We start from the raw sequence: 112,903 nt of genomic DNA, 5'->3' as shown, positions 1-112,903 counted from the left end.
TCACCCTCACCCCCATCGCGCTGCGACGGGGGTGAGGGAACGCGGGAAGTGCGGTCATGTCCGCACGACGCGATGGACTCGATGCACTGCTTCGCGCACTGGACAGCGCGCGAGAACGGACGGGCGGTGGTCTGGCACCGCCGACGATCAACTCCCTCTCCCCTCATCGAGGGGAGAGGGTTGGGGTGAGGGGTCAACGGATCGAGCATCTCCCGGCACGAACGCCCCCTCACCCTGACCCTCTCCCCCTTCGCGTTGCGACGGGGGAGAGAGAACACGAGAAGCGCCCGGTCATACAGCGGCTTTCGCAGCGCGCTCCCCGTTCTGCGCGCGGCACAAAAAAGGCCCGCTCTCGCGGGCCCTTCTGCTACCACGAACATTCGGACGAAAACCCGCGCTCGCTTATTCCGCTTTCAGAGCTTGTGAAGAAATCGTAGCGAGCGAAGGCAGTTTGTGCGCCGCCGGAGCGCAGCAACCGCAGCGTACTCAAGTACGTGAGGATTGCGAGCACCGCCGACGTGCAAAATGTCGAGCGCAGTAGATTTATTCACAAGCTTTCAGACGATCTCGCCGATCACCGTGCCGACATCGAGCGTGTCGCCGGCGGGCAGCTTCTGCACCAGCTTGCCGGACGCGGGCGCGGCGATTTCCTGCACCGACTTGCCGGTTTCCAGCGAATAGATCGGATCGCCTTCCTTGACCTCGGCACCGTCGGCGACCAGCCATTCGGTCAGCGTGCCCTCGGTCATGGACATCTCGAGTTTGGGAATCGTCAGTGAAGTCGCCATTGCAGATCGCCTTGTTCAGCTCTTGAAGGAAAGGATTTCACGCACGCGCGCGACGATCGCCGGCGCGCTCGGAATCTGGCTCATTTCGATGTCGCGAGAGTAGCCGATCGGCGCGAACGCGGCGCCGAGACGGCCAACCGGTGCTTTCAGCGTCGAGAACTGCTCCTCGGCAATCGTGCTCGCAATCTCCGCGCCGAAACCGCCGAATTCGGTCGCCGCATGCACGACCAGCGCGCGACGCGTCTTCTTCACCGAGTCGAGCACGCGGGCGTAGTCGATCGGCAGCAGCGTGCGCAGGTCGATGACCTCGGCGCTGATGCCGTCCTTCTGCAGCTCGTCGGCAGCCTTGACGCACTCGTGCACTTCCCAGCCGTAAGAGACCAGCGTGATGTCGCTGCCCTCGCGGCGCACGGCGGCGACGCCGAGCGGGATGCGGTAGTCGGCGAGCGGCACTTCGCCCTTGATGCCGCGCAGCAGCTTGATCGATTCGAGATGGACGACCGGATCGTCGTCGAAGATCGAACTCAGCAGCAGGCCCTTGGCGTCGTACGGCGTGCTCGGCATGACGACCTTGAGGCCCGGCACGTGGGTGAACCAGGCTTCCAGCGACTGCGAGTGCTGCGCGCCGAAACCGCCGATGCCACCGCCGACCATCATGCGGATCACCATCGGCACATGCGTGGCATTGCCGGACATGAAGCGCTGCTTGGCGGCGTGGTTGAAGATCGGGTCCATGCACACGCCGGCGAAGTCATTGAACATGATCTCCGTGATCGGGCGCATGCCGACCAGCGCCGCGCCAACGCCGGCACCGATGATCGCCTGCTCGGCGATCGGCGTGTCGAGCACGCGCTGCGCGCCGAACTTTTCCTGCAGGCCCTTGGACGTGCCGAACACCCCGCCCGGCTTGCCGACGTCTTCGCCGAACGCGACGACGCCCTTGTCGAGCTCCATCGCGGTGGCCTGCGCACTGATGACCGCTTCGAGCATCAGCATGGTCTTGCGCTCGCCGGTCGGCTCGACCTCGGCCGCGCGGCGCGGATACTGCCCGCGCACCGGCACGTCGCTGACGTCGGCATAGACATCGACCAGTGTTTCCGACGCCGGCGTGTTCGGTGCGGCCAGCGCCTTTTCCATCGCCGATTCGACTTCGACGCGCGCCGCTTCCTCGATTTCGGCGAGCTGTGCTTCGCTGGCAATGCCGGACTCGATCAGCAGCGCGCGCGTGCGCGGCACCGGCCACGCGGCCTTGCCGGCCTGCAGCTCTTCCTTGGGGGCGTTGTGGTTGTCGCCGACGCCGGCGTGCGGACCGAGGCGATAGGTGGTCGCTTCGACGAAGATCGGACCGCGACCGGCGCGGATCTCGGCGATCACGTCCTTCATGCCGTTGTAGAAAGCGACCGGATCATTGCCGTCGAGCTTGACGCCCTTGAAGCCGTAACCGGCGGCGCGCGATGCGAAGTCCTGGCTGGCCGTGTAGTCCGCCAGCCTGGTGTACTCGCCGTACTGGTTGTTCTGGCACAGGAAGATCACCGGCAGCTTCCAGCTTCCGGCGAAGTTCATCGCCTCGTGCACGGCACCGATGCTGGTCGCGCCGTCACCGAAGTTGACGATGGTCACGCGGTCTTCGCCGCGCGATTTGGCGGCAAACGCCAGGCCGTTGGCGATCGGCGCGCCGGCGCCGACGATGGCCGTCGTCAGCATCGAACCCGACGCCGGGTCGGAGATGTGCGGCGCGCCGCCCTTGCCCTTGTTGATACCGGTCGCGCGGCCGAGTGCCTCCGCGAACAGACCTTCCAGCTCAAGACCCTTGGCGACCTGATCGTGAATACCGCGATAGGTGGTCACCATGTAATCGCGCGCGCTGATCAGCTGCGAGATCGCTGCCGGAATCACTTCCTGGCCGGTCGACGGCCAGTACGAGAACAGGAACTTGCCGGCCGACAGGCCGGCCTGGATGCCCTTGTCGACGGCGCGGATGCGCGCCATCTGGCGATAGATTTCGATCAGCGTCTTGGACTCGATGCCCAGGCTTTTTCCGGCTGTCACTTGCATGCTCCGATTCTGCTTCGTTCCGGGCGGCGCGCGGCGATATCGTCCGCGCCGGCACCGCCGATCATTTATCCAACAGTGTAGTTCAATTGAACTCGAAAGCGGCCAGCGCGTCGGCGAAGGCGCGCGTGAACCGTGCGGCGTCGGCGCCGTTGATCACGCGATGGTCGTAGCTCAGCGACAGCGGCAGGAAGGACCTCAGCAGCGGCTTGCCATCGGCATCCGGCACAAAGCGATCCTGCGTCCGCGTGATGCCGAGGATCGCCACTTCCGGCGCATTGATGATCGGCGAGAAGCTCGTCCCGCCGATGTGGCCCAGCGACGACAGCGAGAAGCAGCCGCCGGACATCTCGGCGACCGACAGGCCCTTGGTGCGCGCCTTCTCGGCGACACGCGCCACCTCGTCGGCGATCTCGCCGATGCTCTTCCGGTCGCAGTCGCGGATCACCGGCACCAGCAGGCCGGTCGGCACATCGACGGCGATACCGATGTGGTAATAACCCTTCTGGAACAGCGTCGCACCGTCGGCAGACAGCGAGACATTGAACTGCGGATATTTCTGCAGACAGGCGACCGCGACCTTGATCAAGGCCGGCAGCAGCGTGCGCCTGGCATCCGGATGTGCGGCGTTCCAGGCCTTGCGGCGCTGCTCGAAGGCCGTGATGTCGGCGTCGTCGTTGTGCGTGACGTGCGGAATCGTCGACCAGTTGCGCTGCATCACGCGGCCGACGTAGTGCTGGATCTTGCCGACCTTTCTGGCCTCGACCGGACCATGGACGGAGAAGTCTTCTTCCGGCCAGGGCATCGGCGGCAGGGCGGCGGGTTTGCTGTCAGTCATTCAATCTGCTCCCAGAGATAGGCCGACGCGTCCGCAGCGAGCGCCGGGCTCGTGGCGAGCAGCTCGGTGCCGGCACGGGCCCGCAGTTCACGTGCGAAGCCCTGCGGGTCGTCGGTTTCGATTTCATAAATGGCGAGATAGCGATGCGACGACGGCTGCTCGCGAACCTGCGTCTCCGCAATGCGGAAGCGGCGCGCCGAAACGACGCCGGGCAGCCGCCGCAGATCAACGAGATGCGGTCCGGAATACCAGTCGTTGAATTCGTCATCGCGCCCTTCCACGGCGTTGGTGTGCACGACGAAGACGTAGCGCGCCATGACGACTCCGGTAACCTGCCCATTCGCGGCCTAGTCGCCGGCGCGCGCCGCACTGGCCGGATCCATCTGCAGCACGTCCCAGAACACCGGAACGGCGTCGGCGACGGTCGCACTGCGTGCAATCCTCCCGGACATCACGCGGCCGTTCATTTCGTCGATGAACGCCTGCAGGTCATCCGTTTCCACCTCGAACACCGTGATGTACTTGTGCGTTTCCGGCGCCGGACGCGCCTGCGCCTGTGCAACGGCACCGCGTCGGCCCCAGATCACGCCGGGCAACGCCAGAATGTCATCGACGTGCCGGCTCATGTATTCGCCATATTCCCGCTCGCGGCCGTCGGCCGCGTTGCTGTGAACCACGAACAAATACCGGGACATCGCTGCATCCTCCGTCAGGCCAACGCCCGCGCTTGCCGCAACCGATCAGACGGCAGCCCTGGATTTCGCCATCCGCTCACGCGTCGCGTCGTCCAGCAGCGTAGCCGCGTCGCCCTCGGCGGGCGTTTCCAGGCTGTTGATCGCCAGTGCCAGCGCGTCGTAGCAACCCACCAGGAACAGCAGGTCGAGCATCTGCGACTGATCGTAGCGCTGCGCCAGCCGGGCCCAGGTTTCCCGCGTGATCCGCGACAGCGCGTGCAGCTCGTCCACGGCGCGAACCAGATCGGCATCTTCGGGCGACCAGCCGGCCGCATCCGGCCCCTGCTCCAGCCGCCGCAGCTCGTCATCGTCGAGCCCGGCCCGCCGACCGAGTATCAGATGCTGGCCGTATTCGTACTCCGAGCGCCGCAACCAGCTCAGCCGCAGGATCACGATCTCGCGATCGCGGACCGTGAGCGTACTCGCTCCGGCGACGTGCGCGTTGAACGTGCAGAAGGCTTTTGCCAATGCAGGATAGTGCGCCAGCGTTCCCAGTACATTGACGCCGCGAACCTCGCGATCGCCGGCATTCCAGCCGTTCATCACGAAGCTGTAGCTCTTCGGGAACGCCGCCAGCGCGTCGCGGGCCGCTTCGTTCCACTCATCGGGCTTCATCGGCACGACGCGCGGCACGGACTGAAGGTTCGAATCCATTTGCAAGCTCCTCTGCGTGTCACGATCGGCGGCATGCCGACCGACGTACTGTCCCGCCCCCGGGGGGCGCGATCCGCAGGCAAGCAGCGTGGCCCTCGTCAACGACATCGTTATCGACCGCGAATTTGACCGGCAGTTTAAGCGAGCGCGCTTTTCGGTCGCAACTATCCAACGCCGTTGTTGATTTATACAGGGAAAAGCGGACGGATCTGCCGTCCGGCCACCCGTGGCGAGACCGTGCGGGACGGCTTGGCGCAGACCCGGCCGCCCGTCGCGGGTCTCGCCGGGCTCATGCCTGCGCGCTCAGGTCGGTGACGATCTGCGGCAGCTCCACGGACGTGCGAATGCCGGGCGCCGCGGCACAGACGTAGCGCACCGCATTGATCGCGCGATGCGCGGTATAGCCGGGCGTGGTGGCCGCCTTGCGCGCCTCCGGTACGGTGAAATGCAGATGCATGTCGAGCGGGCAATCGCCCTCCACTTCCACCTGCCAGCCGTCGCCGCGCAGCTTCCAGTCGGCGTCGATGTCGTAACTCACGAACCAGTTGGCAGTAAAGCTCATCAGCGGCTTGCCGTTGCGCATCCCGGAAACCGTGGTCCGCATCGCGGCGACCGTGCCGGCCTCGACGACGCCGGCGGCGATCGTCGTGCGCTTGCGCGCCAGCGCGACCTGGCCACTGGACTCGACGCTGTCGAAAGACAGCCCCACCGCCTCGGCGATCACGCGCAGCGACGGCCCGAATTCCTCGCGCAGGTACCAGGCCCGGCCGGCCTCCGCCTGCGGATTCGGCGCCTGCCCGAAGCCCATGATGTTGAAGATCATTTCCGGGGAATCGCGCGAGCTGCAGTCGGCATATTCATGAATGCGCAGCACGTCGAGCCGGCGCTGCAGCGACAGCAGTACCAGCGGCATCGCCTCGGTGATGAAGCCCGGACTGCTGCCGGTGCTGTGCAGCGAGGTGCCGCCGCGCCGGCACGCCGCCTCGATGCGCTCGCGAACGGCGCGATCGAGGCGTGCGGGATGATGGAATTCGGTCCGCGTGGTGACGACGTTGCTGCCGGATTCCAGCAGACTGCAGAGATCGTCGACATCGATGGTTTGCGGCATGTACAGCACGCAGTCGGCCTTCAGCGCGAGAATGTCGTCGATGCTGCGTGTCGCCCTGACGCCGACCGGCGGCAGCCCGCAGAGCTCGCCGGCATCGCATCCGGCCTTGGCGTCGGAGTAGACGTACAGACCGGCCAGCGACAGCTTCGGATGTTCGATGATCGCGCGCAGCGACCGCAGGCCGATGTTGCCGGTGGCCCATTGCACGACGCGGCAATTCTTGTCCCCTGTCCGGGCTTGCGCTGCAGTCATCCGCCTCTCCTCCGAATTGCTATGATATTACTAAGCTACGTTATTGACAGCACTGCTGTACAGCGTTCGAGCTTATCAAGTCCGTGGCCGGGCCTGCGGATGCGCATGCCGGGCATTGCCGCGGCCAGGACATACAATTGCAACGAGGCTTCGCCGGGAGGACGGGATATGCGGTTGCCGACAGCGTGTGCCCTTGCATCATCGTCCGAAGCGGACAGTCCGGTCCGCGCATCATGAATGCCGGTGACGGCTGGAGCGCCTTCGCGCCGCTGCGCGAAAGGACCTTCCGCAACATCTGGACGGCAAGCCTGCTGTCGAATTTCGGGCAACTGATTCTCGGCGTCGGCGCGGCCTGGGAGATGACGCGGCTGACGCCCTCGGCGAGCATGGTCGCGCTCGTGCAGTCCGCCCTCATGCTGCCCCTGATGCTGGTCGCGGTTCCGGCCGGGGCGATCGCCGACATGTTCGATCGGCGCAAGGTCGCGATGCTTGGCCTCGGCTTTGCCAGCCTCGCCGGCATGGTGCTGACCGCGATTGCCGTGCTCGGCCTGACGACACCCTGGACGCTGCTGCTGTTCTGCAGCCTGATCGGCGCGGGCGTCGCGCTGTACTCGCCGGCCTGGCAGTCCTCGATCGTCGAGCAGGTCCACATCGACCATCTGCCGGCGGCGGTCGCGCTGGGCGCCGTCAGCTACAACATCGCGCGCAGCTTCGGCCCCGCGCTCGGCGGACTGGTGGTGGTGGCGATCGGCGCGCAAGGCGCGTTCGGCATCAATGCGGTGTTCTACCTGCCGCTGCTGCTGATGTTCTTCCTGTGGCAGCGCCAGCATGTCGCCAGCCGCCTGCCGCCGGAACGCCTGAATCGCGCGATCATTTCCGGCGCGCGCTACGCGCTGCATTCGCTGGCGATCCGCACGGTACTGATCCGCGCCGCACTGTTCGGTCTCTGCAGTGCCGCCACCGCCGCGCTGCCGGTGCTGATCGCCCGCGATCTGCTGCACGGCAACGCCAGCACCTTCGGCCTTCTGCTGGGCGCGACCGGCGTCGGCGCCGTGATCGGCGCGCTCGCGGTCAGCAAGGTGCGCGAGCGCTTCGGCGCCGAGCAGGCCGTGCGCCTGTGCATCTTCGTCAGCAGCCCGGCGGTCGTGCTGCTGGCGTTCAGCCATCAGCTGCTGCTGAGCTGCGCGCTGATGGTGGTGTCGGGCGCCGCCAACATGCTGCTGGTCTCGCTGTTCTCGGTCGCCGTGCAATTGTCGGCGCCGCGCTGGGTCGCCGGCCGCGCCATCGCGCTGCATTCGTCGGCGTTGACCGGCGGCATCGCCGTCGGCGCATTCGTGTGGGGCGAGGTCACGGCCGGCTGGGGCGTCGCCGCGGCACTCGCCGCGTCCGGCATTGCCTTGCTGGCCACCGCGCTGATCGGGCTGTTGCTGCCGATGCCCCGCGTGTCGTTCAGCGAACTGGAGCGCGTCGAGATCGGCCGTGAACCCGAGGTGGCGCTGCAGCTCACGGCACGCAGCGGACCGATCGTGATCGAACTCGACTACATCGTCGACACGGCGCAGGCCCGCCACTTCTACACCGCGATGCTGAAGCTGCAGCACGCGCGCAAGCGCAACGGCGCGTTCGAATGGTCCCTGTCGCGCGACATCGCCAATCCCGAGCTGTGGACCGAGCGCTACCACTGCCCGACCTGGGGCGACTACCTGCATCAGCGCGACCGCTTCACGCAGTCCGATCGCGAACTGCAGGTGCAGGCCAACGCCTACAACAAGGTGGCGGGCGGCGCCATCGTGCGGCGGCGCCTGGAACGTCCGTTCGGCTCGGTGCGCTGGCATGCGGATGTACCCGATCCGCAGCGCGATCCGATCAGCGTGTACACGCCATGACGAACCGGCGCGGCCGTGGCGCCGCGCGACCCGCATCAACGAACGAAAGAAACAGCACGAACCCGGAGATTGGCAGATGACAGACGCATACATCATTGACGCCGTGCGCACACCGCGCGGCATCGGCAAGGTCGGCAAGGGCGCGCTCGCGCAGATGCATCCGGAGCACCTGACCGCCACCGTGATGAAGGCGCTCAAGGAGCGCAACAACCTCGACACGGCCGAAGTCGACGACGTGATCTGGGGCGTCGGCGCGCCATTCGGCAAGCAGGGCTCGCTGGCGCGCATGGGCGCGCTCGACGCCGACTACGACGTGCGTGCGAGCGGCATCGGCGTCTCGCGCTTCTGCGGCAGCGGCCTGTCGGCCACCGCCTTTGGCGCCGCGCAGATCATGTCCGGCATGGAAGACCTGATCGTCGCGGGCGGCACCGAGATGCTGTCGTACGTGAACGACTATGGCGCCAAACTGCATGCGGCCGGCATGGGCAGCGGCGGACTCGGCGGCGGCAATCCGCGCCTGCAGGCCAAGCACCCGCAGTCGAACCAGGGCGTCGCTGCCGACGCGATCGCCGCGCTCGAAGGCATCGGCCGCGACGCGCTCGACGCCTTCTCGCTGGAAAGCCAGAAGCGCGCCGCGCGTGCCATCGCCGAAGGTCGTTTCGCACGCTCGACCGTATCGGTGAAGGACGACGACGGCAATGTCGTGCTCGACCACGAGGAATTCCCGCGCCCGGAGACCACGCTCGAAGGCCTGGCCGCGCTCAAGCCGAGCTTCGCCGCGATCGCCGACATGGCGGCCGACAAGGACGGCACCACGTTCCGCCAGCTGATCAACCGCCGCTATCCGGACGTGAAGATCGTGCCGGTTCACCACGCCGGCAGTTCGTCGGGTGTCGTCGACGGCTCGGCCGGCCTGCTGCTGGCGTCGCCCGGCTACGCGGCGAAGCACGGCATGAAGCCGCGCGCGCGCGTGATCGCCACCGCGAATGTCGGCGTCGATCCGACGCTGATGCTGACCGGCCCCGGCCCCGCCGCCGAGAAGGTGCTCGCCCGCGCCGGCCTCAAGAAGAGCGACATCGATCTCTGGGAGGTCAATGAAGCCTTCGCCGTGGTCGTCGAGAAGTTCATTCGCGACCTGAAAATCGATCGTGAGAAGATCAACGTCAACGGCGGCGCGATCGCGCTCGGCCACCCGATCGGCGCGACCGGCGCGATCCTGATCGGCACCGTGCTCGACGAGCTGGAACGGCGCGACCTCAAGCGCGGTCTGGTTACCATGTGCGCGGCGGGCGGCATGGCGCCGGCCATCATCATCGAACGCGTATAAGAAGCAGCACGCCCGCAGCGGCGGGTGAACGGGGAATCGAGTTTGAAGACCACGGCAGCACCGCCCAAGAGTCAGCCGGACGCGCGCAAGCGCGCGATCGGCCGCAAGCTGACCGTGATCTCGCGCCAGCTCTGGCAGCAGTTCGACCAGAACATGCAGAGCACCGGCGTATCGCGCGCCAAGTGGGGGCTGATCGCGGCGGTATCGCGCAGCCCCGGCGCCACCCAGCGCGCGATCGCCGCGATGCTGCAGGTTACCGAGGTCACGGCCGGCCGCATGGTCGATCGCCTGTGCGAGGACGGCCTGCTGGAGCGTCGCGAGAATCCGCAGGACCGACGCGGCTACTGCGTCTATCTGACGCCGGCCGCGCGCCCCCTGCTCGACCAGATCGGCCAGGCAGCGACAGTCTACGAAGCCGAGGCTTTCGCCGGTCTCAGTCAGGATGAACTCGCGCAACTGGAAGCACTGCTCGACCGGATCGCCCTCAACATCGCCGCGCCCTCACGCCCGGAGCCCCGCAAGACCAGCGACGAAGCTTGACATCTCCGACAGCAAATACTAACGTAGCTTAATATTTCGCTACTTAGTGAAATGCTGCCTCCCCCAAAATCCGGAGATTCAAAAGTGAAGAAGTCGTTGCTGGCGGTTGCGATGTTCGCGGTAATGAGCGTTTCGGTTGGCGTCCAGGCGCAGGAAACCCCGGCGCAGACGGTCGTCGCGACCAAGGGCAAGATGCTGTACGCCGCCAATGGCGGCCGCCTTGCTTCGGTCTACCGCGTCGAAGACGACGGCGTGCAGTTCATCCTCGACGGCAAGATGCGCTCGGTGCCGAGCAACACGCTGTCCATGGTCGACGGCAAGTTGACGACCAGCCTGTCGAAGACGGACATCATCGCGCGCTGAAATCCCGCGCCGGCCGCCCGCCACCGCGGCAGCCGCGAAGGGCCGGAACTCCAGAAGCCGGGGAGATCGGTGAGAACGCTCGAGCCTGGAATCATCAGTGCCAGCTCGGACGCCTTTGCGCACTTGCCGGGGTGGCGTGCGGCACCCGACGCCGGCTGCTCGGAATCTGCAGCCCGCACCGCGCAACGGCCGAGTTTGTGGCTGCCCGCTTCGGCATCGCCCGTTCCTGCCGCGACACCGAAACGACGACGGCGAACCCGTACATCGACCCGTCGATCGCGGCTCCCGACCGAACATCCGGCGCGCAATGGTGCCGGCAGCCCTGCACAATCCCGGCAGCCACTGGCTGCGCATGCAGCCGTCGATGTTCGCTGCGATCAACGAGCTGATCATGCCTGAGCGCCGCAGATCGATGAATGTCGGCTTGCCGATGGCTGCGCCATCAAGCCGCGGACCAAGGGCTTCGCCGATCTGCTGCTGCGTTTCTGCAGCGGCATGACGATGCAGTTGCAGATGTCACGCAGCGCCACGCCGACACCGGAGGCCTTCGGCGGCCAGGGCCGCCAGCTCGCCCGCGCGTCAGGCTTCACGACCAGCCGCGACAGGACACTGCACGCCGACACGCGCGACGGTGCAGCGAGTCCTGCATGGGCCGGCAACGGCGCGGCTCCGTATCGCGGCACACGCGCCAAACGCGATATGATCAAGAACAACAGCGGTGTTCAATAGTGCCGAACGATCAACGGATGGAGAGCGTATGACGCAGGTAATGAAAGGCGTGCGAATTCTGGAAGTCGCACAGTTCACGTTCGTGCCGGCCGCGGGCGCGATCCTCGCCGACTGGGGCGCCGACGTGATCAAGATCGAGCACCCGGTGCGCGGCGACACGCAGCGCGGCTTCATCAACATGGGCGGCATCCCCGTCGACCCGAATCGCAATCCACTGGTCGAGCATCCCAATCGCGGCAAGCGCAGCGTCGGCATCGATGTCTCGACGGCCGAAGGTCAGCAGGTGCTCTACGAACTCGCCAGGACGGCCGACGTATTCCTCACCAACTACCTGCCGTCCGTACGCCAGAAGAACAAGTTCGACGTCGAGCATATCCGCGCCGTCAACCCGAAGATCATCTATGCGCGTGGCAGCGCCTACGGCGACAAGGGCGACGAGCGCAATGTCGGCGGCTTCGACGGCACCGCGTTCTGGTCGCGCAGCGGCGTCGGCTATTCGATGTCGCCCGCCGAACTGGAAGGGCCACTTTCACAGGGCATCATGGCGTTCGGCGATTCGATCGGCGGCATGACCATTGCCGGCGGCATTTCCGGCGCGCTGTTCCATCGCGAACGCACCGGCGAAGGCGTCGAACTAGACGTTTCGCTGCTGAGCACGGCCTGGTGGGCATCGGGGGCCAACATCGCGCAGGTGCTCGAAACCGGCAAGACCACGCGCAATGCCATGCCGAGTTCGGGCGGCTCTGCCCGCAATCCGCTGATGGGCAACTTCCGCACCTCGGACGGCGGCACGATCAATCTGTGCATGGTCAGCCCGACCGGCCTGATCCGCGACGCCTTCGAGCACTTCGGCGTGCCCGAAGCTGCCGACGATCCGCGCTTCGCCGACGCCTACAAGCTGATCGAGAACGCCGGCGCCGCCAGCGACATCATCGTCAAGGCGATCGGCAGCAAGCCGTTTGCGTACTGGCGCCAGCACCTGAAGACGATGAAGGGTCAGTGGGCGCCGATCCAGAGCCTGCTCGACCTCACGACCGACGAACAGGCGCTGGCGAACGACATGCTGGTGGAACTGCAAGGCGATGACGGCAAGCCGTTCAAGGTCGTGCGCGGTCCGGTGCAGTTCAATCACGAACCACTGAAGACCACGCGCGCACCGCAGGCGTCCGAGCACACCGAACTGGTGCTGATGGAGCTGGGCATCGAATGGGATCGCATCGAGAGCCTGAAGGCCGCCGGCGCCATCGCCTGAGAGCACAGGCCGACGTTCCAGGCCGGAACGTCGGGCGGGACCTGGCGCCCGCCCGACATACACGTTCGCCGTGCGCCAGCGCAGCGCTGCGACCTCTCGATGATTGCAGCTTCCATCCATCCGGCGAGCCCCCCCCCGGCGCGAGCATCGTCCGCGCCCCGCGGACACGCCGCAGCTGCCGGCGCCGGTGCCAGCCGTCGCGAACCGGTTGACAGGAAATCATCAATCAACAACCATGTTGATTATTAGATAAGGCGTCCGGATCGCGCAGCGCCGCTGCCACGGGCCGGGACGACTGGAGGCGAACGACATGACAGCATCCCTGGCCGGGCGTGTGGCACTGGTCACCGGCGCATCTTCCGGTATCGGTGAGGCGACCGCGCTGGCACTCGGCGGTGCCGGCGCCAGCGTCGCGGTGTCGGCGCGCCGTGCCGATCGCCTCGACGATCTGGCCAGGCGCATCGAGGCCGCCGGCGGCAAGGCGCTGGCACTGCCGGGCGACGTCGTCGATGAAAGCTTCGCCGCGGCAACGATAGCGAAGACGATCGCGCATTTCGGCCAAATCGACATCCTCGTCAACTCGGCCGGCATGATCCAGGCGGGTGGCGTCGAGAACGTCGACACCGACGAATACCGCCGTGTCTTCGATCTCAACCTGCTGGCCACGCTGTACACCTGTCGCGCGGCGATCGCACCGATGAAGGCACAGGGCAGTGGCGACATCATCAACATCTCGTCGCTGGCCGCGACCAAATCGGGTCCGGCGTTCAGCGCGTACGCGGCGAGCAAGCACGCCCTCAATTCGATGAGTGATGGCCTCCGTCAGGAAGTCGGCGGCCACGGCATTCGCGTCAGCATCGTCATGCCCGGCGCCACCAGCACCGAAGTGTTCAACAACATCAGCAACGAGAAAGTGCGCGACACGATCAGGACGCATGTCAGCAAGGCGGGTGCGATGGACCCGCGCGACGTCGCCGACGCGATTCTGCTGATCGTCAACATGCCGCGACGCACCAACGTGTCGGTGATCGCGATCCGCCCGACGATCGACACCACGGCCTGAGGGCTGAACATGGGACGCCTGCAAGACAAGGTTGCGGTCATTACCGGCGCCGGTTCCGGCATGGGCAAGGAGATGGCGCTGCTGTTCGCCCGCGAAGGCGCGAAGGTGGTCTGCGCCGATCGCAGCGGCCAGCAGGATGCGGTCGCCGCCCAGATCGGCGACGCCGCCCTCGCCGTGCACGCCGACGTGGCGAACAGCGCCGATGTCCGGAACATGATCCGCAGCGCCGAACGGCATTTCGGCCGCCTCGACGTGCTGGTCAACAACGCCGGCTTCGGCGGCCGGATGATGCCGCTGCACGAGCAGAGCGAAGACGACTACGACGCCATTCAGGCGGTCAATCTCAAGGGCGTGTTTCTCGGCATGAAATACGGCATCGAAGCCATGCTGCACAGTGGCGGCGGCGCCATCGTCAACACCGCGTCGGCCGCCGGCCTCGACGGCATGCGCCATCACAGCGTCTACGGCGCCGCCAAGGCCGGCGTGATCCAGCTGACCAAGGCCGCGGCGCTCGACTACGCGCTGCAGAACATCCGCATCAACGCGATCTGCCCCGGCATGACCTGGACGGGCCTGGTCAAGGCGTCGGCGCAGCACGCGGTGCCGCCGCCGAACGCATGCCTGCCGTTCCCGGTGCCGATGAATCGCTGGGGCCTGGCCTCGGAGCTGGCGTTTGCGGCTCTGTTTCTCGCCAGCGACGAAGCGTCGTACATCACCGGCGTGGCGCTGCCGGTCGACGGCGGCTATGTCGCCGGACCGGTGCCCGCAGCCTGACCCAAGGGCCGCTCAGCGCCGCGGCTTGTCGGCGGCAACGCCGCGCAACACGAAGTCGTTGATCGCCGTCTCGATCGCCGCGTCGCTGGCCAGCCCCTCGGGAAAGATCCAGCCGCGAAAGATCACGGCGGCGAGCACGGTCGAGAACGCGAGGCGCACAAGCAGCTGCGGATCGGCGCTGCTGCCGCCACCGGTGCGCGCCGCCATCATCGCCGCGGCGCGATCGAAATAGGTTTTCAGACTGTTGATCGTCGCCACGCCGTGCGCGGTCCCGGCGTCGTAGGTCTGCGCGACGATCAACGACGTCAGCAGTTGCGCGTTGTCGTGAATGAAGCGCTGCAGCTCCGAGGTATACAGATGCGTCTGCTCGCGGTGCACCGCCGGGTTGTCGAACTCGGGCAGGTGCGTCTCGACGAAATGCAGCAAGTGCTGCTCGATCGGCTTGAACACCGTCTCGCGAAACAGGTTCGATTTCGATCCGAAATAGCGGAACAGCTGCGCCTCCGTCACCTCGGCACGCCGCGCCACCAGCGCCGTCGTGGTACCGGCGTAGCCGTTGCGCTTGAACTCCTCGGCGGCGGCCAGAACGATGCGGTCGAGCAGATCCTGCGCGCTGCGCCGCGTCCGCGCGGCCGGCGGCACGCGACGTTTGCCGCCGGTCGCGGCGGTGGTTTTCCTGGGTGTCTCTTGCCGCTTTCGGGGCATCCGGCTATCGCTCGTCGGCATCGGGGAGTTGCGGCGGATCATAACCGCCGGCGCGATATCGACGCGTCGCGCGAGGACGAAACGCCCGGCATCGGCACTTGATGATAGTGATCACTATCATTAAGATAGCATTCACTATCAATTCGGCGGAACGAGCACCGCCGATACCGGGCATCCGGAGGAGAACCGCAATGAGCCTCGCATTCGGCAAAGACCGCGCAAGCGAATCAGGCAACGACCGGGACTGGCCGCCGGGCTGGCGCACGATGCCGCATGGCATCAGCGTCGGCCGCTATACCGATCCCGATTTCGCCGCCCTCGAATACGAAAAGCTCTGGAGCCGCGTCTGGCAGGTCGCCGCGCGACTCGACGAGATTCCGCAGGCCGGCGACTACACGGTCTACACGATCGGCGACCAGTCGGTGCTGCTCGTGCGCGCCGACGATGCGACGGTCAAGGCCTATCACAACTTCTGCCCGCATCGCGGCACGACGCTCGCCGAGGGCTGCGGCCATTTCGATCGTGCTCGCATCGTCTGTCCGTTCCACGGCTGGCGCTGGGATCTGGCCGGCCGCAACCAGCTGGTGCTGGAACGCCAGGAATTCCGTGACGGCCAGCTTCAGGATGGCGACGTGGCGCTGCGCGAGGTCGCGGTCGCGGTCCATGCCGGACTCGTGTTCATCAATCTCGACCGCAATCCGCCGTCGTTCGACGATTACATCGCGCCGGCGCGGCCCTGGCTCGACGGCATGGCGATCGGCCAGATGCGTCACTACTGGTGGAAGGAACTGTCGATTCCGGCCAACTGGAAGAACGCGCAGGAAGCCTTCATGGAGGCCTACCACGTCTCGGCAACGCACCCGCAGCTCGACAAGCTCGGCCGTGAAATCGTCTACGGCGAAAGCATGGATCTCGACGGCGATCTCAACCACCGCATCGTCGACTACGACGCCATGGCCAACGGCCACGGGCGCTTCTACGCCGGCCAGTCGCCGGTGCGCGGACGTATCCAGAAGACCGGCGGCGCCGCGGTCGATCCGATCGACGCGATGACCGAGCGCCTGATGCTGATCGTCGACGGCATGGACGCGATGACGCTGAAGGAGGATGTCGAGGTCCTGCAGACCCTGCGCGGCAAGCCGATCCCCGACGGTTCCTCGCTGGGCGGCGAATTCGTGCGCGCCCTGTACGCACGCGCCGCCGAACAGCAACGGCCGATGCCGACGATGGCGCCCGAATTCCTGTCGATGTGGGGCGGCGAGATTTTCCTGTTCCCGAATTTCCTGATCCTGCCGCAAGCGGGCAACTGCGAGATGTACCGCTCGCGCCCCCACCCCACAGACCCCGATCGCTGCATCTTCGAGATCTGGTCGACGAAGACCTGTCCGGCCGGCGTGACGCCGCCACGCGCGACGGTCGAGCGTGTCACCGATCCGGCAGACCCGAAACAGTTGCTGCTGATTCCGCGCCAGGATCTGTCGAACCTTGCGCGCGTGCAGAAAGGCATGCACGCGCGTCGCATGCGCCAGACCTGGCTGTCGAACCGGCAGGAGACCCTGATTCTCAACATGCATCGCGAGCTCGACCGCTATCTGCAAACCTGACGGCCGCGCGTCGCTACAATGAACAGAACTGTTCACCAGTTCATGCGGAGGAGACCGGCATGACGCCTTTCGACGAGGTCCACGACTTCGTCGTCGTCGGTTGCGGCGGCGGCTCGATGTGCGCGGCGCTGGTCATGCACGAGGCCGGCAAGTCCGTGCTGATCCTCGAAAAGACCACGCTGGTCGGCGGCACGACCTCGCGCTCCGGCGGCGTGATGTGGGTGCCCAACAATCCGCTGATGAAGCGCGACGGGATCGCCGACAGCGACGAGCGGGCCGCGACCTATCTCGATCAGGTGATCGGCGATGCCCGCGACGCGCCGGGCGCCGCCCCGGCCCGCCGCCGCACCTATTTGCGCGAAGCGCCGCGCATGGTCGACTTCCTGATCCGCCAGGGCATCCGCCTGACGCGGGTGCGCGAGTGGCCGGACTACTACGACGAGTTGCCGGGCGGCTCGGTACCTGGGCGCACGGTCGTCGCCGAGCTGTTCAACGTCAATGAACTCGGCGACTGGCGCGATCGCCTGCGGCCGAGCTTCATCGTCGCACCGCTGCCGGCCACGCTCGAAGAAATGATGGAGCTGCCGGCCTACCGGCGCTCGTGGCGGGTCAAGGCGCTGATGCTGAGACTGATCCTGCGCATGCTGCTCGCCAGGCTCACCGGCAAGCGCTGGGTCGCCGGCGGCGCGGCGTTGCAGGGCCGCATGCTGCAGGCCGCCCTGCGCGCCGGCACTGCGATCCGCACGGAAGCACCGGTTTCGGAACTGATCGTCGAGAACGGCGCTGTCACCGGCGTGCTGACGGTCAGGGACGGCCAGCCCCGGCGCGTCGGCGCGCGCCTCGGCGTGCTCGTCAACGCCGGCGGCTTCGCGCACAGCCAGGCAATGCGTGATCGTTACGCACCGGGCACGTCGGTGCAGTGGACGATGGCCGCGCCGGGCGACACCGGCGAAATGATCGAGGAAATGATGCGGCATGGCGCTGCGATCGCGCAGATGGACGAACGCGTCGGCAATCAGCAGACCCATCCGCCGGGCACCGAGCACAGCGAAGCCAAACCGACCGCGCAGGCGACGACCGCCGCGCCGCATTGCATCCTCGTCGACCAGAGCGGTGTGCGCTATCAGAACGAGGGCGGCTCCTACATGGCCTATTGCCAGACCATGCTGGAACGCAACAAGACCGTGCCGGCCGTGCCGAGCTGGGCGGTGTTCGACAGCCAGCATCTGGCCAAGTACATGCTCGCCGGCACCATGCCGGGCAGCCGGAAGCCGCAGAGCTGGTACGACAGCGGTTACCTGAAGAAGGCCGACAGCCTCGAAGCGTTGGCCGGCCTGCTCGACATCGACGCGACGACGCTGCGGACAACTGTCGAACGCTTCAACGGCTTCGTCGATCAGAATCGCGACGACGACTTCCATCGCGGCGAGCGCGCCTACGACCGCTGGCTCGGTGACTGGCTGCACCGGCCGTCCGCAACCCTGGGCCGCATCGATCGTCCGCCGTACTACGCCGTGCCGGTCGTGCCCGGCGATGTCGGCACGTACGGCGGTGTCGTCACCGATGAGCACGCGCGTGTGCTGCGCGAAGACGGCTCGGTCATCGGCGGCCTGTACGCGACCGGCGTGTCGACGGCCTCGGTCATGGGCCGCGCCTATCCCGGCGCCGGCAGCAGCGTCGGCCCTTCCTTCACCTGGGGCTATGTCGCCGCGCGTCACGCGGCCGGCCTCGTCGACACACAAGGATCTCCCGCATGAGTGCCCGCATCCCCGCCCTGGTCGCCGGCACCGGCTTCGGCTGCCGCACGCATGTCCCGGCGCTGCGCGCCGCCGGCTTCGAGGTCGTCGGCCTGGTGGGCGCGGACGCCGAACGCACGGCACGGCGCGCCGCGAAGAGCGGAATCGCAGCGAGCTATACCGATCTCGACGACGCCATCACGAAGAGCGGCGCCCGCGTCGTGTCGATCGCCACACCGCCGCACACGCACGCCGCGCTGGCGATGACGGCGATCGCGCGTGGCTGCCACGTGACGTGCGAGAAACCGTTCACGCTCGACATCGCCGCGGCGAAAGCCGTGCTCGCGGCCGCCGAACGTGCCGGCATCGTCCATCTGCTCGGCCATGAATTCCGCTGGGGTCCCGACCGTGCGCTGGTTGCGCAGGCGATTCGCGAAGGCCGCATCGGCACGCCGCGCCTGATCGGCCTGCTGTCGTATCTGCCGCTGCTCGCCGATCCGGCGGCGCCGATGCCGGACTGGTGGTTCGATACCGCGAAAGGCGGCGGCTGGCTGGGCGCGCATGGCTCGCACCTCATCGATCAGGTGCGCGACTGGCTCGGCGAGTTCAAGACCCTCAGCGCCAGCCTGCCGACGGTATCGGCGCGCGATGGCGGCGCCGAGGATACGTACGTGTTGCGCTTCACGCTCGAGAACGGCGTCGAGGGCGTGCTGCAGCAGACCGCCGGAGCCTGGGGCAAGCCCGCCGCCTTCGCGCGCGTCGCCGGCACACAGGGCACGCTGTCGGTCAACGGTGACGTGGTGACGCTCGCCGACCGCGACGGCGAACGCACCCTCGATCTGCCGCCCGCCCTGCAGCTGCCCGTTGTCGACGGCGGCGCGGCGAACCCCGGTCTGGCCGCGTTCACACGCCTGTTCGAAACGATGCACGCGCGCATCGACGGCGGGCCCGATCCGGCGCCGGTCCGTGCGCCGACCTTTGCCGACGGACTGAAGGGCATGCAAGTCATGGCCGCGGTTCGTGCATCGGCCGCGCAGAACGGCGCGTGTGTCAGCGTCGACGTCTGAGCCATGCCGAAAATCACGCCACCGACACTGGCCGCACTGGCCACACTCGACATCGAGGTCGAAGTGCTGCGCGAGCTCGCCCATACGCCGCTCGGCGAGCGTGCCCTGTTCGGCGTCCGCGGCGGCCGCTTCGAGGGACCGCGCCTCCAGGGCAATGTGCTGAGCTGGGGCGGCGACAGCGTCATCCGTACCGGCGGCGGCTCCCGAATCAACGTACGTCTGTTGCTCGAAACCGACGACGGGGTGCCGTTGCAGCTGCAATACGAGGGCCGAGCGAGTCAGCGCGACGGCCAGCCGCACATCGAGATCAGCGGCAGCTTCGAAGCGCCGCGCGGCGCCTATGCCTGGCTCAACGACATCCTCGTGTTCGGCCTCGGCGCGCAGACCGCCGGCGGCGTGCGCTACGAACTCTTTCATTTTTCCCGGAATTGAACATGGACAAGCGACAAATCGGCCGCAGCGGCCTGCGCGTGACGACGGTCGGCCTGGGCTGCAACAACTTCGGCTGGACCATCGACCAGAACGCGTCGAACGCGGTCGTCGCCAAGGCACTTGATCTGGGCATCAATTTCTTCGACACCGCCGACCGCTACGGCACGCAAGGCGGCGACTCGGAAGTGGTGCTCGGCAAGGCGCTCGGCGCGCGGCGCAAGGACATCGTGCTGCTCAGCAAGTTCGGTGTCGATCTCGACAACGCGCGCATCCGCGACAGCTCGCGCGGCTACATCATGCGCGCGATCGACGGCAGCCTGCGGCGCCTCGGCACCGACTGGCTCGACGTCTACATGATCCACTGGCCGGACTACGGCACGCCCATCGAGGAAACCCTGCGCGCGCTCGACGATCTGGTGCGCGACGGCAAGGTGCGCTACATCGCCTGCTCGAATCTGGAAACCTGGCGCATCGTCGACGCACTGTGGACCTCGCGGCATCATGGCTACGCGTCCTTCATCGGCGCGCAGACCGAATACAGCCTGCTCAATCGCGGCGCCGAGAAAGACGTGATCCCGGCACTCGCGCATTACGGTCTCGGCTTCATCCCGTACTTTCCGCTCGCCAGCGGCCTGCTGACCGGCAAGTACTCGGCGCGCGACGGCGTCGACGCGCAGGGACGCCTCAAGGACAACTTCCTGAACCTCGGCAACAACTTCATGACCGAGCGCAATCTGCGCGTGGTCGGCGAACTCGACGCGTTCTGTCGCGCACACGGCCACACGCTGCTGGAACTGGCGATCAGCTGGCTCGCGCAGCAGCCGACCGTCGCCAGCGTGATCTGCGGCGCGACCAAACCCGCGCAGATCGAACAGAACGTCGCCGCGGCCGGCTGGGTGCTGAGCGCCGAGGAGCTCGCCGAAGTCGATCGGATCACGGGCAGCAACTGATCAACGACAAGGCTCATTAACCACAGATTTCACGGATTCACACAGATTTTTCACGCAGAAGCCGCAGGCCACGACGCGTCACGCAGATCGAACGCGACCAGCTTTGCTTCCAGATCTGCGTAATCTGTGAAATCTGCGGTTCCCGCTTTTCTTGAACCCACCGCAACTGGAAGTCGCCATGATCCGCGGCATGCACCATATCTCGCTGGCGACGTCCGACATGGACCGCTTCGTCGCGTTCTATCGCGACCTGCTCGGCCTGCAGCTCGACCGCGTCTCGCCGATTCCCGGCGGCTTCGAACCGTTCGAGAACATCGTCGGCCTGCGCGACACGCGCGGACAGGTCGCACAGTTCCAGCTCGGCAACATGCAGATGGAAGTGTTCTGCTATGCGCATCCGCGGCCCCGGCCCGGCGAACGCCGGCCGGCCTGCGATGTCGGCATCCGCCACATCGCCTTAGACGTGATCGACATCCACGCCGAGTACGCGCGCCTGCTCGCGGCGGGCGTCGACTTCATCTCGCCGCCGCAGCATCTCGCGCCCGGCGGCGTGACCTCCTGCTATTTCCACGATCCGGACGGCAACATCGTCGAGCTGCAGGAAATCCACGCCGGCAGCCCGGTGCGTCCGGCCTTCGGCATCACCTGATCGTGGCGGCATGACGCAAGCCTCCGGCTTCGGCGGCCTGCCGACTCCGCGTCGTTACGTCGCGATCGTCGCGGTCTCGCTCGGCACGGTGCTGACGATCGTCGACGGCGCGATCGTCAACGTCGCGCTGCCGACGCTGGCGCGCGATCTGCACGTCGAACCGGCATCGGCGGTGCTGGTCGTCACCGTCTACCAGTTCGTGCTGATGGCGGCGATGCTGCCGCTGTCGGCGCTCAGTCAACGCTTCGGCTACCGCCAGACCTACCAGTGCGGGCAGGCGCTGTTCGTCGTTGCCACGATCCTGTGTTTCTTCGCCCACAGCCTGCCGTTCCTGGTCGTCGTACGCGGTCTGCAGGCGCTCGGCGCGGCCGCCGCGATGAGCGTCAGCTCGGCGCTGATCCGTTCGATCTATCCGCTCTCGCATCTCGGTCGCGGTCTCAGCCTGAACACGGTGATCGCCGCCAGCGCCGCGGCGTTCGCGCCGACCGTCGGCGGCGCCATCCTCGCGATCGCCGCATGGCCGTGGCTGTTCGCCGCGATCGTGCCGTTCGGCATCCTGTCGATCGCGATCGGTCACAGAACCCTGCCGGACAGCATCCGCCAGCACGCGCCGTTCGACCTGCCGGGCGCCGCGCTGTGCGCCGGTACCCTGGGTCTGATCGTGATCGGCCTGGAGAGCGGCGTTCATGGCCGCTCGATGCTGCTGCCGGCGATCATCGTGCCGCTTGGCATCGCGGCAGGCGCTTACTTCGTGCGCCGCGAGCGGCGACAGGCGCACCCCATCCTGCCGATCGATCTGCTGCGACAGCGCGAGATCGCACTGCCTTGCCTCGGCTCGCTGAGTGCCTACATCGCGATGACCATCACCACCGTCATCATGCCGATTCGCCTGCAGCAGGAATTCGGCTTTTCGCCGGTCGCCGCCGGCGCCGTGCTGGCACCGATTCCGATCGTCAGCGTCGTCGTCGCACCCTTGTCCGGGCTGCTGTCCGATCGCTATCCGGCGGGCGCACTCGGCGCGATCGGCATGACGATCGGCTTCGCCGGTCTCGCCAGCCTCGCATTCCTGCCGGCGGCGCCGGTGGCCTTCGACATCGCCTGGCGCATCGCCGTCTGCGGCCTTGGCTTCGGCATGTTCTTCGCGCCGAACTCGCGTCAGGTGCTGAGCGCCGCGCCCGCCACCCGCGCCGCGGCCGCCGGCGCGATGTATTCGACGATCCGCGGCACCGGACAGACCCTCGGCGCGACTGCGGTCGCGGCGATGCTCGCGCAGCGTCTCGGCGCCGGTCCGGCACCGATGCTCGTGGCGTCGGTGCTGGCACTCGCGGCCGGCGCCTGCAGCGTGCAGGCCTTGCGCAAGCCGCAGGGCGCTGCGTGAACGAAGGGTCGTGCAGCGGTTGACAGTCGCCTTGCCGCGATCATAAGTTATCAGTTGATAACTTGACGGCGAAAAGCCGTGATCCGGGAGCGCGAGTAGTGAATGCGACGGGCAGCTGGAAAGTGACGATGTCGACGCCGGCCGGGCCGCAGGACATGCAGCTGCACATCGACGCCGGCGACGACAGGTTCAGCGGCCGCATCGAAAGCCCACTCGGCAATCACGAGATCGCCGGCACGATCCGCGACGGCGCCCTGCACTGGCAGATGAAAGCGAAGAAGCCGATTCCGATCACCGTCGATTTCACGGCGACGATCGACGGCGACACCCTGCGCGGCAAGGCCAGGCTCGGCATCTTCGGCAAGTCCATACTCGGCGGCGAACGCCTGCCGTCGGATACCGCGCCGCCGCAGGCCGTGGCCGCCGACGTCGACGCGGTCGGCGAGATCACCGGCGATTCGATCGATCCGCGCTATGCCGAGCCATACGTCGATATCAACGAGTTGCGCGCCGACCCGGTGCCGCACCGCTACGTGCACGGCGGCTTCCGCAACAGCGACGCGCGCTTCTCGTTCTATTTCCCGCCGGCCGAGCAGTATCAGGGCCGCTTCTTCCACAACACTTACCCGATGGCGCTCAGCGAGGACATCGGCCCGTTCCCGATCGAGTTCGAGGTGTCGACCGGCAACCTGCCGTTCACGCTGGACAGCGGCGCGTACTACGTGCAGACCAATCTCGGCGGCGCCGATCGCGCCGGCGGCATGGCCGATCCGGCGATCGCCGCATACCGCGTCAATGCCGCGGCCGCGAAATACTCGCGCGTGATCGCCGCCGAGCTGTACGGCCCGCATCGCCCTTACGGCTATCTGTTCGGTGGCAGCGGCGGTTCGTACCAGGTGATCGGCAGCGCCGAGAACACGCGCGACGTCTGGGACGGCTTTCTGCCGTTCGTGATGGCGACGCCGAACGCGATTCCGAGCATGTTCACGGTACGCATGCACGCGCTGCGCATCCTCAAGAAGCGCGATCGTTTCCCGGCGATCGTCGATGCGATCAGCCCCGGCGGCAGCGGCGATCCCTATGCGACGCTGAACGACGAAGAACGCGCGGCGCTGCGCGAAGTCACGCGCATGGGCTTTCCGCCGCGCGGCTGGTGGAACCACGCGCAGCTCGACAGCGGCTATTTCATGCAGGTCGCACCGATGGTGCCGATGCTCGACCCGGGCTATGTCGACGACTTCTGGAACAAGCCCGGCTACCTCGGCCACGATCCGGCGTCCGGACTTGCCGCGCTGCGCTTCACGTTCGACACCACGATCAGCGCCGTCACCCCGGGCTTTCCGCCGCAGTTCGAGCTGGCGGCGATGCCGGACGGAGATTGCCGCAACGCACACCTGATCGTCATCGACGGCGACGATGCCGGCCGCAGCGTGCCGATCGCGCGCGTCGACGGTCACCGGCTGAGCTTTGCGTACGCCGCCGACCAGTCGCTGCTCAACAGCCTGCGGTCCGGCGCGCGCGTACGCATCGACAACGCCTGGGCGCTGGCGGTCGAAACCTATCATCGCCATCAGCTGCCGACCCCCGACATGTGCGGCTGGGACCAGTTCCGCGATGGGCACGGCCGGCCGATCTATCCGCAGCGGGAAATGCTGATCGGCCCGTTCGGCGCCGCCAACACCGCCGGCACGGTCCCCGAGGGCCGCATCGACGGCAGGATGCTGGTGCTCGAAGCGGCGATGGATATCGACGCGCTGGCGTGGCAGGCCGACTGGTATCGCGGCAAGGTGCGCGCCGCGCTCGGCGATCGCGGCGACGAGCAGTTTGCGATCTGGTTCATCGATCACACGCATCACGACAATCCGCAGACACCGGCGGCGCGTGCGCACACTGTCAGCTACGAAGGCGCGCTGCAGCAGGGTCTGCGCGATCTCGCAAGCTGGGTGGAGAGCGGCCAGCGGCCGTCGAGCACGCGCTACCGCATCGTCGATGCGCAGCTCGAACTGCCGGACCGTGCAGCCGAGCGCGGCGGCATCCAACCGGTGATCGCACTGCAGGCCAACGGCGGTGTGCGTACCGACGTGGTGGTCGGCGAGCCGGTGCATTTCAGCGCGCAGATCGAAGTGCCGCCGGGCGCCGGCAGCGTCGTCGCGGCGCAATGGGATTTCGAGGGTATCGGCGACTATCCGCACGACGCGGCGCTCACGCCGCAAGCAATGCTGTCGTTGACCGCGACGCATGCCTACGACAAACCGGGCACCTATTTCGCTGTGCTGCGCGCGGTCTCGCAGCGGCAAGGCGATGTGGCGACGCCGTTCGGGCGCATCGAGAATCTGGCGCGGGTGCGGGTCGTGGTGCGGTAATCGGGGCGACTCGGAATTCGCAGAAGATCCGCGCCTGTTCTGCTTTGCTCGGCTCCTGATTGAACCTTTGGTTTCGCGCTGCGGCGCGACTCCCTTCTCTTTGCTTGTGCAAAGAGAAGGAAGCAAGAGAAAGCACACCCCTGGGAGGGCACCCGCTACGCGGGCAAGCCTGCGCTGCTCACGTGCTCGGGACCGTCGCCGACGCGGCATCCCTGCCGCGACGACGACTTGGCGCGCCGTCCTGGCGCGCCATTCCCTGCGCTCGCTGTGCTGCTCGGTGCACTCCAAGGGGACCCCGAAAGGCAAAAGCGAACGGCAACAGCGTGGCGTTGCGCGCCGCCCTCTCCCCAACCCTCTCCCGCAAGCGGGAGAGGGAGCGGTTGCTTTTGATGTTCGGGGTCCCCCTAGGAGGCGCCGGCTGTTCGGCCGCGCGCAGGGGTCGCCCGGCCAGGACGGCCGGGCGAGCGGCGTCGCGACAGGGATGTCGCGTCGCCGCGTGCCCCGAGCACGGTCGAATGGCCGGGAACCGGCGCAGCCGGCGCACGACTCGGGGGTGTCCTTTCTCTTGGTTTCTTCTCTTTGGACAAGCAAAGAGAAGAAACCCGCGCCGCAGCGCGGAACCAAAGGCCGGATCAGCAGCCGATCCAGGCAAATCGAGACGTCACTGCTGCAGGAGCGCCCCATGGGCGCGACCTTCTTTGCCGGATCGAAGGCCCGAGGTTCGCGGGCATGGCCCGCTCCTGCAGGATTTCTATGCGTACCGCGCGCGCAGCGCCTTCTTGTCCGGCTTGCCGACCGCCGTCTGCGGAATCGCAGCGATGAACTCGACGCGCTTCGGTGCCTGGAACGCACCCTTGCGCGCGGTGACCATGGCCGCCAGCTCGTCGGCGACGACCTGCTGTCCGCTGCGCAACACGACCAGTGCCGTCACCGCCTCACCCCACTTCTCGTGCGGCGTGCCGATCACGGCCACCTGCGCGACCGCCGGATGCTGACTGAGGATGTCCTCGATCTCGCGCGGATAGATGTTGAAGCCGCCGCTGACGATCATGTCCTTGGTGCGGTCGATGATGCGCAGGAAGCCGCCGGGATCGCGCACGGCGACATCGCCGCTGTGCAGCCAGCCGCCGGCGAAGACCTCGGCGGTCAGCTGCGGGTTGTCGCGATAGCCGTCCATGATCAGCGGCCCGCGCACGCAGATCTCGCCCGGCTCGCCGTCGGCGACCGGCCGGTTGTCGGCGTCGAGCAGCTCGACATGCACCCACGGCGTCGGCCGTCCGCAGCTGGCAAGGCGCTGCAGGTCGTCGACGTCGTGCTCGCGCTTGCGCAGCATCGTCACCGCCATCGGCGCCTCGGCCTGCCCGTAAAACTGCGAGAACACCGGGCCGATGCGTTCGATCGCTTCCTTCAGCCGCGCCGGCGCGATCGCCGAGGCGCCGTAGAAGATCGTCTCCAGACTCGACAGGTCGAAATCGCCGAAGCGCGGATGGTCGAGCAGGGCGTAGATCATCGTCGGCACCAGCATCATGCAGTTGATGCGGTAATCCTGGATCGCCTGCATGACCGCGGCCGGCTCGAAGGCCGGCAGCACGAGCATCGTGCCGCCCTTGAGCAGGGTCGGCAGGAACATTGCCGCACCGGCGTGCGACAGCGGCGTGCACGAGAGGAAGCGTGGCGGGCTCGGCCATTCCCACTCCGCCATCATGATCTGCACGGTCTGCAGACCGGTGCGATGCACGCTGGCGATCGCCTTCGGCTTGCCGGTGGTACCGCCGGAGTAGCCGAGGCGCTGTACATCATGCGGCCCGACTTTCGGCGGAACGAGCTTGCGCGGCGCGAAGGTTTCGGCGCGCACGCACAGATCGTCGGCGCCGTCCTGTGCGCCGAACGCGAGCAGGCGCAGCGACGGCACCTGTTTCGCCAGCTGCAGCGCGCGCTCGGCATAGCGCGCATCGAAGATCAGCCATTCGAGGGCGGCATCGTTGACGACATGCAGGTGATCGTCGAAGCCGCCGAGCGGATGCATCGGCGCCGAGATCACCGCCAGCAGCTGGAAGGCGTTGACCGTGTGCAGCACCTCCGGCCGGTTCGCCGACAGCATGCCGACGCGCGTGCCCTTGCCGATGCCGACGCTGGCCAGCGCCTGGACGAAGCGGCTGGCGGCATCGCGCACCTCGCCGACGCTCAGCATCGGCCCGCCGAGCAGCTGCAGCAGCGGACGCTGCGGATCCTGGCTCAGCGCGTTGGCGAGCAGGTCGGGAACGTACAGCGGGCGATGCAGATCGTCGTCCATGACCGTGGTCCGCTCAGTGCACCGTCCGCGTCGCGACCGTGACGCCGCCGAACATCGTGCGCATGGTCGCTTCGCTGGCAAGGAAGTCGTGCGGGAAACCGAGTTCGATACGACTGACCGCATCGAGTCGGGCGATCTGCGCATCACTGAACCGCACGGCCAGCGCACCGAGATTGTCCTGCAGCTGCGCCAGCGTGCGTACGCCGAGGATCGGCGAGGTCACGGCGGGATTGAGCAGCGTCCAGGCCAATGCCACCTGCGCCGTCGTGCAGCCGAGTTCGCCGGCCACTTCGGCCGCGACCGTCGCGATCGCCAGATTGCGTTCGCTGAGACGCCCGGTGGCCAGATTGATCTGCTGGCGCGAATCGAAGCGCGGCTGCGCCTCGCCCTTCGGCTGCGCCAGATCGCTCTGCTGGTACTTGCCGGACAGCACGCCGCCGGCGAGCGGCGACCACGGCAGCACGCCGAGACCCATCTCGCGCGCCATCGGCATCAGCTCGCGCTCGACGGTGCGCTCGGTGAGGTTGTACGGAATCTGCAGCGCGGCGAACGGCGTCCAGCCGCGCAGCTCGGCGATCGCCTGCATGCGCGAGGCCTGCCAGGCCGGCGTGTCGGACAGGCCGATGTAGGCGATCTTGCCGGCGCGCACGAGATCGTCGAACGCCCGCAGGATCTCGTCGACCGGCGTGCGGCTGTCCCAGACATGCAGATAGAGCAGATCGAGATGGTCGGTGCCGAGACGGCGCAGGCTGTCGTCGACCGACTGCAGCATGTTCTTGCGATGGTTGCCGCTGGCGTTCGGATCGCCGGGCCGCATCGTCAGACTGTACTTGCTGGCGATCACGAACTGCTGACGCCGGCCCGCGAGCAGCTTGCCGAGCACGCGCTCGGAGGCACCGTTCGCATAGAAGTTGGCGGTATCGATGGAATTGCCGCCGTGTTCGGCATAGAGATTCACCATGCGTTCGGCATCGGCTTCGCTGGTGCCCCAGCCCTGCTCGACGCCGAAGGTCATGGTGCCGAGCGCCAGCGGCGAGACCCGCAGCCCGGAGCGGCCCAGCAGGCGGTAGTGGTCGAGTTGCGCTGCCATGCTCGGTCCTCGGCAATTGCGGATGATCGTGACCGCTGCCGCGTCGGGCAGGCGTCCACCGTCGTTCACTATAAACGCGCCGACACCACCGTCAGCCGACGATGGCGCGCAGCGTCAAATGGCGCTGCGCCGGCGTGCTCCTGTATTTTGCGGCCATGAGCACCCGCACGACGCCGAAGCGCCGCAACGCCCCGCAGACCAAGGCGAAAATCCTCGCCGCCGCGCAGCAGGCGTTCGCCGAACACGGCTATTCGCAGTCCGGCATTCGCGACATTGCCGCGATTGCCGACGTCAGTTCGACGATGCTGCTGCGCTACTACGGCAGCAAGGCGGCGCTGTTCGAGGCGGCGCTGATCGCGGCGATGCCGCTGGACGCGCTGCTGGTCGACACGCCACGTGCACAGTTCGGCGCAAGCCTGGCGCGCCTGTTCCTGAACACCGCACTCGACATCCGCCCGCCATCGATCATCGCGCTGGCGCTTGGCGATCCCGAGGCGCGTGCGATCGCCACGCGCGTCACCGAATCGCACATCATCGCGCCGCTCGCCAGATGGCTGGGGCCGCCGGACGCCGAAGTGCGGGCGCTGGAAATCGTCATGCTGTCGATGAGCTTCGTGCAGTTCAGCCGGCAACTGCCGCTGGTGCCGAAACGCCGCGGCGCCGACCGCAAGCTCGCGGACTGGTTCGCCGACAGCGTGCAGGCGATCGTCGAGCCGCGCTGAGCCAGCCCGGGGGCCTTTGAGGCCAATGGGGTCGCGGTGGTGGTATCCGGCAAGCGGCCTCGGCGATGTGATTAGTGTTGACAGGCCCTAGCCCGCTTTCAGCGGCAGCAGCGGCCCTGCTCCTTCGTCGAGATGCAGTCGGTAGCCGCGTGTGACAAACCGCCATTGCCCTTGTTCGCGCCGCAATTCGTCGTCGTAGCGGCCCACCAGCCTGCGCAGGCCGCCCTGCTTCAGCAGCAGCGTCTCATGACAGTAACAACGGAGCACGGCGCGTTCACCGTCCACTTCCATCGCGCCGATCCGCGTCTGGAAACTCATGCGTTTCAGATCCTGCCAGCGGTTCTCCCACTCGGCGCGCAAGGCCGGTTTGCCGCGGATTTCGATGCCGGCGATGGTCCAGATGCCGTCTTCCGTCCAGTGTTCCAGCCAGGCGTCGACGTCACGACGGAATACCGTGTCGTCGTAGCTGTCCATCAGTTCACGGATCAGCCCGCGATCCTCGATCGGCCCTGAAAATGCCATGCGTCCTGCTCCCGTAACCGGATTCCGTTCAATCCCGCCATCGTCGAATCGCCGCTCGGCATTCGCGGCTGCGTCAATTCGAAAATCCGTCTCACGCGCGCCAGCCGCGCATGCGGTTGCCGGCGTCGCAGTTGACGATCTCGCTGGTGATGAAGCGCGCGTCGTCGGACGCGAGGAACAGGCCGAGCCTGGCGATGTCTTCGGCGACGCCGTGCAACTTGAGCATCTGCGAGCCCTGCACGCGCGCATAGGTTTCAGCGGGCAGGCTGTCCTTCGACGCCGGCGTTTCCATGATGCCGGGCGCGATGCCGTTGACGCGGATGCCGTCGGCCGAGAAGTGCGTGGCCATCGCGTAGGTCATCGACGCCAGCGTCGCCTTGGTGACGCCGTAGGCGGTCGCCGGCATGTAGCTGGCCATCGACGTGATGTTGATGACGTTGCCCTTGGCCGCGGCAAGCGCCGGACGCACGGCCTGCCCGAGCAGCACAGGCGCGACCGAGTTGATCGCGAAATAGCGCAGCCATTTCTCCTGGCTGAGATCGGTGAAGCCGGTGGCGATCTCGCCGTACGCAAGGCCGGCGTTGTTGACGAGCACGTCGAGGCGCGGGTGCTCGGCGATCAGCTGCGCCGCGAACGCCTGGATTTCGGCTTCGACGGCGAGATCGACGCGATAGGTCGCGCACATCGTGCCGCGTGCGCGCAGCAGCGCGGCGGTTTCGTCGAGGCCCTTCCGATCGATATCGAGCAGCAAGAGCTGCGCGCCTTCGGCGGCGAAGTGCTCGGCGAAGCTGCGGCCGAGTCCGGCAGCTCCGCCGGTGACGAGAACGGTACGGCCCTGGAAACGCTGCGACATGAAAAAGCTCCTCGGAGAATGGGGGTGATGATCAGGCGCGCGCGGCTTTCGCGGCGGCGATGGCGGGCATGACGTCATCGACGATGCGGCGCAGATACGGCCAGGCCAGCGCCGGCGGCAGGCCACCGCACAGCGGACTCAGCGGCAGGCGACCCCAGCGCAATGCGCTGGCCGCGGCGTCGCCGACATCGAGCACGCGATGCGCGCGGTTCTCGGCTCGCAGCGCGGCAACGCTTTGTCCCTGCGACAGGCTGGTCGTGCCGTGACGGGTCGCGGCGTTCCAGCGTGCGTAGACCGTCGCGTCGGCGAGCAGGTAGTCGCCGACCTCGCGCCAGCCCTGTTCGACGTCGGGATGCACGAAGACCATGCCGGGTACGTCGCCGTGCGGCAGCACGCAGCTGCCCGGCTCGAATCCGGCCGCGCGCGACGCCTCGATGTAGGTCTCGCGCAGGCCGGGTGCGTCGGCCTGCGCGAAGAAGCCGAGCCCGAAGCGCCCGGCGCGGCGCGCGGCAGCCGGCGTCGCCCCGCCCCAGGAAATGCGGGCGCGAAGGTCGGCGAACGGTGCCGGTGTGACGCGCGGCATCCGTGTGCACGCGCCTGCGTCGTCCAGCGCGCGCAGCAGGCGTTCGAGTTTCGCATCGGCCAGCGCGCCGCGTTGCGCGAAGTCGAGCCCGTAGAGTTGGTATTCGACCGGCCGGTAACCGATGCCGAAGATGTAGCGGACACGGCCGCCACTGAGGTGATCCAGCGTGATCATGTCCTCGGCCAGTCGCAGTGGATCGTAGAACGGCAGCAGCGCGGCACCGATCAGGATCGGCGTGTTGCGGGTCACCGCCGCCACCGCGGCGGCCAGCATCAGCGGAGACGGTGAATAGCCGTCTTCGGCAGCGTGGTGCTCGGACAGACCGATGATGGCGCAGCCCTTGTCGTCGGCCCACTGCGACATCTCGATCACCGCACGATGCTGATCGGCGATTTCCTGCGGCGTCTTGCCGGGCACGCGCAGATCGAAGCGCAGCGTGTACATCTGACGGGTTCTCCGAAGTCCGTTGCCGATGCTGCGGGACAGCGAACACGATGGGCAATCGAATTCGATGGCGATCGCGGGCCGCAATGTCGGCAGACAGCCTTGCCGTGGGCCGACGCGTACGCGCGGCACGGCGCAGCGCGACGGGCCGCCTAGTCCGCTGAACCGGATGAATGGCACCGAAGACCCCGTTCGCCCCGAGTGCCGCGCGCGGAGCGCGCGGTGTATCGAGGGGCTGGCGCACTGACGACGCGCAGCGGTCCCTCGATACGTTTCGGCTCACGCCGAAACACTCGGGACGAACGGAATCCGATCACGGTGCGAACCAAGTGGTTCGGACTAGGAGTCGAGTCGGATACCGCCGAGCGAACTGCCGCCCGCAAGCCCCTGCTGGGTCGGGATCCGCTGCCGGAATTCGCGCGGGGTCACGCCGGTCGCACGACGGAACGCGTAACAGAAGCTCGACGGCGAGGAGAAGCCGAGCGAGTACGACACCGCCTTGACGCTTTCGTCGCGCAGCAGCATGTGCTTGGCGTGATCGATCCGCGAGCTGGCGACATAGCTGCCGATCGAGCAGCCGCGACTGGCACGAAAGCCGCGCGTGAGCTGGCGCACGGACAGTTTGCACAGCTCCGCCAGCTCGGTCAGCGTCGGTGCGTCGCGAACTTCGCGCAGGCGCTCGTCGATCAGCCGCAGGCGCCAGGTCGACAGGCCGCCACTGTTGGGTGGTACATCGTTGATACGCTCGCAATAGCGCGCGAGTTCGATGCCCAGCTGTGCGACGAGGAGTTCGACCAGCACCTTGCTCGCGAAGCCCGGATGACGCGTCTCGTGCGCCAGCCGGAGCAACAGTGCGCGGACATTGCTGTCGCGCACGTCGAGGCTCGCTTCGAGCCGGCGATCGTTCCACAGCAGTTCTTCCGGCATCGCATCCGGCTTGACGTGACAGAGGATGGAAGTCTGCGACGACGCACCGTCACTGCGTGCCTGCATGGTTTCGTGCGGTGGCAGCACGTAGACCTTGCCGAGCCGCTCGAAACGATGCGGATTCCAGTGCGTGTGGTAGCAGCCGCGCGCATTGCTCGGCCGCGGCGTCAGCGACAGGTCGATGCGGTAGTCCTCGCCTTCCGGCAGAACGCCGGCGGCAGGCCCGAAGACATCGAAGCGGACGAGCTGCGCCGTCGCGAGCGGCACGCGAATCTCGGCGTCTATGCTCATTTCGGCAAACGCACGTCCCATCGCCATTTCTCCTCTGCAGCGCCGGTCTCGAGGCCGGCATTTCTCGATATTACCGCATGGGGCCGGTTCGGGAATGTCTTGTTTCCCGTTCTACGTCCACAATTCGACACTGTTGTGCATTGTGGCCGGCTTTTCCACTGTTGAAACTAGAGAAAACATGGCATTGGCTGCCACCGGCTCCGTGCCCGCAGGTCCGGTGGCGAGACGCCGCGCCGGCAGCCGGTCGTCGGCGCGAGCCGCCTTCACCCATCCGCAAGAGGATTACCGGCAATGACAGATCCATCCGCGACCGCCAGCACGCCGCCGGCCGGACCGACGCCGCTGCTCGCGCTGGGCATGACGGTCAGCGTCATTCCGCTGATCGGCGGCTACATCGCGCTGTGCGGCGTGCTCGGCAATCACGAGTTCTATACCGGCTTCCTGTTCCTGCTGTGCTGGACCGGCTTCGAGCAGGGCAAACTCGCGAAACTGCCGCACAGCGCGCTCGGCAGTGCCTTCGGGCTTGCACTCGGCCTGGCGCTGAAGTTGCTGGTCGGGGGTCCGCTCGGCACCGCCGGCGGCTACCTGTTCGGCCTGCTCGCGCTGTCGGTGGTCTATCTGCACATCCTCGGCCGCGGTTCGCTGCTGATCAATTTCAGCTGCATGACCTTCCTCGCGACGATCACGATTCCGCACGTCCAGATGCACGGCGATTTCGCCGGCATGACGATCGCGCTGCTGATCGGCATTGCCTACTTCGGCACCATTCTCGGCACCATCGAAAAGATCAGCGCACGACGCGTGGCAGCGGGCGCGTGATCGGCATGGCGCAGCGGACGGTCCACGGTCGCTCGCGGACCCAGGCTCGATCGCCGTCGCCAGCTCGCCGACGAGCCGGCCACCAGGCGCGGGCCGCAAAAGCGGCTCCCTGAACGCCCAGCCGGGGCACGACAAGGCCTTGCGCCATAATGTACACGCGTGTACATTAAAAGCTGCAGGGACGTTATCCCGCATAGACGCGACAGGGCGGGCAGCAGGCCCGGCTTGCCGGACGCCATAATTGGCGTCATGATTCTGACACTAAATTACAAGTGACGAGGAGATGGCGCGATGCTCAGAGGCAATATCGGCCCGCCGGTTTTCGCTCGCTGGTACCCGCGCTGCGCGCCTCAGGACGACGCAGGACTTCCTTCTTCTCACCACGTGAAGCGTCCATGAAAACCCCATCACGCCTCGACTTCGCCGGCATCGCCCGCCGCACCGCGCTGCTCTGTCTGACCCTGTTCGCGACGACCGCCGGCGCGGCGGCGGCGACCGGTGCGGCGGCACCTGCAGTCCAGCTCGACGAGCACCAGTCGGGTACCAAGTACTCGACGCTGGCGCAGATCAACACGGCCAACGTCGCCAACCTGGAAGTGGCCTGGCAGTACCACACCGGCGAGACGCCGCCCAAGGGCCTGAAGAATGCACTGGTGGCCTTCGAGGACCAGCCCAGCATGATCGACGGCAATCTCGTCGTCTGCACGGTGTCGCGGCGCCTGATCGCACTCGACCCGCAGACCGGCAAGGCACGCTGGACCTTCGACCCGAAATCGAACGTGGACCGCTACCAGAAGTGCCGCGGCATCTCGCACTGGGTCGACAGCGCGGCGGCCGATGGCGCGGTCTGCAAGTCGCGCATCTTCCTCGGCACGCTCGACTACCGGCTGCTTGCCGTCGACGCGAAGACCGGCAAGCTCTGCGACGGCTTCGGTGATCACGGCATCGTTGCGATGCCGCCAAGCGAGAAGCCGCTGTTCGCGGGTGAAGTCGTGGCGACCTCGAAGCCGGCGATCGTCGGCGATGTCGTCGTCGTCGGCTCGGCGATCGGCGACAACCAGCGCGTCGATGCCCCGAGCGGCCGCGTGCTGGCCTATGACGCGCGCAACGGCAAGGCGCTCTGGCAGTTCGATCCGGTGCCGCACGATCCGGCCGATCCGGCATCGAAGAGCTGGACCAAGGGCAGCGGCGACGGCTACGGCGGCGGCAATGTCTGGGCCAACATGTCGGTCGATCCGGCGCTGGACCTGGTCTACCTGCCGACGACCAGCCCGTCCAGCGATTTCTTCGGCGGCGGCCGCGGCGGCAACAACAACTACACCTCGTCGATCGTCGCGCTCAAGGGCAAGACGGGCGAAGTGGCCTGGCATTTCCAGTTCGTCCATCACAACGTGTTCGATTACGACACGCCGTCGGAGCCGCTGCTTGTCGACTACCCGCAGGCGGATGGCACGACGGTGCCGGCGCTGGTGCAGAACAACAAGACCGGCCTGATCTTCGTGCTCGATCGTGCGACCGGCAAGCCGCTGGTGCCGGTCGTCGAACGGGCGGTGCCGCAGACTGGCGCGGTGCCGGGCGAGAAGCTGTCGCCGACACAGCCGTTCCCGGTCGGCATGCCGACGCTGGCGCCGCAGCACTTCTCGCCGGACGACGCCTGGGGCTTCACGCCGATCGACCGCTGGCTGTGCAAGCGCAAGATCGAGCAGTACAACTACGGCACGATCTTCTCGCCGCCAAGCGAGAAAGGCACGATCTTCTCGCCGTCGGTCGGCGGCGGCCCGAACTGGGGCGGCGGCGCCTACGACCCGCAGAGCCACATCATGATCGTGCCGTCGAACCGCGTGCCGACGATCGTCACGCTGGTGCCACGCGACCAGGCCGATCTGGCGAAATCGCAGAAGGTCGAAATGGGCGGCGCGATGACCTTCGACGTGGCCGGCTCGCAGTGGATTCCGAAAATCCAGCCGCTGCTGTCGCCGCTCGGCTCGCCCTGCTCGGCGCCGCCGTGGGCGGCGCTGACCGCGGTCGACATCGTCAAGAAGAAGATCGTCTGGGAAGTGCCGCTCGGCAGCATCGACAAGCTCATGCCGTTCCAGCCGCCGGCCTGGGCGCACTTCGACACCAATCTCGGCACGCCGGGTGCCGGCGGCCCGCTGGTCACGGCCGGTGGCCTGGTGTTCATCGGCTACACCCTGGACGACAGCCTGCGCGCCTTCGATCTGAAGACCGGCAAGGTGTTGTGGAAATCCGATCTGCCGGCCGCCGGCATGGCGATTCCGGTCACATACGAGGTCGACGGCACGCAATACGTCGTCATCACCGCCGGCGGCCACAGCATGTACGGCTCGACGATGGGCGACTCGGTCGTCGCCTACCGCCTCAAGAAGTGAAGGGCCGGCTTGTACGCTAATTGACACGCGTGTACATTAACGTTTGACCCATTCTGCGGTGGCGTCGCGCGACGATCGCGACGCCACCCCCTTTCCGAAGCGCACTCACCAAACTCCCAAGAGGCCAGATCATGTCCAGCTCGACCGTCCAGTGGGATCCGTACAACGCCGACCTCGTCCCCAATCCGTATCCGACCTACAAGCGCCTGCGTGACGAAGCGCCGCTGTACTACAACGAGGAATACGACTTCTACGCGCTGACCCGCTATGCCGATGTCGAGCACGGTTTGCGCGACAAGGAGAACATGAGCTCGCATTACGGCGACATCCTTGAATTCATCAAGGCCAAGTCGCGGATGCCGGACGCGGTGTTCATCCATCAGGATCCGCCGATCCACTCGGCGTACCGCAGCCTGATGCAGCGCATCATCACGCCCAAGCGCATGCTCGGCATCGAGCAGGAGATCCGCAAGCTGTGCGCGCGCAGCCTCGATCCGCTGGTCGGCAAGGATTACTTCGACATGATCGGCAACCTCGGCGCGGAAGTGCCGATGCGTGCGATCAGCATGCTGCTCGGCATTCCCGAGGAAGATCAGACCGCGATTCGCGAATCGGTCGACGCGCGCATGCGCACGGAAGCCGGCAAGCCGATCGACTTCGCCAAGCAGCAGGATCTGCAGGCCGAAGCGCTCGGCAATTTCGAGGAATACATCAAGTGGCGCGAGAAGAATCCGTCGGACGACATGATGACGGAGCTGCTGACCGCGGATTTCAAGGACCCGTCGGGGACGACGCGCAAGCTGACGCGTGACGAGATCAGCGCGATCGTCAACGTCGTCGCCGGTGCCGGCAACGAGACGACCAACCGCCTGATCGGCTGGATGGGCAAGACGCTCGCCGAACATCCGGACCAGCGTCGCCAGATCGCGCAGAACCCGGGCCTGATTCCGCAGGCGATCGAAGAGCTGCTGCGCTTCGAACCGCCCGGTCCGTTCATGGCGCGGTATGTCACCAATGACATCGAGTACTACGGCAGGAAGATTCCGAAAGGCAGCGCCCTGATGCTGATGGTGTCGGCTGCCAATCGCGACGAGCGCCGCTTCGCCAACGGCGACAGCTTCGACATCAACCGCGAACAGCGTCCGCACATGACCTTCGGCAACGGCATTCACGTCTGCATCGGCGCGCCGCTGGCGCGTCTCGAAGGCCGCGTGGTGATGGAAGAACTGCTGAAGCGCTTCCCGGAATGGGAAGTCGATTACGAAAACGCGGTGCTGTCGTCGACCTCGACCGTGCGCGGCTGGGATTCGCTGCCGGTCTGGGTCGGCTCCAAGCCCAAGGGCGCCGTCGCACCGAAGCGTGCCGCCGCACCGGAGCCGGAAGTGGCTTCAGGCCCGGTGCCGCTGGAAGGCAAGTGGAACGTGGTGGTCAAGGGCCCGACCGGCCCGCAGCCGGCGGTACTGACGCTGGCCAGGAGCGGCGACAGCTTCACCGGCGAACAGACCGGCGACGGCTCGACCTCGCAGATCCAGGACTTCAGCTACGACGGCAAGCAGATCTACTGGGTCAACAGGATCACCAAGCCGATGAAGCTGAAGGTCGAGTTCAAGGGCGAGATCAACGGCAACGTCATCACCGGCAAGGCCAAGGCCGGCTTCATGGGCTCGTATCCGTTCACGGCGACCAAGGCGTAGTCAGGGCCTGACCATGCCGAAGATCGTCTTCATCGAGCACAACGGCAAGGAACACGTGGTCGACGCCACGGTCGGCAAGAGCATCATGCAGACCGCGCTCGACCACAGTGTTCCCGGCATTCTCGGCGACTGCGGCGGCGAATGCTCCTGTGGCACCTGCCACTGCTACGTCGCCGATCCGGCGTGGCAGCAAAGGCTGCCGCCGATCGCCGAGAACGAAGAGGTCATGCTCGAAGGCACGCTGCATACCGAGGCCAACAGCCGGCTTGGCTGCCAGCTCAAGGTCACGGAGGAATTCGACGGTCTGGTGCTGCGTCTGCCGCACAGCCAGGTGCTCTGAGAAACGGCCCGGACATTGCGACAATGTGCGGGGCAGTTCCGATAGACTGCCCCGCCCTTCGGCCGCCACGCCGGAGAAGCGTCACCGTCACAGCTGCAAGCCCATTCCCCATTTCATATCGCAACGGATTTCGAGTACCTGAAGATGCCGAAGATTCTTTTCATCGCCCATGACGGCAAGGAACATCTGGTCGACGGCGCGTCGGGCCAGAACCTCATGCAGATCGCGACCGACAACATGGTGCCGAGCATCCTCGGCGACTGCGGCGGCGTCTGTTCATGTGCGACCTGTCATGGTTATGTCGATCCGGCGTGGATCGACAAGCTCGGCCCGAAGTCCGAGGAAGAGGAAATGATGCTGGACGGCGCTCTGAATACCGAACCGACCAGCCGCCTGACCTGCCAGATCGTGATGAACGATGCGCTCGACGGCATCGTCGTGCGTCTGCCGGCCAGCCAGATCTGAGCGAACCATGCGCCGCCGCGCCCTGCTCCTGCTGCCGCTCGCCCTGTTGCTGGGCGGCCTGGCGCCGTCGGTGTTCGCCGACGATGGCTGGAAACTGGAAAAGGATGCCGACGGCATTCGCATCGAGTCGCGCGCAGTGCCGGGCTGGAAAATTCACGAGATGCGCGGCACGGTGCAAATCGATGCACCGCTGTCGGCCGTGGCGGCCGTGATCGACGACGCATCGGCGATCCCCAGGCTCAACGATGTCGTCGCGCACGCTGAAGTCGTGCAACGCACGAGTGCGACCCGTTACCGCATCTACGCGGCGATGAAGATGCCGTGGCCGGTCAGTGACCGCGACATCGTCAATCAGCGCGAGATCAAGCTGGACCCGGCCACTCACGGCGTCACCTTCGTCGACACCGCCGTGCCGGATGCCGAGACGCACAAGGACTACGTGCGCATCGTCAAATCGCGGCAGGAATGGCGACTGACGCCGACAGGCGACGGCCGGACCGACGTGCAGATCCAGCTGCTGTCGGACCCCGGCGGCATCCCGTCCACGCTGATCAACGCGATGTCGGTCAGCTCGCCGTTCAACACGCTCGGCAATCTCCGCAAGCTCGCCGCACAGGCACCGTACGCCGGCGCAAAACCGGCGTTTCTCGCGACGCCGCCGTCGTCCGCTTCCGCCGGCCGGTAGCGAGCGCCGTGACGACCGCATCGACCGCGGTCCAGCCCCGCTCCGCTTCGGGAACAAGCCGGCATGAGGATTGACCGAACACGACTGACGCGCGAGGGCCTCCCCTTCCGCTGCCAGATCGCAACCCGTTTTTCCGATCTGGACGTCATCGGCCACGTCAACAACGTGGCCGCCGCGGCGATCCTGCAGGAAGGCCGCAACCGCTTCATCCACCATTGCGAGTTGTTCAAGCTCGCGCACGCGCAGCTGGTGGTGGCCTCGACGCTGATCGAATATGCCGACGATCTGCTGCATCCGGCGCCTGTCGACGTCGGCGTCGGGGTACTGGAGATCGGCCGCAGCTCGCTGCGTCTCGGCCAACTGGCCTGGCAGGGCGAGCGGCTGGCTGTCTATGCGGAGATCGTGCAGGTCACGCGCGACGAACGCGGCGCAGTGCCACTGCCGGACAGCTGGCGCCAGCGCCTCGACGCGATGCGCATCAAGGCCGACTGAACGTATGCGAACCGCGGCTTCAACGGCCGCCCATCGCGGTCCAGACGGCGTCCGGAACCGACGTGAATTCCAGATAGTGGCCGAGCGTGTCGCGCGCGTCGGCGTAGATGAATTTCAGGCCGCTGGCCGTGCCGCCGCGGTAGACGACAGGCAGCCCTTGTCGCTCGACTTCGGCAAGCGTCGCATCCCAGTCGAAGCTGCGCATGCAGACGTGATGGAAGCGCAGCCCCCGCACCGGCAGCGCGTCGCGATACAGATCGACCGGGCCGGACACCGGCTCGATCAGTTCGTACTGCAGATCGCCGATCCAGATGAACGCGATCCGGTTCACGGCGATACCGCTGCCGTACGGTGTCCAGACTTCGGTTTCGGCCTGGAAGTATTTCGCGTCGGCAACGCCGTAGCGACGACGGAAGATCGTCAGCGCCTGCTCGATGTCGGGCGTGACGTAGGCATTCTGATAGTGGTTTTCGAGCAGCACACTGATACTCCCGGCAAAGCGCTGACAGGTATTCGATCTCTCGCCCCTCGGCGCCGTCGCGGCGCGACCCGGGCACGGGCACTCGTTGCGATCGTAGCCCTAGGCTTCCGCCTCGACGTCGTAGCGCGACGAATAGCGCTCGAACATGCCACGCACCTGATCGACCGTCAGGCCGTATTGCGCAAGCTTGTATTCGTGGCGACCGAACTTGTCCTGCGGATTGTCGGCGAGCCAGCTCGTCATGCTCGCCTCGGCTTCCGCGCTGTAGTCGTCGCCGAGCGACTGGTACAGCGCGCGCGTGGTCTCGATCGGATTGCGCATCAACTCGCCGTAATGCACGTCGATGACACGCTCCTCGCCGAACCTGTCGCGGAAATCCATGATCCGGTTGGCATGCTCGACGGCCTGCCACGCGCAGTTATCGCCCAGCCATTTCGCGTCGACACGTCCCATGAAGGCCTGATGCGACAGCGACAGCAGGCTGCAGAACGAGCCGGTCGCGGTCAGCGGATCGCGATGCGTCCACACCAGGCGCGCGTCCGGGTAGACCTTCAGCAGCGTCTCGATCCACAGCGCGTGCGACGGCTGCTTGAGGTTCCAGACGCCGGGTGCGTCGGCCTGCAGCAACTGCAGGAAGCGCCGGTGGTATTCGTAGGTGGAGCGCAGGTCGGCCTGCCCGAACAGCCAGTCGCGGTAGTTCGGCAGCACGCCGCGAGATTCCCACATCAAGGCCTTGAAATCGGCGTGGATGAAGAACATGCACTCGTTCGGATAGATCGCCGAATTGCGGTAGTACTTGCCCATCTCCGGACGCGCCGCCAGCATCGCCTTTTCCTGTTCAAGCCGTGCAAGGGCGCGCGGATCGCGATACAGCATCGCGCGGGTCGGCGGCGGCACCGGATCGTCGATCTCCCAGGTCAGCGGCGAGCGCCGATGCGGATCGGCGGCCAGCAGATTGCTCAGCAAGGTGGTGCCGGTGCGTGGCACCCCGAACACGAACACCGGCCGCTCGACCGGACGCTGCAGCAGTTCCGGACGCTGCTCCAGGTAGGCGTTGACCTTCAGGCGCGTCGACAAGGCCCCGACCACGCTGCCGATCAGCCGCTGCATGCCGGACTCGGTGTACTGACAGGCGTTGACGTCCCTGAGAAAGACGTCCAGCCCCTCGCGGAAGCTCTCGCTGTCGAAGCGCTCCAACCCCGTTGCCTTGCGGGCCTGCTCTATCAGTTGCTCGGCAAGCAGTGTCTGCGCCATGTCCGTTCCCTCTCGATGATCCGTTTCGGCCACCGGCGGCCATCCGGGCAAATGATCTTCGACCGCAGGCGAAAGGCATGCAACGTGATTCGCATGCGATCAGCGGACACAATGTCGCAGTCGGGCCGCCATGCCGCTCCGCATGGACGGATGACGGGCACTCGGCGATGCTCCGCACCACAAGCCATTCCGACTGTCGGCCGATGAACAAGAAAACGGACCAGAAAACGCGCATCCGCAACCCCACGCAGACCCGCGCCAGACTGCTGCAGGCGACGGTCGACCTGGTCGCCGAAAAAGGCGCGGACGCGCTGTCCCTGAAGGAAGCGGCACGCATCGCCAATGTCAGCCGCGGCGTCGCCTACCAGCATTTCGAGGATCGCGACCATCTGCTGCGCGAAGCCAGGGCCTGGCTGTCCGATCGCCTGATCGAGTCACTTGAAGGCGAGCGCGATCCGGACTCGACCGAAGATCGCGTCTATCGCTCGGCTCGGCTTGTCCTCAACAACCGCGAGGCCTCGCGGCTGATGCTGATCGACGCGATGGCCGGCAAGGAACTGACGCCGGATCAGCCGCTGTACAAGCTGCTGATAGCGTCGCTCGAGCAGTTCACGGCGAGCGGCAACGCACGTCCGGACATCGACCTCGAGATGCTGCCGTTCATCCTGCTCGGCTCGATCGCATCGCTGATCATGCTCAGCTATCAACACAACAGTGATGTCGACAGCCTCGCGCGTCGCTTCACGGACGAATACGCGCGCATCCTGCGCGAAGGCATCATCGCCCCCAGGGCGCGGGCACCGGCGCAGCCGAAGACACCGAAAAAGCGGGCCTGAAGGATTTGCCCGGCGAGCCACCGTATTGCCCGAACGCGCAATCAGTGGTGTTTGCATGCGCACTAATAGACAGATGTGTCCATTATAGTTAGCATAACGCACCTGATAACGGTTCGATAATCCGGCGGGGCACGAGCCACCGACGGCAGCAGAGGAGAGCAGCTTGCCAGTCCTGTCCAGGCGACCATCGCAATCGACGTCGACGGAGTCGCGTGCACGCGGCGCCAGCGCGGACACGACGGCCGGGCTTGTACACAGCACTGTTGATTCATACCTGCTCGCGGCCCGGATCGGCGTCTCCGGGCGCCGGATCTCGGGAGCAGGACACAACGCCGGCACCACGGCAGACACGAAGATGGAAACCAACCGGTACCCGGTCGTCGGGCAGCCTGCCGATGCGGGCGCGATCCGGTGATGAACAGCTGACTCGAGCGGTAGACAAGAAAGCCGGACACATGCACGGCGACGCAGCCGGGCAACCAGGAATTTCGGGAGAGAGGGAAAAACATGAAGAGAATCGTAATCGCCGCAACGATGACGGCTGCCGCCAACATCGCCTATACCGCCGGCGCTGTTGCGCAGGCGCCTGATACGGCGCAGACCAGCACCGCACCGGAGGCCACCGACATGACGGACATGTCGGACGCGTCGAGTTTCGCGCCGGCCGATGGCGGCACGACCGACACCGCCGCTGCCCCGGACGGCACGGCCGGTGGCGGTGCCGCCAGCACCGACGACGCAGCCACGGCCGGTACAACGACCGACGCCGCGGCGGACGCCGGTGCCGCGACGACCGATGCCACGACGGCAGCGCCGGCCGCGCCAGCCGCCGGCACCGCTGCACCGCTGGACGTGATCGCGCTGCCGCAAAGTGCGCCGGCACCGGTACCGAAGGCTGCGGAGGACAAGCAGCCGGGTATCGCCGAGGTCATCGTCACCGCGCAGCGACGCGAACAGAGCGCGCAGGACGTGCCGGTCTCGGTGACCGTGCTCGATCAGCAGCAGCTCGCCAATGCGAACATCACCAACTCTGCCGACCTGGCCACCTACACGCCGTCGCTGCAGACCAACCAGCGCTTCGGTCCGGACAGCGCGTCCTTCGCGATCCGCGGCTTCACGCAGGATCTGCGCACGACGGCTTCCGTCGGTGTCTACTTCGCCGACGTGGTCGCCCCGCGCGGTCAAAGCTCGCAGACCTCCGGCGACGGCGCCGGCCCCGGCGAGCTGTTCGATCTCGCGAACGTGCAGGTCCTCAAGGGTCCGCAGGGCACCCTGTTCGGTCGCAACACCACGGGTGGTGCGGTCCTGCTGGTGCCGAAGAAGCCGACCGATGTCTACGAGGGCTATCTCGAAGCCTCGGGCGGCGATTTCATGATGCGCCGCATCCAGGGCGTGCTGAACACGCCGCTGACCGACAACTTCAAGCTGCGCTTCGGTGTCGACTACAACAAGCGCGACGGCCATCTGAAGAATTTCACCGGCATCGGTGCCGACAAGTTCGGTGACGTCGACTATGTCTCCGGCCGCATCAGCGCGCTGTGGAACATCGCGGACAGTCTCGAGAACTACACGATCTTCACGTACGCGGACTCGAACACCAACGGCACGCCGTCGCAGCTGTATCAGTGCAATCCGAGCCCGGCCGGCAATCCGTTCTACGTGTTCTCGGCCGCCCCGTGCCGCCGCCAGCTCGCCGCACAGGCCGCCGCCGGCAAGGACGGCTTCTACGACCTCGCGAGCACGATCGCCACCCCGGAGAGCAATCTCAAGGAATGGCGCGCGATCAACACCACGACCTGGGACTTCTCGGACAACGCACACCTGAAGAACATCTTCTCGTATGCGCATCTGCGCACCGAGGCCGGCAACGACATCTTCGGCACCACGTTCAGCTACACGGTGGCCGGCATTCCGGTCGATCCGAATCCGGACCGCGAGTTCAAGATCGGCGTCTCGGCACCGGCGCCGGATGAGCCGGTCACCAGCCAGGAAACCTTCGTCGAGGAACTGCAGCTGCAGGGCACCTCGTTCAACGACGCCTTCGAATGGACCACCGGCGCCTACTTCGAGAAGAGCCTGCCGGACGGTTTCTCGGGCAACAACTCGATCGCCCTGATCTCCTGCAACCTGGCCAGCATCGAAGGCCCCCCGTCGGGTTACAACTGTTACGACCCGCTTGGCGGCGTGCTCGGCGGCGTGCTGACACAGCACTTCAAGACCACGTACCTGAACCGCGCCGTCTATGCACAGGGCACGTACAACTTCACCGACAAGTTCAGCACGACGATCGGCGCCCGCTACACCTGGGACAGCACCGAAGGCTACGGCATCAAGGATCGCTATACCTACCTGCTGAGCGTGCCGCTGGCGCCGAAGGAGCAGATCACGACGCCGAAGACCAGCAGCCAGGCACCGACCGGGCAGGTCGAGTTCTCGTACAAGCCGGTCAAGGACGTGATGGGCTATGCCAAGTACGTGCGCGGCTATCGCCAGGGCAACGTGATCCTGGCGGCCGACCCGGGCATCGATACCTTCGAGCCCGAGCACGTCAACAGCTACGAAATCGGCCTGAAGACGACCTACCGCGGTTTCATCCCGGGCCGCTTCAACGTCGCGGCGTTCTACAACGATCTGACGAACCAGCAGCTGCAGTTCGGCTACGTCTCGCCGACGGCGCAGACCACCACGACGATCGCCAACGCCGGCAAGTCGCGGATCGCCGGTGTCGAGGTGGAGTCGTTCATGCAGCTGGCGCGCGGCCTGACCTGGGCGGTCTCGTACTCGTACCTCAACACCAAGCTGATCAAGGCCGAGGATCGTACGGCGGAAGTCACCGCGGCCGGCGCGATCCCGGGCACGGCAACGCCGATCGCGGTGCAGGGCGACACGCTGCCGTTCGCGCCCGACCACACGGTGGTGACCTCGCTGACCTACACGCTGCCGCTGCCGCCGGAAATCGGTTCCATCGATCTCGGCGCCACCTACGTGTACACCGGCAAGCGTCGCTCGTCGGCGTCGGGCTCCAGCCCGGATGCGGTGCTCGATCCGTTCGACCTGCTGAACGTCAACGTCAACTGGTATTCGATGTTCAACAGCTCGTTCGATCTGTCGCTGTTCGGCACCAACGTGCTCGACGAGAAGTACATCACCTACGGTTCCGGCACGTACTACACGCTCGGCTTCGACTCGCGTCAGGTCGGCCTGCCGCGCATGTACGGCGCACGCCTGCGTTACAGCTTCGGCATCTGATAGCGCCTGCAACCTGACCAACCCGCTCCCCGCGTCATCGGGGAGCGGGTTTTTTTTGGCCTGCGGTGTCTGGCGCTCGTCATTGCGTCCGCTTGTCGATACTGCTGCGGCTTGAGGGCCATTGCCCGCTGATCGACACTAGTCCTCCAACCTGCAAGCCGGCCCACGCGCCCGGCACGATCCGGAGATATGCATGGCCAAGGGCCTGTTCGACCTCAGTGGCAAGGTGGCGGTGATCACCGGCGGCAACAGCGGTCTGGGACTCGGCTTCGCGCGCGGCATCGCCAGGCAGGGCGGCGATGTCGTGATCTGGGCACGCAATGCCGAAAGGAATGCCGCCGCCAGGCAGGAACTCGAAGCGCTTGGCGTGCGCGTTGCGACGCGGCAGGTCGACGTGTCCTCGGAACAGCAGATCGTCGATGCCTATGCCGAGGTCATCAAGACCTTCGGCCGCGTCGATACCGTGATCGCCAATGCCGGCCCGCCGCCGGCCTCGCAGTCGTCGCTCACCTTGTCGACCGACGACTATCACAAGTTCCTCGATGTCGCCCTGCACGGCGCGTTCTACACGCTGCGCGAAGGCGCGCGGGCGATGGTCAAGCGTGCCGAGGCCGGCGAGCCCGGCGGCTCGCTGATCGCCTGCGGCAGCCTGTCGATGTTCAAGGGCCTGGCCGGCAAACCGCACTACGCCGGCTCGAAGGCGGCGGTCGGCGCGATCATCCGCGGCATGGCGGCCGAGTTCGGCAAGCACGGCATTCGTGCCAATGTCGTCGCGCCCGGCTACATCAAGACCGGCATGACCGGAACTGCCGACGAGCTCAGTGCGCTGGACAAGTACATGCTGGTCAAGAACGCGATTCCGCGGCCTGGCTACATGTCCGATTTCGAAGGCATCGCGGCATTCCTTGCCAGCGATTCGTCGTCCTTCATCACCGGCGAGACCATCACGGTCGACGGCGGTGCCATGGTCATGATGTAAGCACCGGCCGCGCCGACACGGGAGCAGGACGCATGGGACACGTACTCAACATTCACGAGGTCAACGACTTCCGGCTCGACGCCTATCAGCGGCCCGAACCCGGCGCCGGTGACGTGGTCGTCAAGGTCAAGGCCTGCGGCGTCTGCGGCAGCGATCTGACCTACATCAAGCTCGGCGGCATTCATCGCAAGCCGGGCGGCGTCACTCCGCTCGGTCACGAAGCGGCCGGCGAGGTGATGTATGTCGGCAAGGACGTCGAGCATCTCGGCGTCGGCCAGCGCGTGATCATCAATCCGATGATGACGCCGAGCTACATCGGCAGCGGTGGCCCGGAAGGCGCGTTCACGGAGGAGCTGCTGGTGCGCGGCGGCAAGCTCGGCGAAAGCCTGCTGCCGATTCCCGACGGCCTGCCCTACGACATCGCGGCGATGACCGAGCCGCTCGCCGTTGCCCTGCACGGCGTCAACCGCATGCAGCTCAAGCCCGGCGACAAGGCCGTGGTGTTCGGCTGTGGCCCGATCGGACTGGGCATGGTGCTGTGGCTGGTCGATCGCGGCGTGACCGACGTGGTCGCGCTCGATCTTGCGCCGGAGCGGCTCGAACGTGCGCGCGCGCTGGGTGCCCGCGCGGCCTTCGATCCCACCAGGGAAGATCTTCGCGCGCGTCTGGTCGAACTGCATGGCACCGGCCGCGTGTTCAGCCGCGAAACCGTCGGCACCGATGCCTTCATCGATGCCGCCGGCGCACCGAACATCCTGTCCGACGTCGTGCGCATGGCCAAGTTCCAGTCGCGCATGGTGATCACCGCCGCGCACAGCAAGCCCGTGCCGCTCGATCTCGGCGCGATGCTGACCACCGAGATGACGATCACCACCGCGGTCGGCTATCCGACCGAGATGCCGGACGTGATCGCCGCGCTGCCGCGTCTGCGCGACAAGATCGGCAGCCTGATCAGCCACCGTTTCCCGTTCGCCAGGGTGATCGACGCGTTCGACGCGGCCGCGACGCCGCAGTCCGCCAAGGTCATGGTCGAGTTCGACGGCGCCGGCGCATGAGCGAGGTATCCGCGAGCGCTTCCGGCGACGCCGCGAAGGGCGACGGCAAGCCGCTGCTGGCCGGTCTGGTGATGGCCGGCAGCCAGCAGACCGAAGCCGAGGTCGTCACCGACTTCATCTTCATGGCCAGGGACATCTCCAACGCCTACCTGATCAATACGGCCGACGGCGACCTGATGGTCAATACCGGCTTCATGGACAACGCCGAACGCACGAAGGCACTGCTCGCGCCGCGCCGCAGCGGCCCGCTGCGCCGGATCATCCTGACGCAGGCGCATGCCGATCACTACGGCGGCGTGCCGGTGCTGCGCGAACCGGACACCGTGATCCTTGCCGAGAAGCGCTTCGTCGACAACTGGAACTACTTCGACCGGCTCGGACCGTACCTGAAGCGCCGATCGTCCAAGCTCTGGGCCAACACGCTGAAGCGCGGCAGCGCGCCGTCGGAGCCGCCGCGAATCGTCCCGGACCTCGTCATCGACCGACGCCATGCCTTCGAGCAGGGCGGCCGCCGCTTCGAGGTGATCTCGACGCCGGGCGGCGAAGCCCTGGAATCGCTGGTCGTCTGGATGCCGGATGAGCGCGTCGTCTTCACCGGCAATCTGTTCGGGCCGGTATTTCTGGCGATGCCCAATCTGGTGACCATGCGCGGCGACCGGCCGCGGCTCGCGCAACGCTACCTGCACTCGCTCGAACGGGTGCGCGATCTCGGCGCCGAGCTGCTGATCACCGGCCACGGCGAACCCGTGCGCGGCGCCGGCCACATCCGCGCGAGTCTCGACAAGATGCATGGCGCGGTCTCGTACATCCGGCAAGCCGTCATCGACGGCATGAACGCCGGCCAGACCGTGCACCAGCTGATGCGCGAAGTCCGTCTGCCGGACGCGCTGCAGATCGGCGAGTTCCACGGCAATGTGCGCTGGACCGTGCGCAGCATCTGGGAAGAGCTGTCCGGCTGGTTCCACTACGAGGATTCGACGACCGGCCTGTACGGCGTGCCGCGCGCCAGCGTCGACGCCGAACTCGCCGAACTCGCCGGCTGCGACCGACTTGCCGAGCGCGCACAACGGAAGCTCGCCGCCGGGGCACCGCTCGAAGCCCTGCATCTGCTCGACATCGCGCTGGCCGGCGATGCCCGGCACGCGGCCGCACTGGCCGCGAAGAAGGCAGCGCTGGAAATGCTGCTGCGCGACAGTGGTAGTCGCAATCTCAGCGAGACGATGTGGCTGAAGTCGGAGATCGCGGCGGTCGAGGCGGTGTTGGCGGGTTGAGGCGACGCCCATGCCAGGCCAGGACGAGCCTCGTGCGTGGAGACAAAGCGATGCCCCTGTCCTGCGTTGCACCCAATCAGGGGCACTCCGGGTCAGAGCTCGGACTCGCGCTCGGAAGGCATCTTCATCGCTGCCGTTCTGGACCGCACGCTGTTTTCCTGATCTGAGCTTTATTCCGCGCTGAGGCGCGGGTCTCTTCTCTTTTGCCTGTCCAAAGAGAAGGAAGTCGCGCCGCAGCGCAAAAGCAAAGGCTGGATGAAATCCTCCGCCGCCGAAGCTTTCGCGCCGGCCAGCAAAAAGGGCGCCTCGCGGCGCCCCTTTCGATGTCCCGTTTTCCGTTTGCAGCCGAACCGCGAGCGGAGGCTCAGCCGGCCGCCGCGACGGTCCGCGCTCAGAACGGCAGGTTGTACAACTCCACCGCATTGCGTTCGAGCACGCGCTTGCGCACGTGGTCGTCATAACCGCCGAGCGTGTCGACGATATGCTCCTGCACACCCGGATACAGCGAGGTCGGATGCGGGAAGTCGGTCTCGAACAGCACCTTGTTGACACCGATCGTTTCCAGCAGCAGCTTCGGCCCGATGCTCTCGAACCAGTAGGTGCACCAGAAGTGGTCGCGGAAGTATTCCTTCGGGCGGCGCTGCAGGATCTTCGACTTGACCGGCAGCATTTCGTTGAACTGATGCTCCAGCGCTTCGATCGCGAACGGCACCCAGCCCATGCCGCTTTCGATCAGGCCGATCTTGAGCCTGGGATGGCGGTCGAGACGACCGCTGACCATCCAGTTGCCGAGCGTCGCGGCATTGCAGATCGAGAACATCGTCGCGACCACCGACAGGGTCTGCTCGAACGCGAAGCCTTCCCAGGTCAGTGCGGTCGGATCGATCGCCGCATTGAGATGGAAGTTCAGCGACATGCCGGTGTCGTTGCACATCTCCAGGAATGGCGTCCAGTAGTCGTGCATGAACGACGGGATCTTCAGCCGCTCCGGCGTGTCCGGCAGCGTGAAGCCCTTGAGCCCGATGTCGACGCAGCGGCGCGCTTCGGCTTCCAGCGCCGCCTTGTCCCACAGCGGCAGGTGCGCGAGCGTGAACAGGCGGTCGCCCGATTCGCGCTGACGTTCGGCCGCGGCGTCGTTGAACATCCTGATGATGGCGAGCGCGAGTTCGGGATCGCCGAGCGCCATCAGCGAGCCGGCCTGCGTGACGCCGGAGTTGTGGAAGCAGATCTGCGCATGCACGCCCATCTCGTCCATCATCTTCAGACGCGGCTTGACCTCGTGGGCGCAGGCATGACCTTCCTCGATGGTCGGAAACGCCAGACGTCCGAGCAGCTTGTTCTGGTCGGCGCGAATGACATTGCCGCCGAGGGTACCGAAGTCGCGGTCGCCGACCATCCAGCGATCGACGCCGTTGACGCGGCGCACGACCGGCACCTTGTGCTTCATCGACGCCGGCGCGCGTGACGTGAACAGATCCGGCGGCTCGGTGAAATGCGTGTCGCAGTCGACGATCTTGATGCCCTTGAGCATCGGATGCAGGCCCTTGGACGCCGCGGCGTAGTCGACCTCGCGGATCACGCCACCGGGCGTATAGCCCTCGGCCGACCAGTACTTGCGTGCGGCGCCTGCCAGTTCGGCGGTTTCTTCGGCAACTTTTTCAGTCATGACATCACCTCTTAGTCGCGGCGGCCGACACAACGCTTGCAGCGCTGCACGGACGCCCGGTCCGGATTCATGCACGGCACCCGACACCGGATCGGAGCAGGCGCCGCGCGGCTCATTGCATCACGCGGCTTTCGCGTGATGCGAGAACATCTTCATCAGATCACCCGAGGTGATCACGCGCGGCGTCTCGCCTTCGGCGAGCGGCGCAGCCCCCCCCGAGGACTTCGGCGTGATATCGACGCCGTCAGCCCTGGCCTTGGCGCGCAGCGCACCGACCGTGAGTTCCTCGCGTTTGCAGTGCTGGAACGGATCGACCTTGAAGAAGTTGATCGCGTTGCGATGCGTGATCTTGTCGATCTGCGTCTGCGTGAGGTGCTTGACGGTATCCCAGAGCCGTTCCGGCACTTCCGGCCAGAGGCTGTCGGAGTGCGGATAGTCGCACTCGTAGGACACCAGGTCCTCGTTCAGCGCGTCGAGATTCTTGAGGCCGAAAGCGTCGTCGATGAAGCAGTTCAGGAAGTGGCGCTTGAACACGTCGCTCGGCTTCTCGTCCTTGAAGTTGAAACGCGAGTTGGTCCAGAACTGGTGCCGGCTGTGGCTGAAGTCGGCGCGTTCGAGAAAATAGGGAATCCAGCCGATGCCGCCTTCCGACAGCGCGATCTTCATCTTCGGATAGCGCTGCAGCGCCGACAGGTTCAACCAGTCGGCGGCGCCGGTGGCGATCGACATCGGCATGGTCGTGATCCAGGCCTCGATCGGCGTTTCCATCGACGCGTGCGGCGCCGGGTTGCCGGCACCGATATGCAGGCACAGCGCGATGTCGAGATCGGCAACCGTCTTCCAGAACGGCTCCCAGTATTCGTTGTGGATGCTCGGCAACCCCTGCACGGTCGGGTTCTCGTTGATCGAAACCGTCGTGCAGCCCTTTTTGACGATGCGCTGCAGTTCGGCAACGGTCGCCTTCATGTCCCAGGTCGGCAGGATCGCGCAGGGGATGAAACGGCCGGGATACGCGCCGCACCACTCGTCGATGTGCCAGTCGTTGTAGGCGCGCATGTGGATCAGCGCCCTGGCCTTGTCCGCCACCTTGTGGAAGCGGCCGCCATCGAAGCCCGGGAAGCTGCCGAAGTTCAGCGACGCCGCTATGCCGTTGACGTTCATGTCGTCGATGCGGCCGTGCACGTCGTAGACGCCCTTGCGCAGCTGTTCGAGCGACGTCGGCTCCATGCCGTACTCGTCGAGCGGACGGCCGACCACCGCGTTGAGGCCGACCGACGGCATGCGCATGCCCTGGTATTCCCAGTAGTTCGTGCCGCTGTCGGTGGTCAGGAACTTCGGCGCACTGGCGAGATCGTCGCCCGACAGGTGCTTGTCGAACATGGTCGGCGGTTCGCTGATGTGATCATCGACACTGATGATCACCATATCGTTCATATTCATGCTGTCCTCCTTTGCTGCTGATGCGGCGATCCTCGTGGGACGATCGCGTAGGTTTTCGGGGTGTGCTTCCGCTAGAGCGCAACGCTGTCGAGCGGCCGTATCGTGTTGCTGCTGAAATCGCGGATCGCGCCGACGCGCCGTGCAGACGTCTTGCGCTCCGGCTGGAAGGTGTAGCAGTTGGGCGGCATGCGCGTCGCATCCGACTGCTTTTCCAGCGGAATCTGTCGCCCGTTGGCGAGGATGTTGCCCCAGCGCAGCAGGCGTGCCGCCTCCTGCCGATCGGGCGCCAGCGAGTCGATCCAGTTGCGCAGCTGGTCCAGCCGCGTGCCGGCGATGCCGGCCGGCTCGACGATGCGGTAGTCGGACTCGGTCCAGGACAGCACCGGCTGCCCGTCGCGCCGGATCTCGGCGTGACGACGACCGTCGACCGGATCGGACACCAGAATGTCGTAGAACGGTGGCTGCGTGTCGAAGGCATGGGCCGCCGCCAGCAGCGCCAGATCGTGCAGATGCGTGCAATTGGCGGGCTTGTCGCCGCGCGCCGGAAAATCGCGCAACGCGACGCCCGTGAACGTCTGCCGCAGCTGTGCGGTCGCGCCCGGACAGGTGGTCCACGGCACACGCAGCATCTCGCCCTGCACGTCGGTCGCGCGCTCACCGTCGTGATGCACGGTCACGCGCATGCAGTGGTAGTCGTCCTCGACGGCACTGCGCACCCAGCCCGCGCCGGTCGCAACGCGAAAGCGTCGGCGAAAACCGGGCAACTGATCGAGTGGCAGCGGCGGCATCACGACGCGTCAGTCCCGCACCAGCAACAGCGCGGTCGCCAGCGGACCGCCGCCCGAGGCAGCGACCGCGACACGCGGGTCCTCGCCGATCTGACGCGCGCCGCCTTTGCCGCGCAACTGCACGACGGCCTCGTGCGCAAAACCGAACCCGTGCAGGCGGCCGGCGCCGATCTGGCCGCCGAAGGTGTTGAGCGGCAGCTCGCCGTTCAGTGCGATGCGCTGGCCACCTTCGATGAACCTGCCGCCCTCGCCCACTTCGCAGAAGCCCAGCGATTCCAGCCAGGCGAGGCATTGGAAGCTGAAACCGTCGTAAAGCTGTGCGGTATCGACATCGGCCGGCTTGTAGTCGGTGTGCTTCCACAGCTCGCGGCCGGTCGCGTAGCAGGCCATCCACTCGGCCTGATCCCAGCTCAGGCGCTCGACCGCGCCGGCCATCGCCGCGATGCGCACCGGCGTGCACTTCACCTCATCGAGCGCATCACCGGCCGAGACAATCAGCACGGTCGAGGCATCGGTGAAGCGGTCGCAGTCGAACAGGCACATCGGCGAACTGATCATGCGCGCCGACATGTACTCGTCCATCGTCAGCGGCTGCTGCACCAGCGCGCGCGGATTCAGCGCCGCATTGGCACGATCGGTCAGCGCGATCTGCGCCAGCTGCTCGCGCGTCAGACCGTATTTCCTGACGTGACGCATCGCGTACTGCGCGGTCCAGGTCACGGCCGACAGGGCGTTGAATGGCGAGAACCACTGCGAGTTGCCGTCGACCTTGTCGCGGCGCTGCATCGGATATTCGTCGGGGCGCGCCATCGCCGCCGCTTCGTAGACGGTTCGGAAGCAGATCACGTGCCGCGCCAGTCCGGCACGCACGGCAGTCGCCGCCGCAACCACGGCGCCGAGCTGCGAGGTGATCTCGCCGCCGCCGGCATACCAGCGCGCCCGAATGCCGAGCGCATCGACGAGTTCATCGGCGCCGACCGGCGAGAAGCCGGGCATCGCCGCGACGCGACCGGGATAGGTCGACACGCCGTCGATCTGGCCGATCGTCAGGCCGGCTTCGGCGAGCGCTTCCTTGACCGCATCGACGGTCAGCAGCAGCGGATGCCGGGTCAGCTTGACGCCGACTTCGGACTGGCCGACGCCGCTGATGTACGCCTCGATCGATTTCATGCGTCGACCTTTTCGAACAGCGGCAGCCAGACCTCGCCGTGCTGCTCGAACGTGACGCGAACCTTGTCGCCGATGTCCACCGCATCGACCGGGCAGCCGACGATGTTGGTGGTCAGGTAGACGCCGGGCGCGCCGTCGAGCGCGACGCGCGCAATCACGAACGGCACTTCCATCGCCGGAAACCACTTCTGGTGGTTGACGGTGAAAGTATCGACGACGCCGGTGCCCGGCACGGCGCTCGGCGCGACCTTGTCGGACAGACAGTGGCGGCAGACCGGACGCGGCGGATGCACGTAACCGCCGCAGTCGGCGCACCGGTGAATGAGCAGTTCACCGTTGGCGCCGCCGGTCCAGAACGCCCGGTTGTCGGCGTCCAGCCGCGGCTGCGGCCGCGTCGACGAAGTGTTGTAACCCGCCACGTCTCAGGTATCCCAGACCAGATGCAGCGAGCTGACGCCCACCACGTGGCCGCAATGGAAGGTCGGCGGATTGGCCGGATCGAGACGGAACCGTGGCAGGCGCGCCAGCATTTCCTCGTAGCAGACCTGCAGTTCGACGCGCGCCAGATGCGAGCCCAGGCAACGGTGCACACCGGCATTGAACGCGATGTGGGTCTTGTTCTCGCGATCGAGGTTGTAGGTGTCCGGGTTCGCGAACGCCTTGGCGTCGAGGTCGGCGGCCGGCAGGAACAGCATCGCGCGTTCGCCTTTCTTCATTTCCAGACCGTTGAACACCGCGTCCTTGCCGATGATGCGCGGCGGCACGGTGAACGTGAAACGACGCAGCATCTCTTCCGAGGCTTCACCGACCAGTTCCGGGTTCTGGCGCAGGCGATCCTGCAAGGGCAGATCGGTCGCCAGATAGCGCACGCCGTGGCCGATGCCGTTCATCACGGTATCGAGGCCGGCAATGAACAGCACGACCGAATAGTTCTCCATGTCGGCCATCGTCATCGGCTGGCCGTCGATCTCGGTCTTCCACAGCATCGAGATGATGTCGTCCTGCGGATTGACGCGGCGCTCTTCGAGGGTGTCCTTGATGCTGTCGACGATGCGCCACAGCTTCTTGATGCTGTCGATCGGATTCGGCGTCGGATCCGACAGATGCTGCGAGACGATCTCGCGATACTCCTCCATGCGCTCGAGCGGCAGGCCGAGCATCTTCAGGAACACCACGACCGGCAGCGGCTCGGCGACCGACGTCATGAAATCGCATTTGCCGTCGGCCTTGATCTTGTCGATCAGCTGCCCGGCCAGCTCGCGAATGCTGTCCTTGAGACCGTTGATGGTCTTCGGCGAGAACACCTTCTGCAGCGGCGCGCGGTACTTGGTGTGATCGGGCGGATCGACGTTGATCGGCAGCGGCATCGGCAGATGGCGCGGCATCTGCGCCTGCATCGCCGCAAGGCGCTCCTTGGGAATGAAGTTGCTGGAGAAGGTCTCGATGTCGCGCGCCGCGGCGAAGTTCGCCTCGTGGCTCATGATCATCCAGTGGCCGCCGTTGCGCGGCGTCCAGAATACCGGCGGCGCATTCTTCACGAGATCGAGAATCCGCTTGTGCGGGTCGGCCACGTAGGCCGGGTCGGCGAACATGTCGAAGTCGTAGACCGCCGCGTCGGCAACGTGATCGGGCTTCGGAACCGCTGGACTCATGGTGGCGCTCATCTGTGACTCTCCAACTGCATCGTCGGCGGTGCAATCCGCCATTCGAAAAATTGATTGCGGGAAGCGGGCGGTCGATCAGCCACCCATCAACGAGCGCATGTCGATCTGGCCGGTCGCCAGGCCGCCCATGAAGCCGCCGTCGACGTAGAAACAGACACCGTTGACGTAGCTGGCCGCGCTGCTGTTGAGGAACGCCAGCGGACCGGCCTGCTCGTCCGGCGTCGAGCGGCGGTTTATCGGCTGCGCGGCGGCTTCGAGCACCGACGCCTTGGTCGCCGATTCGAAGTGCGCCATCATCGGCGTCTGCGTCGGGCCCGGCAGCGTGCAATTGATGCGGATGCCCTTCTTGATCAGGCTCTGCGACAGCAGCATCGTCCAGACGATGATCAGCTCCTTGGACGTCGAGTAGCCTTCGCGCACGAATTCGGGGTTGCCTTCACAGTACGTCATGAACGCTTCGAAGCCCTGCTGGCCCAGCGCTTTCATGAGATCCGGCACGCGACGGCTCCAGCCGAGGCCGCCGTTCGACGAGATGCTGGCGATCGCGCTGCCTTCGCCCATCAGCGGCAGCATCTTTTCGGTCAGGTGGCGAGTGCCGGCAAAGTTGACCTTCATCACGTCGAGCGCCGGAAAGGTCTGCGGCAGGCCGGCGCAGTTGAACAGCGCATCGACCTTGCCACCGACTTTCTGCACGGCAGCGTCGATCGACGCCGGATCGCGCAGGTCGACGTTGGTGAACGATGCCAGCGGCAGCTTGCACTCCTTGTAATCGAGGCCGTGCACTTCGGCGCCCTGCGCGAGCAGCAGCTTCGCTGTCGCCTCGCCCATGCCGGAAAAGCAGCCGCTTACCACCACCCGCTTGTTCTTGTACCCGAGAAAGTCGGTCATCCCGCACTCCTGCCTTGATGTCTGATCGTCACGACCAGCGCTGCTGCGCGCCGGTCATCCCTTGCAATTCATTCTTCTTCGATGAAGATGATGCGTTCCGGGCAGGCCCGCGCGCCGCGTCTGGCGAGCTGTTCCTTGCCTTCCGGCACATCCACCTTGTCGACCGCGATGTAGCCGTCTTCGTTCAGCGGAAACAGCTCTTCCGAGACGGCCGCACAGCGTGCATTGCCGGCGCATGACGCCTTCTCGATGCGAATCTTCATGGTTTCCTCCTGACGTACATGGATGCACGAATCTGCGATCGTCCGCGAAGCCGTTCGACGAGGTTTCCGAGCGTCTTCGGCCGCCGCATTTTGAATTTGCTGAGCCTGCTAAGTAAATGTATCCTACAATCGCTTTTCCAACAACAGTGTCGACCAGCCACCGGCAGACGAATTGCACCTGAAGGCAAGCTGTTTTGCCTTGCGGAACGAGGTCGCTGGACTGTCATAATCGACTCTGTTGATTATGATCGCACCGGCAGCAGGTCGGCGCCTAATATAGCCCCGCGGATGACGGACAGGCACGTTCAGCCGCGAGCAGCACCGAGACCGTAGCATGAGCTTGCAGACCATCGTCCCGAGGCCCGCTGTCGGCAGCACGATCCGCCGGCCCCTCGAACGGCGCGGCGCCGCGATCTCCCGCAGGCGCGTGCTCGGCGTGCTCCAGGCTGTCATGCCTGCGTCACGCCGCGTGCGCCGCGTGCGCCGCGAAGCGGACGCATGATGCATCGCAGGTTCCTGATCGGCGGGGAAATCCTCGCCTGACGCAAACGCAGCAACGGCAGCAGGCGCCCCGCGGATTGCCAGAGCGGACACCGCTGCCGACCACGAGACGAGGAGAACATCAGGCATGAGCGGCGCATCGACCGGTTTCGATCTGCGGGGCAGGCTGGCGCTGGTGACCGGAGCCGGCAGCGGCATCGGCGCCGGCATCGCCGGCGTGCTCGCGGACGCCGGCGCGACCCTGCTGATCGCCGACCGCGATGCTGCGGCTGCCGACCGCACCGTCACTGCGCTCGTGCAGCGCGGCGGCAGCGCCCACGCCCTCGTCGTCGATCTCGCCGACGAAGCCTCGATCGTGCGGGCCTGCGCCGAAGCCATCGCCGGGCATGGCACACCATGGCTGCTGGTCAACAACGCCGGCCTTCAGGATCGCGAGCTGCTGCTTGAAACGACGAGCGCCGAATGGGACCGCATGATGGCGGTCAATGCGCGCGGGCCGCTGCTGATGATTCGCGAGATCGGTCGCGCGATGGTCGCCGCCGGCAACGGCGGCCGCATCGTCAACATTGCCTCGAACAGCGCGCGCACGGCGGCGGTCAACGGCCTGGCGTCGTACGCCTCGTCGAAGGGCGCGCTGCTGTCGCTGAGCCTGACCAGCGCATTCGAACTCGTCGAACACGGCATCACCGTCAACACCGTGCTGCCCGGCGGCGTGACGACGCCGGGCGCGATCGCCGCGCGCGGTCCGGCAACTGCGGGCCCGGCGCGCCGCAAGCCCCCGCTGGGCATGTGCGAGCCGCAGGACATCGGCGCCGCCGTGCTGTTCTTCGCGGCACCGGCGGCGCGCTATGTCACCAATCAGATGATCACCGTCGACGCCGGCGCGTCGCTGACCTGAATCCGGATCGCCCCATGACCGAAACCGACCGCATCGCCACGCAGCTCGCCATCATGCAGGTCAAGGCGCGCTACTGCCGCTTCCTCGACACCAAGAACTGGACCGAATACGCGGCGCTGTTCACCGACGACTTCGAACTCGACGTCAGCGAAGGCTCGTCGCTGCCGGTGATCCGCGGTCGCGACGCCGCGCTGACGCAGATCCGAGCTTCGATCGGCGACGCGCGCACCGCGCATCAGGTGCATACGCCGGAAATCGAATTCGTCGGCGACAACGAGGCGCGCGTGATCTGGGCGATGCAGGATCGCGTGCTGTTCGGCGCCGAACACGCCGCGCGCGTCGGCCTGGCCGGCTTGACCGGCTACGGCCACTATCACGAGCGCTATGTCCGGCAGAACGGCGTATGGAAACTGGCGGCGTCGCGCCTGACGCGCCTGCACCTCGACCTGCAGCCGGTCGCGGCAAAACCCTGATTCGAGAACGGGAAACGACATGTCTCACTACTGCACGATCCATCTGCACAACGTCCCGACCGGCCGCGAGGCCGAATATGCCGCGTGGTTCGACGGCCCGCACCGCAAGGCGCTGGCGGCCCTGCGCGGCTTCGGCGGCGCCGAGCGTTTCGAGGTGTCGCCGATTCAGATCATGGCGGACATTCCGCAGCCCTGGCGCTACGTGAGCCTCTACGATTTCGATCTGCCGAATCCGGCGATCGATCTGCCGGCGCTGGGGCCGCTGATTGCCGAAGCCCGCGACGCCGGCCTGATCGCGGACGAGGACGAAAGCGAGCGCCTGTACAGCTATCGCATGTATTCGGACTGGAAGATCAGCCCGAACTGGCAGCGCGACGAACCGCTGTCCGGCATCAGCATCATCCTCGCCAACTACACGATCGGCCGCTACGCCGAGTATCAGGACTGGTACGACAACGTGCACAGCGGCGAAGTCATCAATGTACCCGGCCATGTCGGCATGAAGCGCGGCCAGCTGTCCGAGCTGCAGATCGAGCCGCGCCGTTACTGTCCGGGCGACCAGCTGGTGCTGTGCGCCCAGCAGACCGACGACCTGCTGTTCACGATCCGCGATTTTTCGGCGCGCGCCGGCGGCCGCAGCCCGAGCGGCATCGCCATGCAGCCGCGCTCGTCGTCCGGCTCGACCGCGCGCACCGTGCACTATTTCAACAAGATCAGCGGCGATCGCTTCTGGAAGGGCGGCGTCGCCTACGCCGGCGATTTCGCACCGTACAAGGCGGCGCAGGCCGCCGCTGCGCAGAACAAGTAAGCCCACAACGAATCGAGGAGAACGCGGCATGTCGAGGGTCATCGTCATCACCGGTGCCGGCATCGGTCTGGGCCGCGCGCTCGCGCGTCGTTTCGCGAAGCAGGGCGAGACGCTGGTACTGCTCGGCCGCACACTGTCCAAGGTCAAGGCCGTCGCGGATGAACTCGGCGCGCCGGCGATGGCCGTCGAATGCGACGTCGCATCGCCGGCGTCGGTGAAGAAGGCCTTCGCCGAAATCGCCGCCGCGCATCCGAAGATCGACGTGCTGATCAACAACGCCGCGGTCTACGAGCCGTTCCTGATCGCCGAAGCCAGCGACGCGCAGATCATGAGCATCATCACGACCAACCTCGCCGGACCGATGCTGTGCGCGCGTTCGGCGATTCCGCTGATGTCGGCCGGCGGCCACATCATCAACGTCAGCTCCGAATCGGCCGGCATGCTGTTTCCGTATCTGGTCGCCTATCAGACCAGCAAGGCCGGACTCGACCGTTTCTCCGAAGGCCTGTACCACGAGCTCAAGCCGGCCGGCATCCGCGTCACCAACGTGCGCTGCGGCATGATGATCGACGAGCCGATACCACCGAACTGGGACCCGCAGGTGGCGATGCGCTTTGCGCAGGCCAACGCCGCGATCGGCCGCAATCTGCGCGAGCAGCCGCTGTCGCAGGTCAACTCGGTAACCGCGGCGTTCCACGCCATCCTCGACATGCCACCCGACCTGCACATGGCGAATGTCCATCTGCACGCGAGCAAGGCTGCATGAGACGGCCGTCGTCGATGAACTCCCGACGGCCCGTTCGCCCCGAGTGCCGCACGCATCGCGTGCGGTGTATCGAGGGGCCTGGCGCAAAGGTCCCTCGATACATTTCGGCTGGCGCCGAAACACTCGGGACGAACGGTCGTGATGCAGATCAAGGGAAACAGCAATGAGCGAGAACCACGACTTCATCATCGTCGGCAGCGGTGCCGGTTCGTTTTGCGCGGCGCTGGTGCTGCGCGCCGCCGGCAAGCGCGTGCTGATCGTCGAAAAGGCCGATCTGGTCGGCGGCACGACGGCGACCTCCGGCGGCGTGATGTGGATTCCGAACAACCGCTACATGAAGGAAGCGGGCGTACCGGACAGCCGCGAGCAGGCGATCGCGTATCTCGACGCAGCCGTCGGCGATCACGCCGCCATGCCGGGCGCGAGCCGCGAACGGCGCGCGGCCTTCGTCGACGCCGCGCCGCAGATGATCGACTTTCTCGTCGCGCAAGGCATCAAGCTGCGCCGAATACCGCATTACCCGGATCACTACAGCGTCGCCGGCGCGTCGGAGCCCGGCCGCACCGTGGTGTCCGAACTGTTCGACATCAAGCAGCTCGGCGAATGGAAGGCGCGACTGCGGCCCGGCTTCCTGCCGCTGCCGGCGAACCTCGACGAGGCCATGCAGCTGCCGCTGATGAAGCGCGACAAGGCCGCCAAGAAGGTGCTGCTGCGCATCCTCGGTCGCGCGCTCAAGGACAAGCTGACCGGCAAGCATCGCGCCACGGCCGGTCAAGCCCTGCAGGGGCAGATGCTGCACGCCGCGCTGAAGGCCGGCGTCGAGATTCGCCTGCAGTCGCCGGTCAGCGAGCTGATCGTCGAACACGATCGTGTCGTCGGCGTGATCGCCAACGGACAACGCGTCACGGCCACGCTCGGCGTGCTGCTCAACGCCGGCGGCTTCGCGCGCAACCAGCGCATGCTCGACCAGTACCAGCCCGGCGTGAAGTCGGAATGGACGAGCGTGATCGCCGAGGACAAGGGCGAGATGATCGAAGCCGGCCTGCGCATCGGCGCCGCCGTCGCACAGATGGACCAGCGCATCGGCATGCAGATCACGTTGCCGCCGGGCGACAAGACCGTGAAACCGAATCTCGACACATCGAAGCCGCATTGCATCGTCGTCGATGGCAGCGGCGTGCGCTACATGCGCGAGAGCGGCGCGCCGACCGACATCTGCCGCAAGATGCTCGATCGCCACAAGACCGCGCCGGCCGTGCCGAGCTTCATGATCGTCGACAGCCAGTACATCAACACCTACATGCTGGCCGGCTCGATGCCGGGACCGAAGAAGCCGCAGGCCTGGTTCGACAGCAAGATCCTGCACAAGGCCGAGACGATCGAGGCCCTCGCCACGGATTGCGGCCTGCCGGCCGACGCACTGCGCGCGACCGTCGAACGCTACAACGAGCAAGTCCGTCGCGGTACCGATGAAGATTTCCGGCGCGGCGCACACGCCTTCGACGAATGGTCGGGCGACCCGCTGAAAGCGGACACGCGCACGCTCGGCACCATCGAACAAGGCCCGTTCTACGCGATGCAGATGTATCCCGGCGACGTCAGCACCTTCGGCGGACTGGTCTGCGACGTCCACGCCCGGGTGCTGCGCGACGACGGCTCGGTGATCGAGGGCCTGTACGCGACCGGCACGTCGACCGCATCCGTGATGGGTCCGGTCGAAGGCGGACCGGGCGGCAGCATCGGCCCGACGATGACCTGGGCCTGGCTCGCGGCGCAGCACGCGCTGCAGGGCACGAACTGAACACGCAGCACCCGTAACGAACCCCTGAAGAATCGCAACATCCAAGAGGACTGAACATGGCACTCGACACCCTGCTCTTCATCGACGGCGAGCTGCGCCCGGCCAAGGGCGGCAAGACCTACGACAACATCGGTCCGTGGACCGGCGAGGTCATCGGCCAGGCCGCCGACGGCTCGGCCGAAGATGTCGACGCCGCCATTGCCGCGGCGCGCCGCGCGTTCGACACGACCGACTGGTCCACCGACCACGCCCGTCGCTACGCACTGATGAAGACCTTCCGCGACCTGCTCTACAAGAACCGCGATCGTCTCGTCGAGATTTCCAAGATCGAAGTCGGCGCCGCACCGGGTGCCGCCTACCGTGCGCAGATCGATGGCGCGCTGAGCGGCGCCGATGGCCTGATCTCCGAATTCCAGCGCATGAAGTGGGAGGAGGATCGCGGTGTCAAGAACGAAATGGGCTTCGACACCAAGCGTTATGTGATGCGCGAAGCGGCCGGCGTGGTCGCCGCGATCACGCCCTGGAACGTGCCGCTGTACATCAACGTCGGCAAGGTCGTCGCCGCGCTGCTCGCGGGCTGCACGGTCGTCCTCAAGCCGGCGCCTGACACGCCGGCAATGGGCGCGATCTTCGGCGAACTGGCGATCGAAGCCGGCCTGCCGAAGGGCGTCATCAACGTCGTCACCAGCGCCGACCCCGTCACTGCCGGCGAGATGCTCACCAAGGACCCGCGCGTCGATCTGGTGTCGTTCACCGGCTCCACCGCCGTCGGCAAGAAGATCATGGCCAACGGCGCCGAAACCCTGAAGCGCGTGTTCCTCGAACTCGGCGGCAAGTCGGTGTTCCTGGTGCTCGACGATGTGCAGGAGCAGGCCTTCCCGATGGTGATCGCCGGCTCGATGGTGGTGTTCCACGCCGGTCAGGGCTGCGCCTATCCGACGCGCCTGCTGGTGCCGAAGAGCAAATACCCGATGGCGGTCGCGATCCTCGAGAAGGCCTACGCCGGCTACGCCGACAAGTGGGGCAAGATCGACGAGCCGACCTGCATCATGGGGCCGCTGATCTCCAAGCGTCAGCTCGAGCGCGTCAAGGGCTACGTCGATCTCGGCGTCAAGGAGGGTGCGCGCCTGCTCGCTGGCGGCAACATCCGCAACGACAAGGGCGGCGGCTTCTTCATCGAGCCGACCTGCTTCGTCGACGTCAGAAACGACATGCGCATCGCCCAGGAAGAAATCTTCGGGCCGGTGCTGGTCGTGATTCCGTACGAAGACGACGAGGACGCGATCCGCATCGCCAACGACAGCATCTACGGCCTCGGCGGCGCGGTGTTCGGCTCGCACCAGCGCGCGATGAATGTCTGCAAGCGCATCCGCGCCGGCGCGCTGTCGGTCAACGGCGGCATGAGCATTACCGGCGACCTGCCGTTCGGCGGCTACAAGCAGTCCGGCATGGGCCGCGAATGGGGCCTCGAAGGCATCGAGGAATTCACCGAAATCAAGGCGATCGGCGCGCGCGTGTCCTGAGTCCTGGACGGCAGCCATTTCCGAGGGAGCGTCGCAACATGCGGCGCTCCCTCGGTGTTTGTGGGGCCGTCATGATGTGCCGCGCCCGCAGGTAGCGTGGCCGGGACATGTGCATGCGATCGGGACATGCTGATGTACAGTGCTGTTGACCAGCCGCTTGACGAGCGGATAAGGTCAAAAGCGGCACGGCAACGGGCCATTTGGGTCAAGGCACCGCGACGTACGGCCGCTGCACCCGCCGAGGAGAGTGGGACATGCAAGCCGATACGCTCTTGAACGATCAGGTCGCCATCGTCACCGGCGGTGGCGGCGGCATCGGCCGGGCGATCGCGCTGGCGTTTGCCGATGCCGGCGCCGATGTCGCGATTGCCGACATCATTCCCGAACGCTGCGAGGAAACTGCCGCCCGCATTCGCGAACGGGGCCGGCGCGCGCTGGCCGTACCGACCGATGTCATGGACACGACGCAGATCGGCACGCTGGTCGAGCGCACGGCCGAGGCGTTCGGCCGCATCGATATCCTCGTCAACAACGCGGGCGGTGTCAGCGGCCGGCCGTTTCTCGAGCAGTCCGAGCGCTCCTGGCGCAGGCACATCGATCTCAATCTGGTCAGCGTACTCGCCGCGACCTCGGCGGCCGTACCGTGGATGATCCGCGGCGGGCGCGGCGGCACGATCATCAATGTGACGAGCATCGAGGCTTCCCGCGCGGCGCCGAACTTCGCCGTGTACGCCGCCTGCAAGGCCGGGCTCAACAACCTGACGCGCACGCTGGCGCTGGAATTCGCCGATCACGGCATACGCGTCAATGCGATTGCTCCGGACATCACCGCGACGCCGGGCATTCGCGGCAATCACGCCGGACCGGTCGATCCGTCGAAATGGATCGAGCCGACACCGGCGCAGCGCGCGGCGATCGCACGCCGCCTGCCGCTGGGCCGCGAGGGCATCGATACCGAGTGCGGCCATGTCGCGGTGTTTCTCGCCTCGCCGATGAGCAGCTATGTCACCGGCACCGTGATCCCGGTCGACGGCGGCGCCTGGGCCTCGTCCGGCTGGCTGCGCAACAGCGCCGGCAAGTGGACGCTGACCGGCGATATCCCGTCCTGAAAGTTTTCGATCACGAGATCAAGATGAAGATCAATGTCACGCTGCCGTTCGACCACATCGAACATCCAGAGGAATTCCTGACGCCGGAGGCCGTCGTCGAAGTCGCTCAGCTCGCCGAGCAGCTCGGCTTTGCCGGTGGCAACGTCACCGACCATCCCTGCCCGACCGGCCGCTGGCTCGATGGCGGCGGGCACTACGCACAGGACCCGTTCGTGATGCTGTCGTTCGTCGCCGCCGCGACGACGACGTTTCGCCTGCAGACCGGCATCCTCGTGCTGCCGTACCGCAACCCGTTCATCACCGCGCGCATGGTGGCGACGCTGGACCTGTATTCGAAGGGCCGCGTCACGCTCGGCCTCGGTGCCGGTTATCTCAAGGGCGAATACAAGGCGCTCGGCGTCGATTTCGAGCGCCGCAACGAGATCATGGACGACTACCTGATCGCGCTGAAGAAGGCATTGTCCGGCGAGGAATTCACCCACAAGGGCGAAGGCTACGAAGCGCTCGGCAATCGCATCAAACCCGGCCCGGTACAGACGCCGCACCCGCCGTTGCTGGTCGGCGGCAATTCGAAACGCGCGATCCGCCGCGCCGCCGAGCTCGCCGACGGCTGGAATCCGTTCTTCACGCCGGCGCAGCTGTCGAGCACCGCGCGCACCACGGCGATGGCCGACGAGGAAGATCTCGCCAGCGGCCTCACCTATCTGCGCGAGCATTGCGAGAAAATCGGCCGCACGACGACGCCGCTCATCCAGCTCGCCAGCATCAACTCCGGCGGCGAGCTGTCGCCCGCCGAACTGATCGACAAGATCGGCCAGTTCGCGGCGATGGGGGTCAGCGGCTGCGCCGTCAACGTGAAGGGCGCGACCCGCGCCGAGTGGTGCGACAACGCACGGCGCTTCGCAGCCGACGTGCTGGCGAAGCTGCCAGGCTGAACCGCTGTTCGCGGACGCACGGCCTGCACTGCACGTTCGTCGTCGCGAGAACGCAATGACGGCCTGCAGAACCTGTTTCCGGTATTTCGATTGAGGAGTTCTTGATGCGCATTGCAGTCATCGGCGGCACCGGCAAGGAAGGCGGCGGCATGGCGCTGCGCTGGGCGCACGCCGGCCACGAGGTTTTCGTCGGCTCGCGCGACAGTGCCAAGGCTGAAGCCGCGGCGGCCGAGCTCGGCAAGGCAGTCGGTCGCGACATTCGCGGCGGCAGCAACGAGCGGGCGGTCGCGGCCAGCGAAATCGCCGTGCTCAGCGTGCCGTATGCGGCGCACGCGGCGACGCTGCAGGAACTGCAGCCGGCGCTCGCCGGGCGCGTGCTGATCGACATCACCGTGCCGCTGCAGCCCCCGAAGATCAGCACCGTGAACCTGCCTGCCGGGCAGGCCGCGGCGCTGGAGGCGCAAGCCATTCTCGGCGAGGCAACGCCGGTCGTCGCCGCCATGCATCACGTCAGCGCCGTGCACCTGCGCGATCTCTCGCACGAGATCGACTGCGACGTGCTCGCCTGCTCCGACGACAAGGTGGCCCTCGAAAAGGCCATGTCGCTGATTCGCGATCTCGGCGTGCGCTGCTTCGATGTCGGCGCCCTGCGCAATGCGATCGCGATCGAATCGCTGACGCCGCTGCTGTTGCACCTGAATCGCCAGCAGAAAGGGCGCAGCGTCGGCATCCGCATCACGGGCGCCTGAAACCACGTACGCTGCGTCACGCCATGAATATCCGTTCCGACATGATCGACCCCGAACTGCGCTGGCCGGCGCGCCTCATCGGCCTGCTGCTCGGCGCGCCGACACCCGCCAAATTCAGGCGCCTGAACTGGCTCAACCAGCGCCTGCTCGCCGGGCGCAGGCCGAAGGACCTGTGGACGACCGAGGTCCGGATTCCGCGTCGCGACGGTGGTGAGCAACGTCTCGTCGTCTATCGAGCGCGCGAGGCCCGCGCCGGCCGGCCGGCGGTGCTCTGGCTGCACGGCGGCGGTTATGCGATGGGCGTGCCGGAGCAGGATGTGACGACCTACCGGCAGTTGATCGCGGCGGGCGATTGCGTGATCGTCGCGCCCGACTACCGGCTCAGCGTCGAGGCACCGTATCCGGCGGCATTGCACGACTGCCACGACGCGCTGCTGTGGCTGAAAGCGCATGCCGCCGAACTCGGGGTTCGTGACGACCAGATCGCGGTGGCCGGCATGAGCGCCGGCGGCGGACTGACCGCGGCCCTGAGCCTGTACGCGCGCGACCGCGGCGACGTGCAGATCGCCTTCCAGCTGCCGATCTATCCGATGATCGACGATCGCGCGATCACCGAGTCGGCGCGCGCCAACGACGCACCGGTGTGGAACACGGCCGCCAACGACGTGGCCTGGCGGCTCTATCTCGGCGCCCTGCACGGCGGCGACGTGCCGCCGTACGCGGCACCGGCGCGCGCCGACGATCTGCACGGCCTGCCACCGACCTGCACCTTCGTCGGCGATCTCGAGCCGTTCCGCGACGAAACGATCGCCTATGTCGAGCGGCTCAAGGCTGCGGGCGTACCCGTGGCGTTCGAGCTGTACCCGCGCGCCTACCACGGCTTCGATGTGATCGCGCCGAAGGCCGCGATCAGCCGCGCGGCGAACGCGTTCTTCGTCGGCTGGTTCAAACAGGCGCTGCGGCAATATTTCGCGGCGCAGCCGTCCACGACACCCGGCGATGCCCGACGCGCCGCGTCCTGATCGGCTATGGGCGGTCGTCCCCCTGAAGTCGCCGCAGCATGCCAAGACGCGGCTCGCGGATCAGCTCGACGCCGCGCAACGCCGCTGGTTGCTGTTCGAACTGGCGACACGCGTGATCCGCGCACTGCAGGCCACCGACGCAGTCGCGGAGGTCGCGGTGGCGACCGCCAGCACGGAAATCGCCGGATTCGCGCAAAGCCTCGGCGCGCGGCCGATATTGCAGAGCGCTGAAACCGGAACCGCCGCCGCGTTCTCGGCGGTGATCGCGCAACTGCAGGCGGGGCAGCCGCAAGCGCTGCTGATGATCGCCGGCGATCTGCCGCTGGTGACCCCGGCCGCCATCGAGACGCTTTGCGCGGCAGCCGTCGACGCCGACGTCGTCGTCGTTCCGGATCGTCATCGCATCGGCACCAATGCGCTGCTGTGCTCGCCACCGTCGGCCATCACGCCGCTGTTCGGGCCGGACAGCCTGCACCGCCATCTCGCCGCCGCGCGACGCAGGGAGCTGCGGACGCGTGTACTGGAAAGCGATGCCCTGTCGCTCGATCTCGACGAACCGGACGATCTCGACGAGCTGCGCCGCCGAGGCAGCGACCTCGACGATGCCCTGCGTGCCGCGCTGGCCGGCGCACCAGTGCCGTTCCGCGGTGCCGATGAAGCCGGCCGGCGGCGGCGATAGCCTGTATCAACACTGTTGTTCATAATATGGGCGAAAGCACTCGCTCACATAACAAGACAAGGAGACATCCATGGCCGGTTCAGCCGCGGCGGAAAGCGAGCTCAGGCTCGATCTGAGCGACGTCGATCACCGTGTCGGCCAGCTCGTCGGCGGCGGACAGCTCTGGGAGCCTTGCGCCGCGAGCGACATCCGCCGCTGGGTGATGGCGATGGACTACCCGAATCCGATCCACTGGGATCAGCAGTTCGCGCGCGCCTCGGAATTCGGCGGCCTGGTGGCGCCGCAGTCGATGGCGGTGGCGCTGGACTTCGGCCACGGCTGCCAACCGGCCTGCGTCGGCAGGATTCCCGGCTCGCATCTGATCTTCGGCGGCGAGGAATGGTGGTACTACGGTTATCGCGTGCGTCCGGGCGATCAGCTGTTCCAGGAGCGTCGCTTCCATGATTACAAGGTCGCCGACACCAGGTTCGCCGGCCCGACCGTGTTCCAGCGCGGCGATACCCTGCATCGCAATCAGCACGGCACGCCGGTCGCGAAATCGCGTTCGACGACGATCCGCTATCTCGCCGCCGAAGCCGAGAAGCGCAAGATGTACGCGGAAAAGCTGCCGCCGAAACCGAAATGGACGGCGGCGCAGCTCGCCGAAATCGACCAGCTGCGCCACGACTGGATTCTTTCCAATCGCATGGGCGTCTCGCCGGTGTTCGGTTCGGTCAAGGTCGGTGACCGCCTGCCGCGGCGCGTGATCGGCCCGCACTCGATCGCCTCGTTTTCCACCGAATATCGCGCCTTCATCTTCAACGCCTGGGGCAGCTTCGAGTGGGTCGGTGTGCCGGGCGTGAAAGACCCGTGGATCAATCAGGACCCGGGCTGGGTCGAAGGCTTCGGCTTCGACGAGGAAGGCGCCAGGATCGATCCGCGCAAGCGCGACGGCCTGTATCTCGGCCCGTCGCGCGGTCATGTCGACGACGAGAAGGCCGGCGAGATCGGCATGGCGCGCGCCTACGGCTACGGCGCCACGATGCAGGCCTGGGTGGTCGACTACCTTGCCTACTGGGCCGGCAACAAGGGTTTCGTGCGTTACGCCAAATCGGATTTCCGCGGTCCCGCCTTCGAAGGCGATGTAACCTATTTCGACGCCGAGGTCATCGAGACTCAGGCCGAGAGCAGCTGGGGCGTGCCGCTGGTGATCGTCAAGGTCAAGCTCAGGAATCAGGACGGCGGCACGCTGGTCGATGCCGTCGCACATGTCGAACTACCCGTTGGCTGAAACACCATGAACAGCGCTGCAAGCCCGTCATCGCCCTCCGTCATCCGCGGTCTGCCGCTCGCCGAGGAAACCGGCCTCGGCCCGCTGACGCTGCCCGCCTATCTGCGCGACGTCACCACGCGCTACGCGGCGAACGAAGCGCTGGTGATGCACGAGGCGACCGGCACCACGCGCTGGAGCTACGCCGAGCTGTGGGCGCAGGCCGCGGCCGTGGCCAAGGCACTGCATGCCTGCGGCGTCGGCAAGGGCGAGCGCGTCGGCGTGATGATGACCAACCGTCCGGAATGGCTGAGCGCCTGCTTCGGCGCGACCATGGCCGGCGGCATCGCCAGCGGCATCAGCACGTTCTCGACGCCGGCCGAACTCGACTACCTGCTGCGCTCGTCCGGCGTATCGGTGCTGCTGCTCGAGCGCCGCGTGCTGAAGAAGGACTTCGTGCAGATTCTGTTCGAACTCGAACCGGCGATCCGCATCGGCGCCGCCGGCGCCGTGCGCAGCACGAAATATCCGTTCCTCAAGTTCCTCGCCTGTGTCGGTGACGGCGAAGGCGCGGTCGAAGGCTGGTCGCAGTTCCTCGCGCGCGGCGCGCAAGTCGCCGACGAGACCATAGACGCCACGGCGGCGACGGTGACGCCGGCCGATCCGGGCCTGCTGTTCTTCTCGTCCGGTTCGACCAGCAAGCCGAAGGGCATCATGAACGCGCATCGCGGCGTGTGCCTGCAGCTGTGGCGCTGGTTGCGCTTCTACGGAATGCTGCCGGCCGACGGCGACCACACCAGGGCCGCGCAAGGCGTGCGCTGCTGGTCGGCAAACGGCTTCTTCTGGTCCGGCAACTTCGCGCAGGCCTTCGGCGGCGCGCTGTCGAGCGGCGGCAGCCTGGTGCTGCAGGGCACGTTCGTCGCCGACGAGGCGCTGCGCCTGATGGAGCAGGAAAAGGTCACGCTGGCGGTGGCCTGGCCGCACCAGTGGAAGCAGCTCGAAGAAGCACCGAACTTCGCAAGCGTCGACCTTTCGTCGCTGCACTACGTCGACCCGACGACGCCGCTCGGCCGGCATCCGAGCGTGAAAACCGACTGGCAGGAACCGATGGCGGCGTACGGCAACACCGAGACGTTCACGATCTCGTCGATCTTCCCGTCCGGCACGCCACGCGAACGGATCAACAAGAGCCACGGCGAGCCGCAGCCCGGCAACATCTTCAAGATCGTCGATCCGCTGAGCGGCGTCGTGCTGCCGATGGGCGAACGCGGCGAGATCGCCGTCAAGGGTCCGACCCTGATGCTCGGTTATCTGGGCGTGCCGCTCGACGAAACGCTCGACGACGAGGGCTTCTTTCGCACCGGCGACGGCGGCCACGTCGATGCGGACAATCGGCTTTACTGGGAGGGCCGGCTGAACGACATCATCAAGACCGGCGGCGCCAACGTCTCGCCGCTCGAGATTGACGATGTCATCCGCGCGCACCCCGGCGTGAAGATCACGCTGACGGTCGGCGTGCCGCACGACACCCTCGGCGAGATCGTCGTGGCCTGCATTGTGCCGTTCGAACACGCCTCGCTGGACGAGAACGGCATACGCGAGTTCGCCAGGGAAAAACTGGCCAGCTACAAGGTGCCGCGTCGCGTGCTGTTCTTCCGCGACGAGGAGCTGGCGACGACCGGCAGCGCCAAGATCAAGTCCAGCGAGCTGCGCAAGCTCGCCGCGCAACGTCTGGCTGGCGCGGCCAACTGAGCGGACCGGAAGCAGACGCGAACCGCTCATTCCGCCGATGGCACAGAACAGGAAAAACGCGTTGTTGTCTGCAGCATTGGCGAATGACACGGCGAGCGGCTTCGCGGCCCGGCCATGAAGCGCTCAGACATCATGCTGCAATCCTGGCTCGTCGCGCGCCCGTCCGACGCCGACGCCCCTGCGCTGCTCGAACACCACTGGCGCGAGCTGGCACCGCTGGCGTCGGAACTGCGCGTACGCGGCTGGGGCTCGCGCATCAGCTACTCGCGCAAGGTCTTCGTGCCGCTCACGCAGCTGTGCCGCGACGTCTGCCATTACTGCACGTTCGCGAAAGTGCCGCGCCATCTCGAAAAGCCCTACCTCGAACCGGAGGACGTGCTGCGCATCGCGCGTGACGGTGCGGCACTGGGCTGCAAGGAGGTGCTGTTCACGCTCGGCGATCAGCCGGAACGGCGCTATGCACGGGCAAGAGAAGCACTGGCACGACTCGGCTTTTCCACCACGCTCGACTATCTCGAACACGTCGCCGGCCTCGTGCTGCGCGAGACCGGCCTGCTGCCGCATCTGAACCCGGGCCTGATGGACGCCGCGCAACTCGCGCGGCTGCGCCGTGTCGCGCCATCGATGGGCATCATGCTGGAGTCGGCGTCGCAACGCCTCTGCGAGCGCGGCGGCCCGCATTTCGGCTCGCCGGACAAGCTGCCGGCGCACCGGCTGGAAACCCTGCGCCTGGCCGGCGAGGCGCGCGTGCCGATGACCAGCGGCATCCTGATCGGCATCGGCGAGACACGCCGCGAACGCATCGATGCCCTGCTGGCGCTGCGTGAACTAGCGGACCGGCATGGTCACATCCAGGAAATCATCGTCCAGAATTTCCGCGCCAAGCCCGGCACTCGAATGCACGATGCACCCGAGCCGTCGCGCGACGAGCTGTGCTGGACGATCGCTGTCGCACGCCTGATCTTCGGGCCCGGCATGAGCATCCAGGCGCCGCCCAATCTCTATGGCGGCGACCTTACCGAGCTGATCGCGGCCGGCATCAACGACTGGGGCGGCGTCTCGCCGCTGACGCCCGATCATGTCAATCCGGAAGCGCCGTGGCCGCATCTGGACCGGCTCGCGGCGGACACGGCGCGCGCCGACTGTGATCTGGTCGAACGCCTGACGGTCTATCCGCGCTACGTGCAGGCGCGCGATGAATGGCTGGCGGCAGAAACGCAGACCCCGGTGCTGCGCCTCGCCGACGGCGCCGGCCTCGCCCGTGTCGGCCACTGGTCGCCGGGTTCGGCCGTGGCCGCGAGCGCCGACGATCTGCGCGACGTGCCGCTGGTCGTGCATTCCGGAGCCGACTCCCTCTCCCCGCCGAGCGGGGAGAGCGTCAATCTGCCGGGCACGACGCGACGACGATCGGAAATCGGCGCGCTCATCGCGCGTGCAACGAGCGGCATCGAACTCGACGAAAACGGGATTGCCGAGCTGTTCACCGCGCGCGGCGTCGACTTCGTCGCGGTCTGCGCCGCCGCCGACCGGCAGCGCCGGCAGTCGGTCGGCGACACCGTCAGCTACGCGGTCGTGCGCAACATCAATTACACCAATGTCTGTCTGTACAAATGCGGCTTCTGCGCGTTCTCGAAAGGCCGCGCACACGAGGATCTGCGCGGCAAGCCCTACCTGGTCGATCTCGGTGAAATCCGCCGACGCGTGACGGAGACCTGGCAACGCGGCGGCACCGAAGTCTGCATGCAGGGCGGCATCCATCCGTCGTTCACGGGCCAGACCTATCTCGACATCTGCCGCGCCGCCAAGGACGCCGTGCCCGAAATGCACGTGCATGCGTTCTCGCCGCTCGAAGTGACGCACGGCGCGCACACGCTCGGCATTTCCGTCGCCGAATTTCTCGCCGAGCTCAAGCACGCCGGCCTCGGTTCGCTGCCGGGCACGGCCGCGGAAATTCTCGACGACACGATCCGCCGCGAACTCGCGCCCGACAAGCTCGACACGCAGGGCTGGCTGGACGTCATCGCGCAGGCGCATCGCGCCGGGCTGCCGACGACCTCGACGATCATGTTCGGCCACATCGAGAGCTATGTGCACTGGGCACGTCACCTCCTGCACCTGCGTCGCCTGCAGCAGGACAGCGGCGGCCTGACCGAGTTCGTGCCGCTGCCGTTCGTGCACATGGAAGCACCGATGTACCTGCGCGGCCGCGCACGCCGCGGCCCGAGCCTGCGCGAAACCCTGCTGATGCATGCGGTCGCGCGACTGGTACTCGATCCGCTGCTGTGCAACATCCAGGTCTCGTGGGTCAAGCTCGGCGGCGACTGGGCGCAGCGCTGCCTGCAGTCCGGCGCCAACGATCTCGGCGGGACCTTGATGAACGAGTCGATCAGCCGCGCCGCCGGTGCCGCGCACGGTCAGGAGTTCGCGCCGGCGCAGATGCAGCAGCTGGCCGCGGCCATCGGCCGGCCCTCGCGACAGCGCAACACGCTGTACGGCGACGTCAGCGCCGAGCGGATCGAGTGCGCACACCGCGCTGCGCCGCTGAGTGCCAGCTACAACGCACCGATCGCGCGGCGCACGGCGCCGGTGCCGGCGTGAGCGATGCGCCCTCGCCGCCCGGCGCGCTGAGCTTCCTGCCGATCGCCGGCATTCCCGAGGTGCGGCCCGGCGACGATCTCGCGACGCTGTTCGGCGAGGCCATCGCGACACCGCCGAACCCGGCGCTGCACGATGGTGACGTGCTGGTGGTCGCGCAGAAGATCGTCTCCAAGGCCGAGAATCGCTACGTCGAGCTCGACCACATCGTGCCGGGCGATGAGGCGAAAGCGCTGGCACAGCGCTGCGGCAAGGACGCGCGCCTGGTCGAGCTGGTGCTGCGCGAGTCCAGCGAGGTCCTGCGCGCCGCGCCTGGCGTGCTGATCGTGCGCCACCGGCTGGGCTTCGTCGTCGCCAATGCCGCGATCGACCAGTCGAACCTGCCGGAATCGAATGGCGAGCGCGCCTTGCTGCTGCCCGCCGATCCCGACGCTTCGGCCCGGGCACTGCGTGCGCAGCTCGAACGCCGCTACGGCATCCGGCTCGCAGTGCTGATCTCCGACAGCTTCGGACGCGCTTGGCGTCTGGGCGTCTGCGGCAGCTGCGTCGGCTGTGCCGGACTGCAGGCGCTCGTCGATCTGCGCGGCCGCCGCGATCGCAGCGGCCGCGTGCTGCAGGTCACCCAGCTCGCAGTCGCCGACCAGATCTGCGCGAGCGCCACGCTGGTCGGCGGCGAAGCTGCCGAAGGACAGCCGGTGGTGGTCGTGCGTGGCGTGCCGCGCGCCTATCTGGCGGAAGGCTCCGGCGTCCGTGATCTGCTGCGCCCGCGCGAGCAGGATCTGTTCCGCTGATCTCGGTGCGGCGCGCTCACGGTCGCGCGCTTTCCCCATGAACGATGCAGAGCGGCGCTCCCGGCGATCAACGGCCGGTGCGCCCGCATCGGCTTGCGACCGCGCGCGATCCGCCATGTGCAAAAAAAAGCGGCGGAGCAAGGCTCCGCCGCTTTGGTGACACTCGCCGACGATCAGATGTCGCCGAAGCTGTAACGCAGGCGCAGGCCGTACATGCGCGGCTCACCCAGCGTCGCGAACTCCAGACCCGTCTGCAGCGAAGCCAGACCCGGGACAAACTGGTAATACTTTTCGCCGGTCAGATTGGTCGCGAAGACCGACAGATCCAGTGCCGTACCGGCGATCTGATCCCAGCTGATGTTGCCGTTGAGCAGATTGCGGCTGGCCAGAACACCGTAGTTCGTACCGCCGAGCGCCGCCAGGATCGCCGGGTTCTGATAGGTGTAGCTGGTCGTCTGCTGGGCGGTATAGATGTAGTTCAGCCCCAGGGAAACCTGGCCGATCGAACGCTCCAGCGGCAGCACGTAGTTGCCGGCGATGCTGAGCTTGTTCTTCGGCGACAGCACCAGCGGCGAGCCCTTCGCGATCTGCGACACCTGCGCTTCGTAGTTCGGATCGTCGGTCGAGACCGGATCGATCGAACGGATCGAGGTATTGAGATAGGTGTAGCTGAGCTGGAACGTCAGACCCTTGGTCGGCACCAGCGTCGACTCCACCTCGGCGCCGTAGATGCGCGACTTGCCGGCGTTGACGATGCCCGTGGTCGGTGACACCGGCGCGTTGTCACGCGCATTGAAGCCGATCTGCAGCTGCTGGTTGGTGAAGTTGTTGTAGAACGCCGCGACATTGAAAGTACCACGCACGATCTTGTCGAAGCTGGTCTTGAAGCCGATCTCGTAGTTGTCGACTTTTTCCGGGTTGAACGTACGCTTGTCGACGGGGGCATTCGAGAACACACCGCCGGCACGATAGCCGCGTGCATATTTCGCGTAGGTCAGCACGTCCTGAACCGGCGTGTAATCGAAGTCGATCATCCAGGTCGGCTTGCTGGACTTCTCCTCCAGCTTGTTGCGGCAGCCATTCGCCGTCGTTCCCGGATCGGTGCAGATCGTGATCGGATTCGTGCCTTGATCGGCCGAGACCGGGAAGATGGTCGTCCGACGCACTGCGTCATTGGTCTGCTTGTCCCAGGTATAACGCAGGCCACCGGTTGCCTTGAACTGATCGGTGATCGCGTAGGTCGCCTGCGTGTAGACACCCTGGTCACGATACGACGTCTCGCCGACCGTGTAGTTCACGGCGCCGATGTTGGTGTCCGGCGCGTTCGCATCCTGCATGCGCGCAAGCGCCGTGAACGTCGCACCCAGCGGATCCGTGCACTGGAACGTCGCGAGGTCCGTGCAGGACGCAAGCTGCGACGACTGATTGCCGACCTTGCTGAGCGGATCGCTCCATTCGAGGTAGACGCCGGCCTGGTAGGTCAGGCGTGAATCGAACGCCGCGCCCTGCAGCTGCACCTCTTCGGTATAGGTCGACTGATCGGCACTCTTGAGTCCGGGCGGAGCGAAGATGCCGGTGAACAGGGATGGAATGCCGCCGGCGAAGATGCCCTGATACGCAGGCGACAGATCGCTGACCTGCCAGTTGGTTCCGAACAGCGGCGAGCGCTGCAGATCGGTGAATTCGGCATAGCTCGCGATGTTCTTGACCGTCAGATCGTCTCTGGCAATCCAGGTCGTCGTGTTGATCACCTGCCACTGCGTGATGCGCGAGATCGGATCGTCGGCCGCGCCTTCGACGTCATAGAAGCCGGCACCTTGCGCCTTCTCGCGATCGAGTTGCCCGCAGGAAAAGACGCCGAAGAAATTGCCGAGACCGGTACCGACATCCGCCTGCGACTGCGGATCGGCGCCCGCCGGATTGCAAGCGATCAACTTCTGCACGCTGCCGTTGGTGTCGGATTTGCTGTACGACGCGATCGTGTAGTTCTCGACGTTTTCGCTCAGGTCGAGCACGAGGCTGGCGCGCACGGCATCGTAGTTGACATCGTTGAAGGCATCCGGGCCGACGCCGGAAATATTGTTCAGGTAGCCGTCGCGAGCCTGATGATCGAAGGCAAGCCGGAAGCGGGCGCTATTGCTGAGCGGCGCATTGACGACGCCCTGCATGCGGTGCATGTCGTAGTTGCCGATCGAATCTTCGAGATAGCCACCGAATTCCGAGGTCGGCTTCTTCGGCACCAGCAGCACGGCGCCGCCAGTCGTGTTGCGGCCGAACAGCGTACCCTGCGGGCCCTTCAGTACCTGCACGTTCTCCAGATCGAAGAAGCTGCCGGGGCCCACGCCGTCACCGGCGGTCGTGCCCTGCGTCGGGCCGCGCGGCGCGACCACGTCGGCGAAATAGGTGCCGACGGAAGGCGCAGTGCCGGCGTCCTGCACGAAACCACGAATCGCGAAAGTGGTGTTCTCGTTGCCGAAGTTGTTGTTCGACGACAGCGAGGGCGTGAAGTTGGCAAGATCGGTTGCGCTGACGACGTTGCGCTTCGACAGCTGATCCTGGTTGAACACCGTGATGGAGATCGGCACGTCCTGCAGTTTTTCTTCGACACGACGGGCCGTGACGATGACTTCCGGCAGCTCGTCGGAAGCGGCAGCGGCGCTGCCCGTGGCCTCAGTGCCGGTCGCTGCGTCGGCGGTCGCGCTTGCGGCGGGAGCGGTCTGTTCCGCTGCCGGCTGCGACGCCTCGCTGGTCGCAGGTTCCTGGGCACCCGCTGTCGAGCAGGCCAGCAAACCCACGGTCAACGCGCACAGCTTCCCTTTACTGATGCTACTGCCCATACGGTCTCTCCTCACGGTTCTTTATCTTTCGTCCGCGTCGCCGGCCTCGGCGGCGCGTTCGCTGGCGTGTCAGTCGAGTGACACAAATTGCATCTGCCATGGCCTCGACAAACGGGGTGAACGTTACGCCCGCCCGGAGTTACCAGTCAACAGAGTTGTTGATTTGACGGCGAACGGCAGATTCGCGCCGATCAACGGTATTCGGCGGCGGCGTTTGCCTTCGAATGCTGGGGACGCGCCACCTCCGAACTGCATCCAGCGTACGGGATGCTGCAGTGCGACAGCGTCGATTGCGGTCGAAAAATCTGCATCAAAATCCGGCCAACTGTCGAACTCCTGCCATCGCCCGATCGTCTTCCCGTGCGCACACGAAGTCCCGACGCCATCGGCATGGCCCGTTCGGACTCGCGACCGGCATTGCCCGGCATCGGTACGCTCGCTAGCCTCATGAACCCGCTCCGTTCCGGAGCCGGCGAGCGGCATGACAGGAGCATGGTGCAGTGTCCGTCGTTTCCGATCTGATGCAGCGCGCGCGATCGACCGCATCCCTGGACGATTTCGGCGACGATTCGTTCCGGGACGGACTGGAACGACTGGTCGTGTCGGTCGAGCGCGAGGCGCGCCTCAATGAGCGCGGCCGCATCGGCTTCGAAATGCAGATCGTCGACCTGCTCGTCAATCGCCTGCAGGTGGAACACTGGTATCGCCGGCACCCGGAAATCGACGAACAGCAGATCGTCGCACCGCTGATCGGACTCGGCCTGCCGCGCACGGGCTCGACTGCGTTGTCCTGCCTGCTGGCCGAAGATCCGGCCGTACGCTCGATTCGCAACTGGGAGGCGATGAAACCCTGTCCGCCGCCGGAAACCGCGAGCGAGCTGAGCGATCCGCGCATCGCGGTCGCGCATCGCATGGTGCTCAAGCGCCAGGAAATGTTTCCGCGCAAGATGGCCATGCTGCCGTCGTCGGCGACGATGCCGACCGAGTGTCAGACCTACATGGCCTACGACTTCCGCTCGCATCTGTTCCAGGCGCTGTGGCAGGTGCCGAGCTACGCGGACTGGCTCAATCACCATGCCGACCTGGTGTCCACCTATCGGTACGTGAAGCGTGTCCTGAAGCTGCTGCAATGGCGCTGCCCGCCGTATCGCTGGCGGCTCAAGAACCCCAGCCACATCGTCTTCATCGACGCCCTGCAGGAAGTGTTTCCGGATGCCCGCTACTGGATGACCCATCGCGACATCGGCAAGGTGATCCCGTCGGTCGCCGATCTCTACCACGAACTGATCAGAGCCTCGTCCGACGACGTCGACAAGACCTATCTCGGCGCACTGAACAGCGAGTGGTGCGAGCGTGGCATGCGCAAGGTCATCGCGTTCCGCGACGCCGGCCACGAGCACCGCTTCTTCGATGTCCAGTTTGCGGCATTTCAGGAAGACCCCTTCCCGATCCTCGCCCGCCTCTATGATTTTCTCGGCGAGGAGTTCACGCCGCTGGCGCGTTCGCGCATGGCAGCCTGGCGTCGCGACACTCCTCGCGACCGGCACGGCGAACATCATTACGACGCCGCCGATTTCGGCCTCGACGTGACGCGCCTGCGCGAACGCTTCGGCTTCTACAGCGAACGCTTCGCGGTCGCCATCTGAAGCGTTTGCAGCCGCCTTCCCGGAGACCACCATGACCCTGAGCCCGCAGCAGCTGAGTGGCGGCCTCGCGCTGGAAAAGGACCTGGTTCTGCCCGGTCAGCCCGAACATCCGGAGATGCGCGAGAGCGTGTCGGTCTGGCTGTTCGACGAGACCGGCGAGTTCGCCTTTCCGCGCGGCGGCATCGAGGCCGAATCGCAATCCTGGGATCAGCGCCTGCTGCAGGCCAACTTCTCGTTCGCGGACGGTCGCGTGCTGAGCGGCGCCGGTCGCGGCGCCGCACCGTCGGCGCTCGACGAAAACGGCCGCCCCAGCATCATCGGCGCCGGCCCGCTGACGCTGCGCTGCATCGAGCCGTTCCGGCGCTGGAGCATGTGCTTCGACGGTCCGGCGCGGGACGGCCATGTCACCGAGCAGCTCGATGGCCGTTTCAGGACCGGCACGGTGACCACCGCCGTCAGGCTCGAAGTCGAGATGACGATGGCGACACCGGCCTGGGTTCAGGAAACGCCGACCGACACCTCGAAAATGAGCGCGCAGGAAGCCGCCAATGCGCAGGCCATGGGCCTGGGTTATCGCTTCGAACATCACTTCCGCGCACAGGGCACGATCGAGATCGACGGCCGCCGGCGTGCATTCCGCGGTACCGGCACCCGCATCCATCGCCAGAGCGTCCGTCGACTGGACGGCTTCTTCGGGCATTGCTGGCTGTCGGCCCTGTTTCCGGACGGCCGCGCGTTCGGCTGCCTGGCCTATCCGCCGCGCGACGGCGAGAGCGAGTACTCATACAACGATGCTGTTGTCTATCAGCACGGAAAGCTATATCCGGCGCGCATCGTCAAGGCACCGTTCCTGCGCCGTCTGGTTTTTGAAGGCGATGACGTGTCGGTCGAGCTACAATCCGAACTCGGACACACGCACATCAAAGGCGTGACCGCGCTGTCCACCTTCCGCGTCGGCAACCCGGATATCGGCGGGCTCAACCTGCAGCAAGGTGGTGCGCGCTTCACCTGGGATGATCAAAGCGCCTACGGCATGGTGGAGCGCTCCAGCCACGAAAGCCTGACCACCGTCGGCTAAGAATTTTTCGAGGACGAAACATGAAGATTGACGCATCGCTGGCCGCCGTCGTTACCGGCGGCGCTTCGGGTCTGGGCCTGGCCACGGTCAAGGCGCTGCGCGCCGCCGGCGCGAAGGTCGCGATCTTCGATCGCAACCCGGAGAGCGGCGCCAGGGCGGCCGAAGAGACCGGCTCGGTGTTCTGCGAATGCGACGTGCTCAGCGACGAAAGCGTCGATGCGGCCTTCGCCAGGGCGCGTGCCGCCATCGGCCAGGAGCGCGTGCTGGTCTGCTGCGCCGGCGGCGGCAACGCGATCCGCACCGCCTCACGCGACAAGGAGACCGGCGAGATCAGGATATTCCCGTCCGACAAGTTCGAATGGGTGCTCAAGCTCAACACGGTCGGCACTTTCCGCTGCGTGACGCGCTCGGCCGCCGGCATGATGACGCTGGAGCCGGTGGACGGCGAACGCGGCGTGATGGTCAATACGGCTTCGGCCGCCGCGACCGACGGCCAGATGGGCCAGGCCGCCTACTCGGCCGCCAAGGCCGCGATCGTCGGCATGACATTGACGATCGCGCGCGATCTGTCGCGTGAAGGCATTCGCGTCAATACCATCCAGCCGGGCATCTTCCACACGCCGGCGATGGCCGGCGCCACGCCGAAGATGCTGGAAGCACTCGGCGCAATGGTGCCGTTTCCGCCGCGCCTGGGCGATGCATCCGAGTACGCGAGCCTCGCGCTGGAAATGATCCGCAATGGCTATTTCAACGGCGAGACCGTGCGGCTCGACGGTGCAATCCGCATGCAGCCACGGTAAAACGGAGATGGATGCGACTTCATTGCAGGTGGCCGGCTGGAAAGCGCGCGACGCCAAGGGCTTTACCGGCTTCATCGCGCCCCTGTGGATACTCGATGCCAGCGATACCAGCCGCGGCCGTGGCGTCGGTTTCATTGCCGACGAGCGACACGTCAACTATCAGCAGACCGTCCACGGCGGCGCACTGATGACCTTTGCCGACATCGCGCTCGGCTGGATCGCGGCGGAGGCGCTGGGTCACACGCGCTGCGTCACCGCACAGCTGGCGATACAGCTGGTATCCAGCCCCAGGCTCGGCGACTTCATCAGCTGCCAGGCCGAGCTGGTGCGTGCGACCTCGCAGATGATGTTCGTGCGCGGCCTGATCAAGGCGGGCGACAAGACCGTCGCCAGCGCCGACGGTATCTGGAAGGTATTGGCCGCGAAACCCTGAGCCGCGGTCCGGCCATCAATGCGACAGCGCAGAGGCCGGCCGCATGCCCTGCACTCTCTGCTGATACTGTCGCGGCGATTCGCCGCTGGCGCGGCGGAACGCCGCGGCGAAATTGGATGGCGCCGTAAAGCCCATCGTGTAGGCGACCGCCTTGACGCTCTGGCCGGCTGCCAGCAGGCATTTGGACTGCTCGATGCGATGCGTTTCCAGATAATGCCCTATCGAGCAACCGCGGCTGACGCGGAACGCCCGCGTCAGATGCCGTGACGAGACGCAGCAGAGCTCTGCGAGCTCGGCCAGCGACGGCGGCGACGGATCATCGGCAATGCGCTGCTCGATGCGGCGCAGCTGCCAGCCGGCGAGGCCGCCGGCCACCCGACCGGCTTCGACGCCGATCAGGTGCCGCGACAGTTCGATCGCGGCCTGCGCCGCCAGCAACTCCACCATCGTCGCACTGGCGAACCCGGGCGTGCGCAGCTCGTCGGCGATGTCGGACAGCAGTCGGCGAACGCGCTCGCTGGTGATGTCCAGGCCGCCGCGCAGGCGCCGTTCGGTCCAGCGCAGCTCGCCTTCGAACCACTCGTCGACCGCGCACGGATCGAAGCGGCAGATCACCGACACCTGCTGCCGACATTCGCTGCGGGCATGAAACAGCTGATCGGCGGGCAGCAGGAACAGCTCGCCCATCGGCTCAAAGCGTTGCGGCCCCCAGCAATCCGGAAAGCAGCCTTGAGGCTCGCCCGAGCGCGGCAGCAGCGACAGTTCGAGGTGATGGTGATCGGCGGCGCCGCGATGATCGATCGGCGCCTCCCAGCGATTGCGCACCAGCTGCGCGCGGCCGACGCGCATCGCCAGATCGGCGTCGATCTGCGTGATCCGGCCCGATTCGGCGTTCATGCCGCGGCTCCGCCACGGGACGTGCGCATTGCCGCCCGATCGGTGATCGATGCCGATTTCGCCGGCGCGGCGATCGGCGTGGAAGTTTCGACTGCGGTCATTCAGACTCCTCCCGCTGACGGTCTGCGGCCTCGCCGAGCCCGGCATCATTCTTGAACAGCACTGTTGGACGATAGCGCCATTTGCGATTTTCTTGTACCGGAACCCGAAACAATGGCACCTGAACATGGCTGAAGCCGCCGGCAGCGCAGGCGGCATGAAGCGGTATCTGGCGCTGTCCGGCGGTGTCGGCGGCGCCAAATTGGCCGCCGGCCTCGCGCAGGCGCTGCCGCCCGATTCGCTGCTGATCGCCGTCAACGTCGGCGACGACTTCGAGCATCTGGGGCTGACGATCTGTCCCGACCTCGACACGGTGCTGTACACGCTGGCCGGCGTGGTCCATCCACAGCAGGGCTGGGGTCGCGGCGACGAAAGCTTCGGCGTGCTCGACGAACTGCGACGACTGGGCGGTGACGGCTGGTTCACGCTCGGGGATCGCGATATCGCGCTGCACCTGCTGCGCCGCCAGTTGCTGTCGCAAGGTCTGAGTCTCAGCGCGGTGAGTGCGGAGCTGGCACGGCGGCTGGGCGTCGCCGCGAGCGTGTTGCCGATCAGCGATCAACCGGTCCGCACGATCGTGCACACCGATCAGGGCACGCTCGCGTTCCAGGATTACTTCGTGCGCCTGCGCTGCGAGCCGGCGCTGCGCGCGATCGATTTCGAGGGCGCCGGGAAAGCGCGGCTGGCGCCTGCGGTGCGCGCGCTGCTCGCGAGCCCCGAACTTGCCGGCGTGATCGTCTGCCCGTCCAACCCCTATCTGAGTCTGGCGCCGATGCTGGCGATCACCGAGCTGCGCGAATCACTGCGCACGCTCAAGGTGCCGGTCGTCGCGGTGTCGCCGATCGTCGCCGGCGCGGCGATCAAGGGACCGACGGCGAAGATCATGCGTGAGCTCGGCGTGCACCCGCAGGCGAGTGTCATCGCGGATCTCTACGCGGATTTCGTCGATGTCGTGATCGTCGACGAGGCCGATGCCGCGCTCGCGGCCGGCAATCCACGCTTCGCCGTGGCGCCGACCGTGATGAAGACCGTGGCGCAAAAGCTCGCGCTGGCGAACCACTGCATCGAACTGATCGGGAAACTGCACCGCTGAGCCGGCGCCGCGCGGCGCCCGCAAAACTCAGCCGCCGCCCTTGCCCTTGCTGCCGATGCCCTTCACGTAACGCTCGATGCCGGCCAGATAGTCCGGGTTGAGCATCAACACGCTGTTGGCCATGCGCTCGACCTGGCGCGCCTGCGCGAGGCCGACGTCGTGCGCAAGCTCGATCGCGATCTTCGCGGTGCCCATCTGCTCGCCGTTCTGCCCGGCAAGATGCCGGCAGAATTTCATCACGTCGTCGGCAAAGCTTTCGTCCGGAAATACCTCGTGGACCAGGCCCATGATCAAGGCCCTGTCGGCACTGGCCGGCAGGTTCGCCATGATCAGGTAACGCGTCCAGTGCGTGCCGACGATGCGCGCAAGGCGGCTGACGCCATTGGACGCCGGCAGCACGCCGAACTTGCCCTCCGGAAACGAGTACGCCGCGCTCTTCGCCGCCAGGCGGAAATCGCAGGACAGCGACATCTCCAGACCACCACCGACGCACATGGCGTGATGCGCAACGACGATCGGCTTTTCGATGTGCTCCATTTCGTCATAGATGCGGTGCATGCCGTGCAGCCCGCGTCTGTGCTTTTCGCGAATCGCCACGCCGGTGCGCGCCGGCCCGCCCTGATCCGGGCCACGCATGTCGGCGCCCGAACAGAAGTAGCGCCCGGTCGAGCGGATCAGCATCACTTTCAGCGAGGGCGTGTCGCGGAAGTGATGCAACGCCGTTTCGAACAGCGCCATCATCGAACCGGTGATCGCATTCAGCTTGTCGGGACGATTGAGCGTCACGATCAGGATCGCGCCGTCTTCCTCGGTCAGCAGATGCGGGGCTTCTTCGCTCATTCTGGTCTCCTCGTCATTCGTTTCAGGCATCGACTGCTGCACTTCGGCTGCCGCTGGCGTGTCGCCATCGCATCCGGGAAGCAGCTTGCAGCGCGCTTTCCAGGCCACGGCACCGCGCGATCCGGGGCGAGCCGGCGGCGGCGGAACCTGCGCAGGCCGACGACGCAGCGCCGGGGCGTTCGCGCCCGCCCTTTACTTTAAACGAATTGCCGAACGCCGCCGTGTTGTTCATCAACAGCGGTGTGCAAAAGCGATAGAGGAAAAGGAGCGGCGAGCGGTGCCGGCAAGACCGCCACATCGCTTCGGGTTGCGGAGCGCCGCGCCACGCAAAAGCGCCCTGCCGGCGAGGGTCAGGGCGCTCGTGTTCCGCTACCGGGCGCAGGCTATTTCGCGCCGCGGCCTTTTCTTGCGGCCGGCTTCTTCGCGACCTTCTTCGTCGCCTTCTTCGCCGCCGTCCTGGCCGGCTTGCCCGGCGCGCCCTTGACCAGTCGCGCCGCCAGTTCCGGATACTTCTCCGGCCGCATCGTGCCATACATGCTGAGGCGCACGATCTCGTTGGTGAAGCGCTCCGCCATCTGCTCGCGCTCCTTGGCGGTGCGCGTATGGGCACGCGCCCAGACCGGCCACAGGAAGGTGCCGATGATCATCAGCACGGTATGCACGTCGACATCGATGCCCGGTTGCGCCGAGTCGGTCTGGACGAACCCTTCGAACAGATGCCGATAAAGTTTCCAGAACGGATCGTTGGCCGGTTGCGGCGAACTCAGCACCTGGAACATCCAGGCGCGGCCGAGCTCGGGATTCGCCATCGCGAACTGCGTCATGTGCTCGATGACGCCGCCGCGCGGGTCCGCCAGCTTGGCCTGCTCCTCCGGCGTCAGCTTGCCGTCCGCATTCTTGCCGGCGGCGGTCTTGCCGAACACCGACTGGCACAACTGCTCGCTGACCCAGACCGTCGTCGCCTCGACCAGCTGTTCGCGGGTCTGGAAGTGCTGGTACGCGGTGCCGCGATTGACCTTGGCCAGCTGTGCGACCTGCGAAACACTGAGGCCTTCCGGGCCGTCCTTGGCCAGCAGGGTTCCGGCCGCCTCGAGTATGGCCAGCCGCGTGCCGTCGGGATCACGCCGACGCCGCGGCCTGCCGCCAGTGTTCTTCTTCAATGCCAACCCCCGCTTGCGTACGAATTTTCGCGATGCTAGCCGATATTCCCGAAACTGACATCCGCCGTTCATGTCGGGTTGCGTGGCTGCACGGCCCATGCCGCCCGCGCAGGGAAAGCCGGACCTCCTGACGCGACACGACCCCGCCCTTGCCTGCGGACGCAAGCACCAACGGCGGAACCCCGGAACTCCATGTATTCACGCACAACTTCCGGACCGTGACTCAACATCGATGTTGATTATCAGGACCGGTCGATTACGTTATCATCGACGGACTCACGCCACCCGCACATACAGCGCCGATAGGAAAAGCATGTTCAAAGCCCTGCTCATCACCAAGAACGAGACCGCGCAGTCGGTCGCCGTCACCGACATCGACGAGTCGCAGCTGCCCGAAGCGGCGGTCACGGTGAAAATCGAGTATTCGACGATCAACTACAAGGATGGCCTCGCCGTCACCGGCAAATCGCCGGTCGTGCGCAAGTTCCCGATGGTGCCGGGCATCGACTTCGCCGGCGTCGTCGAATCCAGCGACAGCGATCTGTGGAAGGCCGGCGACCGCGTCGTCCTCAACGGCTGGGGCGTCGGCGAAGGCCACTGGGGCGGTCTGGGCCAGAAGGCCCGCGTCAAGGCCGAATGGCTGATCAGGCTGCCGGACGCATTCACCGCCAGGCAGGCCATGGCGATCGGCACTGCCGGCTACACCGCCGCGCTGTGCGTCGAAGCGCTCGAAAGGAATGGCGTGAAGCCGGAAGCCGGCGAGATTCTGGTCACGGGCGCGACCGGCGGCGTCGGCAGCGTGGCGATCGCCCTGTTGTCCAGGCTCGGCTACAAGGTCGTGGCGTCGTCCGGCAAGGCCGGCGAGGCCGAGTATCTGAACTCGCTCGGCGCCAGCCAGATCATCGATCGCAACGAGCTGTCGAACCCCGGCAAGCCGCTGCAGAAGGAACGCTGGGCCGCGGTCGTCGACTGCGTCGGCAGCCACACGCTCGCCAACGCCTGCGCGCAGACGCGGTACGGCGGCCATGTTGCCGCCTGCGGTCTCGCCCAGGGCATGGACTTCCCGGCCTCGGTGGCGCCGTTCATCCTGCGCGGCGTGTCGCTGCTCGGCATCGACAGCGTGATGGCGCCGCTGGCGGTGCGCGAAGCGGCGTGGAAGCGCCTCGCCCGCGACCTCGATGCATCCAAGCTGGAAGCGATCAGCAAGGTCGTCAGCCTCGGCGAAGCCGCCGCTGCCGGCGCCGACATCGTGTCCGGCAAGATCCGTGGCCGCGTCGTGGTCGATGTGAACGCCTGATCGGCGCATCGGCGAACCGATGATGACGGCGGGGCCGCCTGGCGGCTCCGCCTTTTTTCGTTGCGAAGCGCCACGGCTCCGTGCTCGCCGCTCAGGCGGCTATCGCGCGGCGGCAGAATTCCCAGATGTCGGCCGCGAGTTGCGCGCGGTGCGCCTGATCGGACTGGCCACTCTCCTGCGCGAGCAGCTCGGTGTGCACGGTCGTCGACACCAGGTTGTAGACCAGTGCCGCGAGTCGCTGCGGCTCGGCCTGCCGTACCACGCCCGCCTGCATGCCGGCCGACAGCTGCTGCACCAGCAACTCGAGCAAGGGGCCGATTGCATGCTGCAGATCGTCCGGGCGCGCTTCCGCCAGCCGCAAATGCTCGCGGCTCATGGCCGCACCGCGACGACCACCCGCACCCGCCGCCAGCGTGCCGTTGCCAAGCACGATCGAGGTGACGATGCGGTGCAGACGCTCCATCGGATCGTCGAGGTGCTCCACCTGTTCGGCGAAATGCCGGCTCGCCATGCTCAGGGTCTGCTCGAAAACCGCCAGCAGCAGATCGTCCTTGCCGGCGAAACGTTCGTAGAACGCGCGCCGCGCCAGTCCGGTCCGGTTCAGCACCGCGCGAATGGTCAGCCCTTCCAGGCCTGCGGATTCCAGCAGCTCATAGGCGGCGTCGACGATCCGGCGGCTGCGTTCGAGTATCTGGTCACGGCCCAGCTCGACGACCCGGTTCGCGGAGCGCGCTTCCCAGCATGACGGATGCCCGACCGTGCCCGCAGCGGGCGTGTCCGGGACAGAACGGCGAGCGGATCGCATCGGTTTCTCATGATCCGGGAACATTGTTTCCCATTACCGCAACTTGCAGCAGCGCTGTCAACCAGAACGATCTCATAAGTAGTTATTTTCAATTGACATATCAGCTGCCATCTTCCTAGTATCATGGCGAGAACATGGTTCTCAACTTGATCCAGCAGACGAGGAAGATGGCAATGGCGGCGGTCACCTATATCGAGCACAACGGCAAACAGCATCAGGTCGAGGTGAACGACGGCATCTCGCTGATGGACGGGGCGATCAGCAACATGGTGCGCGGCATCATCGGCGAGTGCGGCGGCGGTCTCGCCTGCGCGACCTGTCATTGCTATGTGGACGACGCCTGGATCGAACGCCTGACGCCGCCGTCCGACACCGAGAAGGAGATGCTGGAAAGCGTCGCCGCCGAACGCCGCCCGGGCAGCCGGCTGAGCTGCCAGATCCCGGTCGAACCGGGACTGGACGGTCTTGTCGTGCGCCTGCCGGCGACCCAGTTCTGATACGCGCACGGCGACTTCATCCGCCGTTCCGGAGGGCATCGACGTGAGCGTGACACCGCCACCGATCAAGACCGAAATTCCGGCGCATGTTCCGCCGGAACTCGTGCGCGCCATCGGCCTGACCGAGGGCCCGGAGTTTCTCGCCGCGCCACACGCGTTCATGGCGTCACTGCAGCACACACAGCCGCCGGTGTTCTTCAATACCAGCGACAACATCGGCAACGCCTGGATGCTGACCGGCTACGACGACGCCTACTTCGTGCTGCGCCACCCCGAAATCTTCACGACACGCGGCTCGGTCGGCTTTCCGCGCAGCCCCGATGACTGGTTCGATTTCATCCCGCTGGAAATCGACCCGCCGCAGCATCGCAGATATCGCGGCATCGTCGATCCGCTGTTCTCACCGAAGGCGATCGCAAAACTCGAAGCGTCGATTCGCGCGCTCGCCAACGAACTGATCGATGCCTTCATCGACCGGCGCGAATGCGAGTTCACCCGCGATTTCGGACGGCCGTTGCCGGTGTCCGTGTTTCTGGGCCTGATGGGCCTGCCGCAGGACATGCGCGACACTTTCGTCGACTGGGCCGTCGGCCTCCTGCATTCGCAGAGCCGCGAGGTCGCCGGCAATTCGATGCGCTCGATCGCGGCCTATCTGAAAGACGTCATCGCCGACAAGACGCGCCATCCGGACGATGGCGTGATCAGCACCATCGTGCACACCCGACCGGACGGCGAGCCGCTGAGCGACAAGGAAGTCTTCGGCTTCGTGTTCTTCCTGTTCATCGGCGGTCTCGACACGGTGTTCGCGACCCTCAACAACGTGTTTCTGTGGCTGGCCGAGAATCCGCGGCGGCGGCAGGAAATCATCGATCGCCCGGACCATCTCGCGGCGGCGACTGAAGAACTGCTGCGCGTGTTCTCGGTGACCTTTGCCGGCCGCCTGCTGACGCAGGACCACGAGCTGCACGGCGTGCAGATGAAGAAGGGCGACAAGCTGACGTGCATCCTGCCGGCCGCCAACTACGACCCTGCCGCATTCGAGCATCCGCAGACGATCGACTTCGATCGTCCGCGCAAGCCGATGCTGGCGTTCGCCGGCGGCGTGCACAGCTGCATGGGCGCGCACCTCGCGAGACTCGAGATGCGCGTCTGCATCGGCGAATTCCTGCGCCGCATCCCCGATTTCCGGTTGCAGGATGGCTGCCGCATCGAGTACTACCCGGGTGGCGTGGTCGGCCCCAAGGCCCTGCCGCTGTGCTGGTGAGCGCGCGGCGCTTCAGACGCCCAGGCAGACGTACTTGAGCTCGACGTAGTCGTCGATGCCGTAGCGTGATCCTTCGCGTCCGAGGCCGGACAGTTTCACGCCGCCGAACGGCGCCAGCTCGGTCGAGATCAGGCCGGTGTTGACGCCGACGATACCCGCTTCGATGCCTTCGGCAACCCGCCAGACGCGGCCCAGATCGCGCGCGTAGAAATACGACGCGAGCCCGAACGGCGTGTCGTTGGCCATCGCGATCACTTCATCTTCGCTGTCGAAGCGAAACACCGGCGCGACCGGGCCGAAGGTTTCTTCGCGCGCGATCGCCATGGACTGCGTGACGCCTGCCAGCACGGTCGGCGTGAAGAAGCGGCCGCCCAGGGCGTGAGCCTGACCGCCGGTGACCACGCGCGCACCCTGCGACAGCGCATCGGCGATGTGTTCGCGAACCTTGGCAACGGCCTTTTCGTCGATCAGCGGCCCGATTTCGGAACCCGCTTCAGTGCCCGCTGCAACGTGCAGCTTCGCGGTCGCGGCCGCCAGCCTTTCGACAAAGGCGTCATGAATGCCGGCCTGCGCATAGATGCGGTTCGCACATACGCAGGTCTGGCCGGCGTTGCGGAACTTGGACTGGATGGCGCCGACCACGGCGGCGTCGAGATCGGCGTCGTCGAAGACGATGAACGGCGCATTGCCGCCGAGTTCGAGACTGAGTTTCTTGATCGACGGAGCGCACTGCGCGTAGAGCCGCGCGCCCACCTCGGTCGAACCGGTGAACGACAGCTTGCGCACGGTCTCGCTGGAGGTCAGCACGTCGCCGATCTCGGCGGCGCTGCCGGTGACGACATTGAGCAGACCGTCCGGCAAGCCGGCTTCCTGCGCCAGCACGCCGAGCGCGAGCGCCGAGAACGGTGTCTGCGACGCCGGCTTGAGCACCACGCCGCAACCGGCGGCCAGCGCCGGGCCGATCTTGCGCGTGATCATCGCCGCCGGAAAATTCCACGGCGTGATCGCGGCGACCACGCCGATCGGCTGCTTGAGCACGACGATGCGCTTGTCGGCCGCGTGGCTCGGCAGCACGTCGCCATAGACGCGCTTCGCCTCCTCGGCGAACCACTCGATGAAGCCGGCGGCATAGACGATCTCGCTGCGCGCTTCGGCCAGCGGTTTGCCTTGCTCGCGCGTCAGCAGCGCGGCCAGCGCCTCCTGATTGGCGATGATCAGCTCGTAGTAGCGCCGCAGGACCTGCGCGCGTTCCTTGGCGGTGCGCTTCGCCCACGGCACCATGGCGCGCGCCGCCGCCTCGATCGCCTGCGCGGTCTGCGCGCCAGTGCAACGCGGCACGCGGCCGATGGGCTCGCCGCTCGCCGGATTGTCGACCGTGATCCACTGTTCGCCGGTCACCCAGCGGCCGTCGATCAGGCAGGCCTCGCGCATCAAATCGCTCATTCGTGAATCTCCTCGCTCGAACCGCTTTGCCGTCGGTCCATGCAAACATTGTTGACTGTCATCGCAGCTGAATGCGGCCGACCGGATCGTCACGCTAGGCGACGCATCGCGCGAATTCAAGGCATTGCCGCACGTCTGGCGGGCATCCTAGAGGCGGCGGTCATGTTAATCAACGCTGACGATTACTGGCGCGGATTGGCCGGCGATGGCACGCGACTATAATGGCCGGCAGCGTCAAGTCAGCCGGCCGCGACCGACAACATCGCCGGCCGATCCCCCAGCCCAGCAAGGAAGCTTCGCCATGAGTCGAAAAGTTCTCGTTTCCGGTGTCGGCATGATCCCGTTCGCCAAGCCGGGCGCCAGCGATCCGTATCCGGTCATGGCCGCCGCCGCCACGCAGGCCGCACTCGCCGATGCCGGCATCGGTTACGAACGCATCCAGCAGGCCTATGTCGGCTACGTCTACGGCGATTCGACCGCCGGCCAGCGCGCGCTCTATGAGGTCGGCATGACCGGCATCCCGGTCGTCAACGTCAACAACAACTGTTCGACCGGCTCGACCGCCCTGTTTCTGGCGCGCCAGGCGATCGCCTCGGGGGCCGCCGAATGCGTGCTGGCTCTCGGCTTCGAGCAGATGACACCCGGCGCATTGAAAGCGGCGTTCGGCGATCGCCCGAGCCCGTTCGAACGCTTCGACGCGGCTGCCGACGAGCTGGTCGGCAACAGCGAGATTCCGCTCGCGCTGCGCTACTTCGGCGGTGCCGGGCTCGCCCACATGCAGCAGTACGGGACCAGGCTGGAGACGTTCGCGAAGATTCGCGCCAAAGCCAGCCGCCACGCGGCCAACAACCCGCTGGCCTTGTTTCGCAAGGAAGTAAGCGTCGATGACGTGATGGCCGCTCCCGCCGTGTGGCCCGGCGTGATGACCCGCCTGATGGCCTGTCCGCCGACCTGCGGCGCCGCCGCGGCCGTGCTGTGCAGCGAGGCGTTCGCGAAGCGCCACGGCCTCGAATCGGCGGTATGGATCGCCGCGCAGGCGATGACCACCGATACGGCGAAGACCTTCACCGCCCGCGACATGCGCGAGGTCGTCGGCTTCGGCATGGCCAGGGAAGCGGCGCGCCAGGTCTACGAGGAGGCCGGCATCGGCGCCGACGATGTCGACGTCGTCGAATTGCACGACTGCTTCGCACACAACGAACTGATCTCCTACGAAGCGCTCGGTCTGTGCCCGGAAGGCGGCGCCGAGAAGTTCGTCGACGATGGCGACAACACCTATGGCGGCCGTTACGTCACCAATCCGTCCGGCGGTCTGCTGTCCAAGGGTCATCCGCTCGGTGCCACCGGCCTGGCGCAATGCACGGAGCTCGTGCACCAGTTGCGCGGCACTGCCGGTGCGCGGCAGGTCGAAGGGGCGCGCGTCGCGCTGCAGCACAATCTCGGCCTTGGCGGCGCCTGCGTGGTGACCGTCTATCGCAATCAGCAGTGACGCTTTGCGACAGGTCGGGGCTGCGAGGATGACATGAGCGGCAAGAGCCATCGATACCGCTCGGTTCAAGGGTTGCGGCCATGAAAGCCGCGATCGTCCGCGATTTCGAACATGCGCCGACTTGCGGCGAGATCGAGGCGCCGCAGGCACGGGACGGCGAAGTGCTGGTGCGCGTCGCTGGCGCGGCGATCAGCCAGCTGGTACGCGCGCAGGCATCCGGCAAGCACTACAGCAGCGGCAAGACCCTGCCGATGGTGCCGGGCGCCGATGGCGTCGGGCGACTCGCCGATGGCAGCCGTGTCTACTTCGCGTTCCCGCGCGCGCCGATCGGTGCCATGGCGGAATGCAGCGCGGTCGCCGCCGGGCAATGCGTCGCGCTGCCGGATGACATCGACGATGTCACGGCGGCGGCGATCGCCAATCCCGGCATGTCGTCATGGGCCGCGCTGGAGTTGCGCGCCGGGTTCAGGCCGGGCGAATCCGTGCTGGTCAACGGCGCCGCCGGCAGCTCGGGCCGGCTGGCCATCCAGATCGCCCGCCATCTCGGCGCGTCGCGCGTGATTGCCACGGCGCGCAAGCCGCAGGTCGAGAGCGAGCTTCGTGCACTGGGCGCCGACGATTTCATCTGCCTCGATCAGCCCGGCGAACGGCTGGTCGCGGCGTTTCGCGAGCGGCTGCACGGCGCGGGCGTCGAGGTCGTGCTCGACTATCTCTGGGGCCAGCCGGCCGCCTGCATCATCGATGCCGCCGCCGGCCACGGCGGCAGCCGGGCGCAGCCGCGTGTCCGCTTCGTCAACATCGGCTCGCTGGCGGGCGCCTCGTTGCCGATCGCTGCCGGCACGCTGCGCAGTTCAGGTCTGGAATTGACGGGCAGCGGCCTCGGCAGCGTGTCGCATGCGGCGCTGGTCGGCATCGTCGGCAAGCTGCTGCGTGCCGTCGGACCGGCGCGCCTGACAATCGACGCGATCGGCGTGCCGTTACGGGACGTCGAATCGGCCTGGCGGATGGCAGCGGACGGCAAACGCATCGTCCTGCGCCCGTAGCGCCTCGGGCCGTCGCCGCACCGCGATCAGTCGTTGCTGGCGCCCGACTTCGGCGGACGGTTCCGGCCCGACAACTCGCCGATGGGCGTGTTGAGGATCTCGCGCACCGGCAGTTCGCTGATCGGGGTATTCAGGATGCCGCGCAGGCGTGCGCCCATGGCGATCTTCGGCGGCGTGACCGCGACCGTTTCCTCCGTCTGCATGCGCGATTCCTGCATCAGCCGGTAGCGCTCGCGCGCGTGCAGCTTGGCCAGATCGCGCGCCGCCGGCGAGATGTCGGTGATGCGCTGCTTCTGGCTCGGCGCGAACCACTCCGGCCGCGCATCCAGCTTGACGACGGGGTAATAGAACAGCGACGGATCGGCTTCGGACGACGGACGCGTGAAGTAGACATCGCCGCCGAGACCGGACTGCGTAGCGAGAAAGTTGGTCGCGCCGCCCAGACCCTTGCCGCGGTGATAGCCGTCGATCGAGACGATGACCAGAGTCGGATCGTTCTCGAGATCGGGCCGCACCACCGGCCGGCAGCTGCCCCAGCCGCGGAAGAACACCGGAACGGCCCAGGTGCGCGCGGCCTTCTCGATGTTGCGGATCCACATCGGATGCGGCGGCCGGGCCTTCTCGCCGCGTTCGCCGCCGATGATGATGAGATCGGGCTTGGGTGTGTGCGTCAGCGGTTCGTCGAGCGGCAGCCAGAAGCGCTCGCCGTTCTGCTGCGTGCCGCCGTAGGCCTGCACGATGCCGCGCAGCGGCCAGAGAATGTCGCCGGACCAGAGCTCGATCTTCTCGACGTCGATCGGCCCCAGCACCGGCTCGAAGCGGACGATGCGGAACATCGCCGGTGTCTCGAACAGGTACGGCGCACGGGCACGGTAGGTTTCGTTGTCCTCGACCGAGATGCCGATGCGCACGTTGGCGAGCGGCCACTTGGGCCGTGGCCGGGTGCCCGGCGTGTTCGGATAGGTGGACAGGGCGAGCAGGTAGTCGCGCTGGCGTTCGGCGTGTTTGGTGAACCAGTAGAACAGCACATCCGGACGCGATGCGATCGTCAGGATGATGTAGTCGAGCTGCTCGTCGCTGATCGCCGGATCGAACAGGTCCGAGCCGGGCGCGACGATGACGTGGTCCTCGCGGGCAAACGCGCGCACGCGGCCGATCTCGGCCTGCTGCAGGGTCGGCGGCTGCAGCGTCGCCACGGTCGGACGGCCGTTGCGGCGCAGCCAGTCATTGTGCAGTTGCAGGCCGACGCAATGATCGCAACCCGACGAGACCGGCCGGCAACCCATCACCGGATACCAGGGCTTTTCGTGCCCCAGCACATCGAACAGCAGCTCGGCGCGATGCTGCTCGGCATCGAGATCGATGAACTGGAAGGTCGAATCGCTGCTCATGCTGGCGTGGTGCTTCCCCCTGGTGATCATAGTGTAGAGGTCGTGTGGGCCGTTTTGGTGCGGAAAGTATGAATTTCCTAACGGCGCCGGATCGGGAAATTCCCCACCCGGTTGATGCGGGGCGACCAACGGCAGGCCCGGCCAATGAACGCGGCTTCGCCCTGTCCTGCAGCGGAAGCGGCCGCCGAACCGACCGGGACCGCCGTCTGACCGATGCCGCTGCCCCGACCCAGACGCGCGAGCGGTCCGCTATCGCCGGTCCGCGCCGGCCTCAGGGCCGCCAGTTCGCGTTGTGATCCCAGAACGCGACACTGCGGCGATAGGCGTCGTGATCGAGGGGCACGCCGGAACCGCCCTCTTCGACTCCGAGCGCATTGCGCATCATGGTGATCGGGGCCATCGGGATTTCCTCGGGCTCGGCGGTATACAGACAGCCGACGATACCCCAGTCGGCGTCGATCGCCGTGCCTTCCTTCTCCATCTGCTCGCGGCTGTAGACGATCACCAGCAGGTAAGCGGCAAGCGGCGCTTCCACGCCCTCGAACCAGCGCACCAGCACCGGCAACTCGCGCTTGTTGCGCGCCTCGTATGTCGAGCGCAGCAGATGGCGGTTGCCGGCCGTGATCGGCACCGTCAGGCAGCGCGTCGAGGTCCAGTTGCGATGTACGTGCAGCTTGCAGAACGGCGCATAGCCGTCGAGCACCTTGAGCGGCGCGTGCTCGTTCAGATGGCGCTCGAAGCTTTCCGGTGTCGCGTCCTGGATCGCGTTTCTGCGGCGGTCTTTCGGAAACAGGCGGGCGCGCGCGAAGGGCGTGAGAACGATGGTCATGGCAGAGCAGAACCCGGTGCCGTCAGTCGATCGGCCGGACGCGGAATTTCCGGCCCTTGATCTTCGCTTCGCGCAGCCGCTTGAGCACGCGTTCGGCGAGCTTCTTCTCGATCGCGAAGTAGGTGCGTGTGTCGAAGCTGGTGATCTTGCCGACCGCCTCCTTGACGACACCGACCTCGTTGGTCAGCGCGCCGAGCAGATCGCCCGGGCGCAGCTTGTCGCGGCGGCCGCCGTCGACGCAGAGCGTGACGACATTGGCCGGCATCGGCCGATCCGGCAGCAGCGTCGCCGGCAGTTTTTCGATGTCGGCGCGGATCTGCAGATGATCTTCGATGTCGCGCACGCGCTCGTGTTCGCGCGGCGTGTACAGATGCAGCGCGATGCCGCTCTTGCCGGCGCGGCCGGTGCGACCGACACGATGCACATGCTGGTCCGGATCTTCCGGCAGTTCGTAACTGATGACGGCAGCCAGATCCTTGATGTCGAGGCCGCGCGCCGCGACGTCGGTCGCGACCAGTACCCGCGCGCTGCCGTTGGCGAATCGCACCAGCACTTCGTCGCGCTCGCGCTGTTCGATGTCGCCATGCAAACCCAGCACTTCGAAGCCACGCTTCTTGAGCTGTGCCTCGACGTCCCTGGCGTCATTGCGGGTGAAGCAGAACACCAGCGCCGACTCGGGACGATGCCGGCTGAGCAGATGCGCGAGCGCATCGATACGCCGTTCCGGTGCGACCTCGAAAAAGGTCTGCGTGACCTGCGCGCCACTGTCACCGGCCACGACGATCTCTTTGGGCTTCTTCTGCAGCTGGCGGCTGAGCCCGCGCACGGCATCCGGGAAGGTCGCCGAGAAGAACAGCGTCTGCCGCGCTTTCGGTGCGTGCTCGACGATCGCGCGGCTCTCGGCTTCGAAGTCGGCGCCAAGCATGCGATCGGCCTCGTCCAGCACCAGAACCTTCAGATCGGCCAGCTTGAGCATGCCGTCGTCCAGATGTTCGAGCACGCGCCCGGCCATGCCGACGACGATATGCGGATCATGCTCCAGCGACGCCAGCTGCGGCCGCTTGGCGATGCCGCCGCTGAGAATGCTGAGCTTGATATTGGGCATGAAGCGCGCGAGCGCACGAATTTCCCGCGCGACCTGATCCGCCAGCTCGCGCGTCGGGCACAGCACCATCGCCTGCGTCCTGCTCAGCGCTGGATCGATGCGCGACAGCAGGCCCAGGCCGTAGGCCGCGGTCTTGCCGCTGCCGGTCGGTCCCTGGCCGATGACATCGTGCCCTTCGAGCATCGGCGGCAGGGTCGCCGCCTGGATGGGGGTCATCTGCTTGAAGCCGAGCACGTCGATCGCCTGCAGCAGCGCGGGATTCAGCGACAGGCTGCTGAATGGCTGGCGGGACACGCTCTGGGACGCCGGATCTTGCACGCGGATACCTGCTGGTGGTGTCGCGCTGCGGGCGCGGGCCGAGGACTGGAGGTTTCAGGGGCGACAGCTTAGCGGGTACACGGACGACGCATCCCGTTCGGCAACCCGCCTCTCTTCAGTCCATGCGTGCGGACCGGCACCGATGGCCGAAATCGAAGGAGGCCGTCGCATCCGAGGAATCGGCTTGCGACGTCGCAGCGCAGCAAATGGCATGCATCGCGCTAGCTAATGCCGAAAATCGCACTGCCGCCCATGTCCCTCTCGCATTCGCCGTCGCGCAATCTGGTCAATGGCCTGCTGTTTCTGGCCGTGCTCGCGCCGATCGCCGTGCTGGCGTACATGCTGCTCGGCTGGAGCTTCGGCGACGCGCTGTACATGGTCGTGGTGACGATCTTCACGGTCGGCTACGAGGAAGTGCGGCCGATCGATACGCCGGAACTGCGCGCCGTCACGGTCGCGCTGATCGTGCTCGGTTGCACCGGGGTGATCTATCTCACCGGCGCGCTGGTGCAGTTCTTCACCTTGAGCCAGATTCAGCAGGTACTCGGGATCAAACGCATGAAAAGCGAAATCGATCAGCTGCAGGCCCACGTCATCGTCTGCGGTTTCGGTCGCATCGGCAACATGCTGACGCGCGAACTGAAGGCCGGCAAAACTCGCTTCGTGATCATCGAGCGCAGCGAACCGCGCGTCGCCGAGGCGCGTGATCTCGGTTACCTCTGGGTGCAGGGCGAGGCCACCGACGAAGCCGTGCTGAAAAGCGCCGGCATCGACCGCGCCGCGATTCTCGCGACCGTGCTGCCGGACGACGCGGCCAATGTCTTCATCACGCTCAGTGCGCGCAGCCTCAACAAGAATCTGCGCATCATCGCCCGCGGCGAACTGCCGACCACGGAAGGCAAGCTGCTGCATGCGGGCGCCAACGAGGTGGTGTTGCCGGCACATATCGGCGCCGAACGCATCGCCGAAATGATCCTGTTCCGGAACTCGACGACGCTGGTCCGCGGCTCCGAGCAGCGCAAGGGTTTCGAGCAGGATCTGCACGGCCTCGGCCTGGAACTGGAAGTCACCGCCGCCGCCGAAGGCAGCCCGTTCGTGGGCCTGTCGATCGCCGAGATCGAGCGCCGCGCCGGAGGCGCCTTCCTGATCGTCGCGCTCAATCGCCGCGACGGCAGCAGCCTCACACGCCCGCCGTCCGACGCCGTGATCGGCGCCGGCGACGGTGTGGTGGTGATCGGTCGCAGCGGCCGTGTACGCGCGCTCGACGCCTTCGCGCAAGCCGCCGATCTGTCCTAGGACCGCACCACCCGGTGCCGCTCAGCGCCCCGTGAATCTCGCTTCGCGCCGCTCGAGAAACGACTGCACGCCTTCCCGGGCGTCGTCGCTTTTCATGACCGTCACCATGTCGTCGAACAAGGTCGCGATCGCCGGCTTCTCGCCCTCCAGCGCCGCCAGGCGCGTCGCCTTCAGCAAGGCCTGCACGCCGAGCGGCGCGGCGGCCGCGATGCGTCCGGCGATCTCGCGCGCCTTCGCATATTGCTGGCCGGCCGGCACGACTTCCTGCACCAGCCCCAGACGATGCGACTCGGCGGCGGTCCAGGAATCGCCGGTCAGCAGATAGCGCTGCGCGTTGGCCCAGCCCATCTGCTGCGGCAGACGCAAGGTCGCCCCGCCGCAGGGATAGATGCCGCGCTTGACCTCAAGCATCGCGAAGCGGGTGTCGTCGGCTGCCACGCGCACGTCGGTGTTCAACATGATCTCGACGCCCCAGGTGTAGCAGTAGCCCTGCGCGGCAAACACGATCGGCTTGCGACAGCGCGGCCCCTTCAGGCAGAACGGATCGAAAGCCGGAGCCTGCAGCGGAAAGCCCTGTCCGCTGCCGAAGATCGGCGCCCACAGATCGAGTTCAACGCCCGCGGTGAAGTGCTTGCCCTCGGCATGCAGCACGCCGACACGCAATTCGGGGTCGCCGTCGAGCTCGGCGTAGGCAAGCCCGATGTCGTGGTACATCGCCGGCGACAGTGCATTGAGCTTTTCCGGGCGATTGATCTTGATATCGAGCACATGACCGTCGCGGCGGACTTCGATATGGGACACGGCAACTCCTCGTGATTGACGTGGCGCCACGATACAGGGCGCGCCCACGCAACGGGAGCCGCCGACCGGCCGCCACATGACTCGTTCGACGATTTCGCACGAGTTCGTCGGCTCCGTGGTACGGCAACCCGGAGCCCGGCGCCGACGATGCAGTCCACGGCAATCACGCCGGTTCACTGCAAAGGAGTCGTGTCATGAATCGTTACTCGAACAAGGCGGTGCTGGTCACCGGCGGCAGCAGCGGCATCGGCCTGGCCACCGCGCAGGCTTTCGCCAGGGAAGGCGCCCGCGTCGTCATCACCGGCCGCGACGAAGCCGCGCTCGCCGCGGCGCGTCGGCAGATCGGCGCCGACACGATCGCCGTCCGCAACGACGCCGCCGACTTCGCGTCGGCCGCATCGCTGGCTGAACGCATCGCGCAGGAAGGCATCAAGCTCGATGCCGTGTTCATCAACGCCGGCAGCGCGACGTTCGCCGACTTTGCGGACGTGACGCCAGCGCTGTGGGACAGCATCTTCAACGCCAACACCAAAGGTCCGTACTTCCAGCTGCAGGCACTGCTGCCGCATCTGAATGCCGGCGCGGCGATCGTCCTCAACGGCTCGATCAACGCCCGCATCGGCATGCCGCAGACCTCGGTCTACGCGGCGAGCAAGGCGGCACTGATCTCGCTGGCCAGGACGCTGTCGGCCGAGCTGCTGCCGCGCGGCATCCGCGTCAACGTCGTCAGCCCGGGTCCGGTGCGGACGCCGCTGTACGGCAAGCTCGGCCTCGACGCCGCAGCGCTGGAGGCCACTGCCGCGCAGATCCAGGGCCAGATCCCGCTCGGCCGCTTCGGCACCCCGGAAGAACTGGCGGCGACCGTGCTGCATCTGTCGGCGCCGGAATCGGCCTACATCGTCGGCACGGAAATCATTGCCGACGGTGGCATGAGCCAGCTCTGATCACGACTCGGCCGACAGCGGCGGGTGCGACCGCAGACCTTTCCCGCGACCGGGGCCGTGCACGGCATCGGTCGCACCCTCTCGCCGCATCTTGCCGACGCCGGAGGCCAGGGGCGACACCGGCGTCCGGACCCGCGCCCGCAACAGCGGCCCGAGCGCCTCATCCGCCGTGCACGGCGCGCGAATCCTGCGGCGTCTCGTCGCGCTCGTGCAGACCGTAATCACGCAAGACCTCGGCGACCCGCAACCGATAGTCGTCGAAGATCGTGAGCCGGCCCGCAGTCTGGACACGACGATGCGCTTCCAGCTGACGCCATTGCCGGACGGCCTGTTCGTCGCGCCAGAACGACAGCGACAGGAGCTTGCCGGGTGTCGTCAGACTCTCGAAGCGCTCGATCGAAATGAAGCCATCGATGCCGGCGAGCAGCGGTCGCAGTTGCGATGCCGCATCGAGATAGGCGCCAGCTTGCCCGCTACGCGGCTGCGCCTCGAAGATGACCGCGATCATGGACGGGCACCGACAGCGGGCACCCCGATGGTGCCGTCGACGTGCTCGAGAAAACTGCGCTCTTCACGCAGGATGAAGCGCCGCGACTGCGCCGTCATGAAATTGGCACGCCCTTCGGCATCACTACGCAGGCGCTGGCGGTAGGCTTCGTACGCGGCGAGGCTGTCGAATGTGATCAGACCCCAGGCGATGTCGTTGCTGCCTTCGTGCGGCAGGAAGTAGCCGACCAGCGTACCCCCGCAGCGCGGAATGATCCGTCCCCAACGCTCGGCGTACTCGCGAAACGCATCCCGCTGGAATGGATCGATCTGGTAGCGGATGAAACAGGTGATGGCCATGCCGGCTCCGGTCGGACCAGGCCACGATAGGCGCTTGTCGCACCCGAATGGTTCGCCTAGCATCGAATCATGAAGGATGGCCCCAATATCGTCGGCATCGCAGCGCTGATCGGCGATCACGCGCGGGCCGAGATGCTGACCGCCCTGATGGCCGGCCAGGCGCTGACCGCGACGGAACTGGCGACGGTCGCCGGCGTCACCAAACAGACCGCCAGTGCCCATCTCGCCAAGTTGCTCGATGCGCAGCTGCTTGCACTCGAGCGTCAGGGCCGGCACCGCTACTTCCGGCTGGCCGACCGCGATGTCGCGCAACTGCTGGAAAGCCTGATGGGCGTCGCCTATCGCGTCGGCGCGCTGCGCCTGCGTTCGAGTCCGCGCGAACCGGCGCTGCGCAAGGCGCGGATCTGCTACGACCATCTGGCCGGCGAACTCGGTGTGCTGATCTACGATGCGCTGATCGAGCGCAAGCTGCTGCACATGATCGACGAGCAGCCACAACTCGCGCCGGCCGGACAGCGCTTTTGCCGCGAACTCGGCATCGACATCGACGCATTGGCCGCGCAGCGGCGCCCGCTGTGCCGCGCCTGTCTGGACTGGAGCATGCGACGTCGGCATCTCGCCGGCACGCTCGGCGCGGCGCTCCTCGAGCGCTGCCTCACGCTGGGCTGGGCACGCCGTGTGCAAGGTTCGCGCGTCGTCAGTTTCAGCGTGCCGGGAGAACTGGCGCTGCGTCGCGAGTTCGGTGTCGCCGGCGGCTAGTGTCGCGAGTCGGAAATTCGCATGCGAAATCGACGGTCTTTTCGCGCCTGGCGGCGTTACGCCTCCTGGCCACATGACCCGACATGCCTCGGCGGGCTGCTTGGCCAGTCGCGAAAAATCCTCGCCGATTTCATCCGGCGCATGACACTGGATCGCGTGCTCCTTTGCCCGTGATGCATGCCTGCGCCGATCGGGGCCGGCGCGAAATCCTTCCCCGCGCCAACACCGCGAGCGCGTTCCGACCGCGCACATGGCACGCAGATTGCCGCTGAAAGGGCTGGCCGCCGAGGCGGCCCGGCGCTGCGCGCCGTCATGGACGCGTTACATGGAGGTCGAAATGAAGCATTACCGGATCGTGCTGGGCCTGGCCCTGCTGGCGGCGTCTTTCGAAGCGAGCGCCCTGCTCGAAGATCTCAATCACTTCGCGCTGAACAAGTCCGGAGCGAGTTGCAGCTTGCGTCTGGAGCCGGAGCGCGACGCCCTGAACATCACGTTCACGTCGCCGAACACCCTGGTCGTGCAATCAAGCTATGAATTCATCAGCGGCTCCGGCATCACCCTGAGCTTCGACGACGGCAGCACCGTGCAGTTGCAGGGTCAGCCCTCATCGAGCAGCCGGCAGATCATCGCCACCATTCCGGCCGACAAGATGGCCGGTTTCTCCAGCAGCCATCACGTCAAGATCGGCAGCGAATCGATCCGCGGTCCGCTGTTCCGCCGCATCGGGCTGAGCGATTTCGCTGCCGGCTACAGCGGCCTGCAGGGCTGCGCCACACCCTAGGGACGCCTCTGAACAGCCCGTCATCGCGAGGTCGCGAAGCGGCCGTGCCGATCCGGATGCAGCGTTTGCGCAGGCAGCCGCCGGATTGCGTCGTCGCCGCCGGCTCCTCGCCATGACGAAGCGGGTGATGGTTCAGACCTTGTCGGGGTCGCGGCCAGGCACGCTCCGGGCGTGGCCGGTTGTGCGCGACCGGCGGCAATATGGACCGCACAAAGACGAACGGGCCCTGACGGCCCGTTCGTCTCCTGCGCATGGCGATCAGCCCGCAACGTCGCGGCACTTCTCGTGATAGCTCACTTCCTGATCGGGAAAGTCCTTCTTCGCGATCCGGTTGCCGGCATAGGCGCCACCGACCGCACCGGCAGCTGTCGCGACATCCTTGCCGTGACCGCCGCCGATCTGATGGCCGATGACGCCGCCGGCGACGCCGCCGAGTATGGTCCCGGCGACCGAGTTGGTCCCGACATCCTTGTCGGTGACCACGCGCTCGTTCGTGCATTCGGTATGCGTACCCTTGTCGTCTTTGCCGACATGCGAAGCAAACACCATCGCCGAACCGGCGACGAGGACAACCGCGATACCACCTGCAATACCCGCAGCAACATTGTTCATGATGGAAACCCCTCTTTGCGAAAGCGCATCGCTGCGCCGTGCAACCACCGTAGTCAGGCGGCATGAATCACAACTGAGTCACGCTGTCAGCCGCGATTCAGGCCCCGCTGCGGTCGCGATCTGCATCCATCGGCGCTCTCGCGCGTATTGGCAGCAGCACCGTCAGGAGGTCCGCATGTTGGCTCGGCTCGGCATACTTTTCAGCGCAGTGTTCGCGGGTGGCTGCACGATTCATCAAGGACGCCCCGGCACGCCGCCGCCGCCACCGACGCACAGCGACTACCGGATCACGCGCGATGTGTCGTTCTCGCCGCCCGACTGGCCCCAGGAACTGAAGGCCGACATCTATCAGCCGAAGGGCCGCGGACCGTTTCCCGCGGTACTCGTGCTGTACGGTGGCGGCTGGGAACACGGCGACCGCAGACAACTGTCGTCGATCGCCCGGGATCTCGCGCGTCGCGGTTACGTTGCGGTCGCGAGTACCTATCGGCTCGCACCGGCCTACATTTTTCCGGCACAACTGCGCGACGTGCAGCTCGCAGTGCGCTGGATGCGGGCGCAGGCGGCGGATTACCGGATCGACGGCACGCGCATCGGTGTCTGGGGCTATTCGGCCGGCGCGCATCTGGCCGCGCTGCTCGGGGGCATCGGGCCGGGCGACGCGCTGTTCGATCCCGATGCAAGGGTCGGCGCCGTGGTCGCCGGCGGCACGCCCAGCGATCTGACGAAATTTCCCGGCGGTACGCTGGTACCGCAGTTCATCGGCGGTCCACGCAGCGAAAAGCTGGCCGAATACAAGGCCGCCTCGCCGATCAGCTATGTGAGCGCCGGCGATCCACCGGTGTTCCTCTACCACGGCGGCATGGATCGACTGGTGCCACCGGACCACGCCACCGACTACAAGGCCATGCTCGATGCCGCCGGCGTACCGGCCGAACTCGTGATCCTGCGCGGTCGCGGCCACATCACCGCGTTCCTGACCGACGGTGCGGCCGTGAAAGCAGGGCTCGTTTTTCTCGATCGTCATCTGCGCGACCGGCAGTAGCGCCCGAGCGACGTCGAGTCCCCGCAGCGCGGACCCGTCACGTAAAATTGGCGGATGAATCCTTTCATCATCATTGGCGCCCTGTTCGGGCTCGCCATCGGTGGCTGGTCCGGCGCGCTGATCGGTGCCCTGATCGCCTACATCCTCAAGCGGTCGGTCAAGGTCTCGGTGATCGGCGCCGCCACCCGGATCCAGTCGCAGTTCCTCGATTCGACGTTCGCGGTGATGGGGGCGATCTGCAAGGCCGACGGCCAGGTCACGCACGACGAGATCCGCGTCGCCGAAATGCTGTTCGATCGCCTGCATCTGAGCGGCACGGCGCGCGAATCGGCGAAGCAGGCCTTCAATCGCGGCAAGTCGCCGGGCTTCGATCTCGACGCCGAGGTGCAGCGCTTCGTGCTCGCCGCGCGCGGGCAGCGCGTCCTGCATCAGATGTTCCTGCAGGTGCAGCTGTCGGCGATCGCCGCGGATGGCGCCGCCCATCCGGCCGAACACGCGATGCTGATGCGCATCGCCCGCGGACTTGGTCTTTCCGATGCCGAAGTGCAGGCGCTCGAAGCGATGCTGCGCGGCGGCAGTGGTGCCGGCCGCGCGCCGACACAAAGCAGCATCGACGACGCCTATCGGGTGCTCGGCGTGCCGGCCAGCGCATCCGACGCCGACGTCAAGAAGGCCTATCGCCGCCTGATGAGCCAGAACCATCCGGACAAGCTGGCCGCCAAGGGCCTGCCGGAAAGCATGCGCGAGATGGCCGAGCAGAAGACGCGCGAGATCACCGCCGCGTACGAGCTGGTCGAGCGCACGCGCGCACGCTGAGAAAGGCGTGGTTCAGTGCGCTGCGGTGACGCGCCAGACGGTGTTGCCGACGTCGTCGGCGACCAGCAGGGCGCCGGAATTGTCGATCGCCACGCCGACCGGCCGGCCATGGGCCTGACCGGCCCCGCTGAGAAAACCGCCCAGCACATCGATCGGCGCGCCATTCGGCATGCCGTCGCGGAACGGCACGAAGATCACCTTGTAGCCGCTGCGCGGCCGGCGATTCCAGGAGCCGTGCTGGCCGACGAACATGCCTTGCCCATACATCGCCGGCAGGCTGTTGCCTTGCGCGGCACACAGACCCAGCGACGCCGTGTGCGGACCGAGCGCGTAATCGGGCACGATCGCCTCGGCCACCAGATCCGGCCGCTGCGGCTGCACGCGCGCATCGACGTGCCGGCCGAAATAACTGTACGGCCAGCCGTAGAAGCCGCCGTCCTGCACCGACGTCATGTAGTCGGGCACGAGATCGCTGCCGAGCCCGTCGCGCTCGTTGACGGCGACCCACAGCTTGCCGCTGACCGGCTCCCAGGCCATGCCGTTCGGGTTGCGCAGACCGGTCGCGAATACGCGATGCGCGCCGCTGGCGACATCGACCTCCCAGATCGCTGCACGGCCGGCCTCGGCGGCCATGCCGTTCTCGGCGATATTGCTGTTCGAGCCGACCGTGACGTACAGCTTGCGGCCATCCGCGCTGGCGATCAGGTTCCTGGTCCAGTGATGATTGATCCGACCGGCCGGCAGCTCGACGAGTGCGCGCGGCGCCGCGCTGATCCGCGTCTCGCCGTCGCGATACGGAAACGCCAGCACGGCGTCGGTGTCGGCGACGTACAGCGTGCTGCCGACCATCGCCATGCCGAGCGGTGCATCGAGATTGTCGATGAACACCGTGCGCCGATCGACGATGCCGTCGCCATCGCGATCACGCAGCAGCGTGATGCGACTGTCGCCGTCGCCGATCGCCCCGGCGCGCCTCATCACCCACTTCGTGACCCGGGCCTTGATGCCGCTGCCGTCGTCCGGCTGCGCCGGCGCATGGGTTTCGGCGACCAGCACATCGCCGTTCGGCAACACGTACAACCAGCGTGGATGCCCGAGCCCGCTCGCAAACGCAGCGACCTCGAGGCCGCGCGGCGCGACCGGTTTGCCGCCATCGGGCCAGCCGATCGCCTGCGCGACGTCGACCGTCGGAATCACGGAGCGGTCCGCCGGCGGCAGTTTCGGCTGCGGACCGCTGCCCTCTTCCACCGTCAGCCGTGCCGTGTTGCCGCAGGCCGCGAGAGTGACGATCAGCAGGAGCGCAGACCGGCGCGGCCAACTCATCGGCAGACTCCGGACTTCAGGGAAGCCAAGGATGCGGCGGCACGCCGGCCGCGCTTCAGTGCAGGGCGCCGGGACTGATGCGTCGCACGCGACCGCTGTCCGCATCGACGATCAACTGGAAACCGTCGCCGAGATGTCCGGCGACCGCCGATCCGGAAACGACCCACAACCGGTTGCGACGATACGATCGGAACGGCGCCTGGATGGCGACCTGCTCGGCGCCATAGCGCTGCGCCCACACGCTGCGCGCCATCTCGATCGCCGCGCGGCCGTCGGCGACCGGCCCGAGCGGCGCGATGTCGGTCACGATCTCCTCGTCGCCGACACCGGCCAGTGTCCTTTCTGCCCAGGGCTTCCACTCGGCATCGGCGACCGGCGTCTGATGCTGCTGACGCAGATGCAGATCGTAGGGTGGCGGATACGAGGTCGGCAGCGGCACGGCACGCGCGCCGAGCAGACCGTTGAGCGTCTCGCGAACCTTGCGCGCGACTTCGATCGGCGAGCTGCTGTTGCCGGGCCGCGTGTAGACGATGCGATTGTCGCCGTCGACGACGACCAGCCACGGCGTGCGGACAATGCCGTAGCTGTCGATCAGGGCGTCACCGTTGAGCAGCAGCGGAAAGCTCAGGCCGCGATCCTTCATCGCCTGCACGGGATCGCCGGTTTCCTTGATGTTGATGGTCCAGACGTGCACGCCGGCATCGCGGTAGTCGTTCCAGATGTCCTGCACATAGGGTTGCAGCGCACGGCTGTAGGGGCACCACGACGGCCAGAACAGCAGCACCGACGGCTGGTGCCGGGCGTCTTCCGGAAACTGCACGCTGGTGCCGTCCGGGGTCTGCAAATGCCAGGCCGGCGCGAAATCCGGCGCAGCCTGAGACACCGGCATCAGAAACGCGAGCATGAACCCCAGAACCGCGATACCGGCACGTGTACGCATCATCCCTGCTCCCCTTCCTGCGGCGTCGGCCCAAGCGACGGACACGGCAAGGATAGGCGCGCCAACCGAGCGCGAGATGAACGCGGCACGCAGGCACACTAGAAAATGCCGTCGTCGAGATCGTCGATCGGCAGGTCCAGCTGCTCGGGGCGCGCCCAGCCGAGCTTGCCGGTGCTCAGCACCAGCACCTGCTGGCGCCACGAATACTGACCGTGACTCGGCCCCATCAGCTTGAGCTTGGACAGTACCAGCACCGGCTTGCCGCGCAGGGCACGGTGCTGCGCCTGCAGGCTCGCGCGCGGGTGGAAGCGCAGGCGGATGCCGATCGGCCACTGGCTGGCAGGACGGGCGGGGGCTACAGCGGCGGTCGGCTCTTTCATGGCACTCGGGGCTCGCAATCGTGACTCGATTGTCCGATGCGGGCGCGCCGCCGCCATCTGGGGCCGCCCCGACGCCGCTGTCAGCAAGCACTGACAGCAGGCGTAGGACACCGTGCGCCGGGCTCCGTTATGCTCGGGGCTCCCCCGTCATCGACATCGTCGTCATGGCCGACATCATCAATCTCAACAAGCATCGCAAGCAGAAGGAACGCGCCGAAGCCGAGCGCCTCGCCGCCGACAACCGCGTGCGCTTTGGTCGCAGCAAGGCCGAGCGGCAGAAGGATGCTGCGGAGACCGAAGCCGCGAAACACCGGCTCGATCAGCTGCGTCTCGAATCCGACGACGAGTCCTGAACACGGCCGCTGCGCGAAGACGCCTGGCGCGGTGCGAGCGCTCAGGATACCGCCGAGGTGCCGCTCAGCACCCGCAGCCGCTGGCGCCAGTCCGGCGCGGCACGCAGGTCGCCGAACAGCGCCTGCCATTCGAGGAACACAATGCGCAGCGGGTTGTAGCTCGCCGTCTGGCCGATCACGCCGAAGCGCAGGTCGACCTCGTCGCCGGCGGCGGCGAAAGTGCCGAACAGATGGTCCCAGATGATCAGGATGCCGCCGAAATTGCGATCGACCAGCCCCTCGTTGATCGCGTGATGCACGCGGTGGTGCGCTGGCGTGTTGAAGACCCGTTCCAGCACGCCGAGCCGACCGATCAGGCGGCTGTGCAGCAGGAACTGGTACGCCAGATTCAAGGCGAATGCCGCCAATACCAGAACCGGCGGAACGCCGAGTGCGACCGGCAGCAGCAGGAACAGCCAGGAACCCGACAGCAGCTCGGTCCAGCCGAGCCGATAGGCCGCCGACAGATTCATCTGCGTCGACGAGTGATGCACGCCGTGCGTTGCCCACATCCAGCGCAATCGGTGACTGCAACGGTGAAACACGTAGTAGATGAAATCGACGGCAATCACCAGCGCCGCGAACGCCAGCGGACCCTGCACTTCGATGTGCGCCACGCGGTGCGCATAGACCCAGGCGAACACCGGCGCCAGCAGCAGCGCATTGAGCGGACGGACCAGCGCATTGCCCGCGGCGATTGCCATCGACGTGCCGCTTTCGCGCCAGTCGTATCCACTGCGCCGCCGCCACGCGAGCCAGGCGACTTCGGCCAGCGCCAGCCCGATCAGTGCCAGCAGCATGAAGGGATGCCGCTGCGCGGTACCGCTGAAGGTTTCAGGCATCGCTGATCTCGATGACGCGCTTGTGTGGAAGCCCGCGCCCGGCGACATCGTCGGGCGCGGGCCGGGACTCAGTGCGTGCGTTCCACATCGCGAACCACGGTGCCGCCATTCGGACCGGTCCTGCTGACCTCGGCCGAGTAGGCGCCGGTGGCAGGGTCATAGCCGCGTGTCGCCGAACGCGACGCCGTGGCGCCGTCGGGCCCGGTCACGCTGCGCGAGCGACTGACGCTGCCGGCATCGATCGTGGTCTGGCCACCGCGACTGTAAGTTGCGCCGTTCGGGCCGGTCGCCGTCACGCTGCGATAGGCGCTGCCGCTCGCTGCGTCATAGCCGCGCTCGGCCTCGCGCTTGCCGCCGTTCGGACCTTGCTGCGTGCGCGTGACATCGCGATAGCCGGGACCGGCCTGCACGTTCGCGCTGCGATGGACGGCATTGCCGTTCGGCCCGGTGCGCGAAACCGAGCGGCTGCGCTCGCGCGCTTCGGCCTGCAGCGGCATCGCAAAGCTCAGCGCCAGGGTCGCGATCGCGGCGGCCGTGAGCAGGCTGCGCGGCGTGATGTCGAGTGTCTTCATGGGGGAACTCCTGTGTGGAACAGCGGGGGATGGATTGCGGAACCTGGGGCCGGGCCGGCGCCTACTGCTGCTTGCGCATGGCGAGGAAACGCTGGCGCAGTTCGGCGCGCGTCAGCTTGCCGTCGCCATCGGTGTCGGCCGCGTCGAACATCTCCATGCGCGCGCCGACGAACTCGTCTTCGCTGATCTGGCCATCGTGATTGCGATCGAGTCTGGCGAATTCGGACTTCAGCGCCGCCTGCGCTTCGTCGCGACTGATCGCACCGTCGCCGTCGGTGTCGACCGCTTTCATGCGGCCGGGGCCGAACGTGTCCTGCGCGAACGCAGGGCCGGCCAGCAAGCCCATGCCGGCGACAACGGCCAGAACCACAACATGCTTTTTCATCGGAACTCTCGCTCGTCGGCGCCGGATTGGTGCCAGTGCGTGCAGCTTGCCTGCCGCGCGGCGCGCGTCGGTGTCTGCACGATGGCCCTGTGTGACGGCGTGTAACAAGGCTGCGTTCTGCGCACTTGCTCGGCTATAAAGATCGCCACACGGACAGGGACGCAAGCACAGATGGAGATCAGCCACCGCATCGTGATCGTCGAGGATGACCGTGAGATCGGTCCTCTGGTGCGCGAGCTGCTGGTTCGCGACGGTTATGCCGCCGAGTGGGCGCGCTCCGGCAGCGAACTCGACGCCGCGCTGGTCCGCGAACGCGTCGATCTGGTCGTGCTCGACCTGATGCTGCCCGGCGAGGACGGTCTGTCGATCTGTCGCCGGCTGCGCGCAGCGGCAGCGAACCTGCCGATCGTGATGCTGACGGCGAAGGGTGAGGACCTCGATCGCATCATCGGCCTGGAACTCGGCGCCGACGACTATCTGGCCAAGCCGTTCAACCCGCGCGAACTGCTGGCGCGGATTCGCGCCGTGCTGCGGCGTGCGGCACCAGCCAGCTCGCTCGGCCCCGCCGGCCATGAGCGCCTGCGCTTCGCGCAGTACGTGTTCGATCTCGCGGCGCGGCGTCTGACCCACGACGACGGCCATGAGATCGACCTCTCGGCGGGCGACTACGATCTGCTGGCGATGTTCGTGCGCCATCCGCAACGCGTGCTGTCACGCGAACAGATCATGGAGTTCACCAGGCGCCGCAGCTGGGAAGTCTACGATCGCTCGATCGACATCGCCGCCTCGCGCCTGCGCCGCAAGATCGAAGCCGATCCCGCGCGACCGGCGCTGATCAAGACTGTGCGCAATGGCGGCTACCTGTTCGCCGTCGGCGTCGAGCGTCTCGCATGATCGGTCTGGCGCTGCGCATCGCGGCGCTGATGGTCGCCACCCTGCTGCTGGTGACGATGACGATCCTCGGCGCGTTCTACCTGCAGGGCGTCGACGACAGCGGCGAGCGACGCGCACCGTTGCCGCAACGGATCGACGCGATCGTCTGGCTGCTCGAACACACTGCAGCGAGCGATGCCACGAAGGTGCTGCATGCCGCCTCGACAACCGACTTTCAGCTCGCGCTGCGTGCCGGTCCGCTGGCCATGTCCGGCGACGCATCCGAACTGCCGCGTGTCGCGCGGGTGCTGCAACACAGCCTCGGTCCGGAGCCGCACCGCATCTGGGTCGGCGTCGGTGACGAGCGTGAACCGCGCCGTCGCAGCCTGCGTTCCGTGTTCGGCCGCGACGGGATGGGCGGCGGTCAGCCGCTGCACATCGCCGTCGAACTGCGCGACGGCCGCGTGCTCGACATCGACGTGCGCGGCGTCGCACTGCGCCGCGTGCTCGGCCGGCCCTTCGCGCTGGCGGTTCTGCTGCTGGTCGGCGCGATCGGTCTGGCCGCGCTGTGGGCGCTGCGCAGCCAGCTGCGCCCGATCGAGGCGCTGGCCCGTGAAGTCGAACGCGTCGGCACGGCCGCCGAAGGGCCGCCGCTACCCGAACGCGGCGCGCGCGAAGTGCGCCAGCTGGTCGGCGCCTTCAATCGCATGCGCGAACGCATTCACCTGCTGATCGAAGGCCGGACCCGCATGCTCGCCGCCATCAGTCACGATCTCGGCACGTATCTGACGCGCTTGCGGCTGCGCATCGAGCTGATCGAAGACCCCGGGCAGCGCGCCAGGGCGGAACGCGATCTCGGCGACATGCAGTTGCTGCTGCGCGACAGTCTTGCGCTGGCGCGTGCCGATCAGCGAACCGAACATCGCGAACAGGTCGATCTGGTCGCGCTGGCCAGGCGCGAATGCGACGAGCGGCGCGCCGGCGGCACCGCGGTCCCGCTCGACGCGCCTGCCGAACTGTCGATACGCGGCGACGCGGTGGCGCTCGCACGCGTGCTCGGCAATCTGGTCGGCAACGCCGTCAGGTACGCCGGCCATGCCGAACTGCGCATCGCCCGCGATGCCGGCTTTGCCGAGATCACGGTCGATGATCGCGGGCCGGGGATACCGGCCGCCGAACGCGAGGCGGTGCTGGAACCGTTCTACCGGCGCGACACCGCGCGCAATCTCGACGACGGCGGTTCCGGGCTGGGTCTGGCGATCGTCGCCGACATCGTGCGCCGCCACGGCGGCGAGCTGCGACTGGAAGACCGGCCCGGCGGCGGCCTGCGCGTGCGGGTGCGCCTGCCGGTCGCGACAGATCGCGGGCAATAAAAAACCGCGGCCGTAGCCGCGGTTCTTTTTACTGCTTTACCAGCTTAGAGCGGGCGAATCTGCGTTGCCTGCATGCCCTTCGGGCCGCGGGCAGCCTTGTACTCGACGCGCTGGCCTTCGGCGAGGGTCTTGAAGCCCGTGCCCTGGATTTCCTTGAAGTGGGCAAAGAGGTCTTCGCCGCCTTCGCTCGGCGTGATGAAGCCGAAGCCCTTGGCGTCGTTGAACCACTTCACGGTGCCGGTGGAAACATTGCTCATGGATACATTCCTTTAAACGTTGATAAAAGCGGGCTACGACCCGCCCGTAGGGTTGCAAACGGTCAAGAGGAACGCATCGGGTATTTCGTCCATCCGGTTGAAAGGATGGCTACCAACGGATAACTCTGCTTGAGGCGACTGCGGAGCGCACACTACGCGATCACAAGTCATTTGTCGAATATCGCCTATAAACCCGCACTTGCGGCCGGATTCTCGCCCGCCCGCGGACCCGCTGGCGAGTCGCGGATGCGGCACGCGATCCGGCTTCAGTTGGTACGTCGCTCGGCATCGACACCCAGCAGTTCGGCCACCGCCCGCAGACTGTCGATCCGCTCGCAGACCGCCATCACGACCATCATGATCGGAATGCCGAGCAGCAGGCCGGGCACGCCCCACAGCCAGTCCCAGAGCAGCAGGGTGACGAAGGTCGCGACCGCATTGATCCGCCCCACCCGTTCGGTCAGCCACGGTACGACGCCAAGGCCGATCACACCGGCAATCGCCAGTGCACCGCCGGCAACCAGCAGCGTGCTCTGCACATCGCCGAACTGCAGATAGGCGAACATCGCCGACAGCGCGACCACGAACGTGGCGCCGATGTACGGCACCAGATGCAGGATTGCCGCCGCGACACCCCAGAACACCGCGTTGTCGAGGCCGATCACGGCGAAGAACAGGCCGGTGCCGATGCCGACCAGCGCGCTGGTTCCGAGCTGGATCAGCAGATAGCGCTGCATCTGCAGATCGATTTCGTCGAGGATCTGCACCGTCAGTTTCTTCTCGCTCAGCGTCG

General features: G+C 66.5%; 108 protein-coding genes and 1 pseudogene (1 of these 109 running past the window's edge). 64 read left to right on the top strand and 45 right to left on the bottom strand.

What is annotated here, in order from left to right:
- Window positions 1-557: 557 nt before the first annotated feature.
- The 7 genes from G7Y85_RS04385 to G7Y85_RS04355 form a co-directional block, all read right to left on the bottom strand.
- Complete coding sequence (locus G7Y85_RS04385) at window positions 558-788, bottom strand: biotin/lipoyl-containing protein (RefSeq protein ID WP_166252383.1); 231 nt, start codon at window positions 786-788, stop codon at window positions 558-560.
- Window positions 789-803: 15 nt separating this feature from the next.
- Complete coding sequence (locus G7Y85_RS04380; protein WP_166252380.1) at window positions 804-2,843, bottom strand: alpha-ketoacid dehydrogenase subunit alpha/beta; 2,040 nt, start codon at window positions 2,841-2,843, stop codon at window positions 804-806.
- 82 nt (window positions 2,844-2,925) lie between these two features.
- The gene (locus G7Y85_RS04375; RefSeq protein WP_166252377.1) at window positions 2,926-3,678 is read right to left on the bottom strand and encodes a 2-oxo acid dehydrogenase subunit E2; all 753 of its coding nucleotides are present in this window, start codon (window positions 3,676-3,678) and stop codon (window positions 2,926-2,928) included.
- Window positions 3,675-3,995, bottom strand: a complete 321-nt coding sequence (locus G7Y85_RS04370) for a DUF4286 family protein (RefSeq protein ID WP_166252374.1) — start codon at window positions 3,993-3,995, stop codon at window positions 3,675-3,677. Before G7Y85_RS04370 ends, G7Y85_RS04375 begins: the two co-directional genes overlap by 4 nt.
- 30 nt (window positions 3,996-4,025) lie before the next feature.
- The gene (locus G7Y85_RS04365; RefSeq protein WP_166252371.1) at window positions 4,026-4,373 is read right to left on the bottom strand and encodes a hypothetical protein; all 348 of its coding nucleotides are present in this window, start codon (window positions 4,371-4,373) and stop codon (window positions 4,026-4,028) included.
- A 45-nt stretch (window positions 4,374-4,418) separates the two neighbouring features.
- Window positions 4,419-5,045: a carboxymuconolactone decarboxylase family protein gene (locus tag G7Y85_RS04360; protein ID WP_206675492.1), complete on the bottom strand. Its 627-nt coding sequence runs from the start codon at window positions 5,043-5,045 to the stop codon at window positions 4,419-4,421.
- 310 nt (window positions 5,046-5,355) lie between these two features.
- On the bottom strand, window positions 5,356-6,426 hold the full coding sequence (locus G7Y85_RS04355) for an NAD(P)H-dependent amine dehydrogenase family protein (RefSeq protein WP_166252368.1): 1,071 nt from the start codon (window positions 6,424-6,426) through the stop codon (window positions 5,356-5,358).
- Window positions 6,427-6,659: 233 nt separating this feature from the next.
- On the opposite strand from G7Y85_RS04355, the gene G7Y85_RS04350 reads away from it, so the two are divergent.
- From G7Y85_RS04350 to G7Y85_RS04315, 8 genes are all read left to right on the top strand, one after another.
- On the top strand, window positions 6,660-8,312 hold the full coding sequence (locus G7Y85_RS04350; RefSeq protein ID WP_166252365.1) for an MFS transporter: 1,653 nt from the start codon (window positions 6,660-6,662) through the stop codon (window positions 8,310-8,312).
- A 76-nt stretch (window positions 8,313-8,388) separates the two neighbouring features.
- Window positions 8,389-9,639: an acetyl-CoA C-acetyltransferase gene (locus G7Y85_RS04345; RefSeq protein WP_166252362.1), complete on the top strand. Its 1,251-nt coding sequence runs from the start codon at window positions 8,389-8,391 to the stop codon at window positions 9,637-9,639.
- Between the two features lie 42 nt (window positions 9,640-9,681).
- Window positions 9,682-10,179, top strand: coding sequence for a MarR family winged helix-turn-helix transcriptional regulator (locus G7Y85_RS04340; protein WP_166252359.1), 498 nt, complete (start codon window positions 9,682-9,684; stop codon window positions 10,177-10,179).
- Between the two features lie 84 nt (window positions 10,180-10,263).
- Window positions 10,264-10,542, top strand: coding sequence for a hypothetical protein (locus G7Y85_RS04335; protein ID WP_206675491.1), 279 nt, complete (start codon window positions 10,264-10,266; stop codon window positions 10,540-10,542).
- A gap of 495 nt (window positions 10,543-11,037) precedes the next feature.
- On the top strand, window positions 11,038-11,271 hold the full coding sequence (locus G7Y85_RS04330; RefSeq protein WP_166252353.1) for a hypothetical protein: 234 nt from the start codon (window positions 11,038-11,040) through the stop codon (window positions 11,269-11,271).
- Between the two features lie 28 nt (window positions 11,272-11,299).
- Window positions 11,300-12,523 (top strand): CaiB/BaiF CoA transferase family protein, encoded by a 1,224-nt coding sequence (locus G7Y85_RS04325; protein WP_166252350.1) that lies wholly within the window; start codon window positions 11,300-11,302, stop codon window positions 12,521-12,523.
- Window positions 12,524-12,833: 310 nt separating this feature from the next.
- Window positions 12,834-13,586, top strand: coding sequence for an SDR family oxidoreductase (locus G7Y85_RS04320; RefSeq protein ID WP_166252347.1), 753 nt, complete (start codon window positions 12,834-12,836; stop codon window positions 13,584-13,586).
- A gap of 9 nt (window positions 13,587-13,595) precedes the next feature.
- Window positions 13,596-14,360, top strand: coding sequence for an SDR family NAD(P)-dependent oxidoreductase (locus tag G7Y85_RS04315; protein ID WP_166252344.1), 765 nt, complete (start codon window positions 13,596-13,598; stop codon window positions 14,358-14,360).
- A 12-nt stretch (window positions 14,361-14,372) separates the two neighbouring features.
- Here the strand turns inward: G7Y85_RS04315 and G7Y85_RS04310 are convergent, their stop codons facing one another.
- Window positions 14,373-15,065, bottom strand: a complete 693-nt coding sequence (locus G7Y85_RS04310; RefSeq protein WP_166252341.1) for a TetR/AcrR family transcriptional regulator — start codon at window positions 15,063-15,065, stop codon at window positions 14,373-14,375.
- Window positions 15,066-15,256: 191 nt separating this feature from the next.
- Between G7Y85_RS04310 and G7Y85_RS04305 the strand changes: the two genes are divergently transcribed.
- From G7Y85_RS04305 to G7Y85_RS04270, 8 genes are all read left to right on the top strand, one after another.
- The gene (locus G7Y85_RS04305) at window positions 15,257-16,669 is read left to right on the top strand and encodes an aromatic ring-hydroxylating oxygenase subunit alpha (RefSeq protein WP_166252338.1); all 1,413 of its coding nucleotides are present in this window, start codon (window positions 15,257-15,259) and stop codon (window positions 16,667-16,669) included.
- Between the two features lie 59 nt (window positions 16,670-16,728).
- Window positions 16,729-18,426: an FAD-dependent oxidoreductase gene (locus G7Y85_RS04300; RefSeq protein ID WP_166252335.1), complete on the top strand. Its 1,698-nt coding sequence runs from the start codon at window positions 16,729-16,731 to the stop codon at window positions 18,424-18,426.
- Window positions 18,423-19,472: a Gfo/Idh/MocA family protein gene (locus G7Y85_RS04295; protein ID WP_166252332.1), complete on the top strand. Its 1,050-nt coding sequence runs from the start codon at window positions 18,423-18,425 to the stop codon at window positions 19,470-19,472. The genes G7Y85_RS04300 and G7Y85_RS04295 overlap by 4 nt, the downstream gene beginning before the upstream one ends.
- 3 nt (window positions 19,473-19,475) lie before the next feature.
- Window positions 19,476-19,904 carry a DUF3237 domain-containing protein gene (locus tag G7Y85_RS04290; RefSeq protein WP_166252329.1) on the top strand — a complete coding sequence of 143 codons (429 nt, stop codon included), beginning with the start codon at window positions 19,476-19,478 and terminating at the stop codon, window positions 19,902-19,904.
- Window positions 19,905-19,906: 2 nt separating this feature from the next.
- Complete coding sequence (locus G7Y85_RS04285) at window positions 19,907-20,854, top strand: aldo/keto reductase (RefSeq protein ID WP_166252326.1); 948 nt, start codon at window positions 19,907-19,909, stop codon at window positions 20,852-20,854.
- A 178-nt stretch (window positions 20,855-21,032) separates the two neighbouring features.
- On the top strand, window positions 21,033-21,503 hold the full coding sequence (locus G7Y85_RS04280; protein WP_166252323.1) for a VOC family protein: 471 nt from the start codon (window positions 21,033-21,035) through the stop codon (window positions 21,501-21,503).
- 10 nt (window positions 21,504-21,513) lie between these two features.
- Window positions 21,514-22,881: an MFS transporter gene (locus tag G7Y85_RS04275; RefSeq protein WP_166252320.1), complete on the top strand. Its 1,368-nt coding sequence runs from the start codon at window positions 21,514-21,516 to the stop codon at window positions 22,879-22,881.
- A gap of 98 nt (window positions 22,882-22,979) precedes the next feature.
- The gene (locus G7Y85_RS04270) at window positions 22,980-25,244 is read left to right on the top strand and encodes a PKD domain-containing protein (protein ID WP_166252317.1); all 2,265 of its coding nucleotides are present in this window, start codon (window positions 22,980-22,982) and stop codon (window positions 25,242-25,244) included.
- A gap of 751 nt (window positions 25,245-25,995) precedes the next feature.
- On the opposite strand, the gene G7Y85_RS04265 is transcribed toward G7Y85_RS04270, so the two are convergent.
- Both G7Y85_RS04265 and G7Y85_RS04260 read right to left on the bottom strand, forming a co-directional pair.
- Window positions 25,996-27,537, bottom strand: coding sequence for an AMP-binding protein (locus G7Y85_RS04265; RefSeq protein ID WP_166252314.1), 1,542 nt, complete (start codon window positions 27,535-27,537; stop codon window positions 25,996-25,998).
- Between the two features lie 13 nt (window positions 27,538-27,550).
- On the bottom strand, window positions 27,551-28,627 hold the full coding sequence (locus tag G7Y85_RS04260) for an aldo/keto reductase (protein ID WP_166252311.1): 1,077 nt from the start codon (window positions 28,625-28,627) through the stop codon (window positions 27,551-27,553).
- A gap of 155 nt (window positions 28,628-28,782) precedes the next feature.
- Here G7Y85_RS04260 and G7Y85_RS04255 point away from each other — a divergent pair, with 155 nt between their 5' ends.
- Window positions 28,783-29,349, top strand: coding sequence for a TetR/AcrR family transcriptional regulator (locus tag G7Y85_RS04255; RefSeq protein WP_166252308.1), 567 nt, complete (start codon window positions 28,783-28,785; stop codon window positions 29,347-29,349).
- Window positions 29,350-29,436: 87 nt separating this feature from the next.
- Here the strand turns inward: G7Y85_RS04255 and G7Y85_RS04250 are convergent, their stop codons facing one another.
- The 4 genes from G7Y85_RS04250 to G7Y85_RS04235 all read right to left on the bottom strand — a co-directional run bounded on the left by G7Y85_RS04250 (window position 29,437) and on the right by G7Y85_RS04235 (window position 32,990).
- Complete coding sequence (locus tag G7Y85_RS04250; RefSeq protein WP_166252305.1) at window positions 29,437-29,871, bottom strand: YybH family protein; 435 nt, start codon at window positions 29,869-29,871, stop codon at window positions 29,437-29,439.
- Window positions 29,872-29,962: 91 nt separating this feature from the next.
- Window positions 29,963-30,724: an SDR family NAD(P)-dependent oxidoreductase gene (locus tag G7Y85_RS04245; protein WP_166252302.1), complete on the bottom strand. Its 762-nt coding sequence runs from the start codon at window positions 30,722-30,724 to the stop codon at window positions 29,963-29,965.
- A gap of 31 nt (window positions 30,725-30,755) precedes the next feature.
- The gene (locus G7Y85_RS04240) at window positions 30,756-31,751 is read right to left on the bottom strand and encodes an LLM class flavin-dependent oxidoreductase (protein ID WP_166252299.1); all 996 of its coding nucleotides are present in this window, start codon (window positions 31,749-31,751) and stop codon (window positions 30,756-30,758) included.
- A gap of 339 nt (window positions 31,752-32,090) precedes the next feature.
- Entirely contained in the window at window positions 32,091-32,990 is a 900-nt protein-coding gene (locus G7Y85_RS04235) for a helix-turn-helix transcriptional regulator (protein ID WP_166252296.1), read from the bottom strand.
- A 270-nt stretch (window positions 32,991-33,260) separates the two neighbouring features.
- On the opposite strand from G7Y85_RS04235, the gene G7Y85_RS04230 reads away from it, so the two are divergent.
- The 7 genes and pseudogenes from G7Y85_RS04230 (at window position 33,261) to G7Y85_RS04200 (ending at window position 39,854) form a co-directional block, all read left to right on the top strand.
- Window positions 33,261-33,788 carry a hypothetical protein gene (locus tag G7Y85_RS04230; RefSeq protein WP_166252293.1) on the top strand — a complete coding sequence of 176 codons (528 nt, stop codon included), beginning with the start codon at window positions 33,261-33,263 and terminating at the stop codon, window positions 33,786-33,788.
- A gap of 395 nt (window positions 33,789-34,183) precedes the next feature.
- Entirely contained in the window at window positions 34,184-36,178 is a 1,995-nt protein-coding gene (locus G7Y85_RS04225) for a pyrroloquinoline quinone-dependent dehydrogenase (protein WP_166252290.1), read from the top strand.
- A gap of 131 nt (window positions 36,179-36,309) precedes the next feature.
- A pseudogene (locus tag G7Y85_RS04220) lies at window positions 36,310-37,503 on the top strand (cytochrome P450); the annotation flags it as partial.
- Between the two features lie 382 nt (window positions 37,504-37,885).
- A complete protein-coding gene (locus tag G7Y85_RS04215; RefSeq protein ID WP_166252284.1) occupies window positions 37,886-38,212 on the top strand; it encodes a 2Fe-2S iron-sulfur cluster-binding protein in 327 nt (108 codons plus the stop codon).
- A gap of 144 nt (window positions 38,213-38,356) precedes the next feature.
- On the top strand, window positions 38,357-38,677 hold the full coding sequence (locus G7Y85_RS04210; RefSeq protein ID WP_166252281.1) for a 2Fe-2S iron-sulfur cluster-binding protein: 321 nt from the start codon (window positions 38,357-38,359) through the stop codon (window positions 38,675-38,677).
- A gap of 7 nt (window positions 38,678-38,684) precedes the next feature.
- A complete protein-coding gene (locus G7Y85_RS04205) occupies window positions 38,685-39,362 on the top strand; it encodes an START domain-containing protein (RefSeq protein WP_166252278.1) in 678 nt (225 codons plus the stop codon).
- Between the two features lie 63 nt (window positions 39,363-39,425).
- Entirely contained in the window at window positions 39,426-39,854 is a 429-nt protein-coding gene (locus tag G7Y85_RS04200) for an acyl-CoA thioesterase (protein ID WP_166252275.1), read from the top strand.
- Between the two features lie 19 nt (window positions 39,855-39,873).
- Here the strand turns inward: G7Y85_RS04200 and G7Y85_RS04195 are convergent, their stop codons facing one another.
- Together G7Y85_RS04195 and G7Y85_RS04190 are read right to left on the bottom strand one after the other, a co-directional pair.
- On the bottom strand, window positions 39,874-40,335 hold the full coding sequence (locus G7Y85_RS04195) for a VOC family protein (protein WP_166252271.1): 462 nt from the start codon (window positions 40,333-40,335) through the stop codon (window positions 39,874-39,876).
- Window positions 40,336-40,434: 99 nt separating this feature from the next.
- Complete coding sequence (locus tag G7Y85_RS04190; RefSeq protein WP_166252268.1) at window positions 40,435-41,589, bottom strand: sulfotransferase family protein; 1,155 nt, start codon at window positions 41,587-41,589, stop codon at window positions 40,435-40,437.
- Window positions 41,590-41,792: 203 nt separating this feature from the next.
- Between G7Y85_RS04190 and G7Y85_RS04185 the strand changes: the two genes are divergently transcribed.
- The 5 genes from G7Y85_RS04185 to G7Y85_RS04165 all read left to right on the top strand — a co-directional run bounded on the left by G7Y85_RS04185 (window position 41,793) and on the right by G7Y85_RS04165 (window position 48,979).
- Window positions 41,793-42,425: a TetR/AcrR family transcriptional regulator gene (locus G7Y85_RS04185; protein WP_166252264.1), complete on the top strand. Its 633-nt coding sequence runs from the start codon at window positions 41,793-41,795 to the stop codon at window positions 42,423-42,425.
- Between the two features lie 507 nt (window positions 42,426-42,932).
- Window positions 42,933-45,674 (top strand): TonB-dependent receptor, encoded by a 2,742-nt coding sequence (locus tag G7Y85_RS04180; protein WP_166252261.1) that lies wholly within the window; start codon window positions 42,933-42,935, stop codon window positions 45,672-45,674.
- 193 nt (window positions 45,675-45,867) lie between these two features.
- Window positions 45,868-46,653, top strand: a complete 786-nt coding sequence (locus G7Y85_RS04175; protein ID WP_166252258.1) for an SDR family NAD(P)-dependent oxidoreductase — start codon at window positions 45,868-45,870, stop codon at window positions 46,651-46,653.
- A gap of 32 nt (window positions 46,654-46,685) precedes the next feature.
- On the top strand, window positions 46,686-47,708 hold the full coding sequence (locus G7Y85_RS04170) for a zinc-dependent alcohol dehydrogenase (RefSeq protein ID WP_166252255.1): 1,023 nt from the start codon (window positions 46,686-46,688) through the stop codon (window positions 47,706-47,708).
- The gene (locus tag G7Y85_RS04165) at window positions 47,705-48,979 is read left to right on the top strand and encodes an MBL fold metallo-hydrolase (protein WP_166252251.1); all 1,275 of its coding nucleotides are present in this window, start codon (window positions 47,705-47,707) and stop codon (window positions 48,977-48,979) included. The genes G7Y85_RS04170 and G7Y85_RS04165 overlap by 4 nt, the downstream gene beginning before the upstream one ends.
- A 391-nt stretch (window positions 48,980-49,370) precedes the next feature.
- Here G7Y85_RS04165 and G7Y85_RS04160 read toward each other — a convergent pair whose 3' ends face one another.
- The 8 genes from G7Y85_RS04160 to G7Y85_RS04125 form a co-directional block, all read right to left on the bottom strand.
- The gene (locus tag G7Y85_RS04160) at window positions 49,371-50,645 is read right to left on the bottom strand and encodes an amidohydrolase family protein (protein WP_166252248.1); all 1,275 of its coding nucleotides are present in this window, start codon (window positions 50,643-50,645) and stop codon (window positions 49,371-49,373) included.
- A 120-nt stretch (window positions 50,646-50,765) separates the two neighbouring features.
- Window positions 50,766-52,085, bottom strand: a complete 1,320-nt coding sequence (locus G7Y85_RS04155; RefSeq protein WP_166252245.1) for an amidohydrolase family protein — start codon at window positions 52,083-52,085, stop codon at window positions 50,766-50,768.
- 71 nt (window positions 52,086-52,156) lie between these two features.
- Entirely contained in the window at window positions 52,157-52,873 is a 717-nt protein-coding gene (locus G7Y85_RS04150) for a DUF2889 domain-containing protein (RefSeq protein WP_166252241.1), read from the bottom strand.
- A 9-nt stretch (window positions 52,874-52,882) separates the two neighbouring features.
- Entirely contained in the window at window positions 52,883-54,043 is a 1,161-nt protein-coding gene (locus G7Y85_RS04145; RefSeq protein WP_166252238.1) for a thiolase family protein, read from the bottom strand.
- Entirely contained in the window at window positions 54,040-54,462 is a 423-nt protein-coding gene (locus tag G7Y85_RS04140) for a Zn-ribbon domain-containing OB-fold protein (RefSeq protein WP_166252235.1), read from the bottom strand. The genes G7Y85_RS04145 and G7Y85_RS04140 overlap by 4 nt, the downstream gene beginning before the upstream one ends.
- Window positions 54,463-54,465: 3 nt before the next feature.
- Window positions 54,466-55,695, bottom strand: a complete 1,230-nt coding sequence (locus G7Y85_RS04135; protein WP_166252232.1) for a cytochrome P450 — start codon at window positions 55,693-55,695, stop codon at window positions 54,466-54,468.
- An 87-nt stretch (window positions 55,696-55,782) separates the two neighbouring features.
- Window positions 55,783-56,595, bottom strand: coding sequence for a coniferyl-alcohol dehydrogenase (locus tag G7Y85_RS04130; protein ID WP_166252229.1), 813 nt, complete (start codon window positions 56,593-56,595; stop codon window positions 55,783-55,785).
- A 68-nt stretch (window positions 56,596-56,663) separates the two neighbouring features.
- Window positions 56,664-56,858 (bottom strand): ferredoxin, encoded by a 195-nt coding sequence (locus tag G7Y85_RS04125; RefSeq protein ID WP_166252226.1) that lies wholly within the window; start codon window positions 56,856-56,858, stop codon window positions 56,664-56,666.
- Window positions 56,859-57,192: 334 nt separating this feature from the next.
- Between G7Y85_RS04125 and G7Y85_RS04120 the strand changes: the two genes are divergently transcribed.
- The 16 genes from G7Y85_RS04120 (at window position 57,193) to cofE (ending at window position 74,509) form a co-directional block, all read left to right on the top strand.
- Entirely contained in the window at window positions 57,193-57,360 is a 168-nt protein-coding gene (locus G7Y85_RS04120; protein ID WP_166252223.1) for a hypothetical protein, read from the top strand.
- Between the two features lie 126 nt (window positions 57,361-57,486).
- Window positions 57,487-58,257 (top strand): SDR family NAD(P)-dependent oxidoreductase, encoded by a 771-nt coding sequence (locus G7Y85_RS04115; protein ID WP_166252220.1) that lies wholly within the window; start codon window positions 57,487-57,489, stop codon window positions 58,255-58,257.
- Between the two features lie 14 nt (window positions 58,258-58,271).
- Window positions 58,272-58,730, top strand: coding sequence for a nuclear transport factor 2 family protein (locus G7Y85_RS04110; protein ID WP_166252217.1), 459 nt, complete (start codon window positions 58,272-58,274; stop codon window positions 58,728-58,730).
- 19 nt (window positions 58,731-58,749) lie between these two features.
- Window positions 58,750-59,538: a hypothetical protein gene (locus tag G7Y85_RS04105; protein WP_166252214.1), complete on the top strand. Its 789-nt coding sequence runs from the start codon at window positions 58,750-58,752 to the stop codon at window positions 59,536-59,538.
- A 28-nt stretch (window positions 59,539-59,566) separates the two neighbouring features.
- Window positions 59,567-60,304 (top strand): SDR family oxidoreductase, encoded by a 738-nt coding sequence (locus G7Y85_RS04100; protein ID WP_166252210.1) that lies wholly within the window; start codon window positions 59,567-59,569, stop codon window positions 60,302-60,304.
- A gap of 163 nt (window positions 60,305-60,467) precedes the next feature.
- Complete coding sequence (locus G7Y85_RS04095; RefSeq protein WP_166252207.1) at window positions 60,468-62,105, top strand: FAD-dependent oxidoreductase; 1,638 nt, start codon at window positions 60,468-60,470, stop codon at window positions 62,103-62,105.
- A 56-nt stretch (window positions 62,106-62,161) separates the two neighbouring features.
- A complete protein-coding gene (locus G7Y85_RS04090; RefSeq protein ID WP_166252203.1) occupies window positions 62,162-63,628 on the top strand; it encodes an aldehyde dehydrogenase family protein in 1,467 nt (488 codons plus the stop codon).
- A 254-nt stretch (window positions 63,629-63,882) separates the two neighbouring features.
- On the top strand, window positions 63,883-64,737 hold the full coding sequence (locus G7Y85_RS04085) for an SDR family NAD(P)-dependent oxidoreductase (protein WP_166252200.1): 855 nt from the start codon (window positions 63,883-63,885) through the stop codon (window positions 64,735-64,737).
- 23 nt (window positions 64,738-64,760) lie between these two features.
- On the top strand, window positions 64,761-65,672 hold the full coding sequence (locus G7Y85_RS04080) for a TIGR03619 family F420-dependent LLM class oxidoreductase (protein WP_166252197.1): 912 nt from the start codon (window positions 64,761-64,763) through the stop codon (window positions 65,670-65,672).
- 104 nt (window positions 65,673-65,776) lie between these two features.
- Complete coding sequence (gene npdG / locus G7Y85_RS04075) at window positions 65,777-66,421, top strand: NADPH-dependent F420 reductase (RefSeq protein ID WP_166252194.1); 645 nt, start codon at window positions 65,777-65,779, stop codon at window positions 66,419-66,421.
- A 23-nt stretch (window positions 66,422-66,444) separates the two neighbouring features.
- Complete coding sequence (locus tag G7Y85_RS04070) at window positions 66,445-67,443, top strand: alpha/beta hydrolase (RefSeq protein ID WP_166252191.1); 999 nt, start codon at window positions 66,445-66,447, stop codon at window positions 67,441-67,443.
- Window positions 67,421-68,122, top strand: coding sequence for a 2-phospho-L-lactate guanylyltransferase (gene cofC, locus G7Y85_RS04065; protein ID WP_166252188.1), 702 nt, complete (start codon window positions 67,421-67,423; stop codon window positions 68,120-68,122). Before G7Y85_RS04070 ends, cofC begins: the two co-directional genes overlap by 23 nt.
- A gap of 70 nt (window positions 68,123-68,192) precedes the next feature.
- A complete protein-coding gene (locus G7Y85_RS04060) occupies window positions 68,193-69,392 on the top strand; it encodes a MaoC family dehydratase (RefSeq protein WP_166252185.1) in 1,200 nt (399 codons plus the stop codon).
- 6 nt (window positions 69,393-69,398) lie between these two features.
- Window positions 69,399-71,123, top strand: coding sequence for a class I adenylate-forming enzyme family protein (locus tag G7Y85_RS04055; protein WP_166252182.1), 1,725 nt, complete (start codon window positions 69,399-69,401; stop codon window positions 71,121-71,123).
- Between the two features lie 114 nt (window positions 71,124-71,237).
- Entirely contained in the window at window positions 71,238-73,721 is a 2,484-nt protein-coding gene (locus tag G7Y85_RS04050; protein WP_166252179.1) for a bifunctional FO biosynthesis protein CofGH, read from the top strand.
- A complete protein-coding gene (gene cofE / locus G7Y85_RS04045; protein WP_166252176.1) occupies window positions 73,718-74,509 on the top strand; it encodes a coenzyme F420-0:L-glutamate ligase in 792 nt (263 codons plus the stop codon). Before G7Y85_RS04050 ends, cofE begins: the two co-directional genes overlap by 4 nt.
- A gap of 173 nt (window positions 74,510-74,682) precedes the next feature.
- On the opposite strand, the gene G7Y85_RS04040 is transcribed toward cofE, so the two are convergent.
- A complete protein-coding gene (locus G7Y85_RS04040; RefSeq protein WP_166252173.1) occupies window positions 74,683-77,346 on the bottom strand; it encodes a TonB-dependent receptor in 2,664 nt (887 codons plus the stop codon).
- Window positions 77,347-77,846: 500 nt separating this feature from the next.
- Between G7Y85_RS04040 and G7Y85_RS04035 the strand changes: the two genes are divergently transcribed.
- Genes G7Y85_RS04035 through G7Y85_RS04020 form a run of 4 tightly spaced genes read left to right on the top strand, consistent with a single transcriptional unit; the run spans window position 77,847 to window position 81,303 of the window.
- On the top strand, window positions 77,847-78,992 hold the full coding sequence (locus G7Y85_RS04035; protein ID WP_206675490.1) for a sulfotransferase family protein: 1,146 nt from the start codon (window positions 77,847-77,849) through the stop codon (window positions 78,990-78,992).
- Window positions 78,993-79,023: 31 nt separating this feature from the next.
- Entirely contained in the window at window positions 79,024-80,070 is a 1,047-nt protein-coding gene (locus G7Y85_RS04030; protein ID WP_166252170.1) for a DUF7064 domain-containing protein, read from the top strand.
- Window positions 80,071-80,090: 20 nt separating this feature from the next.
- Window positions 80,091-80,870: an SDR family NAD(P)-dependent oxidoreductase gene (locus G7Y85_RS04025; RefSeq protein ID WP_166252167.1), complete on the top strand. Its 780-nt coding sequence runs from the start codon at window positions 80,091-80,093 to the stop codon at window positions 80,868-80,870.
- A gap of 7 nt (window positions 80,871-80,877) precedes the next feature.
- Entirely contained in the window at window positions 80,878-81,303 is a 426-nt protein-coding gene (locus G7Y85_RS04020; protein ID WP_166252164.1) for a PaaI family thioesterase, read from the top strand.
- A 15-nt stretch (window positions 81,304-81,318) separates the two neighbouring features.
- Here the strand turns inward: G7Y85_RS04020 and G7Y85_RS04015 are convergent, their stop codons facing one another.
- On the bottom strand, window positions 81,319-82,200 hold the full coding sequence (locus G7Y85_RS04015; RefSeq protein WP_166252159.1) for a helix-turn-helix transcriptional regulator: 882 nt from the start codon (window positions 82,198-82,200) through the stop codon (window positions 81,319-81,321).
- Window positions 82,201-82,426: 226 nt separating this feature from the next.
- Here G7Y85_RS04015 and cofD point away from each other — a divergent pair, with 226 nt between their 5' ends.
- Window positions 82,427-83,392, top strand: a complete 966-nt coding sequence (gene cofD / locus G7Y85_RS04010; protein WP_206675489.1) for a 2-phospho-L-lactate transferase — start codon at window positions 82,427-82,429, stop codon at window positions 83,390-83,392.
- A gap of 27 nt (window positions 83,393-83,419) precedes the next feature.
- Here cofD and G7Y85_RS04005 read toward each other — a convergent pair whose 3' ends face one another.
- A complete protein-coding gene (locus G7Y85_RS04005) occupies window positions 83,420-84,232 on the bottom strand; it encodes an enoyl-CoA hydratase/isomerase family protein (protein ID WP_166252156.1) in 813 nt (270 codons plus the stop codon).
- A 383-nt stretch (window positions 84,233-84,615) separates the two neighbouring features.
- Window positions 84,616-85,392 (bottom strand): TetR/AcrR family transcriptional regulator, encoded by a 777-nt coding sequence (locus G7Y85_RS04000; protein ID WP_206675488.1) that lies wholly within the window; start codon window positions 85,390-85,392, stop codon window positions 84,616-84,618.
- Window positions 85,393-85,705: 313 nt separating this feature from the next.
- Here G7Y85_RS04000 and acuI point away from each other — a divergent pair, with 313 nt between their 5' ends.
- A complete protein-coding gene (gene acuI / locus G7Y85_RS03995) occupies window positions 85,706-86,689 on the top strand; it encodes an acrylyl-CoA reductase (NADPH) (RefSeq protein WP_166252150.1) in 984 nt (327 codons plus the stop codon).
- A 91-nt stretch (window positions 86,690-86,780) separates the two neighbouring features.
- Here acuI and G7Y85_RS03990 read toward each other — a convergent pair whose 3' ends face one another.
- Window positions 86,781-87,494: a TetR/AcrR family transcriptional regulator gene (locus G7Y85_RS03990; RefSeq protein WP_166252147.1), complete on the bottom strand. Its 714-nt coding sequence runs from the start codon at window positions 87,492-87,494 to the stop codon at window positions 86,781-86,783.
- Window positions 87,495-87,667: 173 nt separating this feature from the next.
- On the opposite strand from G7Y85_RS03990, the gene G7Y85_RS03985 reads away from it, so the two are divergent.
- Window positions 87,668-87,991 carry a 2Fe-2S iron-sulfur cluster-binding protein gene (locus G7Y85_RS03985; RefSeq protein WP_166253299.1) on the top strand — a complete coding sequence of 108 codons (324 nt, stop codon included), beginning with the start codon at window positions 87,668-87,670 and terminating at the stop codon, window positions 87,989-87,991.
- Between the two features lie 43 nt (window positions 87,992-88,034).
- A complete protein-coding gene (locus tag G7Y85_RS20590) occupies window positions 88,035-89,255 on the top strand; it encodes a cytochrome P450 (protein WP_206675487.1) in 1,221 nt (406 codons plus the stop codon).
- A 12-nt stretch (window positions 89,256-89,267) separates the two neighbouring features.
- Here the strand turns inward: G7Y85_RS20590 and G7Y85_RS03975 are convergent, their stop codons facing one another.
- Window positions 89,268-90,698, bottom strand: a complete 1,431-nt coding sequence (locus G7Y85_RS03975) for an NAD-dependent succinate-semialdehyde dehydrogenase (protein ID WP_166252144.1) — start codon at window positions 90,696-90,698, stop codon at window positions 89,268-89,270.
- Window positions 90,699-90,999: 301 nt separating this feature from the next.
- Here G7Y85_RS03975 and G7Y85_RS03970 point away from each other — a divergent pair, with 301 nt between their 5' ends.
- Together G7Y85_RS03970 and G7Y85_RS03965 are read left to right on the top strand one after the other, a co-directional pair.
- Entirely contained in the window at window positions 91,000-92,187 is a 1,188-nt protein-coding gene (locus tag G7Y85_RS03970) for a lipid-transfer protein (protein WP_166252141.1), read from the top strand.
- An 80-nt stretch (window positions 92,188-92,267) separates the two neighbouring features.
- Window positions 92,268-93,230, top strand: a complete 963-nt coding sequence (locus G7Y85_RS03965; protein ID WP_166252138.1) for a quinone oxidoreductase family protein — start codon at window positions 92,268-92,270, stop codon at window positions 93,228-93,230.
- A 26-nt stretch (window positions 93,231-93,256) separates the two neighbouring features.
- On the opposite strand, the gene G7Y85_RS03960 is transcribed toward G7Y85_RS03965, so the two are convergent.
- The 3 genes from G7Y85_RS03960 to dbpA form a co-directional block, all read right to left on the bottom strand.
- Window positions 93,257-94,621 (bottom strand): DUF5131 family protein, encoded by a 1,365-nt coding sequence (locus tag G7Y85_RS03960; protein WP_166252135.1) that lies wholly within the window; start codon window positions 94,619-94,621, stop codon window positions 93,257-93,259.
- A 271-nt stretch (window positions 94,622-94,892) separates the two neighbouring features.
- The gene (locus G7Y85_RS03955; RefSeq protein WP_166252132.1) at window positions 94,893-95,450 is read right to left on the bottom strand and encodes a DUF3228 family protein; all 558 of its coding nucleotides are present in this window, start codon (window positions 95,448-95,450) and stop codon (window positions 94,893-94,895) included.
- A 22-nt stretch (window positions 95,451-95,472) separates the two neighbouring features.
- Window positions 95,473-96,849, bottom strand: coding sequence for an ATP-dependent RNA helicase DbpA (dbpA, locus tag G7Y85_RS03950; RefSeq protein WP_166252129.1), 1,377 nt, complete (start codon window positions 96,847-96,849; stop codon window positions 95,473-95,475).
- A 276-nt stretch (window positions 96,850-97,125) separates the two neighbouring features.
- On the opposite strand from dbpA, the gene G7Y85_RS03945 reads away from it, so the two are divergent.
- On the top strand, window positions 97,126-98,169 hold the full coding sequence (locus tag G7Y85_RS03945; RefSeq protein ID WP_206675486.1) for a potassium channel family protein: 1,044 nt from the start codon (window positions 97,126-97,128) through the stop codon (window positions 98,167-98,169).
- A 21-nt stretch (window positions 98,170-98,190) separates the two neighbouring features.
- On the opposite strand, the gene G7Y85_RS03940 is transcribed toward G7Y85_RS03945, so the two are convergent.
- Window positions 98,191-98,970 carry a crotonase/enoyl-CoA hydratase family protein gene (locus tag G7Y85_RS03940; RefSeq protein WP_166252123.1) on the bottom strand — a complete coding sequence of 260 codons (780 nt, stop codon included), beginning with the start codon at window positions 98,968-98,970 and terminating at the stop codon, window positions 98,191-98,193.
- A 194-nt stretch (window positions 98,971-99,164) separates the two neighbouring features.
- Here G7Y85_RS03940 and G7Y85_RS03935 point away from each other — a divergent pair, with 194 nt between their 5' ends.
- Window positions 99,165-99,914, top strand: a complete 750-nt coding sequence (locus G7Y85_RS03935) for an SDR family oxidoreductase (RefSeq protein WP_166252120.1) — start codon at window positions 99,165-99,167, stop codon at window positions 99,912-99,914.
- Window positions 99,915-100,074: 160 nt separating this feature from the next.
- On the opposite strand, the gene G7Y85_RS03930 is transcribed toward G7Y85_RS03935, so the two are convergent.
- Both G7Y85_RS03930 and G7Y85_RS03925 read right to left on the bottom strand, forming a co-directional pair.
- Window positions 100,075-100,422, bottom strand: coding sequence for an antibiotic biosynthesis monooxygenase family protein (locus G7Y85_RS03930; RefSeq protein WP_166252116.1), 348 nt, complete (start codon window positions 100,420-100,422; stop codon window positions 100,075-100,077).
- Complete coding sequence (locus tag G7Y85_RS03925) at window positions 100,419-100,760, bottom strand: NIPSNAP family protein (RefSeq protein WP_166252113.1); 342 nt, start codon at window positions 100,758-100,760, stop codon at window positions 100,419-100,421. Before G7Y85_RS03925 ends, G7Y85_RS03930 begins: the two co-directional genes overlap by 4 nt.
- 69 nt (window positions 100,761-100,829) lie before the next feature.
- Between G7Y85_RS03925 and G7Y85_RS03920 the strand changes: the two genes are divergently transcribed.
- Together G7Y85_RS03920 and G7Y85_RS03915 are read left to right on the top strand one after the other, a co-directional pair.
- Window positions 100,830-101,519 carry an ArsR/SmtB family transcription factor gene (locus G7Y85_RS03920; RefSeq protein WP_166252110.1) on the top strand — a complete coding sequence of 230 codons (690 nt, stop codon included), beginning with the start codon at window positions 100,830-100,832 and terminating at the stop codon, window positions 101,517-101,519.
- Between the two features lie 250 nt (window positions 101,520-101,769).
- Window positions 101,770-102,300 carry a hypothetical protein gene (locus G7Y85_RS03915; RefSeq protein WP_166252107.1) on the top strand — a complete coding sequence of 177 codons (531 nt, stop codon included), beginning with the start codon at window positions 101,770-101,772 and terminating at the stop codon, window positions 102,298-102,300.
- 258 nt (window positions 102,301-102,558) lie between these two features.
- On the opposite strand, the gene G7Y85_RS20740 is transcribed toward G7Y85_RS03915, so the two are convergent.
- Entirely contained in the window at window positions 102,559-102,912 is a 354-nt protein-coding gene (locus G7Y85_RS20740) for a glycine zipper 2TM domain-containing protein (protein WP_166252102.1), read from the bottom strand.
- A 175-nt stretch (window positions 102,913-103,087) separates the two neighbouring features.
- Here G7Y85_RS20740 and G7Y85_RS03905 point away from each other — a divergent pair, with 175 nt between their 5' ends.
- Window positions 103,088-103,957 (top strand): alpha/beta hydrolase, encoded by an 870-nt coding sequence (locus G7Y85_RS03905; protein ID WP_166252099.1) that lies wholly within the window; start codon window positions 103,088-103,090, stop codon window positions 103,955-103,957.
- A 54-nt stretch (window positions 103,958-104,011) separates the two neighbouring features.
- Window positions 104,012-104,773 (top strand): co-chaperone DjlA, encoded by a 762-nt coding sequence (gene djlA, locus G7Y85_RS03900; protein WP_166252096.1) that lies wholly within the window; start codon window positions 104,012-104,014, stop codon window positions 104,771-104,773.
- A 12-nt stretch (window positions 104,774-104,785) separates the two neighbouring features.
- Here the strand turns inward: djlA and G7Y85_RS03895 are convergent, their stop codons facing one another.
- The 3 genes from G7Y85_RS03895 to G7Y85_RS03885 form a co-directional block, all read right to left on the bottom strand.
- A complete protein-coding gene (locus tag G7Y85_RS03895; protein WP_166252093.1) occupies window positions 104,786-106,096 on the bottom strand; it encodes a PQQ-dependent sugar dehydrogenase in 1,311 nt (436 codons plus the stop codon).
- A gap of 55 nt (window positions 106,097-106,151) precedes the next feature.
- Window positions 106,152-107,036: an NTF2 fold immunity protein gene (locus G7Y85_RS03890; RefSeq protein ID WP_166252090.1), complete on the bottom strand. Its 885-nt coding sequence runs from the start codon at window positions 107,034-107,036 to the stop codon at window positions 106,152-106,154.
- 98 nt (window positions 107,037-107,134) lie between these two features.
- Window positions 107,135-107,416, bottom strand: a complete 282-nt coding sequence (locus G7Y85_RS03885; RefSeq protein ID WP_166252086.1) for a hypothetical protein — start codon at window positions 107,414-107,416, stop codon at window positions 107,135-107,137.
- A gap of 164 nt (window positions 107,417-107,580) precedes the next feature.
- Here G7Y85_RS03885 and G7Y85_RS03880 point away from each other — a divergent pair, with 164 nt between their 5' ends.
- Window positions 107,581-107,769 (top strand): DUF4169 family protein, encoded by a 189-nt coding sequence (locus G7Y85_RS03880; protein WP_166252083.1) that lies wholly within the window; start codon window positions 107,581-107,583, stop codon window positions 107,767-107,769.
- 41 nt (window positions 107,770-107,810) lie between these two features.
- Here the strand turns inward: G7Y85_RS03880 and G7Y85_RS03875 are convergent, their stop codons facing one another.
- The 3 genes from G7Y85_RS03875 to G7Y85_RS03865 form a co-directional block, all read right to left on the bottom strand.
- Window positions 107,811-108,650, bottom strand: coding sequence for a sterol desaturase family protein (locus G7Y85_RS03875; protein WP_166252080.1), 840 nt, complete (start codon window positions 108,648-108,650; stop codon window positions 107,811-107,813).
- Window positions 108,651-108,718: 68 nt separating this feature from the next.
- Window positions 108,719-109,222 (bottom strand): hypothetical protein, encoded by a 504-nt coding sequence (locus G7Y85_RS03870; protein WP_166252077.1) that lies wholly within the window; start codon window positions 109,220-109,222, stop codon window positions 108,719-108,721.
- A gap of 61 nt (window positions 109,223-109,283) precedes the next feature.
- Window positions 109,284-109,607: an EF-hand domain-containing protein gene (locus G7Y85_RS03865; RefSeq protein ID WP_166252074.1), complete on the bottom strand. Its 324-nt coding sequence runs from the start codon at window positions 109,605-109,607 to the stop codon at window positions 109,284-109,286.
- Between the two features lie 171 nt (window positions 109,608-109,778).
- Between G7Y85_RS03865 and G7Y85_RS03860 the strand changes: the two genes are divergently transcribed.
- The gene (locus G7Y85_RS03860) at window positions 109,779-110,501 is read left to right on the top strand and encodes a response regulator (RefSeq protein ID WP_166252071.1); all 723 of its coding nucleotides are present in this window, start codon (window positions 109,779-109,781) and stop codon (window positions 110,499-110,501) included.
- Window positions 110,498-111,853 (top strand): ATP-binding protein, encoded by a 1,356-nt coding sequence (locus G7Y85_RS03855; RefSeq protein ID WP_166252068.1) that lies wholly within the window; start codon window positions 110,498-110,500, stop codon window positions 111,851-111,853. Before G7Y85_RS03860 ends, G7Y85_RS03855 begins: the two co-directional genes overlap by 4 nt.
- Before the next feature lie 44 nt (window positions 111,854-111,897).
- On the opposite strand, the gene G7Y85_RS03850 is transcribed toward G7Y85_RS03855, so the two are convergent.
- Window positions 111,898-112,110, bottom strand: a complete 213-nt coding sequence (locus G7Y85_RS03850; RefSeq protein ID WP_166252065.1) for a cold-shock protein — start codon at window positions 112,108-112,110, stop codon at window positions 111,898-111,900.
- Between the two features lie 266 nt (window positions 112,111-112,376).
- Window positions 112,377-112,903 carry the 3' end of an AI-2E family transporter gene (locus G7Y85_RS03845; RefSeq protein ID WP_166252062.1) on the bottom strand. Its footprint extends 625 nt past the window's final position, so the window shows 527 of its 1,152 coding nt (coding positions 626-1,152); its start codon lies off the right edge, out of view; it ends in the stop codon at window positions 112,377-112,379.

The organism is Solimonas terrae (genome assembly GCF_011067135.1).
GTDB lineage: Bacteria > Pseudomonadota > Gammaproteobacteria > Nevskiales > Nevskiaceae > Solimonas > Solimonas terrae.
This window is presented reverse-complemented; position numbering and strand designations above follow the sequence as displayed.

Excerpts from the sequence above, each read along its gene's own strand:
- G7Y85_RS04385 (WP_166252383.1), bottom strand. The coding sequence starts at position 788 with ATGGCGACTTCACTGACGATTCCCAAACTCGAGATGTCCATGACCGAG.
- G7Y85_RS04380 (WP_166252380.1), bottom strand. The coding sequence starts at position 2,843 with ATGCAAGTGACAGCCGGAAAAAGCCTGGGCATCGAGTCCAAGACGCTG.
- G7Y85_RS04375 (WP_166252377.1), bottom strand. The coding sequence starts at position 3,678 with ATGACTGACAGCAAACCCGCCGCCCTGCCGCCGATGCCCTGGCCGGAA.
- G7Y85_RS04370 (WP_166252374.1), bottom strand. The coding sequence starts at position 3,995 with ATGGCGCGCTACGTCTTCGTCGTGCACACCAACGCCGTGGAAGGGCGC.
- G7Y85_RS04365 (WP_166252371.1), bottom strand. The coding sequence starts at position 4,373 with ATGTCCCGGTATTTGTTCGTGGTTCACAGCAACGCGGCCGACGGCCGC.
- G7Y85_RS04355 (WP_166252368.1), bottom strand. The coding sequence starts at position 6,426 with ATGACTGCAGCGCAAGCCCGGACAGGGGACAAGAATTGCCGCGTCGTG.
- G7Y85_RS04350 (WP_166252365.1), top strand. The coding sequence starts at position 6,660 with ATGAATGCCGGTGACGGCTGGAGCGCCTTCGCGCCGCTGCGCGAAAGG.
- G7Y85_RS04345 (WP_166252362.1), top strand. The coding sequence starts at position 8,389 with ATGACAGACGCATACATCATTGACGCCGTGCGCACACCGCGCGGCATC.
- G7Y85_RS04330 (WP_166252353.1), top strand. The coding sequence starts at position 11,038 with ATGACGATGCAGTTGCAGATGTCACGCAGCGCCACGCCGACACCGGAG.
- G7Y85_RS04325 (WP_166252350.1), top strand. The coding sequence starts at position 11,300 with ATGACGCAGGTAATGAAAGGCGTGCGAATTCTGGAAGTCGCACAGTTC.
- G7Y85_RS04320 (WP_166252347.1), top strand. The coding sequence starts at position 12,834 with ATGACAGCATCCCTGGCCGGGCGTGTGGCACTGGTCACCGGCGCATCT.
- G7Y85_RS04315 (WP_166252344.1), top strand. The coding sequence starts at position 13,596 with ATGGGACGCCTGCAAGACAAGGTTGCGGTCATTACCGGCGCCGGTTCC.
- G7Y85_RS04310 (WP_166252341.1), bottom strand. The coding sequence starts at position 15,065 with ATGCCCCGAAAGCGGCAAGAGACACCCAGGAAAACCACCGCCGCGACC.
- G7Y85_RS04305 (WP_166252338.1), top strand. The coding sequence starts at position 15,257 with ATGAGCCTCGCATTCGGCAAAGACCGCGCAAGCGAATCAGGCAACGAC.
- G7Y85_RS04300 (WP_166252335.1), top strand. The coding sequence starts at position 16,729 with ATGACGCCTTTCGACGAGGTCCACGACTTCGTCGTCGTCGGTTGCGGC.
- G7Y85_RS04295 (WP_166252332.1), top strand. The coding sequence starts at position 18,423 with ATGAGTGCCCGCATCCCCGCCCTGGTCGCCGGCACCGGCTTCGGCTGC.
- G7Y85_RS04290 (WP_166252329.1), top strand. The coding sequence starts at position 19,476 with ATGCCGAAAATCACGCCACCGACACTGGCCGCACTGGCCACACTCGAC.
- G7Y85_RS04285 (WP_166252326.1), top strand. The coding sequence starts at position 19,907 with ATGGACAAGCGACAAATCGGCCGCAGCGGCCTGCGCGTGACGACGGTC.
- G7Y85_RS04280 (WP_166252323.1), top strand. The coding sequence starts at position 21,033 with ATGATCCGCGGCATGCACCATATCTCGCTGGCGACGTCCGACATGGAC.
- G7Y85_RS04275 (WP_166252320.1), top strand. The coding sequence starts at position 21,514 with ATGACGCAAGCCTCCGGCTTCGGCGGCCTGCCGACTCCGCGTCGTTAC.
- G7Y85_RS04265 (WP_166252314.1), bottom strand. The coding sequence starts at position 27,537 with ATGGACGACGATCTGCATCGCCCGCTGTACGTTCCCGACCTGCTCGCC.
- G7Y85_RS04260 (WP_166252311.1), bottom strand. The coding sequence starts at position 28,627 with ATGGCAGCGCAACTCGACCACTACCGCCTGCTGGGCCGCTCCGGGCTG.
- G7Y85_RS04255 (WP_166252308.1), top strand. The coding sequence starts at position 28,783 with ATGAGCACCCGCACGACGCCGAAGCGCCGCAACGCCCCGCAGACCAAG.
- G7Y85_RS04250 (WP_166252305.1), bottom strand. The coding sequence starts at position 29,871 with ATGGCATTTTCAGGGCCGATCGAGGATCGCGGGCTGATCCGTGAACTG.
- G7Y85_RS04245 (WP_166252302.1), bottom strand. The coding sequence starts at position 30,724 with ATGTCGCAGCGTTTCCAGGGCCGTACCGTTCTCGTCACCGGCGGAGCT.
- G7Y85_RS04240 (WP_166252299.1), bottom strand. The coding sequence starts at position 31,751 with ATGTACACGCTGCGCTTCGATCTGCGCGTGCCCGGCAAGACGCCGCAG.
- G7Y85_RS04235 (WP_166252296.1), bottom strand. The coding sequence starts at position 32,990 with ATGGGACGTGCGTTTGCCGAAATGAGCATAGACGCCGAGATTCGCGTG.
- G7Y85_RS04230 (WP_166252293.1), top strand. The coding sequence starts at position 33,261 with ATGACAGATCCATCCGCGACCGCCAGCACGCCGCCGGCCGGACCGACG.
- G7Y85_RS04225 (WP_166252290.1), top strand. The coding sequence starts at position 34,184 with ATGAAAACCCCATCACGCCTCGACTTCGCCGGCATCGCCCGCCGCACC.
- G7Y85_RS04215 (WP_166252284.1), top strand. The coding sequence starts at position 37,886 with ATGCCGAAGATCGTCTTCATCGAGCACAACGGCAAGGAACACGTGGTC.
- G7Y85_RS04210 (WP_166252281.1), top strand. The coding sequence starts at position 38,357 with ATGCCGAAGATTCTTTTCATCGCCCATGACGGCAAGGAACATCTGGTC.
- G7Y85_RS04205 (WP_166252278.1), top strand. The coding sequence starts at position 38,685 with ATGCGCCGCCGCGCCCTGCTCCTGCTGCCGCTCGCCCTGTTGCTGGGC.
- G7Y85_RS04200 (WP_166252275.1), top strand. The coding sequence starts at position 39,426 with ATGAGGATTGACCGAACACGACTGACGCGCGAGGGCCTCCCCTTCCGC.
- G7Y85_RS04190 (WP_166252268.1), bottom strand. The coding sequence starts at position 41,589 with ATGGCGCAGACACTGCTTGCCGAGCAACTGATAGAGCAGGCCCGCAAG.
- G7Y85_RS04185 (WP_166252264.1), top strand. The coding sequence starts at position 41,793 with ATGAACAAGAAAACGGACCAGAAAACGCGCATCCGCAACCCCACGCAG.
- G7Y85_RS04180 (WP_166252261.1), top strand. The coding sequence starts at position 42,933 with ATGAAGAGAATCGTAATCGCCGCAACGATGACGGCTGCCGCCAACATC.
- G7Y85_RS04175 (WP_166252258.1), top strand. The coding sequence starts at position 45,868 with ATGGCCAAGGGCCTGTTCGACCTCAGTGGCAAGGTGGCGGTGATCACC.
- G7Y85_RS04170 (WP_166252255.1), top strand. The coding sequence starts at position 46,686 with ATGGGACACGTACTCAACATTCACGAGGTCAACGACTTCCGGCTCGAC.
- G7Y85_RS04165 (WP_166252251.1), top strand. The coding sequence starts at position 47,705 with ATGAGCGAGGTATCCGCGAGCGCTTCCGGCGACGCCGCGAAGGGCGAC.
- G7Y85_RS04160 (WP_166252248.1), bottom strand. The coding sequence starts at position 50,645 with ATGACTGAAAAAGTTGCCGAAGAAACCGCCGAACTGGCAGGCGCCGCA.
- G7Y85_RS04155 (WP_166252245.1), bottom strand. The coding sequence starts at position 52,085 with ATGAATATGAACGATATGGTGATCATCAGTGTCGATGATCACATCAGC.
- G7Y85_RS04150 (WP_166252241.1), bottom strand. The coding sequence starts at position 52,873 with ATGCCGCCGCTGCCACTCGATCAGTTGCCCGGTTTTCGCCGACGCTTT.
- G7Y85_RS04145 (WP_166252238.1), bottom strand. The coding sequence starts at position 54,043 with ATGAAATCGATCGAGGCGTACATCAGCGGCGTCGGCCAGTCCGAAGTC.
- G7Y85_RS04135 (WP_166252232.1), bottom strand. The coding sequence starts at position 55,695 with ATGAGTCCAGCGGTTCCGAAGCCCGATCACGTTGCCGACGCGGCGGTC.
- G7Y85_RS04130 (WP_166252229.1), bottom strand. The coding sequence starts at position 56,595 with ATGACCGACTTTCTCGGGTACAAGAACAAGCGGGTGGTGGTAAGCGGC.
- G7Y85_RS04125 (WP_166252226.1), bottom strand. The coding sequence starts at position 56,858 with ATGAAGATTCGCATCGAGAAGGCGTCATGCGCCGGCAATGCACGCTGT.
- G7Y85_RS04120 (WP_166252223.1), top strand. The coding sequence starts at position 57,193 with ATGAGCTTGCAGACCATCGTCCCGAGGCCCGCTGTCGGCAGCACGATC.
- G7Y85_RS04115 (WP_166252220.1), top strand. The coding sequence starts at position 57,487 with ATGAGCGGCGCATCGACCGGTTTCGATCTGCGGGGCAGGCTGGCGCTG.
- G7Y85_RS04110 (WP_166252217.1), top strand. The coding sequence starts at position 58,272 with ATGACCGAAACCGACCGCATCGCCACGCAGCTCGCCATCATGCAGGTC.
- G7Y85_RS04105 (WP_166252214.1), top strand. The coding sequence starts at position 58,750 with ATGTCTCACTACTGCACGATCCATCTGCACAACGTCCCGACCGGCCGC.
- G7Y85_RS04100 (WP_166252210.1), top strand. The coding sequence starts at position 59,567 with ATGTCGAGGGTCATCGTCATCACCGGTGCCGGCATCGGTCTGGGCCGC.
- G7Y85_RS04095 (WP_166252207.1), top strand. The coding sequence starts at position 60,468 with ATGAGCGAGAACCACGACTTCATCATCGTCGGCAGCGGTGCCGGTTCG.
- G7Y85_RS04090 (WP_166252203.1), top strand. The coding sequence starts at position 62,162 with ATGGCACTCGACACCCTGCTCTTCATCGACGGCGAGCTGCGCCCGGCC.
- G7Y85_RS04085 (WP_166252200.1), top strand. The coding sequence starts at position 63,883 with ATGCAAGCCGATACGCTCTTGAACGATCAGGTCGCCATCGTCACCGGC.
- G7Y85_RS04080 (WP_166252197.1), top strand. The coding sequence starts at position 64,761 with ATGAAGATCAATGTCACGCTGCCGTTCGACCACATCGAACATCCAGAG.
- npdG (WP_166252194.1), top strand. The coding sequence starts at position 65,777 with ATGCGCATTGCAGTCATCGGCGGCACCGGCAAGGAAGGCGGCGGCATG.
- G7Y85_RS04070 (WP_166252191.1), top strand. The coding sequence starts at position 66,445 with ATGAATATCCGTTCCGACATGATCGACCCCGAACTGCGCTGGCCGGCG.
- cofC (WP_166252188.1), top strand. The coding sequence starts at position 67,421 with ATGCCCGACGCGCCGCGTCCTGATCGGCTATGGGCGGTCGTCCCCCTG.
- G7Y85_RS04060 (WP_166252185.1), top strand. The coding sequence starts at position 68,193 with ATGGCCGGTTCAGCCGCGGCGGAAAGCGAGCTCAGGCTCGATCTGAGC.
- G7Y85_RS04055 (WP_166252182.1), top strand. The coding sequence starts at position 69,399 with ATGAACAGCGCTGCAAGCCCGTCATCGCCCTCCGTCATCCGCGGTCTG.
- G7Y85_RS04050 (WP_166252179.1), top strand. The coding sequence starts at position 71,238 with ATGAAGCGCTCAGACATCATGCTGCAATCCTGGCTCGTCGCGCGCCCG.
- G7Y85_RS04040 (WP_166252173.1), bottom strand. The coding sequence starts at position 77,346 with ATGGGCAGTAGCATCAGTAAAGGGAAGCTGTGCGCGTTGACCGTGGGT.
- G7Y85_RS04030 (WP_166252170.1), top strand. The coding sequence starts at position 79,024 with ATGACCCTGAGCCCGCAGCAGCTGAGTGGCGGCCTCGCGCTGGAAAAG.
- G7Y85_RS04025 (WP_166252167.1), top strand. The coding sequence starts at position 80,091 with ATGAAGATTGACGCATCGCTGGCCGCCGTCGTTACCGGCGGCGCTTCG.
- G7Y85_RS04020 (WP_166252164.1), top strand. The coding sequence starts at position 80,878 with ATGGATGCGACTTCATTGCAGGTGGCCGGCTGGAAAGCGCGCGACGCC.
- G7Y85_RS04015 (WP_166252159.1), bottom strand. The coding sequence starts at position 82,200 with ATGAACGCCGAATCGGGCCGGATCACGCAGATCGACGCCGATCTGGCG.
- cofD (WP_206675489.1), top strand. The coding sequence starts at position 82,427 with ATGGCTGAAGCCGCCGGCAGCGCAGGCGGCATGAAGCGGTATCTGGCG.
- G7Y85_RS04005 (WP_166252156.1), bottom strand. The coding sequence starts at position 84,232 with ATGAGCGAAGAAGCCCCGCATCTGCTGACCGAGGAAGACGGCGCGATC.
- acuI (WP_166252150.1), top strand. The coding sequence starts at position 85,706 with ATGTTCAAAGCCCTGCTCATCACCAAGAACGAGACCGCGCAGTCGGTC.
- G7Y85_RS03990 (WP_166252147.1), bottom strand. The coding sequence starts at position 87,494 with ATGCGATCCGCTCGCCGTTCTGTCCCGGACACGCCCGCTGCGGGCACG.
- G7Y85_RS03985 (WP_166253299.1), top strand. The coding sequence starts at position 87,668 with ATGGCGGCGGTCACCTATATCGAGCACAACGGCAAACAGCATCAGGTC.
- G7Y85_RS03975 (WP_166252144.1), bottom strand. The coding sequence starts at position 90,698 with ATGAGCGATTTGATGCGCGAGGCCTGCCTGATCGACGGCCGCTGGGTG.
- G7Y85_RS03970 (WP_166252141.1), top strand. The coding sequence starts at position 91,000 with ATGAGTCGAAAAGTTCTCGTTTCCGGTGTCGGCATGATCCCGTTCGCC.
- G7Y85_RS03965 (WP_166252138.1), top strand. The coding sequence starts at position 92,268 with ATGAAAGCCGCGATCGTCCGCGATTTCGAACATGCGCCGACTTGCGGC.
- G7Y85_RS03960 (WP_166252135.1), bottom strand. The coding sequence starts at position 94,621 with ATGAGCAGCGATTCGACCTTCCAGTTCATCGATCTCGATGCCGAGCAG.
- G7Y85_RS03955 (WP_166252132.1), bottom strand. The coding sequence starts at position 95,450 with ATGACCATCGTTCTCACGCCCTTCGCGCGCGCCCGCCTGTTTCCGAAA.
- G7Y85_RS03945 (WP_206675486.1), top strand. The coding sequence starts at position 97,126 with ATGTCCCTCTCGCATTCGCCGTCGCGCAATCTGGTCAATGGCCTGCTG.
- G7Y85_RS03935 (WP_166252120.1), top strand. The coding sequence starts at position 99,165 with ATGAATCGTTACTCGAACAAGGCGGTGCTGGTCACCGGCGGCAGCAGC.
- G7Y85_RS03930 (WP_166252116.1), bottom strand. The coding sequence starts at position 100,422 with ATGATCGCGGTCATCTTCGAGGCGCAGCCGCGTAGCGGGCAAGCTGGC.
- G7Y85_RS03925 (WP_166252113.1), bottom strand. The coding sequence starts at position 100,760 with ATGGCCATCACCTGTTTCATCCGCTACCAGATCGATCCATTCCAGCGG.
- G7Y85_RS03920 (WP_166252110.1), top strand. The coding sequence starts at position 100,830 with ATGAAGGATGGCCCCAATATCGTCGGCATCGCAGCGCTGATCGGCGAT.
- G7Y85_RS03915 (WP_166252107.1), top strand. The coding sequence starts at position 101,770 with ATGGCACGCAGATTGCCGCTGAAAGGGCTGGCCGCCGAGGCGGCCCGG.
- G7Y85_RS20740 (WP_166252102.1), bottom strand. The coding sequence starts at position 102,912 with ATGAACAATGTTGCTGCGGGTATTGCAGGTGGTATCGCGGTTGTCCTC.
- G7Y85_RS03905 (WP_166252099.1), top strand. The coding sequence starts at position 103,088 with ATGTTGGCTCGGCTCGGCATACTTTTCAGCGCAGTGTTCGCGGGTGGC.
- djlA (WP_166252096.1), top strand. The coding sequence starts at position 104,012 with ATGAATCCTTTCATCATCATTGGCGCCCTGTTCGGGCTCGCCATCGGT.
- G7Y85_RS03895 (WP_166252093.1), bottom strand. The coding sequence starts at position 106,096 with ATGAGTTGGCCGCGCCGGTCTGCGCTCCTGCTGATCGTCACTCTCGCG.
- G7Y85_RS03890 (WP_166252090.1), bottom strand. The coding sequence starts at position 107,036 with ATGCGTACACGTGCCGGTATCGCGGTTCTGGGGTTCATGCTCGCGTTT.
- G7Y85_RS03885 (WP_166252086.1), bottom strand. The coding sequence starts at position 107,416 with ATGAAAGAGCCGACCGCCGCTGTAGCCCCCGCCCGTCCTGCCAGCCAG.
- G7Y85_RS03880 (WP_166252083.1), top strand. The coding sequence starts at position 107,581 with ATGGCCGACATCATCAATCTCAACAAGCATCGCAAGCAGAAGGAACGC.
- G7Y85_RS03875 (WP_166252080.1), bottom strand. The coding sequence starts at position 108,650 with ATGCCTGAAACCTTCAGCGGTACCGCGCAGCGGCATCCCTTCATGCTG.
- G7Y85_RS03870 (WP_166252077.1), bottom strand. The coding sequence starts at position 109,222 with ATGAAGACACTCGACATCACGCCGCGCAGCCTGCTCACGGCCGCCGCG.
- G7Y85_RS03865 (WP_166252074.1), bottom strand. The coding sequence starts at position 109,607 with ATGAAAAAGCATGTTGTGGTTCTGGCCGTTGTCGCCGGCATGGGCTTG.
- G7Y85_RS03860 (WP_166252071.1), top strand. The coding sequence starts at position 109,779 with ATGGAGATCAGCCACCGCATCGTGATCGTCGAGGATGACCGTGAGATC.
- G7Y85_RS03855 (WP_166252068.1), top strand. The coding sequence starts at position 110,498 with ATGATCGGTCTGGCGCTGCGCATCGCGGCGCTGATGGTCGCCACCCTG.
- G7Y85_RS03850 (WP_166252065.1), bottom strand. The coding sequence starts at position 112,110 with ATGAGCAATGTTTCCACCGGCACCGTGAAGTGGTTCAACGACGCCAAG.